Raw genomic sequence first — 109,445 nt, 5'->3', positions numbered from 1 at the left:
CCTCTGACAATCACCCCCGGTCCACTGCCGGGTCAGCTCTCGGCCGGGCTGGTCGAGGCCGCGTAATCGGCGGGTGTCTGGCCGTACCGCTTCTTGAAGGCGCGGATGAAGTGGCTGCTGTCGGAGAAGTGCCAGTGGACGGCGAGTTCGGAGACGGTCAGCCGCCGACCGGACGGGACGGAGAGGGCGAGGCGGGCTTCTTCCAGGCGCCGATCGCGGATGTAGGCGGCCACCGACTCTCCCGAGGCGGCGAACGCCCGCTGCAACGTACGTAGCGAGACGTTGAGTTGGCCCGCCAGCATCGCCGGAGACAGTTCGGGATCGGCGAGATGGCTGTCGGCGAGGTCCTTCGCGGCCTGGGCGAGCGCGGGAGCCAACCGGGGCTCCGCATCGTCGAACTGCCCCTGCACGACCGCCTTGGCCAGCTCGATCAGGGCGCTGTGAGCGGCGTGCACACCGGCCGGGCCGAGGTCGGCGATGTTCGCGTGGACCATGTTCGTGTGGGCCACCAGCAGACGCACCTCGGCCGAGTCCGCCGACCCGGTGATGATCCGGTTCCCGAGAAGGGGGCTGAGCCTTGCGGCGGGCAGAGCGAGGATCTTCGTCGTCGTGTGCGGCGTCGTCTCGAACGCATAGGGCCGTACGAAGTGCCGGAGGCGGAACTGCCCGGCCGTAACCGTGTGTTGGCCGCGATCGGGCGGGTCGTCCAACGTCCATGTGCCGCGCCGCACCACGTGCATCACCACCGCATCGTGATCGTCGCCCGGAGTGCCCGCGAGGGCCGACACGCTGCGCACATCGGCGATGGCCACGTCGCGCACCTTGGCGGCGCGGCCCTTGACGCGGAGGTCACCGATCGTGTCCGGACTGAAGCTCGGCAGTTGGAAGACATCGCCGATCTGCGTCTCCCATACGTGCCGTAAGGCGTCGAACCCGCGCGGGCCGACGCCCGCGCTGGTGGAGTCCAGTAAGAACGCCCCGCGCGACCGCCCGGCCTCCGGTGCAGCGTTGTTCATCGTCTACCTCCATGCGCCCCGACAACGTTGTCCCGTGGCGCGGATGTTCCGTCCTGATGCCGCTGTGGTTCAAGGTCGTGCCGCGCCGACCTTCCTAAGCTTCGGCGGAAGGTGCAAACCCCGGGAGGTTCCGGGTGCTTCACGCACATGAGGACAAAGAGGAGAGCGCGCTGATGAACCCGCCGATGCCGAAGCCGGTAGACGTCATGTTGCAGATGACCGGAGGCTTTCAGGTCTCCCAGGCCGTCTACGTCGTGGCCAAGCTGGACCTGCCGACGATGCTGGACGAGGCTGGGGGCCCGCTCACGGTGAGCGAACTGGCGGAGAAGTCCGGCGCGCAGGCCGAGCCCCTGCGCCGTCTGCTGCGCACGCTCGCCTCGATGGGGGTGTTCGTCCTCGACGGCGATCGAGTGTCCCTGACGCCCATCGGCGCGACGCTCTCCCGCAACGCCGCCGACTCGGTGCACGCGGTGACGCTCATGTGGATGGAGACCCACTACGCACCGTTCAGCGATCTGCTCCACACGCTCAGGACGGGCGAGCCCGCCTCGGACCACTACCTCGGCAAGCCCTTCTTCGACTGGCTGACCGAAGACCCGGCCCGAACGCAGCAGTTCAGCGAAGCGATGGCCGCCGTCACCAACGGCTTCCGCACCAGCCTGTTCGACGACTACACACTGCCCGCCGGTGAGCTCGTCGCCGACCTCGGGGGCGCCGACGGCACCGTCCTGGCCGAACTCATCAAGGATCTGCCCGACCGCCGGGGGATCGTCTTCGACCTCCCCGCGATGACGCCGGCGGCGCGGTCCAACATCGCCGCCCGGGGACTCGACGGCCGGGTCGAGGTCGTCGCCGGTGACTTCTTCGACAGCGTGCCGTTCGCGGACATCTACGTACTCAGCTACATCCTTCACGACTGGGACGACGCCGCCGCGGTCCGCCTGCTCCAGTCAGTGGCCAAGGCCGGTGGGCCGGATGCCCGGGTGCTGATCTTCGAGACGGTGATGCCGGACGGCGACGAGCCGCACATGGCCAAGGCGATCGACCTCACCATGCTCGCCATGGGCACCGGCAAGGAACGCACCCAGGCGGAGTACGAAGCTCTGCTGAACGCCGCCGGCATCAGCATCGACAGAGTCGTGCCGACGTCGACCCCCTACTCGATCATCGAGGCGACGGTCAACTGATCCCGAGCGCAGCCAGGGCGCGGCGGCGCCCTGGCTGACGTAACTCCAGGCGGTCAGCGCTCACCCCTTGAGCATGAGGGGCCGGCGGAAGCTCGCGTAGGTGTACTTGCCGGTGATGCGCAGCTCGTCGTCGAAGTGGAAGATGTCGGTTCCTTCCCAGCGCATCCGGCTTCCGTAGCGGGCGCGGAGGGCCCAGCGCAGTACCGAGGTGGTGCCGCGGGTGTGCTGGGGCGCCAGGTCGAGGCGGCAGGTCCAGCGGATGGCCGCGCGACGCTGCTGTTCGTCGATGAGCCGGTCGTGTTCGTCGAAGGTGACCAGGCCGAACTTCCCCGAGAAGATCGGCACGAACGCGGCGCGGATCTGTGCGGGTCCGCGGTGGACGGTGCCGTCGCCGGGACGGTACTCGGCGTCCTCGGCGAAGAAGGACATGGCGAGGTCGAGGTCCTGGACGTTGAAGCTGTCGACGAAGCGGTCGATGGTGTCGGCGAGGGGCACCGTGGGCTTCGCGTTCCAACTCACCACGGGACGACGCCTTCGGCCCCGAGAAACTGTCCCGTCGGCCCGTCCGGGCCGAGGAGAGCGACCCTGGCGACGATCGCGGCCGCTCGGGCCGGCGGCTGCCCTACCTGACCACCCATCATGTCGGTCGCCGTCAGGCCCGGGTCCACGCAATTGATCCGCATAGCCGGATATGCCTTGGCGTACTGAACGGTGAACATGTTCAGAGCCGCCTTGGAAGCGCGGTACACGTCCTGCGGGTAGGCGTTGAACTCGTCGTCCGGATCGGCCGATTTGGCCAACGAACCAATGCTGCTGGTCACGTTGACGACCGCCGGCCGCGCCGACTCCGCGAGGAGGGGCAGAAAGGCTGTCGTGACGCGTACGGCGCCGAAGACATTGGTGTCGAAAATCTGGTGCACGAGGTCGGACGCGAGGTCCCCGATGTGCGTCGGCGGCTCCAACAGGCCCGCGTTGTTGACCAGTACGTCGAGTCGGCCGATGGTCGCGGCGGCGGCTCGGGCGGAGGCGTCGTCGGTGACGTCGAGCGATACGAATCGCCCGCCCGACTCGCCGGCGGCGCGCTCCCCTCGGGCCTTGTCCCGACAGCCCATCCATACCGTGTGGCCCTCGGCAATAAGTGCTCGGGCGGTCTCGTAGCCGATTCCCCGATTGGCGCCGGTGATGAGAATTGTTGACATGGCATTCCCCTGAACTGTGAACCCGCCGGTCAGACGGCGTCGAGTTCCATGGCGAAGTAGCCGCCGCCGACGGGGTAGGTCCTGCCGCGGCGCCAGCCGGTGGTGGCGAAGAGCGCGTCGAACTCGTCCAGGTCCCGTTCGATGCCGCCCGTGACAGCGAGCATGGTCACGTCTGCGATGGTGGCGAAGTCGGGCTTGCCGATCTCGTTGTCGACGAGCATTTCCACGACCAGGGCACGCCCGCCTTCGCGCGCCGCGGAGCGGCAGTTGCGCAGGATCGTCGTACAGCGCTCGTCGTCCCAGTCGTGGAGCACGGTCTTGAGAAGGTAGAGATCCGCGCTGGGTACCTCGAGGAAGAAGTCGCCCGGCACACCGGCGAAACGGTCGGACAGCCCCCGCCGTTCGGCCTGCCGGCTCGCATCCTCGATCGCGTGCCGCAGGTCGAGCACCTGGCCGTGCAGAGCGGAATTGGCCTCCATGAGTGCCAGTACGAGGTGTCCGTCCCCGCCACCGACGTCGACGGCGGTGGACAGGCCCTCGGTGTCGGCCTCGGCCAGGATGCCCTGGGTCACCATGCCGGCCAGATCGCGCATGGAGTCGGCGAACAGCCGGGCCTCGTCGGCCTTCTCCGGCCGCGCGTAGTAGTCGAATACGTCAGCGCCCAGCGCCTTCTTCGCCTGGCTCGCGCCCTGCCGCACCGCCTCGGGGAACAGGCTCCAAGGCTGCCAGTGCGACTCACCGGCCTGGATCAGCACCAGGGAACGCAGGGAGCCCGGCACGTCGGTACGCAGCATGTGGCCCCGCCCGGTCAGGCCGAAGCGCCCCGCCCCTTCGTAGCTGAGCACGCCCAGCGACGCGGCGGCCCGCATCAGACGGAAGGTGGATCGCTCATGGCTGCCCTCGCGCTCGGCCACCTCCTTCGCCGTGCGTGCCCCGTCGGCAAGGTGGTCGGCGATGTTGAGTTCGGCAACCGCGTGCAGAGTCTGCAGGATCGCGCCGCCGGCGATCATCTGCATCAGGCTCGCGACATCCGCCGCCGGGTCGCCGGCGGCCTCGTCCGTTGCGCGTGTCGTGGTCAGGTCGGTCATGGAAGTCGTACCTCGTGCCTCTCGTGTCGCAGAGGCCTGCAATTTTGTTCGGGTCGGTGTGGGGGGCGCTTGCAAATGAGCGACACATCAATGGGATTTCCATGCCTTACGACCCTGTGAACTCCTGGCCGATCTTCAGACCTTCGTCAATTAAGCCCGCGTCAAGCCCTATTGAGCCGACACCGCCGCAGCACAAGATCCCTCGCACACCCTCATATCCCCGTCGGGACACGGGATATCACCGGTGGAATAGCGCAGATCGCTACTGCTAGTGTTCGTTCAGTCACAGTAGGCAATCAGCCTCGACGTACATGTAGTGAAAGACCGAGGGTTCCATGCGCAAGCTTCAGCAGGTCATGATCGTCGCGGCGGCGGCCGGCAGCCTGACCGCCGTCGGTGCCGGTGCGGGTGCCACTGCCGCCTTCGCCGACGGTGGCGGGCACGGCCACAAGTCCGACCGGCCGCACGTGTCCCACAAGCAGGCCCCCACCCGAGCGCAGGTGTCCGTCACCGACCTCTACCGGCCGTACCAGGAGTGCAGCCCGCAGACGGTGGCCGAGGGCGACCTCCCGATCGGCCTGCTCGGTCTCGCCGAGACCTTCGACACCACCTGCGGCCAGTTCAACAACGCCTTCACTGACTGAGGTCGGCGGCACAGTCGTGCGCGACGCCCTCACGGGCGGGCCCCGAAGCACCAGTGCGTCAACAGGCCCCCCAGGACCCGGCACGGCCGGTTCGCGGCGCACGACGCCCGGGGCACCCCTCACCAAGGAGACGCAACACATGTTCAACGGAAAGAAGATCGCGGCCGTCTCGGGGATTCTCGGCGGCCTCGCCATGACCTTCGTCGGCGTCACCCAGGCCCACGCGGCAGGAGGCCCAGGCGTCTGCGCACTCGACGCCGAGGGCAACATCGTCTGCACCCAGCGGATCGTGGGTCAGACGCCCGAGGGTGACGGGTTCACCATCCGCCGGAGCGTGAACTGCCAGCCGACACAGCCCCTGACCCTGCCCGCTCCCGGCCTGCTGAACAACGGGCAGACACGGATCGGGCCGCACATCACCTGCGCCGGCCCGACGTCCGAGGCGCCGGCCGTCGACACCAGCACCGACAACCGCACGGCGCTGCAACGCCTGCTGGGCGGCTGACCCCCTTCAGCCTCCCCAACTCCCCTACGGCGGATGGCCGGACCAGGGCGACCTGGTCCGGCCATCCGCCGTTTCGGCAAACGGGTGACCGCACCCCACCGCCCGTGACTCCCCCTCGGGGAACGGTCGTTGCCACAACAACACCGGCTCTCTCACCCCTCGCCAAGCCCACGGCAACAGGCGGACTAAAGGGGTGCCTCGGCATGAGCCGACACGACACACAGAAGGGCAATAGATCCCAAATTGCTACGGTTCGCGTGTATATGCTCACACTAAGTAGTCAAGCCAGGGCTTCACGCCCCGGAAAGAAAGGGTCAATTCAATGCGCAAGTTTCAGCGCGTTGCGGTCGTAGCCGCAGCGGTCGCAGGGCTGTCCGCCTTCGGTGCCGGCGCCGGCACGGCCTCCGCCCACGAGGGCGGCTCGGACGGACCGGACATCACCGCGGTGGCCACCTCGCAGGCCAACGCCGTGGCCACGTGGGGCGCTCCGTACGGAAAGCACTCCGCTCCGCACCGGGCTGCCGCGCCGGAGGCCGCTCCCCAGGCCGTCGCTCCCCAGCCTGCTCCGCAGGCCGCCCCCCAGGCCGCTCCGTACGCTCCCCAGTACGCCGCGCCGGAGGGCTTCGGCGAGTACTCCGCTCCCTACATCGCCAAGTAAAGAAGCTCCGAGAGTTCGATGCGCGAATTTCAGGGCACTGCGATTGTCGCCGTAGGCAGTTTCCCCGGCATATAGCCTCGGAGCGTCACGGCAGGCGCATCGGATTTCATCGGAACACTTTATGCACATCACACGATGTGAAGGCAGCCCGGACGCGCGGCAGACCCACCAGGGTGCGCGCCCGGGCTGCAACAATGCCATCGCCGGACGCAGCTGATATCGCGCCGGGCGATGGCTCTGGCATTTCGGATCCGCAAAGGAACGCAGCACATGATCGGTCGACAGAAGATCGCAACCATCTCGGGGCTCGTCGGAACCCTCGCCGTGATCTACGGCGGCGCCGGGCAGGTGTACGCCGCAGTGCCCTCGAATGACTGCAAGACCTCCGCCCAGGGTGACATCACGTGCGTTCGCAAGAGCGAGAACGTCCACAAGGGCAAGGACGGCACTGTCGTCCAGCAGAAGCACGACTGCTCGACGGTCGAACGGCCGCGCCTGGTGTTCCCCCAGCACGGGGTGGGGAACAGCGGGACCACCAGGGTCGGCCCGGTCGTGGAGTGCTCCAACAATGTGCCGCTGCCCAAGGGGTTCAAGCTGCCTAAATTCGATTTCTGAGGCGCGATCGAAAAATGCCGGACCGGGATGTTCTCCCGGTCCGGCATTTTGCAGGGGAAGGAATCAGCCCTTACTGCCCCTACTTGCCACCGAAGGTGTTGTTGCAGCCCATGGACGAGCCCAGGCCGGTCTCCTGCGCACCCGGGTTGCCCTCACCGTTCAGCAGGTTGCCGGCCGCACCGTCGAGGATGCCGACCTGGCCGAGGACGCTGACGTTGGCGTCGTGCGACTTGCAGGACGTGCTCTGCGCGACGTTGAGGGTCGGGCTGCTCTTGCGGCCTTCGTGATGCTTGCCGTGGTGGCCCCGGTCACCCGAACTCCAGCCGCCCGGGCCCCCGTCGGCGTGGGCGGTACCGGCGCCCAGGAGCCCGACGCTCCCGAGGGCGGCGACCAGAACGGCGGCCTTGCGGAGCTTGTGCATGTTCATCTCCGATGGAGTGAAGTGGTGCGATCCGTAAAAGATCGGCTTCGTACGGTTACAGAGGGTAATAGGAAGAATATTGGAGCACTCAGCGGCACGCCGAATTCAGGCAATTCTCACCGCCTTGGCCGATTCCGGGAATTCCCTTTGCTTAATAATAAATAGCAATATCAGTACGCCATGGAAAAGGCCCCGGCACCGAGTCTGAGACTCGGTGCCGGGGCCTGCTTTCCGGCCGTCGGCCGCCTGTGCGACCGTCGCGCGATTAGAACGCGCTGTTGTTGCAGCCCATGGACGAGCCCAGGTGCGTGTCCTGGCCGCCCGAGTTGCCCTCGCCGTTGAGCGCGTTGCCCAGCAGGCCGTTGAGGACGCCGACCTGGCCGAGGACGTCGAGGTTCAGGTCGTGCGACTTGCAGTTGGAGCTCTGCAGGACGCTGAACTTGCCCCCGTCCTTCTTGCCGTGACCGTCCTGGCCGTTGGCGACGGCGGTGCCGGCGCTCAGGATCCCGACGCTGCCGAGGGCGACGATCACGACGGCGGCCTTGCGAAGCTTGTGCATGTCATCTCCGGTGGAGTGAGGTGTGGGTGCGATCCGCGAAAGATCGACTTCGTACAGTTACGGGAGGTTAATACGAAGTATCCCGAAATGTCCGGCGACGCGCCGGGTTTTGTGATCGCGCGGCAGAAGCACCCTGACGCCCCATCACATACGAACGGGCCCTTACGAGGTCGATCCTCGAAGGGCCCGTTGCGGGTCGATCAGCTGCCGTTCGGTCTGCTGGGCGGACGGCCGCCCGTGCTGCCCTAGCGCGTGGTGGTGGCGCGGGCGTGGGCGAGGGAGTTCGCCTGGCTGTTGGTCTGACCGCAGTCGATGCCGCGGTTCTCGGCGGCGGCGAGTACGGCGACCGGGACAGCCGCGTTGAGCAGGGACTGCGGGCTGCACTCCTGGGACGGGCGGAAGAGGTTGGTCTGGCCGACCTCACCCTGCCCCGGGCCCGTGTGCGGGGCCGCCTGCGGGGAGATGTTCGGGCTGAGCTTCGGATTGAACTGGGGGTTGACCTGCGGGCTGACATCGGCGCCCCGCGTCGGGAGCGCCATCCGCCGCGGGGCCGACGAGCCGGAGTGCTGCGACGTGGCCTGGGCGGAGGTCATCGAGGTGGCCTGGGCGTCCTGCTGCGAAACGGGCGGCGGAGCACCGTTGTACGCCACAGGGGCGGAGTGGCTGGGACCGGCACCGACGGCGGACAGACCTCCGGCTGCTGCGACGACGAGCGCGACCTGCTGAAGCTTGCGCATGAAACCTCGGCCCTTCATTGACCTGTGCACGGAACGTATTGCGTTGCTGATGACCAGTGCGGCTGTTGCTGGAACGAGCCAAGTGCGGCGTCAGTCACGTGAGTCGGGGTGTGGTCACCCATTTGCTGCGGCCCGAAAAAACAGAACCGATAATCCGACCGATGGCAAATGAGTGACGGCTTTTCTCACCCCGTGACCAGGCCGGGGGAAATTTCGTTGCCAGCTGAGAGAGGGCAGCGATCATGACAGCCCAGGAGTTACCCCTGTTAGGGCGCAGCACGAACATCAGACTGATCGCACGCAAGACTGCACTGAATACAACGGATTTTCCCTGTACAGGTAATGAAGGGCCGAGGGGTTCCATGCGCAAGCTTCACAAGGCCGCGCTCGTCGTAGCAACGGCCGGCGGTCTGTCCGCCATCGGCGCCGGCGTCAGCCACGCCGACTCTCCCGGGTACGGCGGTGTCAGCGCGGCGCCTCCTCCCCCGTACTACCCGGCACCTCAGTACTACGCCCCGGCGCCCGCGCCCCAGTACCAGGCGCCGCCGCCGCAGTACTACGCCCCGGCACCCGCCCCCCAGTACCAGGCGCCGCCGCCGCAGTACTACGCGCCCGCGCCCGCCCCGCAGTACCAGGCGCCCCCGCCGCAGGCCGCGGCGGTGGCCCGTTCGCAGGGCACGGCGGAGGTCAGCGGTCCGCAGTCCTACGCCCAGCCGGCGCCGCAGTACGCACCTCCGGCGCCCGCCCCGGCCCCGCAGCACAGCGGTCAGGCATCCGCCGTCGCCACGTCGACCGGCAACGCGCAGGCCTCCAGCTCGCCGCACGGCTCACAGCACGCCCCCGCCCAGCGGCCGGAGGTCGTGCCGCAGGTCTCCCCGCAGACGGCGCCGCAGGTCACGCCGAAGGTCGCCCCGCAGCTCGACGTGCCCCAGGTCTTCGAGCCGGAGCCCGCGCCGCGCGTCGCCCCGCAGGTGAACCCGCAGTTCAACCCTGAGGTGAACCCGCTCATCAACCCGCTGATCGCGCCGACCGGCGGCACACCGCAGGTGCCCGGGCTCGGCCTCGGTCAGGTCGCGGCGCCGCCCGTGGGTCAGTTGGGTCTGCCCCGACTCGGCTGATCGCCTCACCGCAGTTCGTCATCCCGCTCGTTCAGTTCATCCGCTCGTTCAACGGAGAAGAAATGCGCAAGCTTCACAAGGCCGCTCTCGTGGGCGCCGTCCTCGGCAGTGTCGGCTCCTTCGGTGTCAGCCCTGCCGTCGCCGACGGGCCGGGCAACGACTTCGACGTCAACCAGAGCATCGAGTGCCGCTCGCACGACATGAACATCGACATCCTCGGCAGCATCGGCGTCATCAACGGCGCGCTGGGCAACGCGCTCAACGGCGAGGGGAACCCGGGTGCGCAGCCCACCGACCTCGGTTCGGACATGGGCTGCAACAGCGAAGCGTTCTGAGCAGACGGTTCGAGGCGATCGGCCTCGCAGTCCAACGCCCGCACCGTCACGGTGCGGGCGTTGGACGAGGAAGGGTATGGCGACCTATCGCATGAGACTGTCCTGTGCCGACGAGATGCTGCTGTTCAACGGGTGTCCGGGAGTTGTCGGCCTGGCGGCGGTCTTCGCCGGTGAGCAGCCCGATGTGGCGCGGGTGCGGGCGCGCGTCACCGAGCGGTGGGCGCGTCTGGAGCGGATGAACTGTGTGCTCGACCGTCCGGAAAGCGGCGGCGGGCGCGCGCGGTGGGTCGTACCGGGACCGTTCGACCCCGACGTCCATGTCGTCCTGGCCCGGCACAAATTGGACGACCTGTGGGCGCAGAGCGTGGACCGGCCGCTCGCCGGCGGGGTGCCGCCCTGGCGGCTGTACGTGGTCCCGGACGCGGCGTACGGCGGTTTCGCCCTGGCGCTCGTGGCGCAGCATGTGCTGCTGGACGGGCGCTCGCTGGCCACGTTGATGCGTGCGTTGACGGACAGTCCTGGGGCGGTGCGGGCGGCTGCCCGGCCGGCGCCGCTGTCGCGTGCCGGGCTGCGCGCGATGGGCCGGGAACTCCGGGTGATGACGGCCGCGGGACAGGCCCTGCCGATGCCGTCGCCGGGGCGGACGTACTCCTCGGTCGCGGTGAGCGAGCTGTCCGCGCAGACGGTCCGGGCCGCCCGTCGGCAGCCTGCCGACGGGCGGGGCTCGACGCTGAACGAGCTGCTGGTGGGCGCGGTGGCCGGGGCGATGCGGGAGCAGTACGGTCCGGTACGGCGATGGCGGCAGCGGGATGAGCCCGTGTACACGGCCGTGCCGTGTGATCTGCGCAGCCGAACCGATCCGGGCGAACTGGGCAATGCCCTAACGGTGATTCGGGTGCCGTTGCCCGTCGACGTGGACGGGCCCCTGGCGCGGCTGCGGGCGGGGCAGGCCGCGCTGGCCGCGGTTCCCGCACGGGCCGCCGTGCACGCCTCGGTGCTGTTTCCCGCGGCGGAAGCGGCACGGCGGACCGGCCCTTGGGTGACCAGGCTCCTCACCAACCGTGGTCGCCACTCCTGTTTCGCGGCGACCGCGACCACGGCCGTCAAGTGGCCCGGCGGACCCAGCACGTTCCAGGGCCACGCGCTCGTGCGCACGGTGGGGCTGCCGCCCCTGCACCACCCGGGCACCGCCAGCTTCGCCCTGGCCCAGGCAGGGGACGCGGTCACCCTGACCGTGGTGTGCAACCTGCGCCCGGACGACGCGCGACGGCTCGCCGACGCGGTCGTCACGGAGTTTGAGACATGGGCTCGTACCTCGACGCCATCACTGTGAGCACCAGGAAACGGAGACGCTGCATGGACGTGGAACATGTGGACGTATGGGAAGCGCTGCGACCGCTGTGCGCGCGGGTGATGTCGGTGCCGGTGGAGGCGGTCGTGCCGCAGGCCCGGCTGGTGGCCGATCTGGGCGCCGACAGTCTGGACATCACCGAGCTGCAGGCGGCGTCGGAGGACGAGTTCGGGGTGTCCCTGCGCGGAACCGACACCTCCGGGGTGTCCACCGTGGGTGATGTCGCCGACCTCATCGTGAGGCTGCGCACCCACGCCGGCCACGGCCCCCTGGCCGCCCGGTGACGGCCCGCCACGCCGTCGCCGTCACGGGCCTGGGGGTTCGCTGCGCGGCCGGAGCGACGCCGGCCGCGCTGTGGGCGAGTCTGGTGGAGTGCCGTTCGGCGATCTCGCTGCATGCCTTCGACGAGAAGGGAGCCGACGAGGGAGCCGTCGTATACCCGGCGGGTCCGATGAGCGACTTCGACCCGAGCGGACAGCTGACGCCCAAGGAGGTGCGGCGGGCGGACCGTTCGGTGCAGTTGGCGGTGTGTGCCGCCGTGGACGCCGTGGAGGATGCCGGCGGGCTGCATGTGCCGGCCGAGCGGCGGGCGGTGGTCACCGGGACCGGCTACGGCGGGGTGATCAGTCAGGAGAACGGCATCGGGCGGCCCGATGTGCTGTACGCGTCGCGGCTGATGCACAACGCGGGGGCGTACTGGGTCAGCGCCAAGCTCGGTATCACCGGCCCCAGTCTGACGGTCTCCACCGCGTGTGCCTCCGGGACGCATGCCGTGGGTGAGGCACTGCAGATGATCCGGGCGGGGGGCGCGGACGTGGTGGTGGCGGGGGGACACGAAGCTCCGCTCACTCCTACGACCGCGCTGGCCTTCGGCCGGTCCGGCGCGATGGTCACCGAGTGCGAGGATCCCGCGGCCGCGTCACGGCCGTTCGACGAGGGGCGGCGCGGCTTCGTCCTCGCCGAAGGGGCCGCGTTCCTGGTGCTGGAACGGCTGGACCTGGCCCGCGCGCGGGGTGCCCGGATCTACGCCACGCTCACCGGGTACGGGCGTACCTCCGACGCCTACCACCTCACGGCACCGCATCCCGACGGCGCCGGTGCCCGGGCGTGCATGGAGCAGGCGCTCGCCGACGCGGGGACGACGGCCGATGCCGTCACCCATGTCAACGCGCATGGCACCGGCACCCAGTTGAACGACCTCGCGGAGGCGCAGGCCATCACCGCCCTGTTCGGCCCGGGCGGGGTGCCCGTGACCGCCCCCAAGGCGGTGACCGGGCACGCGCTGGGGGCGGCGGGAGCGGTGGAGGCCGTGATCGCGGCCTGGTCGGTGCGCGAAGGGCTCGCCCCGCCGACCGCCCATCTCACGCGACTGGACCCCCGATGCGAACTGGACGTGGTCACGGCCGAGCCACGCAAGATCCCGGACGGCCCGGTGATCAGCAGCAGTTTCGCGTTCGGCGGCCACAACGCCTGTGCCGTGTTCGACTCGCCCGACGGTTGATCGACCGAGGCGGGGGCCCGGGCAGCTGCACCACCAAGGAAAGAGGCTGTGGAACATGAGGCTGTCGGCCTTCGACGAGGGGCACCTCCGCAATGGGCTGCCGGGGACGATCGGCATCGCCGCGGTGTTTCCCGGAACGCCGTTCGACCTGGAGCAGGTACGGTCCCGAGTCCACGAGCGATGGGGCGATCTGGACCGGATGAGCCAGGTGCTGCGGCCTCCCGCCGGGCCGGCGGCGCTGTCGGGCCACCGGTGGTCGGCCGCCCGGCCCTTCGATCCCGCCGCGCACATCACCGCCACGGACCAGGACCTGGACTCCCTGCTGACCGCCGGCGTCGGGCACCCGCTGCCGCCCGAACGGCCCCTGTGGCGGCTGCTGGTGGCCCCGCACGCCACCCCGGCAGGCGAGCACGCCATCGTGCTGCTCGCCCATCACGCACTGCTGGACGGCAGGTCGCTGGAGACGCTCTTCCGGATGCTGATGGACGACGCCGCACCGCCGTCCGCGCTCGGACCGGCCGCGGCAGCGGGGCGCCCGCGCATCAAAGCGGCCACCGTGGTCCGGGAGTTGCACCGCATCGGGGTCCCCAGCCAGCCCCTTCCGCCGGCGCCCGCCGACGGTATGCGGCCGTCGGTGGCCATGGTCGGCCTCGACCCGCAGACCATGCGCACGGCCCGCCGCCAGCCGTCCGGCGGGCGCGGAGCGACGCTCAACGAACTGCTCCTGAGCGCCTACGCCGGCGCCCTCCGCGCCTGCTACGGGCCCCTGCGCTCCTGGCCCAAGGGACCGACCCCCCTGTACGCCACGGTGCCGGTCGACCTGCGGACCCGGCACAGCGCGGGGCAACTCGGCAACGGCGTCACCGTGCTGCGCATCCCGCTGCCCGTCGACATCGCCTCCCCGGTGGACCGTCTGCAGGCGTGCCAGGACCTGGTCGCCGCGCTGCATCACCGCTGCGACGCCCACCGCGCGATCCTGCCCGCGCTGCAGGCCTCCGCGCGGACCGTGCCGTGGCTGGCCGAGGTGATGGCCAAGCGCCTCGCGCGCCCCGAGATCACCACCAGCCTGTGTACCGCGTTCAAGTGGCGGGACAGCCCCAGCCGGTTGTACGGCCGTCCCCTGGCGCGCATCGTTCCGCTGCCGCAGCTGTCCCCGCCGGGCACGGCGAACCTCTGCCTCGTCCACACCGCCGACGCCTACACCCTGACCGTCGTCAGCCATCTGCGGGCCGGCGACGCCGAGATGATCGGCGCCGCCGTGGCCCAGGAACTGCACGCGGTGGCGGCGTCCGGAGCCGCCCCCGCCGCGCGTCGTACGGAGCCGCGGCTCAGCGCCCCGACTCACGCTCCGCCCGCTGCCACGCAGCCTCCCGCAGCAGCCGCAGACCGTTGAGGCCGACCAGCACGGTCGATCCCTCGTGCCCGAGCACACCGAGCGGCAGCGGCAGGGTCCCCGCCAGGTCCCAGGTCACCAGCGCCGCGATGAACACCCCGGCGACCACCAGGTTCTGCACCACCAGCTGCCGCGCCCGGCGCGAGAGGGCGATCACCGCGGGCACCGTGGCGAGTTCGTCGCGGACGATCACCGCGTCCGCCGTCTCCAGCGCGAGATCCGAACCCGCGCGCCCCATCGCGACGCCGGAGTGGGCGGCGGCGAGAGCGGGGGCGTCGTTGACGCCGTCACCCACCACCATCACCTTGCGGCCCGCGGCCTCCAACTCCTTGACCGCGGCGACCTTGTGCTGCGGGAGCAGTCCGGCGCGTACGTCGTCGATGCCGACCTCGGCGGCCAGCTGGGCGGCGGCGCGCGGGTTGTCGCCGGTGAGCAGCACGGGCTTGGTTCCGGTGAGGGCCGTGAGGGAGGTGATCGTGGCCGCCGCGTTCGGGCGCAGGCGGTCGGCGATGCCCAGCACGCCGGCCGGGGTGCCGTCGACCGTCACCAGGACCGCCGTACGGCCCTCGTCCTCCAGTCGCGCGACCAGGGCGGCCGTGTCACCGGTGTCGTCCAGCAGGCGCGCGGGGGCGCCCACGGCGACGGTGCGGCCGTCGATCCCGGCGGTCACCCCGACGCCCGGTGTGGAGTCGAAGTCCTCGGTCTCCGGCAGCGTGAGGCCGCGCTCGCGGGCCGCGGCCACGATGGCGCGGGCCAGCGGGTGTTCGCTGGGGTGCTCGGCGGCTGCGGCCAGGGTGAGCAGGGCCGATTCGTCGAGGCCGGAACCCGGCAGCGGGGTTACGTCCGTGACGCGCGGTGTGCCCTCCGTGAGGGTGCCCGTCTTGTCGAGGGCGACGGTGTCGACCTGGCCCAGGCGTTCCATCACCACCGCCGACTTGACCAGGACGCCGTGGCGTCCGGCGTTGGCGATCGCGGACAGCAGCGGCGGCATGGTGGAAAGAACGATCGCGCACGGCGAAGCGACGATCATGAAGGTCATCGCGCGCAGCAGTGAGCCGGTGAGCGCGGCGCCGAGGGCGAGCGGGACGAGGAAGACGGCGAGGGTGGCGGCGACCATTCCGACCGAGTAGCGCTGTTCGACCTTCTCGATGAACAGCTGAGTGGGGGCCTTGGTCTCGGCGGCCTCCTCGACCATCCGGACGATCCTGGCGATCACGGAGTCGGAGGCGTCCCGCTCGACGCGGACGCGCAACGCACCCGTGCCGTTGAGGGTGCCCGCGAAGACCTCGTCGCCGGGCTCCTTGGCGACCGGCAGCGGCTCGCCGGTGATGGTCGCCTGGTCGACCTCACTGGCTCCGTCGAGCACGCGGCCGTCGGCGCCGACGCGTTCGCCGGGGCGTACGAGGACGATGTCGCCGACCGTCAACTCCTCGACGGCGACGGTCTGTTCGCCGCCGTCGGAGGTGAGGCGGGTCGCCGTGGCGGGGGCCAGGTCGAGCAGGCCGCGGACCGAGTCGGCGGTGCGGGCGGTGGCCAGGGCCTCCAGGGCGCCCGAGGTGGCGAAGATGACGATGAGCAGGGCGCCGTCCATGACCTGGCCGATGGAGGCGGCGCCGAGGGCGGCGACGATCATCAGCAGGTCGACGTCGAGGGTCTTGTCCCTGAGGGCCTTGAGGCCCTCCCAGCCGGGCTCCCAGCCGCCGGTGGCGTACGACAGGGCATAGAGCGGGCCCCAGGTCCAGGCGGGGGCGCCGGCCAGCTGGAGCGGCAGCGCGAGCAGGAACAAGGCGGTGGCCGCGACGGCCCAGCGGGCCTCGGGGAGGGCGAGGACACGGGTGCGGCGGCGGACGGCTTCCTGCGGCCGCGTCGGCGCGGTCCGGTCCGCCGTCGGCTGGGTGAGGGTGGAGGGCATGAGCGGGTGTCCTTCACGAGGGCATGACGAGGGGGCGGCCAGCCGTGAGTCAGGCGCCGCTGTTTTCACCGTACAGGATCAGATGAAGACTCATTCATACGTTCATGGATGGGCGTCCGTAGGATGAGGGCCATGGGCCACGGAACGGACGCCAAGACCTCTGCCACGGCACGGGAACGCCTCGAAGCCGTGGGCGCCGCGGACGTGGCCACCACGCTGCAGGCCCTCGCCACCCCGTCACGCCTACGGATCCTGGCCCGGCTCCAGGAGGGCCCGTGCGCGGCCACCGAGCTCGCGGACGCCGTGGGCATGGAACAGTCCGCCTGCTCGCACCAGCTGCGGCTGCTGCGCAACCTGGGGCTGGTGACGGGCGAGCGGCGCGGACGGTCCGTGATCTACGCGCTCTACGACAACCACGTGGCCGAATTACTCGACCAAGCGCTCTATCACGTGGAGCATCTGCGGCTGGGGTTGCGGGACGCTCCGGCGGAGATCCTCGAAAATTTCGGCGAAGTTCACACCGGTCCAGGTACTGACAGACCAGGTGAACGCCAGGTACCGTCCTGACCTAGTTCACTTATGTGGACTACACCACAACGGAACCACCCGTAGTGGCACCACCTTCCTACAACGGATCGTCCGGCACGTTCCTGCCGGTAGAAGGGGGCCCATTCACCATGGCCACTGTCTCGTTCGAAAAGGCGACCCGGATCTACCCGGGTACCGAGAAGCCCGCCGTCGATGGTCTGGACATCGAGGTCGGCGACGGCGAGTTCCTCGTCCTCGTCGGTCCCTCCGGCTGCGGCAAGTCCACCTCGCTCCGGATGCTCGCGGGGCTCGAGGACGTCAACTCCGGCGCCATCCGCATCGGCGACCGCGACGTCACCCACCTCCCGCCGAAGGACCGGGACATCGCCATGGTGTTCCAGAACTACGCGCTCTACCCGCACATGACGGTCGCCGACAACATGGGCTTCGCGCTCAAGATCGCGGGCGTCAACAAGACGGAGATCCGCCAGAAGGTCGAGGACGCGGCGAAGATCCTCGACCTCACCGACTACCTGGCGCGCAAGCCGAAGGCGCTCTCCGGTGGTCAGCGCCAGCGTGTCGCCATGGGTCGCGCCATCGTGCGTGAGCCCCAGGTGTTCCTCATGGACGAGCCGCTGTCGAACCTCGACGCCAAGCTCCGTGTCTCCACGCGTACGCAGATCGCGTCGCTGCAGCGCCGTCTCGGCATCACCACCGTCTACGTCACCCACGACCAGGTCGAGGCCATGACGATGGGCGACCGCGTCGCCGTGCTCAAGGACGGTCTGCTCCAGCAGGTCGACTCGCCGCGCAACATGTACGACCGCCCGGCCAACCTCTTCGTCGCCGGCTTCATCGGCTCCCCCGCCATGAACCTGGTCGAGGTCCCGATCACCGACGGCGGTGTGAAGTTCGGCAACAGCGTGGTGCCCGTCAACCGCGAGGCGCTCAGCGCCGCCGCCGACAAGGGTGACACCACCGTGACCGTCGGTGTCCGCCCCGAGCACTTCGACATCGTCGAGCAGAACGGCGGCGCCGCGGCGTCCCTGACGAAGGACTCCGAGGACGCCCCGGCGGGCCTCGCCGTCTCCGTGAACGTGGTCGAGGAGCTGGGCGCCGACGGCTACGTCTACGGCAGCGCCAAGGTCGACGACGTCCTGAAGGACCTGGTCGTCCGCGTCAGCGGGCGTGCGGTGCCGGAGAAGGGCGCCACGCTGCACGTCGTGCCGCGGCCGGGCGAGACCCACGTGTTCTCGACCTCCACGGGCGAGCGTCTCACCGACTGACGCGCTGACGGCTCGCGCCGAGGACAGGAAGTACAACCCCGGGTAATTCACCCAGGTTGACGAAGAGGGCCCCGCAGAGCGCTGAGGGGCCCTTCTCGTTGTCGACAAATACCCCGGCAGACCGGTCATTTCGAGCGCCGTACGTCAACGCCGTACCCAATTCCAGGCGGTTCTCTATCCCCCGAACCGGTGACTGAATGTCGCCAAATCATTACCGGACGCTACCCTCACTCGCGTGAAGCACTCCACTACTCAACAGACGCGACGCGGCCGGGGCCCCGCCCGCCGGATCGGCCGCTCCCTCGCCCTCGTCCTGCCCGTCGTCCTGGTTCTCTCCGGGACCCTCGCGGTCACCCGAGTCAACTGGTCGGGGACCTCCTCGAGCTCGGTGCTCACCGCGTCCTCCGAGGAGCTGGCCGCGCCGGCCAAGAAGCGCGCCCCCCAGGAGGTGCTGCGCCGGCAGCTCCTGACCGAACTCCAGGAGAAGGACCCGGGCATCGCGCTCACCCACCTCCAACAGGCGGTCAACGAGCGCCCGTCGCTGGCCAAGCACTGCGCCTCCCTCGCCCGCGAACTCGGCCGCGCCGCGGTCCGCGTCTACGGCGCGAACCGGGCCCAGTCCTTCTCCCGCCCGGTCTGCGACACCTCTTTCGCCTCCGGGGTCGCGGGGGCGCACAGCTGAGAGTCAGTGGTTGCCGCCAGAAGCGGCGCGCGGGGAGCCGTAGGGGCGCGCCCCGAAGGCGAGCAGCGCAAAATCAGGGGCGCGGGACGCGACGTACAGTTCGGTCATGACCGATCCGAACGCCGCGTCTCGCCCCGTCCAGGCTGTCGTCCTGGCCGGGGGCCAGGGCTCCCGGCTGCGCCCCTACACCGACGACCGGCCCAAGCCGATGGTCGAGATCCCCGGTACGGGGACGCCGATCATCGGCCATCAGCTTGTCTGGCTCGCCGAGGAGGGCGTCACGGACGTGGTGGTCAGCTGCGGCCACCTCGCCGACGTCCTGCAGAAGTGGCTGGAGTCAGCGGAGCTTCCCGTGCGGGTCACGACCGTCGTCGAGACCGAGCCGCTCGGGCGCGGCGGGGGCCTCAAGTATGCCGCCGCGCACCTTCCCCATCCGGACCAGCACTGGTACGCCACCAACGGCGACATCTGGACCCGGTTCTCGCTGCGTGACATGGCCGACTTCCACGCCGAGCGGGACGCCATAGCGACGCTCGCGCTGGCCCGGCCGCGGATTCCGTGGGGGGCGGTGCAGACGGACGGGTTCGGTCACATCACGGACTTCATCGAGGCGCCGCCGTCGACGTTCGAGATCAATGCGGGGGTGTACGTGTTCTCTCCCGAGTTCGCCGGGATGCTGCCGGAGCGGGGGGATCACGAGCGGACGACGTTTCCGCGGTTGGCTCGGGAGCGGCGGTTGGCGGGGTTTCCGCTGCCGCAGGGGGCGTATTGGCGGGCGATTGATACGGCGAAGGATTTGACGGAGGCTGCGAAGGAACTGCGTTCGCTGCGGGGTGGGGGCGCGTAGGTTTTCGGTTGTCTGCAGGCCGGTGGGGCTGGTCGCGCAGTTCCCCGCGCCCCTAGCGGCATGCAGGCCGCGTGCGCCGAAGGGGTCCCGCGCACTTTCGCGCAGGACCCCTTCTCGCGTGAGCCTGTCTCGCTACCCCAACAGGCCGCCCACCAAGCCCGGTTCCTCGGGGGTGGTGTCTCCGCCGCCTCCGGTGCCGCCCGGGGTGCCGGTGGTGCCGCCTGAGGTGGGGCCCGTGGTGGTGCTGGGGGCCTCGTCGGCTGGGGAGGACTGTTGGGGTGGGGCCTGGCCTGCCGTGCCCTGGGTCTGGCTGGGGGAGCCGGGGAGGGTGCCGGTGTCCCGGGTGGCGCCGGGGGTGGTCGCGGCGCCGGAGGGGCTGGCCGTGCCAGAAGTGGCGCCCTGGGTGGGTGAGTTGGAGGCGCTCGGGGTGCGTTCCTGGGCGCTGGTGCCGGGCTTCTGCGGGAGCGGGGAGCCCGGGAGTTCGTTGCGGGGTGCCTCGCCGGGGCCGGGGACGACCACGCGGTCGGCGTCGCGGACGGCGCCGCCGAGCAGGGAGCCGACGAGCAGGGTGAGGCCGATGACGACGGTGGCGATGAGGGCACCGCGGCGCAGGACGTACTGGCGCAGCTCCCAGATGTCGGCGCGGGGGCCGAGGCGGCGCCAGGCGCCGCCGGCGAGGCGGCCGTCGATGGAGTAGACGGGGGCGCCGGCGATGATCAGCGGGGACCAGGCGGCGAGGTAGATGATGTCAGGGGCGTCGTAGGCGGGGACGCTCTTCCAGCTGACGGTGACGAGCAGCGCGGCCGAGAGCAGCGCGCCGACCACCGCGGCGACCCGCTGCCAGCAGCCCAGGACCGTGAGGACGCCCACGATGACCTGGAAGAAGGCGATGACCAGGCCGGAGCCCACGGGGTGTTCGAGGGCGAACTGGCGCAGCGGCTCGGCGACTTCCCACGGGTGCAGGGTGTTGAGCCACTTGGTCATGGAGCCGCGTTTGCCGCCGTCGAAGTAGACGGGGTCGCAGAGCTTGCCCATGCCGGCGTAGATGGAGATGAAGCCGAGGAAGATGCGCAGCGGGAGCAGGACGACGCCGAGGTTCATCCGGCGGCCGGGGTAGTAGGCGTGCCGGGCCGGGTCGTCGCCGTGGCGCTTGTTCGGCGCGTCAGTGTCCGACTCGTCGTCGTCCTCGTAGCCATGGTCCTCGTCGAACCGCTCGCGCTGGTAGGCGGGTTCGTCGTAGGCGCTGCCGGCCGAGCGCATCTGGGGCAGGAGCCGGGTCTCGCCGGCGTCGGGGCTGCCGCGCTGGGCGCCGACGAGCGGGGTTTCGAGGGTCTGCTCCGTGAGGTCGTCGCCGTAGCCCTGCCCGTAGCCGCCCTCGTCGATGCGCGGGATGACCTGGGTGGCTCCCGCGGCGTCGGAGACGGGCTCCTCGCCGTGCCGGACGCTGCCGCCGCGCACCGCCTGGAGCAGCCGGTGCGCGCCGGTGTCGTCCGGGTCGGACTTCCCGCTCCAGACGACGGGGGCGCGGCGGCGGGTGCCCGGGGCGGAGGCGGCGGGGATCCGGGCGGTGTCCTCGGTGGCGCGCAAGTGCCGTGCGACCCGCGGGGACTGAGTCCGCCGGGTCGAGGCTCCCAACTGCACGCGGAAGCTCACATGATTGACGATGACCTGCGCCGGATCGCTCGGCACCTTCACCATGCTCAGCGCGGGAGCGTCGTCGTATCCCGACGAGCGGTCCCCCGTGGGTGTGCGGGGTGTTCTGGTGTCCACACTCAACTAACCGAGTGACATGGAGTTAGGACACTGCTTTGACTCGCCGGAAGTGTCCGGACCGCGTCAAGCTTGTCCTGGACGCCGGGATTACCCCGCACGGGCGAGCCCGTGAACGGGTGTTCAGACCCGGCGCCGGGCCGCCTCGTACAGCACGATGCCCGCCGCCACACCGGCGTTGAGCGATTCGGCGCCGCCCGGCATCGGGATCCGTACGCGGAAGTCGCAGGTTTCGCCGACGAGTCGGGACAGGCCCTTGCCCTCGCTGCCGACGACGATGACGACCGGGCCGCCGAGGGCGTCCAGCTCGCCGATCTCCACCTCGCCGTCGGCGGCGAGGCCGACGACCGCGATGCCCGCCTTCTTGTACGACTCCAGGGCGCGGGTGAGGTTCGTGGCGCGGGCGACCGGGGTGCGGGCGGCGGTGCCTGCGGACGTCTTCCAGGCTCCTGCGGTCATGCCGGCCGCGCGGCGCTCCGGTACGACGACGCCGTGGCCGCCGAAGGCGGAGACGGAGCGGACGACGGCACCGAGGTTGCGCGGGTCGGTCACGCCGTCGAGGGCGACGATGAGCGGGTCCACGCCCGCGTCGGCGGCCGCGGCGGCGAGGTCCTCGGGGTGGGCGTACTCGTACGGCGGGACCTGGAGGACCAGGCCCTGGTGGTTGAGTCCGTTGGTCATGCGGTCCAGCTCGGGGCGCGGCGCCTCCATGAGGTGGATGCCGCCGCGCTCGGCCGCGAGCTGGAGTGCCTCGCGGACGCGCTCGTCGTTGTCGATGAACTGCTGGACGTACAGCGTGGTGGCGGGCACGCCCTCGCGCAGCGCCTCGTAGACGGGGTTGCGGCCGACGACCAGCTCGGACGCCGACTTGCCGCCACGGCCGCGGGGCGCGGGACGCCGTACCGACTGCTTCGCCTTGGCGGTGGCGACGCGGTTCTTCTTGTGTCCCTTGCGCATCTCGGCGGGCGGGGTGGGGCCCTTGCCTTCCAGGCCCCGGCGCCGCTGGCCGCCACTGCCGACCTGCGCGCCCTTCTTGCCGGACATGCGGCGGTTGTTGGCTGCCATGACCTACCTGTCTGTTCTCGGGGCACGCCGGAGCATGCGTATGTGCGTCTATGCAGTGTGCCGCCCGGACGGCCGGGCGGCACAATCGATCAAGAAAGGCTCAGCGCGGACCGAGCGTCCAGCGCGGGCCCGTCGGGCTGTCCTCGATGACCAGACCCGACTGGTTGAGCTGGTCGCGGATGGCGTCGGCGGTGGCCCAGTCCTTGCGGGAGCGGGCCGCTTCACGCTGGTCGAGGACCAGGCGTACGAGGCTGTCGACAACGCCGTGCAGATCTTCGCCCCGGTCGCTCTCCCCGGCCCAGTGCGGGTCGAGCGGATCCAGGCCGAGGACGTCGAGCATGGCGCGGACCTCGGCGAGGCGGGCCACGGCGGCTTCCTTGTCGTCGGCCGCGAGCGCCGAGTTGCCCTGCCGGACCGTGGTGTGGATGACGGCGAGCGCCTGCGGGACGCCCAGGTCGTCGTCCATCGCCTCGGCGAAGGCGAGCGGCACCTCGGGAGCGGGGTCTACGGCTCCCCCGGCCAGGTCGACCACGCGCTGCACGAAGCCCTCGATCCGCGCGAACGCCGACTCGGCCTCGCGCAGGGCCTCCTCGCTGTACTCGATCATCGAGCGGTAGTGCGGGGTGCCGAGGTAGTAGCGCAGGACGATGGGCCGCCACTGCTTGACCATCTCGGAGACCAGCACCGAGTTGCCGAGCGACTTGGACATCTTCTCGCCGCTCATGGTGACCCAGGCGTTGTGCAGCCAGTACCGGGCGAACTCGTCGCCGTAGGCCTTGGCCTGGGCGATCTCGTTCTCGTGGTGCGGGAAGATCAGGTCGAGTCCGCCGCCGTGGATGTCGAAGGCGGAGCCGAGGTACTTGTGGGCCATGGCGGAGCACTCGAGGTGCCAGCCGGGGCGGCCACGGCCCCAAGGCGTCTCCCAGCTCGGCTCGCCGGGCTTCGCCGCCTTCCACATGGCGAAGTCACGCTGGTCCCGCTTGCCGGTCTCGCCCTCGCCGGAGGGCTGGAGCAGGTTGTCCAGCTCCTGGTTCGACAGCTGGAGGTACTCCGGGAACGACCGAACGTCGAAGTAGACGTTGCCGTCGGCCTCGTAGGCGTGTCCGCGCTCGATGAGGCCGCGCATCATCTCGACCATCTCGGTGATGTGGCCGGTGGCGCGGGGCTCGTACGTGGGCGGCAGGCAACCGAGGGCGTTGTAGCCGTCGTTGAACGCGCGCTCGTTCTCGTACCCGATGGACCACCAGGGGCGGCCCTGGTCGGCGGCCTTGGCGATGATCTTGTCGTCGATGTCGGTGACGTTGCGGATGAACGTGACCTCGTAGCCGCGGTACTGGAACCAGCGGCGCAGGATGTCGAAGTTCAGGTAGGAGCGGACGTGTCCGATGTGCGGTGCGGCCTGCACGGTGGCGCCACACAGGTAGATCGAGACACAGCCCGGCGTGAGCGGGGTGAAGTCACGGATCTGCCGGGCGTTGGTGTCGTACAGGCGAATAGTCACGGTGTCCAGAGTAGTAGGCGGTGAGGGGTGTGCGGGAACGTTGTCGGGTGCGGACGGGTGGGGGCTGGGCGCGCCCACGCGGCGGAGCCGCATATCGATACAGCCCCGCGCCCCTTTAGGTCGGGCCAGTCAGGCTTTCTTGACCACCAACGCCGTTGCCACCGCCATCAGCCCCTCGCCCCGACCCGGAAACCCGAGCCCGTCCGTCGTCGCCCCCGACACCGACACCGGTGCGCCCGCCGCGTCCGACAGGATCTTCTGGGCCTCTTCCCGGCGCTTGCCGATCTTCGGCCTGGTGCCGACCAGCTGGACCGCGATGTTGCCGATCTGGAAGCCGGCGTCGCGGACGATGCGGGCGGCCTCGGTCAGGAGGGTGATCCCGGAGGCGCCCGACCACTCGGGGCGGCCCGTGCCGAAGTGCTGGCCGAGGTCGCCGAGCCCGGCGGCCGAGAACAGGGCGTTGCATGCCGCGTGGGCGACGACGTCCGCGTCGGAGTGTCCGGCCAGGCCCGGGCCCTCGCCCTCCCACTTCAGGCCGGCGCACCACAGGTCGCGGCCGTTCTCGAAGGCGTGGATGTCGGTGCCGATGCCGACTTGGGGAAACGGTGCCTCAGAAGCCATCGTTCAGCCTCCTGCGGGCGAGGACAGCCTCCGCGAGGACGAGGTCCAGGGGGCGTGTGACCTTGAAGGCCTCCTCGTGGCCGGGCACGACGACGACCCGCGACCCCAGGTGCTCGACCATGCTCGCGTCGTCGGTGACGTCGTCCGTCACCGTCTCGTGCGCCCGGACCAGCGTCGCCCGGTCGAAGCCCTGCGGTGTCTGCACCGCGCGGAGACGGGAGCGGTCCGGCGTGGCGACGACCGGCTCGGGGTCACCCGGCGTCGATGCCGGCTCGACCTGCTTGACGGTGTCGGCGAGCGGAAGGGCGGGCACCACGGCCGTCGCGCCTTCGCGGACCGCCTCGATCACGGCGTCCACCGTGTCCACGGGGACGAGCGGCCGGGCCGCGTCATGCACCAGCACGATGTCGTACTCGGGGGGCAGGGCGTCCAGGCCCAGCTTCACCGACTCCTGGCGGGAGTCACCGCCGGGCACGACGAGGAAGTCCGTCCGCTCCGGCAGCGCATGCGCGTCCAGCATGGACTTGACCTCGCCGGCGCCCTCCGGCGGAGCCACGACGACCACGAGGGAGACGGCACGGGACGCGGCCATCGCGCGCACCGCGTGGATCAGCATGGGGGTGCCGCCCAGCGCACGGAGTGCCTTGGGGGCGCCCGGACCGAGGCGTACACCCCGGCCGGCGGCAGGAATCACCGCGGCAGTGCGTGCGGACGCGGGCGAAGGGCGCGAATCGTCAGACATCGGTTCCTGTCAGGTTTGTGTGCTCGGCCTACTTGGGTATGGCCACACCGTGCCGGGCGCGACGCCTTGACCGGAACCCTTCCGTGACCCCGGTCGAGCCAGCTGCCCGGGCCCGGCACGCCAAGTACGGGGGTCCCCTTCCTCGGCGTACGGATTGCGTACGACATCACTGTGTACGACATCACCGCGCGGTGTCCGCGGCAGCGCTGGGCGCGAACATGCCGCAGCGCCCGGCGACAGAACATACGTCATCGGGCACCGCGGCATTTCCATGTGACTTGAGGCAGTACGGCGTGGTTGTCGCCTGCGTCAGGACGCGAGGACCTCGTCGAGCAGGGCCTCGGCCTTGTCCTCGTTCGTGTTCTCCGCGAGGGCGAGTTCGCTCACCAGGATCTGGCGGGCCTTGGCGAGCATGCGCTTCTCACCGGCGGAGAGTCCACGCTCGCGCTCACGACGCCACAGGTCACGTACGACTTCCGCGACCTTGATGACATCGCCGGAGGCGAGCTTCTCCAGATTTGCCTTGTAACGACGAGACCAGTTCGTGGGCTCCTCGGCGTACGGCGCGCGCAGCACCTCGAAGACCCGGTCCAGCCCGTCCTGACCGACCACATCACGCACGCCGACGAACTCCGCATTGTCCGCTGGCACACGCACCGTCAGGTCACCCTGGGCGACCTTCAGCACCAAGTAGGTCTTGTCCACGCCTTTGATCTGGCGAGTTTCGATGGCCTCGATCAGCGCGGCCCCGTGATGGGGATAGACCACGGTGTCGCCAACCTTGAACGTCATGTGACAGGTACCCCTTCCGTGGCTATCCAGAGTAACACGGAAACGGCGGGTTCTGAATGGCGTTTTCGCAGGTCAGGGCATATCTCGGGGCTTGACAACAGCGACAGGAACGTGCTTCGCGAGCCGAGTGGAAGAAGGTATTCGCAGGTCGGAGCGGCTCTCCGGGGGAAGTGAAACGCGTACGTTACACACATCCGGAGGCCCCTCCAAGTGGACGAACGTCCCCATATGTCCGGTTCCAAGTGCTCGACTTCCGCTACTCCGTTCGGTGCCTGGAGTGGGGTACGCGACGAATCCGAAATTGATCACAGGGGACCGGCGCGGCGGTCGGTGATCAATTCTCGGGGCGGCCGCGCATTCCTTCACGGAAAGTTTGTGCACCGGTGGTTCGACTATGCCGACGCGATGTCGGCCACTTATGTGAATGGCCGACGAGTGCCGGTGCAAAGTGACTCGTGAGTCACTTCCGCGAGTACGCCGAACGCCGCCCGGTGAGGGAAGCGGGGCTCTTGGGGAGGGTCGGGTGCGGTCGCGCGGGAACGGGTCGGTAGCCTAAGGCCGCTGACAGACACTTAGGGCGGATTTACGCGCCCGCCCCGTTCGAGTCAAGGAGTTGCCGCCGCCGTGAGCAGCAGCCTTCGACGCGGTGCCCTCGCCGCCGCCGCCATCGCGTTCTCGATCGCCTCGCTCTCCGCGTGCGCGGCCGGCAACAACGCCCAGACCCTGGGGGTCAAGCCGGACAACGCCGCCACGACCGTCGGGGACATCAAGATCCAGAACGCCGTGGTCATCACCCAGCCCGCCGAGGAGTCGACCGGCCCGGCGGCGATCTCCGCGACCGTGTTCAACAGCGGCAACAAGGCGCAGACGCTCGACTCCATCACCGTGGAGGGCGCCGGCACCGCCGAGCTGACCGCGGCCAAGGGCAAGAACTTCTCGATCCCGGCCGGGGGCTCGCTGCTCCTCGGCGGCGAGAACAACGCCTCCGCCGTCCTCACCGGCAGCCGCGAGGCCATGAAGGACGGCGACGCCCAGAAGGTCACGTTCACCTTCTCCACGACCGGCGACGTGAGCCTGGAGGCCTTCGTCGTCCCGGCCGAGCACTACTTCTCCAGCTGGGGCCCGACCGAGGTCCCGGCGGCGCCGGGCGGCTCCGGGAAGCCGGGCGAGGGTGCCTCGGGCTCGCCCTCCGGGTCGGCCTCCCCGTCCGGCGACGTCACCCCGAGCGACGCCGCCTCCGGGAGCGCCACGCCCACCGGGTCCGCCTCGGACGAGGCCGCCGGCCACTGAGCAGTCGTACGAGAAACAGCCGTGCGGGAAACGAAGGGCGGGACCTCCAGCGAGGTCCCGCCCTTCATCGTCGTACGAAATCGGTTTACGGCTCGAACTTGTAGCCCAGGCCACGCACCGTCACCAGGTACCTGGGCGCGCCCGGGTCCGGTTCGATCTTGGCGCGGAGGCGCTTGACGTGGACGTCGAGGGTCTTGGTGTCGCCGACGTAGTCGGCGCCCCAGACGCGGTCGATGAGCTGCATGCGGGTGAGGACGCGGCCGGCGTTGCGCAGGAGCATCTCCAGGAGGTCGAACTCCTTGAGGGGGAGGTCGACCTTGGAGCCGGAGACCGTCACGACGTGGCGGTCCACGTCCATGCGGACCGGGCCCGCCTCCAGGGCGGCCGGGGTCACCTCCTCCGGCTCGCCGCGGCGGCGCAGGACGGCCCGGATACGGGCGACCAGCTCGCGCGACGAGAAGGGCTTGGTGACGTAGTCGTCGGCTCCTATTTCCAGGCCGACGACCTTATCGATCTCGCTGTCCTTGGCGGTCACCATGATGACGGGGACGTTGGAGCGTCCGCGCAGCTGACGGCAGACCTCGGTGCCGGGGAGGCCCGGCAGCATCAGGTCGAGGAGGACGAGGTCGGCGCCGTTGCGCTCGAACTCGTCGAGTCCGTCGGGCCCGGTGGTCGCGACGGCGACCTCGAAGCCCTCCTTGCGGAGCATGTACGACAGGGCGTCGGAGAAGGACTCCTCGTCCTCGACGACGAGCACTCGGGTCACGGAAGGACCTCCGGGGCGGGAAGCGGTTCGTACTGGGATGAATCAGGGGAATCAGGGGACGGGACGGCGGGTGCGGACTGTCCGGCCTCGTCGTCGAGGGCGGAGTGCTGCGTCGCACGGTCACGGGCGACACCCGCCTCCGGCAGCCGCAGGGTGAATGTGGAGCCCTGTCCCTCGGAACTCCACACCGAGACCTCCCCACCGTGCGAGGCGGCCACGTGTTTGACGATCGCCAGCCCGAGGCCCGTACCGCCTGTGGCACGGGAGCGGGCGGGGTCGACGCGGTAGAAGCGCTCGAAGACGCGCTCCTTGTCCTTCTCCGAGATGCCGATGCCCTGATCGGTCACGGCGATCTCGATATGGGCACCGCCTGACGCGGTCACCTTACGGGCCGCTATGCCGACGCGGGTGCGGGCGGGCGAGTAGTTGACGGCGTTCTCGACGAGGTTGCCGAGGGCCGCGGCGAGCTGGCCGCGGTTGCCCCAGAGGTGCAGGTCGGCGGTTTCCGCCCGTCGCCCACCACCACCCTCATCCGAGGTCCCTACGGGCCCGCCCCCCACACTGGCGGCCATGGTGATCTGCTTGGTGCCGGCCGCGTGCCGGCAGCGGTCGATGGCCTCGGCGACGAGTTCGTCGACGCGGACCGGCTCGGCGTCCTCCAGCGGGTCGTCGTTCTGCACCCGGGAGAGGTCGATGAGTTCCTGGACCAGGTTGGTCAGGCGGGTCGCCTCGATCTGCATACGGCCGGCGAAGCGCTCCACGGCCTCCGGGTCGTCCGAGGCGTCCATGACGGCCTCGGAGAGGAGGGAGAGAGCGCCCACCGGCGTCTTCAGCTCATGGCTGACGTTCGCGACGAAGTCGCGCCGTACCGCCTCGATGCGTCTGGCCTCGGTGAGGTCCTCGACCAGGAGCAGTACGAGTCGGGAGCCGAGGGGCGCGACGCGCGCGGAGACGGCGAGGGCCTCGCCCCGGCCGGTTCCCCTCCTCGGCAGATCCAACTCCACCTGGCGTATCTCTCCGTCGCGCCGGGTGTCGCGGGCCATCTGCAGCATCGGCTCCACGGCGAGCTTGCCGCCTCGGACCAGGCCCAGGGCGTACGCCGCCGAGCTGGCCTTGACCACGGCGTCCCCCTCGTCGAGGACGACGGCCGAGGAGCGCAGCACGGACAGCACCGTGTCGACGCCCGGTGGCAGGACCGGGTCGGTGTGCAGAGAGGTTCTCGTGGGTCGCTTCTGGTCGCGTTCGCTCCAGCGGAACGCCAGCATGGCGATGACACCGGTGAGCACACCGGCGATCGCTGCCGCTGCGGCGACCGCCGCGTTCACGTCCATGCATCCAGGTTAGGCATGGGATAGTCCATGCCCACAGCCATCGGAGTGCGACCTCGAACACTCGTCGCCCAGAGTTCACCTTGGAGCTAGGGTTGGTTCATTTGGGGTGGCGAAAACGGACGCGTACGGGCCGGAACGTGGAAGCGTGGGGTGCGAAGCGCCGGTTTCAGCAGAACCTGATGCACCGGGCCCGGCCCCCGGCTGCCACTGAAACAGACGTACGAGAGGAACCCTGATGCGGGACGCGTACCACGAGGAACTCGACTCGATCGGTGACGGTCTGGTCGAGATGGCCCGGCTGGTCGGATCAGCGATCGGGCGCGCCACGACGGCGATCCTCGACTCCGACCTGAAGCTGGCCGAGAGCGTCATCGAGGGCGACAAGAAGGTCGACGAGCTCCAGCACGACCTCGAGGCCCGGGCCATAGCCCTGCTGGCACGCCAGCAGCCGGTGGCCACCGACCTGCGCATCGTCGTCACCTCGCTGCGGATGTCGGCCGACCTGGAGCGCTCGGGCGACCTGGCCCAGCACGTGGCCAAGCTGGCCCGGCTGCGCTTCCCGGAGCGCGCGGTCCCCCACGACCTGCACGCCACCATCCTGGAGATGGGCCAGCTGGCCCAGCGCCTGATGGCGAAGGCGGCCGAGGTCATCATCACCAAGGACGTCGACCTGGCGATGCAGCTCGAGCAGGACGACGACGAGATGGACCTGCTGCACCGCACGCTCTTCCAGCACCTCCTGGACGACAAGTGGAAGCACGGCATCGAGACCGCCGTCGACGTCACCCTGCTCGGCCGCTACTACGAGCGCTACGCCGACCACGCCGTGGCCGTCGCCAAGCGCGTCGTGTTCCTGGTCACCGGGGAGCACGCGGACGAGCTCCAGTCCGACATCCAGCCGGACATCCAGCCGGTGACGGGCGCGGAGGGCTCATGAGACTGGGGGCCTGAGACGTTCGTACGGGAGCCTGAGATTCCGCACGGGGGCGTGCGTCAGAGCCTCCGTGCGCCGTTGATGCGACCGGCCGGGCGGGCATGGAATGGGCACAGGCTCCAGCCTTGAGGAGGGACCATGGCCGAATCCCCCAGCATCTCCGGCACGACACCCGACCCCACCCAGGAACGTCCGACCGAGCAGCCCGCCGAGATCAAGAACCTGACCTTGATCGGCGCGTGCGGCTGCGGCTCGGGCTGCCAGTGCGGATGCCAGTCCGGCAATCCGTGCCAGTGCGGCTGACCGACCCGTTCTCCGCAGGGGCCCCGGCCATCGCGCCGGGGCCCCTGCGCTGGTTGGTACGGCCGTACGGGCGCAGCATGGAGGAAGAGCACGGGGTACGCGCACGGGCGAGAAGGAGGTGCGAGGCCATGGCTCAGTTCATGGACGTACACACCGGGATGAAGGGCATTACGGCCGAACAGCTCAGGGAGGCCCACCAGGCGGACCTCGCCATCGAGAAGGAAGAGGGCGTCCACTTCGAGCGGGCCTGGGCGGACCCGGAGTCCGGCATCGTCTACTGCCTCTCCGAGGCACCTTCGGCCGAAGCGGTCCAGCGCATTCACGAGCGGGCGGGGCACAAGGCGGACGAGGTCCACAAGGTTCCGCTGTCGATCTGACCGCCAGTGGAGTGGGGGGCCGGCTTTCTGTCGGTCCCTCACATCACCGGCGCCCCGATGGCGAGCAGGTTCCCCTCGCTGTCCCGGAACCACGCACCGCGTTCGCCGCGTGCGCCGGTGCTCGGGTAGTTGCCCTCGACTTCGAGGATGCCGTCCACGGTCCGTCCGCCGCCGTACAGCGCGGGCATCTCGACGTCCTCGAACTCCACGCCGCGCGCCTTGAGTTCGGCGACGACCGCGTCGATGTCGTCGACCTTCCATGCCATCTGGGTGAACGTGCCGGGCGAGGTTCCCATCGACTCGAACACGATGAACTCCACACCACCGGTGCGGTACTTCAGCCCGCCGGGCCGCTCCTCGACAGGCTCGAGCCCGAGCCGCTCGGAGTAGAAACGCCGCGCCCGCTCCAGATCCCGCGCGGGCAGCCGGGTCGCCGGTGTCGCACCGGCCAACAGGTTCGTGTGATGCGCGTCCGCTGCGTCCATACGTCCACTGTGCCGCGAACGGGGCGGGAATGCCGTACGAACGGGGTGGTGCTACCTGCACTCGCGACTCGGTAGGGCACTCCATGGTTCGGGCGGGCGGACGGCGACATCGTAGAACCCAGCAGGAACCCAGCAGGTCCCCGAGGCCGGCAGTCCTCATCCGGAAGGAACCTCCCATGAACTCGCTGCTCTCCGCACAGACCAGCCCGACGACGGCCGACCTTCCCGAGGCCCCCGCCGACACCGAACTCGCCCTCCTCCTCACCGCCTGGGACCAGGCCCACGCCACCCTCCCCGACCCCGAGTGGCGCCACCTGCTCGACGAGATCGTCCACCCGCGCACGACGGAGGCGTTTCAGCGCTTGGCGGAGGCGGCGGCTTGAGGCCGTAGGGGACGGCGGGTGCCGGGCCGCGATGAGTTTGGGCGGTGGAGCGGGTCTGCCCTGGTATGACTCGGATCATCGCTGACATCTCGGTGTCTCTCGACGGCTTCGTCACCGGGCCCGCCCCCGGCCCGGACAACGGTCTGGGAACCGGCGGTGAGGCTCTGCACACCTGGGCGTTCTCCGACGATCCCGAGGACCGCCGGGTTCTGGGGGAGGCGACCGCGCGCTCGGGTGCCGTCGTCCTCGGGCGCAGGCTCTTCGACGTGGTCGACGGGCCGGGCGGCTGGGACGACACGATCGGCTATGGCGCCGGCGAGGTCGGCAAGCCCGCGTTCGTCGTCGTGACGAGTTCGCCGCCCGAGGAGGTGCGGCTCACCGGCCTCGACTGGACGTTCGTCACCACGGGTCTGCCCGACGCTGTCGCCGTCGCGCGTGAGCGCGCCGATGCGGCGGCGTCGGACAGCGGCAAGGATCTCGACGTGGTCCTCATGGGCGGCGGCGCCACCGTCCGCTCGGCGCTCGCCGCAGGGCTGGTCGACGTACTGACGCTGCACCTCGCGCCCGTGGTGCTGGGCGCCGGGACGCCCCTGTTCGCCGGCGGACCGCCGCGGATGCTGGCGCAGCGGAGCGTGACGTCGACGTCGACCGCGACGCACTTGACCTACGACGTCCTGGAGGTGATCCGCTGACCACCGTCGACGTCGATGAGATCCCCGGGGCACGGCTGCTCGTACTCGAAAAAGGCCCCCGACTCGCGCCATATGCGCAGGTCGGGGGCATGATCACAAACCCTACTTCTTCTTGCCCTGGTTCTTGACCGCCTCGATAGCCGCCGCAGCCGCATCCGGGTCGAGGTACGTGCCGCCAGGCTTCACCGGCTTGAAGTCGGCGTCCAGTTCGTACGACAGCGGGATGCCCGTCGGGATGTTCAGGCCCGCGATGTCCGCGTCGGAGATGCCGTCGAGGTGCTTGACGAGGGCGCGCAGGGAGTTGCCGTGGGCCGCCACCAGGACCGTGCGGCCGGTGAGGAGGTCGGGGACGATGCCGTCGAACCAGTACGGGAGCATGCGGACGACGACGTCCTTGAGGCACTCCGTCTGCGGGCGCAGCTCCGGCGGGAGGGTCGCGTAGCGCGGGTCGTCGAACTGCGAGTACTCGGCGTCGCGGTCCAGCGGCGGCGGGGGCGTGTCGTACGAGCGGCGCCACAGCATGAACTGCTCCTCGCCGAACTCGGCGAGAGTCTGCGCCTTGTCCTTGCCCTGGAGCGCGCCGTAGTGACGCTCGTTCAGGCGCCAGCTGCGGTGGACCGGGATCCAGAGGCGGTCGGCAGACTCCAGCGCGAGCTGCGCGGTGCGGATCGCGCGCTTCTGGAGGGAGGTGTGCACGACGTCGGGCAGCAGGCCGGCGTCCTTGAGCAGCTCACCGCCGCGGACTGCCTCCTTCTCGCCCTTCTCGTTGAGGTTGACGTCCACCCAGCCGGTGAACAGGTTCTTCGCGTTCCATTCGCTCTCGCCGTGGCGGAGGAGGATCAGCTTGTACGGTGCGTCGGCCATGCGTCCGAGCGTAATCCAAGGCTTTGATCGCTTGTACGGCCGCCCGCAGAGCGGACGGTTGACGGGATCTGTTAATTCAGTGGCCCCGCGCGACAGCGTCCTCGTAAGTTGTGCTCACCGCCTGAGCCGCTTACAGCCGATACAGCCGCATACAGCCGGCTGACTTCCGTGGGGGACCCGATGTCGCTCGCCTCTCTGAGACGCGCCGCCCGAGAAACCGTCTCCGGACTCCCCCGCGAGTTCTGGTGGCTGTGGACCAGCACCCTCGTCAACCGGCTCGGCGGCTTCGTCGCCACCTTCATGGCGCTGTACCTCACCCTCGACCGCGGCTACTCCGCCACGTACGCCGGTCTGGTCGCCGCCCTCCACGGACTCGGCGGAGTCGTCTCCTCCGTCGGCGCCGGCGTGCTGACGGACCGGCTCGGGCGGCGGCCGACGCTGCTCGTGGCGCAGGCGTCCACGGCCGTCTCGGTCGCGCTGCTGGGGTTCATGCACCACCCCCTCGCCATCGCGGCCGTCGCCTTCCTGGTCGGCATGGCCAGCAACGCCTCCCGGCCCGCCGTACAGGCGATGATGGCCGACATCGTCCGCCCCGAGGACCGCGTCCGGGCCTTCTCCCTCAACTACTGGGCCATCAACCTCGGGTTCGCCGTCTCCTCCATGGCGGCGGGCTTCATCGCCGAGTTCAGCTACCTCGCCGGCTTCCTCATCGAGGCGGGCATGACCATGATCTGCGCCATCGTGGTCTTCCTGAAGCTGCCGGAGTCCCGCCCCGAACGCACCGCGGCCGAGAAGGCGGCGGACGACACCGGCCTCGGCACGGTCCTGCGCGACGGCCGCTTCATGGGCGTCGTCGGCCTGTCCTTCCTGATCGCCCTGATCTTCCAGCAGGGCATGGTGGGCCTGCCGGTGGCGATGGGCGAGGCCGGCTTCACCCCGGCCGACTACGGCCTGGCCATCGCCGTCAACGGCGTCCTGATCGTCGTCCTCCAGATCCCGGTCACCCGCTATATCGAACACCGGGACCCGGGACGCCTGCTCGTGATCTCCGCCCTCCTCGCCGGCTACGGCTTCGGCCTCACCGCCTTCGCCGGCTCGGTCGGCGTCTTCGCCCTCACCGTCTGCGTCTGGACCCTCGCCGAGATCGTCAACGCCCCGACCCAGACCAGCCTCGTCGTCCGCCTGTCCCCGGTGCACGGCCGCGGGCGCTACCAGGGCATGTACACCATGTCCTGGGCGGTGGCCTCCCTCGTCGCCCCGCTGATGTCCGGTGTCGTCATCGACCGGTGGGGCGCGGAGTGGCTGTGGGGGCTGTGCGCGGTCATCGGGACGGTGGCGGGGCTCGGGTACGGCGTCCTGATGCGGCGGCTTCCCTCGCAGGACCCGGCGCCGGAGGCGTCCGCCGCGAAGACAGAGGTCAAAGCCGCCTGACTCGCGGAAGAAGTCGTTACGGATGCATCCGCGCCCCCTTCACCGCCTTGTCCACCGCGTTCCGCGGCCCGTACACCGCCAGCCCCACCAGGTCCAGCTCCCCGGTCGGCACGGCGCGCACCGCCGCCCGGTTGTCGCGGTCGTTGCCGGTGGCGAAGAGGTCGGAGGTGAAGAGCGCGCGCGGGAGGGAACGGGAGAGCACGCGCACGTGGGCTGCCGTCAGGGTCTCCTTGGTGGCCTCGAAGACGAGGACGGGCTGGCGGAACATCGGCAGGTACCGGACGCCGTCCGCGTCCTCGTAGGGTTCGCCGATCACCTCGGGGAGCTGCGTGCCCAGGCCGCTGACCAGGAACGCGGTGACGTTCAGGCGCTGCCAGGGCTCCAGGTCGTCGCGCAGGAGGACGGCGATCTTCGTGTCGAAGCGAATCGGCTCAGTGCTCATGCTTCGAGACTGCCGATCGTCGTACGCCGTCGTCTTGTACGTTCTTTGCATGGCCACCCGGCGTGACATCTCCGCCTGGCGCCCGCACATCCCGGGCGTCGTCGAGGTCTTCCACGCGCACTTCACCGAGTACGCCTATCCGATGCACGTCCACGAGGCCTGGACGCTGCTCATCGTGGACGACGGCGCCGTACGGTACGACCTCGACCGGCACGAGCACGGCACCCCGCACGACACGGTGTCCCTGCTGCCGCCGCACGTCCCGCACAACGGCTCCCCCGTCACCCCGCACGGCTTCCGCAAGCGCGTCCTGTACCTTGACGCGACCCATCTCCCCGACGACCTCATCGGGCCCGCCGTCGACTCGCCCGACCTGCGCGACCCCGTGCTCAGGCAGCGTGTGGGCCAACTGCACTCCGCGCTCGCCCATCCCGGCGACGAGCTGGAGGCCGAGAGCAGGCTGACGCTCGTAGGAGACCGGCTGCGGACCCATCTGCGGGCGCGCTCGGCCGTCGGGGAACGCCGAGACCCCGCCCTCGCCGGCGGCCTGCGCCAACTCCTCGACGCCCGCGTCACCGAGGGCCTCACCCTCGACGAGGCCGCCCGGCTGCTGCACGCCCACCCCGCCCACCTGGTACGGGCGTTCAGCACCGCCTACGGCATCGCACCGCACCAGTACCTCAACTCCCGCCGTGTCGACCGCGCCCGCGCCCTGCTGCTGCGTGGCGCGAGCCCGGCCGAGACGGCCACCGCGACCGGGTTCTACGACCAGGCCCATCTGACGCGGCACTTCAAGAAGCTGGTCGGGGTGACCCCGGGCCGCTATCGCCTCAGCTACCGCATCAGCGCGCGCTGAGCGTCGTACAGATTGCGCGGCCGTACGGCGTCCGTGGTGCCGTACAACTCCAGCCGGGAGTGCAGGTCGCCGGTGAAGTCGGGGACGTCGATCTGGTCGAACTCCCGCACCTCGTTGATGCCGACCGTGGCGGACCAGGGAGCCAGGCCGTCGATCTTCATCAGGCCCGCGCGGCCGTTGGTCACCCGGATGTTCCAGTGCGTGAAGCGGGCGCCGAACAGCGGGCCCGCGGTCGCGTCGCCGCCGTGCCGGCCGGTGTTGTCGACGGTGATGTCGGTGCGGACGTTCGCGAAGGGCAGACCGCGGTGGCTGTCGAAGGTGCCCATCCCCATGTCGCCTCGCGACCAGACGTTGTACGACGACAGGCCCTCGACGTTGATGCCGTGCAACTGGGTTCCTGCCGGGGCGGGGGCGGTGCGCCGGTCGATCGTGAAGTCCTCGACGAGGTTGTCGTGCGAGCCCTCGCGGCAGAAGTACGGGTGATGGGCGCCCCGGCCCGACACGCGCGTGCGGCGGAGCGTGCAGGCGGAGGCGGCCACCAGGCCGAAGCCGTTGTCGACGTGACGGACCGTCACATCGTCCACCCAGCAGTCGTAGGCGCATTGGAGTACGACGCCGTTGTGCCCCTTGTCCAGCAGGTGCGGCTGCTGCGGGGTGTGCGCCGCCTCCAGGGTGAGGCCCTCGACACCTGCGCCCGTCAACTCCTTGACGTGCGTGGTCAGTCGGGGGTCCCACTCCGGGCGTACATCGAGAGGGAGCGGGCGTTCGAGGGTGGCCTTGTGGCCGCGGACGTGGGCGATGCGGACGGGCCATTCGTAGGGGACGTACGAGGTCAGCTTCGTCTTGTCGTCCCAGGGGTACGCCTCGGGGCCGGGGCCGCCGCCGCACATGTGCTTCAGGAGCGTGTGATCGGGGTCGTCGGCGAGGCGGAGGAGGACGAGGGTGCCGGGGCGGAGCTTCGACGGGTCCGCGACGGTGATCGTCCAGGAGCCCTGGCGGGCGGGGGCCACGGTCGTCAGCGTCCGCCACTCGTCGCGTTTGTTGCCGGTCCAGCCTTCGAAAGGCCAGGTCTTGGCGCGGATGGCGGCTGTGAGGGACTCCCAACGGGCCGTGGGGGCAAGCCAGATGAGCCCGCCCGCCCATGACCACGACGACTTGTCGCCGCCGTAGCGCGATCCGTACACGCCGATGAGTTCGGTGAGGTTCTTTGTCGCGTAGAGCGTCGTACGGCCGCTGCCGGCGCCGCGGAGGACCACGTTCGAGTGGCCGATGCGGATGACGTCGTCGATGCGGAAGGTGCCGGGCGGGATGGACACCGTGCCACCGCCGGCCCGGCCGGCAGCGGCGATGGCACGGTTGATCGCGGGAGCGGAGTCGGTCGTGCCGTCCGCCACGGCGCCGTACTTCCGGACGTCGGCGACGACCGGGCGGCGCGGGAAGCGGGTCGCTCCGCGGTGGCAGCCCGCGCGGCCGATGTACGGGATCTGCGGGTGCGTGAAGGGGGTTCGGGTGAACTCCCTCCAGAGGGCGGGGACTTCGGCGGCCTGTGCCGTGCCGCCGGTGCCGCCGGTGGCGGCGGTGGCTGCCACCGCCGTGGCGGCGGCGAGCAGGGTGCGTCGTGTGACTCCCGTTCCGTGCTGATGGCTCATGTCCGAGCGTCCTTCCATGCGGATTTTCATGGATGTGAACGACGTTCAGATCTGCGTCGGCGGTGAGCATGACACGAGACCCCTGCACCGGGAAGAGGTCGCGCAGGGGTTAGTTAGTCCGGACCTTCAGATCAGTCAGTGGGTCGCTGAATCAGATGCATGAACGCATCCAGATTGCGGGTCGACTCGCCGCGCGACACCCGCCACTCGTACTCCTTGCGGATCGCGGACGCGAAACCGAGCTCCAAGAGGGTGTTGAAAGAGCCGTCCGCCGCCTCCAGGACCTGGCCGAGCAGCCGGTCGATCTCGTCCGGGGTGACGGCGGAGAGGGGGAGCTTGGCGGTGACGTAGATGTCGCCGAGCGGGTCGACGGCGTAACTGACGCCGTACAGCTTGAGGTTGCGCTCCAGGAGCCAGCGGTGGACTCCGCCCTCGTTCTCGTCGGGGTGACGGATGACGAAGGCGTTGAGGGAGAGGGAGTGGCGGCCGACGAGAAGGGAGACGGTCGTGGAGAGCTTGCGGGTGCCGGGGAGTTTCACGACGTAGTTGCCGGGCTCGGGGCTCTCCCACTCGAGTTCGGCGTCTTTCAGGAAACCCTCGATGACCTGCGCTGCCTTCGGTACCTCAGCCATGGTGGGAGCGTACGCGACGGCGGTACGACTGGGTCGCCGCCGTGTAGACGTCCGCCGTGGCGGCGGCCGCGGTGTCCCAGCCGAAGAACTGCGCGTGCCGGGCGGCTGCCGCGCCCATGCGTCCCGACAGCGCGGGGTCGTCGGCGAAATCGCCCAGCACGCGCGCGTAGTCGACGGGATTGTGTCCCTGGACGAGGAATCCGGTACGTCCGTCCTGTACCGCCACCGGAAGCCCACCGACCGCCGCCGCGAGCACCGGCGTGCCCGCCGCCTGCGCCTCGATGGCGACCAGGCCGAAGGACTCGCTGTAGGACGGCATGACCAGCACGGAGGCGGCCCGGAACCAGTCCGCGAGCTGGTCCTGGGCGACGGGCGGGCAAAACCGTACGACATCCGCGATCCCGAGCCGCGCGGCCAGCTTCTGCAGGCCCTCCGGCTTGGCGAGCCCGCTGCCGCTGGGGCCGCCGACGACGGGGACGAGGATGCGGGAGCGCAGCTCGGGGCGCTCGTCCAGGAGGACGGCCACCGCGCGCAGCAGCACGTCGGGGGCCTTCAGGGGCTGGATGCGGCCCGCGAAGAGCGGGATCAGGGCGTCCTGCGGGAGGCCGAGGCGGGCGCGGGCGGCGGCGCGGCCACCGTCCGGGCTGAAGCGTTCGAGGTTGACGCCGGGGTGGACCACGGCGACCTTGTCGCGCTCGGCGGCATAGTGCCGTACCAGCTCCTCGGCCTCTTCCGCCGTGTTGGCGATGAGGCGGTCGGCGGCGGTGACGATCTGGGTCTCGCCGATGACGCGGGCGGCGGGCTCGGGGGTGTCGCCGTCGGCCAGGTTGGCGTTCTTGACCTTGGCCATGGTGTGCATGGCGTGCACCAGGGGGACGCCCCAGCGCTGGGCGGCGAGCCAGCCGACGTGGCCGGAGAGCCAGTAGTGCGAGTGGACGAGGTCGTAGTAGCCGGGGCGGTGACCGGCCCAGGCCTGCATGACGCCGTGGGTGAAGGCGCACAGCTGGGCCGGGAGGTCTTCCTTGGCGAGGCCTTCGTAGGGGCCCGCGTCGACGTGGCGGACGAGGACGCCGGGGGCGAGTTCGACGGTCGGGGGGAGGGCGGCGGTGGTGGCGCGCGTGAAGATCTCCACCTCGATATTGATGGCGGCGAGGCGCTGCGCCAGTTCCACGATGTAGACGTTCATGCCGCCGGCGTCGCCGGTGCCCGGCTGGTGGAGCGGTGAGGTGTGCACGGAGAGCATCGCGACACGGCGGGGACGGCGGTGCAGCCGCAGCCGCGGGTGCGCGGCCGGGGAGCGCCGTCCGAGCCTGCTGACGTAGTGGCTCACGTGGCGTTCCTCCTTGTTCCGGGCATGCCTTCGGGAGGACGTGCGGGCCCTCCAGAGGAGGAACACCGGACGATGGCATTCCATTTCTGGTTCGGAGTTTTTTGCTGAATCATTACCGGTGGTCGCTCAACCGTTCGAGGTCGAAGTGCGTTCACATACCCTCGTAGCCATGACCTCCCGCGCGACGGCCCTCCCCCACTCTCGACTTCGCTCGAGCGGGGGGACCCCCATTGTGGGAACAGTGACGCGCGGGACCACCAACCCGAACCGGCTCCGCCGCATGGACCGCTGGATCGCGGCCACACACGGCGCCGCACTGCGCCGCAGCGCCGACGCCGTCGCGGTCGACCTCGGCTACGGCGCGGCCCCCTGGACGGCCGTCGAACTGCTCGGCCGCCTCCGTACGGTCGCCCCACGCGCGCGGGTCGTCGGCGTCGAGATCGAACCGGCGCGGGTCGCGGCGGCACGGCCGTACGAGCGCGAGGGGCTGGTGTTCCGGCACGGCGGGTTCGAAATTCCCATCCCTCAGCGGCCGTTGCTCGTCCGCGCCGCCAACGTGCTGCGCCAGTACGACGAGGACGAGGTCGCCGGGGTCTGGGAGCGGCTGTGCGCCCGGCTCGCGCCCCGGGCGGACGGCTCCGGCGGCGGACTGCTCGTCGAAGGCACCTGCGACGAGATCGGGCGGCGGCATGTGTGGGTGGCGCTCGGTCCGGAGGGGCCGCGCACGGTGACGTTCGCGGCCCGACTCGGGTCCCTGGAGCGGCCGTCGGACCTCGCCGAGCGCCTCCCGAAAGCGCTCATCCACCGCAATGTCCCCGGCGAACCGGTCCATGCCTTCCTGCGCGACTTCGACCGCGCCTGGGCGGCTGCCGCGCCCTACGCCTCCTACGGCGCCCGCCAGCGCTGGATGCGCGCGGTCCGGGATCTGCGCGCCGACTGGCCGGTGGCGGACGGGCCGGTGCGCTGGCGGCAGGGTGAAGTGACCGTGCGCTGGGCGGCGTTGGCGCCCAGGTTCTGACGGTTCCGGGGCGCAGGACCTGGCGGCTTGGGGCACAGGACCGGACAGGTTTCCCTCTCGTTTCCCCGGGCGGCGGGAAGACCGGGAACGATCTCCGGGAGTGGCTCGTCACAAAGGTGGGGAGATCGTCGTAGCAGCGGTTGAACGGGGGAGAGAGTCCTTGCCTCTGTCGTTTTGTGCCCTCTCGTGGCACGATCCCCCGGGTGTCCGTAAGTTACTGACGGTAAATCAGTTTGGGGGCAGTGGTATGGGTACGGGCAAGCGGGGCCTGATCTCGGCGGCCGTGACCGTGGTCTGTGCGGTCACCGTGCTGGCGGCGGCACCCGGCATGGCGTTCGCCGCACCGACTCCCACGCCGACTCCCCCGGCGTCCGCTTCCGCTTCCTCGACTCCCGTGACGAACGCGGAGCTTGAGGTCGTCCGCGAGAAGATCGACAGGCTCTACCGCGAGGCCGCCGCCGCCACGGACGCGTACAACGCCGCCGAGGAGAAGGCCAAGCAGCAGTCCGCGGAGATCGTCGGCCTGGCCAACAAGATCGTCCAGGGGCAGGCGAGACTGGACGACCTCAAGAAGCGCGCCGGCGCGGCGGCCCGCGCCCAGTACCGCAGCGGCGGGCTGCCGGACGAGGCGCATCTGATGCTCAGTGACAACCCTCAGCAGTTCCTCGACGGCGCGGGCCGTGTACTGCAGGGCGAGCGCGCCACCAAGGCCCTGATCCAGGAAATGACCCGCACCCAGCAGGACTTGGAGCAGTACGCCAAGGACGCCTCCGCCCAGTGGAAGAAGCTGGAGGCCAACCGCAAGGCCAAGGCGACCGCCCAGAAGAAGATCAAGAAGCAGATCGCGGCGGCCGAGAAGCTCGAGTCCGAGCTGGAGAAGGACGAGAAGAAGCGCCTCGCCGAGCTGGAGCGCCAGGCCGCGTACGAGGCGCAGACCGCCTGGCTCGACACCGGCGTCCTCGACGACGTGCAGGGCAAGGCCACCGCGGCGGGCAAGAAGGCGGTCGCGTACGCGACGGCCCAGGTCGGAAAGGCGTACGAGTGGGGCGCCGAGGGTCCCGAGACGTACGACTGCTCGGGCCTGACCTCACAGGCCTGGCTCGCGGCCGGCGATGTGATTCCGCGCACCTCGCAGGAGCAGTGGAAGCAGCTGAAGTCGGTCGACGTCAAGGACATGCGCCCCGGCGACCTCATCATCTACTTCGACGACGCCAGCCATGTCGCGATGTACATCGGCGACGGCGCGATCGTCCACGCCCCGCGCCCGGGGCGGACGGTGACGATCGCGGGCGCCGGGTCGATGCCGATACTCGGGGTGGTGCGGCCGGGGGCGTGAGGTTTCGTCGGGCAAGTCCCTCGCCGGTCACGTACGGAGGGATATATAAAGCTCCGTCCGTTTCGTGACTCATACCACGTGATCTGGCCCACCCGGCACGGGCGTTCAAACATCCGCGGACGTGACCTTCGTCATCCCCGTCTCGTGGTCGCCCTGTCCAACTGCGGTACGGAAAGCGGCATATGACAGCGGCCGAGTGCCGAGCGGCGTGCGTCACACCATTCCTTTACGGCGTCGACAACCGCTATGGTCCCGGTCGGTGGGAGGACTTCCTCGTCCCCCGGCCATGCCCTCGGGGGGAGGGAAGGAACCCAACACAATGCCCGTACCCGTACCGCGGCAGAGAGCGATCCCGGCCGTGGAAAGTGGTCAGGCGCCGGCCGCGTCCACAGAGCGCGGTCCCTCCAAGCAAGAGGCCCCGCGCACGGCAGAGCCGGTCGACAACCCGAGCGGCAGTGCCGCGAACCTGACCCTGCTGGTGATCGAGGACGATCCCGGCGGCTCGCCGATCGTGCCCGAACTGCTCGATTCCTCCGGCAAGCCGATCCGCATCCGCACGGCCCGCAATCTCACCGAGGCCGGGCGGCTGCTGACCGACGACGTCCACTGCATCCTGCTCGACCTCGCGCTGCCCGCGCCCGGCCGAACCGATGACGAGGACGAGCTGGCCGTACTCAAGCACGTCCTGGAGCTCGCGCCCCGGCACGCCGTGCTCGCGCTGACCGCGTCCGGCGACACCGAGCGCGCCACCGAGGCGGTCCGTGTGGGCGCGCAGGACTATCTCTTCCGGGATGAACTGGACGGCCGGCTGCTGAGCAGGGCGATCCGGTACGCCGTGGAGCGGAAACGTTCCGACACGGCCGAGCGGCGGCTCGCCGAGGGCCGGATGCGGGCGCAGGAGAACCGGCGCCTGGAACGCGGCCTGCTGCCGACGCCGCTGCTGGAGGGCTCCTCGCTGCGGTTCGCCGCGCGATACCGCCCGGGGCGCTCGCGGGCACTGCTCGGCGGTGACTTCTACGACGTCGTCCGCACGCCGGACGGCACGGTACACGCCATGATCGGCGACGTCTGCGGGCATGGCCCGGATGAGGCGGCGCTCGGCGTTGAGCTGCGGATCGCCTGGCGGGCGCTGACCCTGGCGGGGCTGTGCGGGGATGAGCTGCTCGGCACGTTGCAGCAGGTGCTGGAGCATGAGCGCGCCGACGAGGAGATCTTCGCGACGCTGTGCACGGTGGATATCGCGCCGGACGGGCGGCGGGCGGGGCTGTGCCTCGCGGGGCATCCGGCGCCGCTGGTTGCCCGGCCGGGGCGGCCCGCGCGGTTGCTGCCGCATGACAACAACGGGCCGGCGATCGGTCTGCTGCCCGGTGCGCGGTGGCCGCGGACGCAGGTGGAGCTGGGGCGGGAGTGGAGCCTGATGCTCTATACCGACGGGCTGATCGAGGGGCATGTCGGTGAGGGGCGGGAGCGGCTCGGGCAGGACGGGATGGTGTCGCTTGTCCGTCGGCAGCTGTCCGAGGGGTTGGGTGGGGAGGCGTTGTTGCGGGCGGTCGTCAATGAGGTGCGGGCGCTCAATGGGGGCGAGTTGACTGACGACGTGGCGGTGTTGCTGTTGGATCGGGCGGGCTGAGCGGGGGCTCGCCGTAGCGGGTTCTGTCGTGCGCCGTCTGCCGGTCCGTTGTGGCTGGTCGCGCAGTTCCCCGCGCCCCTTTGGGGCGCTTTACTTACCGTCCGCCGTTGTATGGGCCGTAAGGGCCGTCGCTGCTCGAACCCCTCCTCGGGCGGCCGCCGCCGGGGAGGCTGCGGATGGCCGGGCGGACGTCGACCATGTACACGATCGTGGCGATGAGGCCGATGATCGGCAGGAACGACAGGATGTTGAAGATCAGGTTCACCACGAAGGCGATCCCGAGGATGATCAGCCAGAACGGCTTGGTCTGCTTGTCGGCCGCGCGGTAGGCGTCCTCGCGGCGCGTGACGGCGTCGAAGAGAGCGAAGCCGCTGAAAAGGATCAGGGCGACGCTCAGCAGCCACATGAACCCTGCGAACCCCTGCATCAGCACAACGTCCACCACCCGTATCGGTTAGTCCCTACGCGGTCACCGTACCCGCAACCGGAAACCCGCTACCCGCAGAACGGGCCGAGCACTCCAGGAGTGCCCGACCCGTTACGACCCGTCCGTCTTCTCCGCCTGCCTTACTTGGCCGGCGGCGTCGTCTTCTTGGCCGTGGTCTTGCGGGCGGCCGGAGCCTTCTTCGCGACGGGCTTCTTCGCCGGGGCGGGCTCGGCCTTGGCCTCGGCGGGCTTCTCGGCGGCCTTGGGCTGGCCGGCTTCCTTGAGCTCGACCGGCTCGGCCTTGGGCTCGACCGCGACGGCGAGCTCCTCGATCTCCTCGGCGGCCTCGCCGCGCCAGGTCTTCACGGCCTGCTCGCCGTGCTCGGCGACCTTCTCGTAGGTCTCGCGGGCCTTGACGGCGTACTCGGCGGCGACGCCGACCGAGCGCAGCGCGATGTCCTGGGCAGTCTCGCCGAGCTTCTTCAGGTCGGCGTCGAGGGTGCTGCCGAGCTTCTTGATGTCGGCGTCCAGCGAGCCGATGAACTCGTTGACCTTGGTCTGGACGTTCTCCTGCGTCCCCTTGACCTTGGCACCGACCTCCTTGGCGCGGGCGGTGGCCTGCTCCTGGACGGACTTCGGGTCGGTGTTGCGTACGGCGTCGATACGGGCCGGCGCCTCGGAGCGCAGCTGCTCCACCAGGGAGGGCACCTTCTTGGCCTGCTGGAGGGCCAGGTCGGCGGTGCCGGCGGCGAAGTAGAGCGGGGTCGGGTCGCTGAGGGTCTTACGGAGGTCGTCGGTGATGGCCATGGTGATGGTCCTCCCGGGTCGCGTGCTTGAGGGTTTTGGGTCCCGCGGGTCAGTCGGCGTGGTGCTGGGTCACGTCAGCCCGCCGACTGCTGCGGGGCGGCGTCGCTGCCGCCGGCCTTGCGGGTGCCGCGTACGGCGGTGTCACTGTGCGGGGCGTCGTCATCCTGAGCGTCGTCGTCCGCTATGCCCTGGAGGTCCGCGTCCATGTCCTGAGGGACCGCGCCGGCCGCCCCGTCGCGGCCTTCCTCCACCGTGGTGCCGGTCTCGAACCCGTTCTCCTTGCGGAAGGACTCGTAGACCTGGAGCAGCACCTGCTTCTGCCGCTCGTTCAGCGTGGGATCGGCGAGGATGACCGCACGGGTCTCCACCTCGTCCCGGTCCCGCTCGGCGTCGAGGATCCCGGCCCGCACGTACAGCGTCTCGGCGGAGATCCGCAGCGCCTTGGCGACCTGCTGCAGCACCTCCGCGCTCGGCTTGCGCAGCCCGCGCTCGATCTGGCTCAGATACGGATTGGACACCCCGGCGGCGTCGGCGAGCTGCCTGAGCGACAGCTGCGCATTGCGCCGCTGCTCGCGCAGGTACTCACCGAGATTGCCGACGTTGAGCGATGCCATGTCCCCACCTTGCACCACCCCCGCTAACTATTGCAAGCACCCGCTTGCAAAAGTGCGCCACACCACGCCCGTTCGGCTGAGCCTGAGCACGATAGGTGTGTTGTCCGTTCTCAGTAGACGTGGCGAGTCCCAGCGCTTCTGGCGAACGACTTGGCGCAGTCCCGGCGAAGCTGGCCGGCCTGTACGGTCCACCGCATGGTTGACGCGTTCGATGTGGCTCAAGCTCTGCGCGGCGGAATACCCGACAGGGCGGGAGCCTGGGCCTTCGTTCGGGACTTTGCCGCAGCGTGGGCGGAGCCGCTCGCCGACGGCGCGGGTACGCGAGCGGAGGAGCTGGAGCGAGCCGAGGAGATGCTGGGGCTCGCGCTGCCGACCGCGTTGCGCGAGGCGTATTCGCTTCTCGGCACGCGTCACGACCTCACCGGCAACCAGGACCCGCTGCTGCGCCCTTCCGAGCTGTTCGTACACGACGAGTTCGGTGGAGTGCTCGTCTTCCGCAGCGAGAACCAGGGATGCGCTTTCTGGGGAGTGCGGCTGCGGGACCTCGATCAGGACGATCCGCCAGTGTTCGTCCAGTCACGGGATGGTTGGGTCCGCTTCCTGGAGCGGGTCTCCCTGGCCTGTGTCGAGCTCGTACTCAGCGAGACGCTGCTTGGCAGCGAAGGACGGCTCTACAACGCCTGCGAACTTCCCGCCAGCCTGATTCGAGAGCTGCCGAGTCGGTTCGCGCCGGTGGAGTTTCCCGAGTACCCGATGTGGACGGGGAAGGAAGAGTCACCCGTGTGCTGGTTCTCCGCGCCGGGGAAACTCTTGCGGCTCGACGGACTGAGTGACCACAGCTGGCTGCACGTTCGGGGAAGTACGTTCGCCGACCTGGAGTCGCTCTGCGCCGCCCTCCCCGGACACTGGGTACGTGGGTACTCAGAGCCGTTGGAAGCCGACGAACTACCTTTCTAGGCACCCGAGGGACTGCTTGGATGACCGGGAAAGTCTGTGAATCGAGCGCAGCGGGGGTGTGAGCATGGCTGATCCGTACATCATTCTCAACGAGCTCGCCCAGGAGCTTCGGCCGATGCCACAGGGAATCGAGTGGTTCGAGGGCCTTTCGACTGAGGAGCAGTCCAACACCCTGCGCCTCCTGTCACATTTCTGCATTCAGGCCCGCGCCACCGCCGAGGACGGCCCGGAAAGTATCCGACGTGCCGGACTTCGCGCCACGCACACACCGGCAGTTCTGATCACACGAGGGCGGATCGACCAGCAACTCGGAAAGATCGCCAGTCTCACCCCGCACGACGAGCGCCTCAAGTCATTCCGGCTACTGATCGCGGTGCTGGCCGTCGCCGACGAACGCCGACGAGAGCGCTTCTGCTCCGACGGTTGCGGCCACGCGTGGCATCGCCTGTCTGTCGACACCCCCGAAGCCTCGACCTGATCCCTCGCGCTTTCGCGCCTACCGGACCAGTGGCCGGAGGGGAAACATCGCGCTCAGTCTCGGCAGTTTACGCATCGCCTCGTCTTCGCATCGCACGTCCCACTGCTCGCCGCGCGGCCCTCGATTGCCGCCTACAGCGCCCTCCTCGGCTTCGACGGCTTCATAGAATGCGTCGCCGCAGTCGTCATCCGCGCGGGTGAGTAGTCCAAACGCCTCCATGGCGACGTAGTCGAGAGACTCCCACTCCGGCCAGTCGTCGTTCCAGAGCTCCCGAGGGCGACCCACCAGGCACTGAACCTCTGGGGTGTCGGCCAGAGAGTCGGGATCGATCACTGCCCGCACGAAGGCTTCCCGACCGATCCCCACCATCCACAGGCCGAAGTAGCAGAATCCGTCGTCCGAACACCAGCCGCCGAAGATCCGCTCCGCAGCAGCCCAGAGATCCCAGGTGAAGGCTTCGTGCGTCACTTCGTCCAGGCGAACCTGGAACTGCACGATCTCTGTCAGCGGCCTCCGTGACAACTCGTCACGCAACCACGTCAGCCGTTCGTCCCGGCCCTGCGTCTGCCGTCGGCACTCTTCGATGAGCTTCCAGAAGGAATCGATGTCCACGGCGGCACTGTGCCAGTCACCTCTGACACCGCAGGGTCGGCGAACTATGTTCGAGCAGTGGAGAACACGGAGATCATCATCAAGCTCACCTCTGATGAAGCGCTGGTCCTGTCGGACTGGCTGGAGCGAGTGCAGATGACGGACCTCAGCCGTCTCGTCGACGACGAGGCGGTCTGGGCGCCCATTCATAGGCTGGCCGGAACGCTCGACAAGTCCCTGCCTGGGATCTTCGCAGCGGACTATGGCGAACGCCTGGACGCGGCGCGTCGCAGGCTTCGACCCGCCTCAGACGATCTCGCCAGTGATCACGAAGACTCTGACTGAGCTGGCTCGCAGCATCACTCACATGAGGGGTTTCAGCCCAAAACTTCTGGTGGATTCCCATTGATTCTGGACAGTGAAGTCCATGGGGTTGGGTGGGACGAGTGATACGGCACCGCTGGACGTGGGGGGATTCGAGGTCGGTTGGCGGGATGCCAAAGGTGAACACCGCCGACCGCTGAGTGAGGCGGAGGAGGTCGAGTTCGAGACGGGACTGCCAGTACGTGGCTTCCCTTCATACCGCGGCCAGCGGAACTTCCCGGGCCTGTACTGGTCGGCCACAACAGGCGGGCATGTGGGGTTCGAATCGTGGCTGGAGCGGGATCACGCGATGCTGCTGGACTTCACACCCGAGGTGACTGGTCTGCTGTCGCAGCCGCTGTGGCTGTTCTGGCAGAACGACAAGGGCCGGGTGGTCTCGCACGCGCCGGACTACTTCGCACGGTTCGAGGACGGCCGGGGACTGCTGGTGGACTGCCGGCCTCTGGACCGGGTCGACGAGCGGTCGGCGGCCAAGTTCGCCGTGACGCGGCTGGCTTGTGAAGCGGTGGGCTGGGGCTACCGGGTGGTCGGGATGGTGGACCCGGTCCGGATGGCCAATGTCCGCTGGCTGGCGGGGTATCGACACCCTCGGCATGCGACCACCGCGGGGATGGCCGAGCGGCTGATGGCGGTGTTCTCGGTGCCCTCACCGCTGGTGGGGCAGGCGTCACTGTTGGGTGACCCGATTGCGGTGCTACCAGCGGTGTTCCACCTGCTCTGGGCGGGGCGGCTCCGGGCTGACCTGGCCAAGCCACTGACGGACACGACGCTGGTGTCGCGGGCGAAGGCGTAATGAGCGGACGGGCGGCGCTGCGCGTCGGCGACCAGGTCCGGCTCGACGAGCGGCTGCACACCGTGGTCGGGTTGTCAGGGACGCTGGTGCGGCTGGCCGACGAGGCTGGGCGGGCGAGTCTTGTACTACTGCCTCACCTACTGGCCGCCGAAGGCTTCGAGTTCCTTGGTCAGCGGGACGGGTCACCGGTAGTGGCGCCCTTCGCGTTGCTGGACACCGTTCCGCCGCTGGAGGCAGAGAAGGCCACCGCCTGGGAACAGCATCTACTGGAGCTGGAGTCCGGGCGGCAAAGCGGTATCGGAGCCGGGGCGGGGCCGCGGCCGGAGTACGACCCGGCCCGGCATACCTTGGAGGAGCGGATCGCCGCGAAGGCCACCGAGCTGCGTGCCCTGGGCTGGACGGTGAGCGCGCGGACGGTCGAGAGGATGCGGACCCGCTACCGGGATCAAGGGGTCTGGGGGCTGGTCGATCACCGCAAGACGCGTCTGTCCTCGCCGACCGGTCGGGCCGATGAGCGGGTGGTGGCAGCGGTCGCGGATGTGCTGGCCGCTCAGGTGGAGGATTCGACCGGCACGCGGGGGCGGGTGCGCCGCCGAGTCGAGGCGCTGCTGACCGAACGGCATGGGGCCGGGGTGGTGCGGATGCCGTCGAAGTCGGCGTTCTATCGGCTGGTGGAAGCGGTGAGTACGGGCACGCACGCGTTCGGCTCGGCTTCGTCCCGTCGCTCCCAGGCCCGGCGGCCAGCAGGGGCGTTCACGCCGTCTGCGGCTTGCCGGCCTGGGGAGCTGGTGCAATCGACACGACTCCGCTGGATGTGCTGGTGGTCCTGGAGGACGGGGTCAGCGGCCGTCCCGAGTTGACCATTGGCGTCGACGTGGCCACTCGGACGATCTGCGCGGCGGTGATGCGGCCTGCGGGCACCAAGGCGGTCGATGCGTCACTGCTGCTGGCGAAGATGCTGGTCCCCGAGCCGTTGCGGCCGGGCTGGCCGGAGTCTCTGGCCATGTCGGCGACGCTGATCCCGCACGCGCGGCTTCTGGACATCGACGCCCGACTGGAGCAGGCCGCTGCGAAACCCGTGATCGTCCCGGAGACCATCGGCATCGATCACGGCAAGGTGTTCGTCTCGGACACCTTCATCGCGGCCTGTCGGTCGCTGGGCATCTCGGTCCAGCCCTCGCGGCCGGCGACTCCGACGGACAAGGCAGTGGTGGAGAGAACGTTCTCCTCGATTAACACACTGTTCTGCCAGCACGTTTCCGGCTACACCGGTTCCAACACCGACCGCCGCGGCGCAGGGGTCGAGGCGGTCTGGACGCTCGCAGAACTCGGTGACCTTCTCCAGGAATGGATCGTGGCCTGCTGGCAGCAGCGGCCACATGACGGGCTTCGCAGCCCCTTCCTGCCCGGCCGGTCGATGTCGCCCAACGACGCGTATGCCCTGCTCGTGGCCCGCACCGGCTACGTCCCGCTGCCGCTGAGCGGTCCCGACTACCTGGAGCTGCTTCCGGTGGTCTGGCGATCGGTGAACGACTACGGCATCCGCATCGACCACCGCACCTACAACTGCGCAGAGTTGGCTCCGCTGCGCCGCCGCCCTTCGGGAGTGGACGCCAAGGGCGGTCTCTGGGAGATCCATTACGACCCCTACGACTTGTCCCAGGTCTGGGTACGCGATGCCCGCACCGGCGAGTGGATCACCGTTCCCTGGACACACCGGCACCTCGTTTCCGCTCCGTTCGCGGACTTCACCTGGCGCCGGGCTCGCGAACTGCTCGCCCTGCGCAACATGGACGACACCGACCAGAAGGCGGTCGCGTCCGTCGTCGAGCAGTTGCTGACCCGGGCGGAGACCGGTCCGGACCGTCGTGTCGCGGCCCGCACCCGGGCTGCTTTGGAACCCATCCAGCAGCCCATCGCAGCCCTCCCACCAGCACCGTTGAATGAACCGGACGACCACGACGAAGACATCGACGCGGATGCTCCGTCGAGTGTCGTTCCCTTCGGCGTCTTCGACGCTTTCACCGATGGGAACCGTCTGTGACCGAGCAAGAACCGGATCTTGTCCAGAATCCGTACTCGACACTGACCACGAAGGAAGGGTGGAGGGCGTTCGTCGACGAGCACGCCGAGCCGCCTCCGCCGCTGCCTTCCGGAACAGTGCTGGACGCGGACGAGGCGGAGTCCTACAAAGAGGCCCGGATCGACTACCACACCCGCTCCGTGGTGGTCGCGACACCGACGATCCGCAAGGTCGTCACCACGGGCCGCAAACGCATCCTGCTCAACCGGCACCAACTCTCCGCCCGCCGTGGGCTGATCGTCTCCGGCTCCTCCGGAACCGGGAAGACCACGGCAATCACCCAGCTCGGCAAGAACGTCGAACAGCTCGCCCGCCGCAGCAGCGCTGGCACCGTTCCGGCTCTGCCCGTGGTGTTCGTGACCGTCCCGCCGGGCGCTACCCCGAAGATGCTCGCGGGCGAGTTCGCCCGGTTCCTCGGCATCCCTCTGCCCCACCGCATGAGCCAGGTCGAAATCACCAACGCCGTCTGCGATCTGCTGGCCCGGCTCGGCACCACGCTGGTCCTGGTCGACGAGATCCACAATCTCGATCTGACGACCCGCAACGGCGCGGAAGCCTCCGACCAGCTCAAGTACCTCTCCGAGCGGATCGCCGCGACGTTCGTCCTGGCCGGCCTGAGTGTCGAGACCAGCAGCCTGTTCCAGGGCACCCGAGGCCAGCAGATCGCTGGCCGCTACAGCGTCGTCCCTTCCAAGCCCTTCAACCGCCGCAGCCGCTCCGACCGCAAGCAGTGGCAGGCACTGATCGCCACGATGGAAGGCGCCCTTCGGCTCGACCGGCACCGGCCAGGAACCCTGCTGGCCCTTGAGGCATACCTGCACGAACGCACCCATGGACTGATCGGGAGCCTGTCTCAGCTGGTCCGCGAGGCCGCAGTCGACGCCATCGACACCGGCACGGAGAAGATCACGAAACGTGCGCTCGACAGAGTGGAACTGGATCACACCGCACAGCAGTCCCAGCCGTCAGCCAGCAGCGGCAGACGCGGCCGCAGGCCGAAGGCGGCCTGAACCATGGAGCCTTGGGAGGTCCCGGCCCGGCTTCTGCCCGTTCCTCTGCCACCGATCCACGGAGAAGTGATGGGCTGGTATCTGCACCGGCTCGCAAAGGCCAACCACACTTTGCCCTCACGGCTCGCGGAGATGATGTTCCCCTTCCGCGGCAAGATCATCAACCGCAGGGCTGACGGTCTCTGGGACTGGCATCCCCAGGCATTGCCCCGCTTCTCGATCATGACCGGCCTTCCCGAAGAGATCCTCCGGACCCGCCTTCCGGCCATCGCCCGCATCGAAGCCCGCTCCACCGGGGCGGACGTCCGCCCCCGCCGCAACCACTACATTGCCTGCCGGAAGTGCATGCGCCTGCGTTTCGAGATCTCGGAACCGGTCCTGGCACACCTTCCCGCATCACTGCGGCTCTGCCACCGACACGGCATCTGGCTTGATGCCAAAAGCCACTGGCACATCGGCCACCTGCCCGAACTGATCACCGCTCAGCGGAAACACCTTCAGCTGGCCGCCCGCTTTCCCGACACCCTCGACATCGCGACGGCCGAGACGACGCGCCTCGTCCGTTCCTGGCTCCTGACCAGAGCCCAACCGGAGTTGCTGGACCGCTGGCAGGCCCGGCTCGCGGCTCTCCCACCTCCTCCTCGGCACCCCGAATACACAAACCTGCTCCGCCGCCGCTACGACGAGCGCGAACTCATCGCGACTTACCCCGAGTTCGTCGCCATGCTCGGCCTCATCGCCGACGAGGACTGGCGATCCCGTCGCTTCTCAGCAGCAGCACGCCGAATCGGGGTCGCTACCCTCAAGGCCAAGCCGAAGCGCAAACCGCTCCACAACGACCCACTGTTCCGCTGGGTCGACCCCCGCGGCCGAGTCCGGTTCGGCAGACCCCCCAAAACCCGCTCCACGCCGACGTCCCTGACGAACTCCGCAGCAGCAAGCCGCCGCCACCCCTCCGACAACGTCGAACGGGACACGTGACCCCGACCCACAAGGTCAACATCGAGAAGCCAACTGACTCGGGACAACCCCGCACCCCCTTTTCCCAGCAGAACCGACCATCGCCTGGTCACACCACTACGACACCGACACCTTCACTGGGAACGGACAGGTGTCGTATTTGCACGACAACTGTCGTCATCCGCGTCCGGTCTCTCGGTGCAGGTGCTTTTGGGCTGGCCTCCGCGGGTCGCCGAGAAGCGGCGTTGTCGGTGGGCTCTGCCAGGGTGTGCGTCGTGGATGAATTGGTGGAGCGTGTCGACGGTCAAGATCGCGTGCTGGGGGTGGTCAGCCGTCGGGAGGCCGTCCGGGAGGGTTGGCTGCATCGGGTCGCCGTGACGGTGTGTCGTGATGAGCGTGGACGGATCCTCGTCCACCGACGGTCGGAGCAGGTATCGCGCTTCCCCGGGCTCTATGAGGTCGAGGTCGGTGGCGCCGCGAATGTCGGCGAGTCCTATGAACAGGCTGCCGCGCGGGAGCTGGCCGAAGAGCTGGGTATTCGTGCGCTGCCGCGCCTGCTGTTCACGTTCATCAACCGCAGCGGCTTGAGCCCCCACTGGCTCGGCGTGCACGAAGCCGTGGTGCCGGACGCCGTGGCCGCCGATCCCGATGAGGTCGCCTGGCATGGCTGGCTGACCGAGCCGGAGCTGCGGTCAGCCCTGCTGGAGTGGCGCTTCACCCCCGACAGCCACGAAGCCTTCAGCCGGTATCTCGCGTTCCGGAGCGCGCAGTCCTGACCTCTCTCGCCTCGCGGGCTGGGATGCCTGCTTGCGGCCAACGCGCCTTGTGAGAGGGGATGTTCGTGATAGGGAGTACGGATGTTTGGTCGACTCCCACTCGTTGAGCAACTCGATGGTCTGCGGTCCGTGCTCTCTCGGAACGAGGTTCTGACCGACGTGCTGACCAGGGCGGCGACGTTGGAACTGCCCGGCTGGTATGTGACGGCGGGGTGCTTGTTCCAGACGGTGTGGAACGTGGTCACCGGCAGGCCCCCGACCAGCGGCATCAAGGACTACGACATCTTCTACTTCGACGGCACCGACCTGTCCTGGGAGGCAGAGGATGCCGTGATCAAGGCAGGGCAGGAGGTGTTCGCCGGGCTGCCAGCCGAGGTGGAGATCCGCAACGAGGCCCGTGTGCATCTCTGGTACGAGCAGAAATTCGGCGTGCCCTGCCCGCCGCACGAGTCCACCGAGGCGGCGATCGACTCGTTCGCCGCGACGACGTGCTGTCTGGGGGTGCGCCTGGACCCCGACGGTGGATGGCGTGTCTATGCGCCCCACGGGCTCTCCGACGTGTTCAACCTCGTGGTCCGGCCCAACCCGGTCCTTGCCCCGCAGGAGGTCTATGAGGCTAAGGCAGCGCGCTGGAGAGACGAGTGGCCGCAGCTCACCGTGCTGCCGTGGCCGAGCTGACGCTCGGATACGAGTGATCATGCGGCGAGTTCCTCTCCAGCGGGCCAGTTGTCCTTGACGGCAGCCCGAAGTGGCTCCGAGATCCATGCGGGGCGTCGCAGGTAGGTGCTGAGGGCGCGGTCGGCGTCGCGCAGTCGCTGGACGAGCGGGGCCAGACGCTTCCGCGCTTCAGGCGGGTCGGCAGCTTGGAGAAGGTGCGAGGCGACGTCCAGGACGGCCCCGGCGGCCAGGGAGTCCGCGGGCGGGGCGGTGTAGGGCTTGGAGGTCTTCGTCTTGCCGGGGGTGTTGCGCAGTGGCTCGGCCTGCGCGATGCGGGAGGTGTACTCCGTGTCGAGGGCGGTGGCCAGGCAAGGTGTGCTGGCGTACTCGCGTGCGACGGGCCAGGTTCGGAAGACCATGGCGACCGTGGCGCGCAGGTCGGCGAAGTAGTGGGCGGCGGGGACCGGTGCACCGTCGCGCTGCTGAAGGGCGGCGAAGTCGGCATGTGCTGTCTCGACGGCCTCGGGGTAGGCCAAGTAGTTACTCAGTGCTACACACCACCTGGCGGTAGCTGTACGAGGACAGGGCCGTCGCGGTGGCGGCGGCCGCCGTCTGTCTTTTCCTGTGCTTCCTGTGCGGATTCAGCCGCTCGGCCACCGCGGGGCGGTGTGCGGCCGGAAGCATGTGATGGTTCGCGCCGTCGAGGTGGAAAGGGAGCCAGGGCGTGTCACCGGGTCACCGGGTCCGGTGAGACGGTGCGACCGCGTCTCGGCGAAAAAATGATTGAGACGGCAACTTTTCCGCTCTGAGTGGCCACTTAGGGGTGTACCGACGAGGGCGAGCCGTGGTCAGCGGCGCTACGCCCTCTGTGTCAACACCCGATCGGAGCACTACGTGTCACCAGACGACCCGAGATCCGCCGAGCAGCCGATGCCTCGGGGTCGCACGCCCCGCCGCCGTAGCCGGATGCTCCGGCATGGTGTCGTGGGGGCGGTGGCGGTGCTCGCCGCCTCGGCCGGTGTCGGCGCCCTGGCGCCCGGCGCGGGCGCCGCGCCGACCGTCGGCATCCATGTGGATGCCGGTACCTCCTTGGGCACGGTGCCCAGCAGTGGTGTCGGCCTCAACACGGGCTTCGGCGACGAACACATGGGGACCGCCAAGGTCACATCGCTGATGAAGGCCGCAGGAGTTCGGCAACTGCGCTATCCCGGCGGCTCCGGCGCGGACGAATACCACTGGAAGACCCACACCTCCGGCGACGGCACTGGCTGGATCCCCTCCAACACCGACTTCGACAGCTTCATGGCCACCGCGAAGAAGGTCGGCGCCCAGCCGATCCTGACCGCGAACTACGGTTCCGGCACCCCCCAGGAGGCCGCCGACTGGGTCAAGTACGCCAACGTCGACAAGGGTTACGGCGTGAAGTACTGGGAGATCGGCAACGAGGTCTACGGCAACGGGCACTACGGCGACGGCAAGGGCTGGGAAACCGACAACCACGCCGACAAGAGCCCGAAAGAGTACGGAAAGAACCTGGTCGCCTACTCGAAGGCGATGAAGGCCGTGGACCCGAAGGTGAAGATCGGAGCGGTGCTCACCACCCCCGGCTTCTGGCCGGACAAGGAAAAGGCTCCGGGTGACAGCGCCGACTGGAACAACACGGTGCTCTCCATCGCGGGAAGCTCGATCGACTTCGTCATCGTCCACTGGTATCCGGGCGGCAAAACCACGGCCGACCTGCTGAACACCCCCTCCCGGATCGCCGGTGTCAGGTCCTCGCTGCGCTCGCTGATCGCCAAGTACACGGGCTCGCGCGCCGCTTCGGTGGAGATCGCGGTCACTGAGAACGGCGCCGTCGGCTCGCCCGCCCAGACCAGCCAGGCCGCAGCCCTGTTCGCGCCGGACACGTACATGACCTGGTTCGAGCAGGGCGCCACCCACGTGGACTGGTGGAACCTGCACAACGGCACGGACCAAGCACCCACCACCGTCCACGGCCAGACCGACTACCAGGACGGGGGTGTGCTCTCCGCTGGCACCTGCGCCGGGGGGAAGTGCGAACCGCCGCGCGACACGCCCTTCCCCACCTACTGGGGCATCCGCTCGCTGACCGCACTGGCGAAGCCTGGCGACACCATGGTCAAGTCGTCCTCGCGCAACTCGTCGGTTGCCGTGCACGCGGTGCGGAGCAGCAACGGCGGTCTGAACGTCATGCTGATCAACAAGAGCCCGCAGAGCGCGGCGCAGGTGTCGCTCTCGTACGCCGGATTCACCCCGGCCGCAGGGGCGGTCACGACCGTTTCGTATGCCAAGGGAGACACCGCCCTGACGACGGCGAAGCGGGGCACGGCGGGCGCACAGAAGCTGCCGCCGTACTCGATCACGACTCTTCAGCTGAAGCCCGCGTCGGGGACCGCCGGCGCTGACCAGCCGACGCCCGCCCCCACGCCGACCGCCGTCACGCCGGTTGTCTCCGCCCCCGGCACGACCGGCACCCGTGCGCAGGGGGAGATCGGCGCACCCGTCGGCCAGCCGACCCCGAGCAGCACGTCCGGCGACCTGGCTTCCACCGGGGCGAGCAACGCTGTCACGTACAGCGCCCTCGGTGGCCTCCTGGTCATCGCTGCCGGCGGCGTGCTGGTGCTTCGCGGACGTCGCCGCAGGGGTTTGCACGGGAAATGAGACCGCGTGAGTGACTGACGGCCCGGCAGCAACGCCACCCACCTGTGGCGTGCGCGCCGGGCCGTCGGCCTCCGCGCCGGCGTCGGCGGTCAGGAAACAAACAAGGCCCGGGTCGTTGACCTGGACCTGGCCTACCTCGGCACCGGTCCCGACCCGTGGGGCGGCCCACGGGCCGCGTTCCGGGCCACCGTGGAACTGCCGCGCGAGGACTTCGCGATGAACTACAACCAGGTCGTCCAGGCCGGCATGGCCGCCATCGGCACCACGCTCCTCGTCGGGATCGACCTCCAGGCCGTCCACGGTCCGAGCGAGTTCTGGGCCAGGGGGCCTGGGCGACTAGCAGAATCGGCCGAGAGGGTCCTCCTCCCCTCCGGCGCCAAGCTGCTGGCCAAGCCCATGATCACGTGGTCGGCTACACAGGACGCAGTGCCGAGATGCGGGGCAAGGACCCGGCCGCGCAGGCGGCCTGGTCCATCCACGAACTCCAGGAACTCGGGAAGTACGCCGCGCTGGTTTCGGCAGCCGGATACGTCCCGGTCGCGCTCAGCCCGGAGGAGTACGTCCCGCGTTCACTCCACGGCCGGACCTGACGGCCGGAAGGTTCTCCAGTACTGACGTCGCTTCTCGTCCCTCACGACGACGCCGAGACGGGCCAGTTCGTCACGGAGCTCCCGGACATCGTCGTCGGGACCCTTCTTGTCCAACGATTCCTGGCGGGCCTTGAGGATGGCGTTCGCTCCCTCCGGGAGTCCGGGAGTATCCGGGACCCAGCGACGGAACTCGTCCCTGTGTGGATCGACGTCCACCCACGCATAGCGGTGCTCGGTGAAGGCGTCGGCAAGGCGGCCAACGTCCAGGTCGCACTCTTGCCGAGTTCGCCCGGTTCCTCGGCCTGCCCATGATCAGCCCGAGACACAACACCATCGACGTCACCAGCGCCGTCTGCCAGGTGCTCATCGAAGCCCGCACCGACCTGGTCCTGGTCGACGAGATCCACCTACTGAACCACGCGACCACGGCCGGCGAGGATCTCTCCGACCACCTGAAGTACTTCACCGAGCACCTGCCCGCGACGTTCGTCTATGCAGGCATCAACGTCGAGAAGTCCGGCCTGTTCACCGGCATCCGGGGCAAACAGCTGGCCGGCCGCTGCATCATGGTCCGCACCGGCCCCTTTACCTTCACTGCCGAGTGGCGAGCGCTGGTCGCCTCGCTGGAGAACACTCTCCGCCTGCACCGGCACCCGGCCGGCACCCTGGTCAAGCAGTCGAAATACCTGCACCAGAGAACCGGCGGCATGATCGGAAGCCTTTCGCACCTGATCCAGGCTGCAGCAATCTCCGCCATCCTCGACGGTAGTGAACGCATCACCAAGACCAGCCTGCGGAGCATCCGCATCGACCACAACAGCGAATCGGACGGCCCGCCCGACCCTCCCAAGGCAGCTGATGACCGCACGGTTCGAGCCCGTCGTCGTCCGCCCGCTGCCGCGTCCGCTCAAGCCCTTCCCGCATGAGACCGAATCCTCATTCCTGAGCAGACTGGCCGCCGCGAAACGCGACGCCCGTCCAACGCCTGCAGCGGCCCTCCCTCTGGCTGACGTCCCGGCTGGATCCGATCGACCAGCTCAGCGTCCTCAGCGGACAGCCCTGCACCACGATCCAGTACGCGATTCCCCGGTGGGCATGCCGGCGCTGTGTTGCCCGCAGGACCGGAAATCCGCAACAGGACGTCATGGTCTGGATGTCGAAGCATCACGACCAGGTCTGCATCCCCCATCGTCTCTGAATCGGCCGCGCCGTCGACAGCGCGGCACGACAATACGACCTGGCTGACCTGCCTGAAGTCGTCCAGGCCCAGCGGCGGCACTACCGGCTGTTACGCCGCTACGGCCCAGCAGTGATCGCTGCCTGCTATGAGCGCTGCTCCACCTTCTGGCACAGCCTGTTCCAGCGGGGCTACCGCCTGAGTGATCGGGCAGAACGGCTCCGGCGGATGTCGCCGAACGACCGCCAGGTCCGCCCTTGGCAGCCTCGCACTGGGCGATCGACGTCTGCCCCAGGAACGCTCCCTTCGCACCACCGCAAGACACTGGTTTCTCACCGAGATGATCATGACTGCATGGCGCATCGAACTGGCCATCAAGTCCGCCGAGATCAATGAAAACCAGCGGGACCTGCCCGGAGTTGAGTGAGACGCACTGGCGAAACGTGTCTCACCCAACTCCGTGATCACGGCGTCAGGCGCACTCTCAGCGGCGCTCATCGGTCTCTCCGGCGCGCTCTGGGCGACCATCAGCAACCAACGAGAGCAGCAACAGGCACAGCGCGACGCCTGGAAAAAACGGTCAGCGTACCTCCCACCCGCTTCTCCTCGTCCCCGGTCGGCATTGACAACCGTCCTCACACCCCTCCATCATCATTCCACTAATCACATAGTGGAATGGTGGTGGTGATCGTGGAGTACCGCATCGACAGGCGGAGCGGTGTCCCCGCCTTCCAGCAGATCGTGCAGCAGACCAAGCAGGCCCTCCGGCTGGGCGTACTCGTGCCGGGTGACCGGCTGCCCACCGCCAAGGAGGTCGCCGCGACCAGCACGGTCAACCCGAACACCACCCTCAAGGCGTACCGCGAGCTGGAGCGCGAGGGCCTGGTCGAACCGCGACCGGGCCAGGGCACCTTCGTACGCCGCACGCTGGGCCGCCCCGAGACGGGCACCGACTCGCCGCTGTACGTGGAGCTGGTGGCGTGGATGTCGAAGGCGGCCGGGGCCGGTCTGGAGCAGGAGGACGTGGCCGCGCTGGTCGCGTCGGCGATGGAGAAGCAGTACGCCGCCGGGAACGTGGCGGCAACGGGGTCCACGACAACGGGGTCCACGGGGGCCACGACAACTAGGAGCACAGGTGAGTGAAGGTATGTACGCGGGGCAACCGGCGATCGAGGCGTACGGGCTGGGGATGCGCTACCGGCGGGGCTGGGCGTTGCGGGACTGCTCCTTCCGGCTCCCGGCGGGACGGATCTGCGGCCTGGTGGGACCCAACGGGGCGGGCAAAACCACGCTGCTGAGCATCGCGGCCCATGTCCTGCAGCCGACGAACGGCTCGATCAGCCTGTTCGGTGAGGCTCCGGGCTCGGTGGAGTCCGGTCGGCGCACAGCGTTCCTCGCCCAGGAGAAGCCCCTGTTCCGCCGCTTCACCGTGGCGGAGACCCTGCGTCTGGGCCGGGAGCTGAACCCCGGCTGGGACCAGCGCGCCGCCGAGGGCATCATCCGCGCGGGCAACGTGCCCTTCGACGCGAAGATCAGCACCCTCTCCGGAGGCCAGCGCACCCGCGTCGCCATCGCCCTCGCCTTCGGAAAGAGCCCCGACCTGCTGATGCTCGACGAGCCGATGTCGGACCTCGACCCGGTCGTGCGCCACGAGATCATGGGCACCCTCCTCGCCGAGGCCGCCGAGCGCGGAACCACCGTGCTGATGTCCACCCACGTCCTCGCCGAACTGGAGAACGTGTGCGACTACCTCGTTGTCGTCTCCGGCGGCGGAGTGCGCCTCGCCGGTGACGTGGACGAGCTGATGTCCGTGCACGCCCTGGTCACGGGCGCCAAGGAGGGTGACGGCATGCCTCCCGCCCTCGCCCTCGGGGGCCACACCCTCGTCGAGTCCCGGACCAGCGGACGGCAGTTCACCGCGCTCATCCGCCCCGACGGCCCGGTCACCGGCCCCTGGGACATAAACGCTCCGAACATGGAGGAACTCCTGCTCGCCTATCTCCGCTCACCCGACGCACCACCGCTGATCACCCCCACCGCCCAGGTCCACGGCCAGGGGTTCGGCACCGGGGCGGTGGCGGCATGAGCACCTTCACCCGCGGTTCGACCAGCACCTCGACCGGCTCCACGAGCGACGGCAAGAACGGGACCATGAACGCGACCACCACGCAGGCCAACCGGCGCCCCCGACTCAGCGGTATGACCTGGCTGGTCTGGCGCCAGCACCGGGCCGCGTTCTGGACGATCCTCGCCGCCACCGCGCTCACCGTGGCCTGGATCGTCTACCAGCGCGGCCAGATGGTCGACTTCCTCGACGGTTACGGCTATCCCGGCAAGAGCCTCGACGAGGCGGACGGCAGCTTCGAGCAGTACGACGACGCGTTCTCCTTGGTCTCCACGGGACTCCAGGCGATACCCGTCCTGCTCGGTGTCTTCCTCGGCGCCCCGCTCATCGCGGGCGACCTGGAGAACGGCACCGCCAAGCTGGTCGCCGCCCAGTCCATGAGCCGGACCCGCTGGCTCGCCACGAAGCTGGCGCTGGCCGGACTGGTGGTCGTGGTGAGCACGGGCGTGTTGTCGGCGGTGTTCGGCTGGTGGTGGAACCCCGTCAAGTCCGAGGCCACGGTCATGGACTGGACCTCGGGCGCCGCGTTCAACACGACGGGTCCAGTGCCTGTCGCCCTCACCCTCTTCTCCGTCTTCGGCGGGGTGGCGATCGGTGTGGTGCTGCGACGCACGCTGACGGCCATGGTGGTCACCTTCGGTTTCACCGTCGTCCTCCAGCTTGTCTGGGGCTACTTCCAGCTGTCGCTCGGCAACGTCGTCACGCTCACGACGAACAAGGGTGTCGAAGGCGAGAACGCGTACCCGTCGCTCCCCCACAACGCCTACGAAATCGATCAGTCGTATGTCACTGGCAGCGGGGATCTGGTGAGCTGGGGCACCTGTTCGGAGTCGCAGACCGACGCGGCACGGCAGGTGTGCCTGGACAAGGCCGATGTCGTGGGCTGGTCGGTGGACTACCTCCCGATGTCGCAGATGAACGCCATGCAGTGGTTCGGGGCGTCGATTCTGTTCGCCCTGACCGCCGGTGTCGTGGCGTTCCTCTTCTTCTGGGGTCGTAAGCGGCTCGTCTGAGTTCGTACGCCCCGCGCCCCTTTGCGAAGGGGCGCCTCTTTCCCCCTCTGTTTCCTTGTCCCGTCCGCCGGGCTGCTTCGCCATGCCCGGAAGTCCGGAGAGAAAGGCATGCCTTGAACCACCGAAAGAGGCGCACGGGTGAGGCTTCGGTTCTCGCCCTGTTCACCGCCGCGGCCCTTGCCGCCACCCTGCTCAGCGCGCCGGGAACCCAGGCCGCGCAGACGGGAAGCGGTACGGCCGGCGCCCTCGGCAAGACCAGGACAGTCACCCTCGTCACCGGTGACCGGGTCACCCTGGACGCCACCGGACAGGTCACCGGTGTGCGGCCCGGCAAGGGTCGGGAAGGCACCGCCTTCCGAATAGCGCGGAGCGCCGACCGCACCTACGTCGTCCCGCGTGACGCCGAGCGGCTCCTCGCGAACGGCACCGCCGACCGGCGGCTGTTCGACGTGACGCAGCTGGTCAAGTGGGGTTACGACGACGCGGCCCGCCCCGACCTCCCGCTGATCGTGACGTACGCCAAGGGCCGCACCCTCACGCCGAGCACGCTGTCCGCCGCCGGAGCCCGGGTCAGCCGGGACCTGCCCAGCGTCAACGGGGACGCGCTGAAGGCCCGTAAGTCCGAGGGCGCCGACCTGTGGGAGACGCTCACCGGCAGCGGGGGGACGGCGCGGGCGAGGTCGGCCGCCGCCGACCGGGTCGAGAAGATCTGGCTCGACGGGAAGGTCGAGGCGGCCCTCGACCGGAGCACCGCCCAGATCGGCGCCCCCGAGGCCTGGGCGGCCGGGTACGACGGCACGGGCGTCAAGGTCGCCGTGCTGGACACCGGGGTCGACGGCACGCACCCGGATCTGAAGGGCCGTATCGACGCGGCGAAGAACTTCTCCGAGGCGGCGGACACCGTCGACCGGGTGGGTCACGGCACGCATGTGGCGTCGACGGTCGCGGGGTCCGGCGCGCACTCCGGGGGGAAGTACAAGGGGGTCGCGCCGGGTGCCCGGCTGATCAGCGGCAAGGTGCTCGACGACGAGGGCGTCGGCGGGGAGTCCGGCGTCATCGCCGGTGCGCAGTGGGCCGTCGCGCAGGGCGCCGAGGTGGTCAACCTGAGCCTGGGCGGCCCCGACAGCCCCGGTGACGACCCCCTCGAACAGGCGGTGGACGAGCTGTCCGCCTCCTCCGGCGCCCTCTTCGTGATCGCCGCCGGCAACGACGGCCCCGCCGCCGGCACCGTCGGTTCGCCGGGCAGCGCCGCCGCCGCGCTCACCGTGGGCGCGGTGGACCGCACCGACGCGATGGCCGATTTCTCCAGCCGCGGCCCGACGGCGGATGGTTCCCTCAAGCCCGACCTCACCGCCCCCGGCGTCGACATCGTCGCCGCGAAGGCCGCCGAGGGCACGGAGGGCGACCCGGCCGCCGACGGCTACGTCTCGATGAGCGGTACGTCGATGGCGACCCCGCATGTCGCGGGCGCCGCCGCGATCCTCGCCCAGCGCCACCCCGACTGGACCGGTGAGCGCATCAAGGCCGCGCTCACCGCATCCGCCAAGCCGACCGCCGGTGTCTCGGCGTTCGCGCAGGGCACGGGCCGTACGGACCTCCCCCGCGCCCTCGGCCAGCAGCTCACCACCAACCCGGCCACCCTCGGCTTCCCCGCCCAGCAGTGGCCGCACACCGACGACCAGCCGGCCACGAAGACGGTCACCTACCGCAACGACGGCGACCGCCCCCTCACCCTCGACCTGAGCACCGAGGCGTACGGCGAGGACGGAAAGCCCGCCGCCGAGGGCATGTTCGAGGTCTCGCCGAAGCAGCTCACGGTTCCGGCGGGCGCCACCGCGACCGCCCAGGTCACCGCCGACAGCGGCGCGGGCACGGCCGACGGCTCCTTCGGCGGCGCGCTCACCGCGACGGACGGAGCGGGTACGACCGTACGGACCGGCATCGGCGTACACCGCGAGATCGAGTCGTACGACCTGACGGTCAAGCATCTCGACCTGCAGGGCAAGCCCGCCAGGCGTTCGGAGACCGGGGTGCAGGGTCTGGACAACGAGATCGGGCAGGCCTACTCCGACGACACGGACGGCGAGTTCACCGTACGGCTGCCCAAGGGGCGTTACAGCCTCGAAGGCCGGATCGACACGGGCGCGACCCCCGACGCCGACTCCAACGAACTGGCCCTCCTCCTCAACCCGAAGTTCTCCCTCACCCGTGACACCACCCTCGTCATGGACGCCCGCAAGGCCAAGCCGGTCCGGATCACCGTGCCGGACAGCAGGGCCAAGCACACCGACGCCACCCTCAACTACGGGTTCGAAATCGGCGGGCACCGGTACTTCGCCACGTACCCCATCGGCGACTTCGGCAGGCTGCGCGTCGGTCAGTTCGGGGCCCGGCTTCCGGCGGGCGAGGCGTTCGCGCAGTACAGCGGCACCTGGACGCACGGCAGTACGCACTACCGGCCGGCCTGGAACCGTACCGGCGACCTGTCGGGCTTCACCGCGAACCTGAAGCGCGGGCAGTTCGCCAAGGTCACGTTCGCCGCCGGTGCGCCCGCCAGGGGCAAGACGGCGACGTTCGCCGCCGCGCCGCTGACTCCGGTCGGCCAGTCGGGCGGCATAAACCCCGACACGCGCTCGCTGCCGGGCGCTTTCACCGAGTACGTCCTGCCGGGCGTGCGGTGGCGGTACTCCGTCGATCAGATCGGAGGCAAGGACGCGGACGGCGAACCGGTGTGGGAGGCCCGCCAGTGGAGCGCGAAGCCCCGCTCGTACAGCGCGGGCAGGCAGTACACCGAGCGCTTCAACACCGGCGTCTTCGGCCCGCACCTCACCGGCCCGCTGACGGACGGCGCGGACCGCCCCGGCGCGGTCCGCGAGGGCGACACCTTCCTCGCCTACCTCCCCCTCTTCTCCGACGGCGCCGGCCATATCGGCGACTCCCCGTACAGCAGGGCCAGGAGCACCCTGTACGCGGGCGGCACGAAGGTCTTCGCGGTGGACACTGACCTGGCCGGCGTCTCGTACGAACTCCCCGCCGCCAAGCGCACGTACCGACTCACCACGGACGTCTCCCGCCCCACCACGCTGTCCTCGGTCAGCACCCGGGTCACCGCCGAGTGGACCTTCACCTCCGCGCACGTCACCGGTGTCGAGCAGCGGCTGCCGCTGTCGGTGGTCCGCTTCACGCCCCGGCTGTCCACGGAGAGCACGGCCAAGGCGGGTACGCGTTTCTCTGTCCCGTTCACGGTCGAGGGCGCGGCCACCGCGCGCACCGCCCGCAAGTTGGCCTTCTCCGTCTCGTACGACGACGGCCGGACCTGGCACCCGGCGAAGGCGGTCGACGGCAAACGCCTCGACCTGCGTCACCCGGCGAAGGCGGGCGCGGTCTCTCTGCGCGTGAAGCTCACGGACGCGGCCGGCAACACCCTGAAGCAGACGATCCACCGGGCCTATCGGACCGTCAAGTAGGCCTCTGTACACGTGTGTTGCTTGGACGCCCGGGTCGGCTTCGGCCGGCTCGGGCGCTCTTGCCGTGAACGGGGGAGCAGCGCCCGTATCGACCCCTGCGGCAGCCCGGAAAGCCTCTATACACACGGCGTATAGACGCTGTGTATAGTGCGCGCCATGACGGAGACCTACCTGCTGTCGATCCGCACGGCAGCGCTGCTCTTCCCGGCGATCGCCTTACTGACGTTCGTGCCGACGGCGATCGTCCTCTACCGGCGGCACGGCGTCATGACCCGCTGGCGGGTGCTGTCGGTGTACGGCGGCGCGTACTACGCGCTCTCCGCCTTCTGCATGACGGTCGTGCCGCTGCCATCGCGGTCGGTGGACGTCTGCGCGGCATACCCGTCGTTCCGTGAGCCGCAGTTGACGCCCGGCACCGCCTTCGCCGACATCTGGAAGGAGGCACATCACCGCGTCACGCTCGACGCGCTCGTGCTGCACAACTCGGCCGTCTGGCAGACCGCGTTCAACCTGCTCCTGCTGCTGCCGCTCGGAGCGTTCGTAAGGATCCACTTCCGGCGCGGGCTCGCCGCGGCCACGATCACCGGATTCGCGGGATCGCTGTGCCTCGAACTGACCCAGTACAGCGGGCTGTGGGGTCTCTACGCGTGCCCGTACCGCCTCTTCGCCGTCGACGATCTCATCGTCAACACGGCGGGCGCGGCCCTCGGCTGGGCGGCCGCAGGGCCTCTGGCCCGGGCCCTGCCCGACCTGGACAGCCTGGACGACCGCGCGCTCGCCCCGCTCGCCACCGGCAAGGTCCCCTTCGGCCGCCGCTTGCTCGCGCTGCTGCTGGACGTGACGGGCGTCGGCCTGCTCACCGGCGGCGTCGGGGGCGTCACGTACGTCGTGCTCGGTGCGGAGACCGTGCTGTGGGTGCCACCGATCGTCCTCGGACTGTGGTTCGTCGTCGTACCGTGGCTAACGGGCGCGACGCCGGGCAAGCACGTACTGCTGCTGCACCTGGTCACGGCTGACGGCGGACGGCCGGGGCCCGCCCGGCTCGTCCTGCGCGCCGCGCTGCTGGGTCCGCCGTTTGCGGTCGTATGGCTCGCCGCGGGGGCGATCCTTCCCGACTACCCGGCCTCCCCTGCCGACGCCTCCGCGCTCATCGAGATCGCGGGCCGGGTCGGCTACCGGGACGTGGCTTACAGCCTGGCCGCGGATCCGGTCGCCGGGCTCGTCCTGCTGCTGTCCCCGGTCGTCTGCCTGGCTGTGATCGGCGCCTACGCGAGGGCGGTACGCCGCCACCCCGAGGGCCTCGGCCCGCACGAGCTCCTCTCCGGCGTCCGCAACCGTGCCCTCCCGCACGCGCGGGCGCGGGAGGGCACGGGGACGCGGGGCCGACCGGACGCACCCCACCAACTCGCCTACCGCGGCGCCGAGATGTCCACACCGTTCGAGGAACACAGCACTAGACAGCCTCGCGAGCCCGCTCGGCGCTCACCGGACGCCGGACGGCAGCCCGCGCATTCCGGCCGCGCCTCGTCAGACCCCACGGCTTCAGGATCGAGATCACGGTCATGAAGACGTACGCGGACAGGGAGACGACCGGCCCCATCACGATGTCGGTGGTGTCGGGCACGGACCCGGTCTCGGTGACAGTGGTGACCGTGGCGCCCAGGCCGGGGCGCAGGGCGAAGGCGGTGGCGGTGATCGTGGCCAGGGTGAGCCAGAACTTGACGTAGACCCAGCGGTGCCGTGCGAGCCCCCACTGGGTGCCCAGGGACAGCAGCAGGCCGGTGAGGAGCGTGAGGAACGCGGCGGGCAGCAGCAGCCAGTCGGCGAACAGCTTCATGGCCCGGACGGATGCCTCGGCGGTCACCGCTGACCCGGTGGTGATCGCGGTGACCGCCAGCGCGAGCAGCCCGAGCGTGAGCCCGAGCCAGCTCGCCGAGGCGACGACATGGACGACGACGGAGGCCCGGCGTGCGGGACGGCTCAGTTTCAGGCTCGACTTCATGTGCAACACGGTGCCGGGCGGGGGCGGCGAGGTCGTCTGACAGCGGGAGTAACCCCGCGTACTCGCGTCGGCGTACCGGAAAGATCCCTCCCGCCCCGTCCCGGAGTACCCACAAAAAAGTGGGTACTTGGCAGCGCGCGGCCCTCGGGCGAGGCTGAAGTCGCGAGGTCAGGAGGCGCGGAGCCGGTCCAGGCGGCGGTGGCCCCAGTCGGAGAGGGGAGCGAGGAGTTCGGAGAGTTCACGGCCGAAGCCGGTCAGGGAGTAGACCGTCTTCAGCGGGAGTACGTCGTGCACCTCCCGGTGCACCAGACCGTCCGCCTCCATCTCGCGCAGCGCCTGGGTCAGCACCTTCTCGGTGAGCCCGGGCAGCCGGCGCCGCAGTTCGCCGGGCCGCTGCGGGCCTGATTCCAGCAGCCACAGCAGGGTCGGCTTCCACTTGCCGTCGATCACCGCGATCGCGGCGGTCACTCCGCAGACATTCGTGTCCTGAGCACGGCTGCGCGTCATCCTCGCCCCCTTTGTCATCAATTACCGCACATTTTACGGGAGTTGAAGCATGTCTTCGTACGACGACCAGTCCGCCGTCACCGTCCTCGGCCTGGGTCCGATGGGCCGGGCCCTGGCCGGTGCCTTCGTCGACGCCGGTCTGCGGACCACCGTATGGAATCGCACCCCCGGCAGGGAACGGGAGCTGGTCGAGCGCGGGGCGGCGGCGGCCGGGTCAGCCGAGGAGGCGGTGGCCGCCAGCCCGCTCACCGTGGTCTGCGTGGTGAACTACGACGCCTCCGACGCGGTCCTCCGCGAGGACGCCGTCACGGCCGCTCTCAAGGGCCGTACGGTCGTCAATCTCAGCGCCGATACCCCGGACCGCGCCCGCGACACGGCCGGCTGGGCCGCCGCGCACGGCATCCGCTACCTGGACGGCGCGATCATGACGCCGACCCCGACCATCGGCACGCCCGACGCGGTGTTCCTGCTCAGCGGCCCCGAGGAGGTCTACGGCGAGCACCGCCCCGTCCTCGACACACTCGGCGGCACCCACACCCACCTCGGCGAGGACATCGCACGCGCCGCCGCCTACGACGTCGCCCTGCTCGACATCTTCTGGACGGCGATGGCGGGCTATGCGCACGCGCTCGCGGTGGCCCGTGCCGAGGGCGTCACGGCACGCGAGCTGGCGCCCTTCGCGCAGGGCATCGGCGCGATCCTGCCACCGCTGTTCGAGGAGTTCGCGGGTGACGCCGATGACGGCACCTACTCCGGCGAACTCAACCCGATCACCTCGGCCGTCTCCTCCATGGCTCATATCGTCCACGCCTCCGAGGCCCACGGCATCGAGGCGAGCGTGATGCGCGCCGTCGAGGGCCAGGCCCGCCGGGCGATCGGGCTCGGGCACGGCACGGACGGGTTCATCCGGGTCACCGAGCTTCTGGGCCGCACCGCCCACTGACCCACCGCCGCAGCACCCGGAAGTCCGCGTCGGTCAGCCCGTACCGGTGATCCACGCGATGCAGCAGCGCCCGTACGGGGTGATGGGCGGCCACCCACTCCCGGTCCACGTCGGTGATCTCGTCGTCGACCCAGACGAAGGGCCGCCCGTCCGCCCAGGCGACCAGCGCCCGGGTCTTCCAGTGCAGGCCGCGTGGCTTGCCCTCGCCGCCGCCCGGCCAGTCGACCAGTGGCAGCGAGGGCAGGCCGAGCCAGGGCGCCAGGCATTCGTTGGCGTCGTCCATCCAGGTCGTGGCCCACACCAACTCGCAGTCCAGCGCGGTGAGCCGGGCCCCGAGCCCAGGATCGACGCGGGGCAGCAGCGGATGGCCGGCGCCCTCCGGCAGCGCGAACCGTGCCTCGTACTCCGGGTAGGGCCAGGTCGCCCCGAACGGGATCAGCGTCCCGTCCACATCCAGAAAAAGGAGCATCGTTCAACAGGATCGGACAAACGTGCTTGCCGCGCATCCTCTGCCCCGGTTAACGTCCCGTCCATGACTGCCGGGTCGGCCTTGTGCCGTGAGCGAGTTGGGTGCCCGGCCTCTGAGTGAGGCCGGCGCGGGCGAGAGGCCCGCCGCTTCTTTTTCTTCGCCGTAGCTCCAGCCCCGTGCACATCCGCATGGGATATCAGCGATCGAGAAAGAAGTGAGAACACACACGCATGCCCAACGACTTCAACCAGCAGGTCATCGATGAGTTCCGCGCCAACAACGGCGCGGTCGGCGGCTACTTCGAAGGCGCCCGGCTCCTGCTGCTGACCACCACCGGAGCCCGCACCGGCACCCCGCACACCACACCCCTCGGCTACCTCCCCGACGGCGCCGAACGCGTCCTCGTCATCGCCTCGGCCGGCGGTTCCCCCCGGCATCCCGCCTGGTACCACAACCTCCGCGCCAACCCCCAAGTCACCGTCGAGAGCGGCGCGTTCACGTATCCCGCGCGCGCCGTCGTCCTGGCGGGCGAGGAACGCGACCAGGCCTTCGCGCGGGCCGTCGAGGCGGAGCCGGGCTGGGCGGCGTACGAGGAGAAGGCGGGCCGCGTGATACCGGTGGTCGCCCTCTACGAGATCGAACAGGACGGCCCGCCGAATATCAGGGCCGGCTCCCTCGGCGAGGCGATCAAGGTCATCCACGACGGCTTCCGCCGTGAACTCGCCCTGATCCGCAAGGAGATGGCCGACGGCACCGCTCTCGGCGCCCAACTCCGCGTCAACTGCCTCACCTTCTGCCATGGCCTGCACTACCACCACACCGCCGAGGACATGGGCATGTTCCCGGTCCTCGCCGACCGGCACCCCGAGGCCGCGCCCGTCCTGACCCGGCTGCGGGAGGAGCACGAGCGGATCGCCGAGCTGGTGGAGGAACTGCGGGCCGCTGTGTCCGCCGGGTCGGACGCGGGGTCCGCTCACGCGGAGGTGGAACGGCTGGCGACGGAGTTGGAGGAGCATCTGACGTACGAGGAAGAGCAGTTGATCCCGCTACTGGAATCGGCCTGAGCCCGGCGGACGGCCGTTGTCTGCGGGTGCGTCGTGGCTGGTCGCGCCCGCGCGGCGGAGCCGCATATCAGCACAGCCCCGCGCCCCTATCGGGGCGCGCTGCCGGACCCGCCTCGAACGGCAACGGCCGCCCATGCACCACCTCCAGCCGCGACACCGCCCGGGTCACGACGACGTACAGCCGGTGCAGCCCCCGCTCCTCCGCCTCCGCGATCGTCGCGGGCTCGACGGCGACGACGTGGTCGTACTCGAGCCCCTTGACGAGGCTCGCGGGCACGACGGACACCCGGGCATCCTCGATCCCGGCCGCACCGAGCGCCGACCGCATCCGGTCCTCGTCCACATCGGCGGTGATGACTCCGATGGACCCTTCGCGGTCGAGCGCGGCGCGCACGGCCGCGACGACCGCACCCGGCAGATCACCGGACGCCGTCTCCCGAAAGCTCAACTCACCGTCGCCGCGCAGCGACCGGGCGGGGGCCACTTCTACGTCCAGCCGTGCCAGGAGCCGGTTCGCCAGGTCTACGACGGCCTGCGGCATCCGGAATCCGGTGGTGAGCGGGACCACGGCGGCGTCCGGTTTTCCGAGGTGGGCGAGGAGCGCGGGCCAGGATCGCGCGGCCCAGGGCGTGGTCCCCTGTGCCAGATCCCCGAGCACGGTCAGCGATCCGAAGGACGCCCGGCGGGCGATGGCCCGGCACTCCATCGGGGAGAGGTCCTGCGCCTCGTCGACGACGAGATGGCCGTATCCCTGGGGATGCTCCATGAGCCCGGCGACCTCGTCGAGCAGGACGAGATCGGCGGCCGACCAGCGTGCGCTCTTCCAGGAACGCGGCGGTCGCGCCCACAGCAGCGCCTTCTGCTCGTCGGCGTCGAACACCCCGTCGGCGGCCCCTGCCAACACATCGGCGTCGGTGAGGAGTTCGGCGACGACCTCCTCGGGGCGCACGCGCGGCCATACGGCGTCCAGGCGCTCGCCGATCGCCCGCGCCCGCTCGATCTTCCGCACCCAGGCGCCCGGCACCGCCCCCGCACGCCGCTCCGCCTGCGCCCGGATGCGCTCCACGATCCGCGTCCGCACCCGCTCCCGCCCGATGGCGTACGGCGGCTGCTCGGCCCGCACGCCCGCGACGATCCGCTGGAGCTCCTCACCGGACACCCGCCACCGGTACGAACCGTCCGGAACGGCAAGGGAGTCGGCGCTCTCGACCGACACGCGCGCGTACAGCGCCCGCCGCAGCACGTCGGCCATCCGGGCGTCGTGTTTGAGGAGGGCGGCGGCCGGCTCGTCCCTGCCGCTCACGGGATGCCTGGCGATCTCCTCGATGAGCGTGGACTGCCGTACGCCGGTCTCGCCGAGGGCCGGCAGCACTTCGGAGATGTAGGAGAGGAAGGTGCGGTTGGGCCCGAGGATGAGCAGCCCGCCGCGCCGGATGCGCTGCGGGTGGGTGTAGAGGAGATAGGCGGCGCGATGGAGACCGACGGCGGTCTTCCCTGTCCCCGGAGCGCCCTGCACGCACACCGACTCGGCGAGATCACCTCGTACGAGATCGTCCTGCTCGGGCTGGATGGTCGCCGCGATGTCCCGCATGGGCCCGACACGGGGCCGTTCGATCTCGCGGGTGACGATGCCGCTGACGCACTCCTCGCCGCGCCCGAGGTGCTCGTCCTCCAGCCCGGACAGGTCGGTCGAGTCACCGCGGCTGCCGGGCGCCCAGCCGAACCGCCGCCGGACCAGCACGCCCTGTGGATCACGGGCACTGGCCTGGTAGAAGGCCCGGGAGACGGGCGCGCGCCAGTCGACGACGAGGGGCGGGACGGCGGGGCGCTCGGTGATCCGCAACCGCCCGATGTGATAGTGCTGCCCGCCGTGCTCACTGTCGGTCCGGAAATCCAACCGACCGAAGAACAGGGGCCCTTCAGGCAGTTCCCGCATCTCCTTGGCCCGGCTGCGCAGCCGGTACCCGAGCACTTCGGCGTCGGCACCGGAGGCGGAGACGTCCTCGCCGGTGACGACATGGCCCTGGGCGCCGTCGACCATGGCGGCGAGGGCGGTGCGGCAGCGGTCATGGTGGGCGCGTTCGCGGTGGAGGGAGTCCTGGAGGGCGGGGTCGGGAGACGTCATTCCAGAAAGCGTACCGGAATAACGCAACCGAGTAACATTTCTTACCACGTATCAACTTCAGGTGAGGAACGGAAACGCGCCTTCCAGCTGCGCGAACGCCCGCTCGGCGGCCGCGATCGCATCCCGCCGCACCTCCGCCACCGACTCCCCTCCCCTGATCCGCCGCCAGTTCTCCTGCGCGAGGATCCGCCGCACGGCCACGATCTGCCCGGCGGCCAGCCGGGCGTCCAGATCCCCACCGAGCGCCTCGGCCAGCGCGGCCTCCGACCGCTCCAGATGGCCGTACATCCCCGCGACCAGGGCCGGAGTCCCGTACAGCAGCGCGTGAAACGCCACCACCTGAGGATGGTCATTCATCCCGGTGATGGGATCACCCCGCTCCAGCCCCTCCAGAAAGTGCCGCCGCAGCGCGACAAGAGGCGCCTGGCCACCCTGACCGGCAACCCGCGCGGCCTCGTCCTCGTGATCGGCGATCCGGTACAGGACGAGGTCCTCCTTCGCCGGGAAGTACCGGAACAGCGTCGGCTTGGAGATCTCGGCCGCTGCGGCGATCTCCGCCACGGAGACAGCATCGAAGCCCTTCTCCAGGAACAGCCGGATGGCGATGTCCGACACGGACTGATACATCCGCCGCTTCTTGCGCTCACGCAGGCCGATCTCGCTCATGGGGTGAGCCTACGCATCGCGGTGGCGGTGACCTCAGGGCGCGACGCCCTGCCGCCAGGCCGGAACCGTGGCGAGGTCCCAGAGGTCGTCGAAGTGCTTGATCCAGGTGGTGACGGCTTCCTCCGCGGCAGCCGTGCCCTGCCGGGACCAGACGTTGAGGTCGGTCCTGTATCCCTTCGGGTCGAAGTAGTCCTCGCCCCGGTGGTGCATCCGCACGGACAGGTCGTACAGACCGTGCAGCACCTGTACGCGGTTGAAGATGCAGATCTTGTCGCGCGGGATGCCCGGATAGCAGCGGTACTCACACTCGACGACCAGTCTGCCGGTGGCGGTGAGCCGGTCGGCGATGTCCGACAGCTTCTCCTCGTACTCCTGGCACCGCCCGGACATGCGGTCACGGAACGCCTCGTCGTCGACCGGCCGTCCGTCGTGGCCCACCTTCGCGGGGACAGTCATCTGCTGCCCGAAGTCCGGGACGAGCATCCGCACCGAGACCCTCCGGGTGGGGCCGGGGTTGTCGGACAGGTCCTCCAGACGGTGGTACAGCTCGTTGTAGAGGGTCTCGCCGGTATAGCCGAGGAAACTTATCTCCACTTTCCTGGTCTGGAAGGCCTCGCTGACGAAACTGCCGAGTTGGCTGGAGTTCACCAGCGGCCGCGCCGGCACCCGCACCGACGAGGAGAGGTCCTTCACCGCGTCGTACAGCACATAGCCGACCAGGCTGAGCAGGGCGCCACCGAGATACGCCTTGCCCTGCAGGGCGTCGCCGACCGGCTTCACGAACTGGGCGAGCAGTCCGGTGACGAAGACCGCGGCCAGCAGGACGCGGGTCACCGCGGGTTCATAGCGTTCCTGAACGCGCCTCAGCCGCCTGCCCACACTGTCGTCGGTCGATCGGCTCCCCCGCTGAAGCATGCCCCCGCCCCCTCCGCACGTCGTCCGCAACCGACGCAACGTCATATGCCCGTGGGCAAGCCACCGTTGGGTGGTGTCATGGTCTCCCTAGACCAGAGCGCGGGCAAGATAGGGGTTCGCCGTCCGGCGGTCGGGCAGGCCCAGCAACCCTTTGGCGGCAGCCAGTGTCATGGCGTAGGAATCCACGGCACGGCGTACGTTGGGAGCGTCCAGGCTCGCTCCGGTGACCAGCCGGTCGAGGTCGATGTACGCGGACCGCACGATCTCGATCCACCGGTACACACGCCAGTCCCTGCGCCAGTCACACGTGTACTCCGGGGGCAACAGGCGCTCCCACAGCCGGAACATCCGGTCGCGGATCTCCGGCCGGGTCGGGGTGAGGTGTATGTGCCGGACGAGGTCGTAGAGCGGGTCTCCGACGACCGCCATCTCCCAGTCGATGATGGTCAGCGCCAGGACGTCGTCACGGCGGACCAGGTTCCAGGGGTTGAGGTCGCCGTGCAGCAGTGCCGGCTTCCGGTCGGTCACCTCGTGGCGGGACAGGAGTTGCCTCAGACCATCTGCGTCGGGCAGCCCGAGCTGCCGCGCCAGTTGCTGGGATTCCTTCGGCAACTGCCTGACGAGAGAGATGAGTTGTTCGGTCAGCCAGCGGTGGAACCCGCCTTCGCCGGCCGCGGGGTCGACCCGCTTGTAGTCGACCTCCGTCAGCGCGGCGAGCTGGCGGACGAGCCCGTCCGCCTCATGGGGCAGCAGTCCGTGGACGGGATGGCTGGGGGGCCGCCCGATGTCATGGGGTCCGACGTACGTGTGAATGGTGAATGGGTCACCGGGATAGCCCCGACCGAGCGCGAGCCCCCTCGGCGCCGCCACCCGCGCGGGCGATTCCTCGATGGCCCGCAGCACCGCGTGCTCACTGAGAAAGCTGCGTTCCCGGCGGCAGACGCCCAGCAGCCTGCGCCGTACGACGACGGGAAATTCGATGTCCGGCACCCGGACCACCGTGTTCAGATGCGCGGTCCCCTTGAACACCTGGCCCGCCGGGGCGGCCCCTTCCGCCATCAGGGCATCCGTCACGGCGGAGTCCGGGAATTCGGGGTGCTCGGGAAGGCGTCGGTCCGGCTCCCAGGTGAAGGCCCGCGCGATCAGGTCCCGGCCCCCACCGACGCGCTGGTTCCGCGACGCCAGCCACCGGAAGAGGGCGCCTTCGATCTCCTCCTTGCTCGGCACCTTGCCGAGCCGGAGCGGTTCGGCCGCCGCCTCGAGGGCCCGGTGCACCTCCAGCGTCGCCTCGTCCAGGCTGTTCTGAGTGAAGGATTCCTCCAGCGACCGCGCGGCGCGCATCACGTCCGGGTAGACCGACTGGGCCAGCTCGAAGGCGAGGTAGCTGCGCAGGTCCCGGCCCAGACCGTTGACCGCGGCGGGGCGGGTCTCCTGCATCGCCTCCGCCCAAGCGTCGACCACCTCGGCCCGCTGATGGGACGGGTACCGCATGCGCACGAGATGTGTCGCGAGGTCGTGCAGCGGATCGCCGTAGGTCGCCAGCTCCCAGTCGACGCAGATGAGGGGCGGTTCGGCGGCGTACGGCAGGATCAGGTTGTCCCGGTGGAGGTCCGCGTGGAGCAGGCTGTACGGTCGCCGCGCCATCACGGGGACCCGCGCGGCCAGGCGGACCATGGCGTCCTCCGGGACGCCGAGCGCCGCGAACAGTCCGCCGAACTCCGCCCAGTTGGGCTGCCTGATCTGCTCGTCCGCGAGGTGCGCCAGGGTCTGCAGAAACCCCTGGCTGTCCAGATGGTTGCTCGGCCAGACCTTCGGCAGCGGAGGCAGCACACCGAGCCGCACCTGGGTCATCTGGGCGAGCAGGCCGGCCAGCGCCTTGATGAGCAGTGTGTCGACAGGCTTGCCATTGCCGCAGACGCTGGAGAGCGGAACGCCTTCCACATAGCTGTGGATAGCGAAGTCGTCCCCTTTAACGAGGCACTCCGGAACGTGCGGCAGGACCCCTTTGATGGCATCCAGGACCGTTGCCTCGTTCTCCCAGGTCCTGATCACCACAGGCAGCGCCTCGGCACGCCGGATCCGCACGGTCACGGACGTACCGGCGTCACGGTGCAACAGCCGCGCAGCGCTCTCCGGGAGCGGCAGCACATAGTTCTGGTTGTGGTGCCCGCTGATGGCTTGCCCCGCATGCTCGGCCTGCACCACGAAGGGGTACACAGCGTCGGCCGTGGCACGCTCCCCGAGAAAAGGACGGGGACGAGGCGGTGCGGCCACGGGCTGCTCCGGGTACGAGACGGAATGTATGGCAAACGGTAAGCACGGTGGTGGCATCGCGCACCACAGAATGGCCTCTGTACGGCCATGACGGGCGCATTCCACCCATCTGCATGAGACCTGCCCGAGCCCGTTCGGGGCTGGCTGGTTCTGCCTCTTGATACGTAAGAAGGCGAGCGTTTGCTCAGTCGGTGCGGTGATGCTACAGCACGCGCGTGAGCCTGCTCTCGGGCCCCTCTGGAGCATCCGTCGAGGGGTTTCCGACTACTCGGCGAGCAGCGTCCAGACCGACTCGAACCAGGACTCCATGCTTTCCACGAACACGGATCCGGGCGAGTTCTGGTCCGTGTCCTTCACGTGGTGGGTCAGCGTGGCTCCGAGACCGAGGACGTCGAGGGCATCGATTTCTTCGTCGCCGATCACCACCGGACGCCGGGTGATCCCGTACAGGCCGTGCAGCGCCTCCACTCCATTGAGCAGATAGAGCTTGAACGTCGGTGTCAGCGGCGCATGCCGGATCTGCACATCGACGGACGGCACCAGCTGCTCGGCGTGCAGTTCCCGCAGGACGTTGCGCAGCGACTCGGTGTGCCGCTCCGTGATGGCGCGCAGGCGGGCCTGCAGCCGCGGCGTGTCCTCGTCGATCTTCAAGGCCTTCGGATAGGGCAGTTGCAGGGCCCTGGACGGCAGAAGCATGCGCAGGGCGATGTGTTCCGGACGGATGAAACCGGCCCGGATGCGCTCGGCCTGAAGGCGAATGTGCGCGTCCAGGGATTCGGACGTCAACGTGTAGACATCCAGGGTGACTTCGGGCCGTTCGAACGCCTCGCTGATGAAGGGGCCCAGTGTCGCGCCGTGTCGCGACCGGGTCGCCTTGGGATCCGACGACTGGATGCGCTGAATGTTGATCACGCGCGTGCCGCTGCCCTGGCGTGGGTCGATCCACCGTTCACCCGCGAGTTCACGCAGCGCCCGCTGCACGGTGTCCCGGGAGACGCCGAATTCCTCGGCGAGATCGCGCTGTGACGGCAGGAAGGACCCAAGGGGGTAGGTCCCGTCCGTTATCCGGCTGCGGAGCTCGTCGGAGACCTTCTGGAACTCCTTGCCGCCACCCTCACCGGTCTGCTGTGCGTCCACACCTGGACCGTACCGCTCCCAGTCCGCTGACAAACCATGGTCCGGTCAACTTGGCAGTCATATTGGGCCGTTGGTTAGGGATCAACCGGACAGGGCAGACCACCTTCAATCAACCAGTCCAATTGGACGGCTGGTTGAGGTCATCCTGGAAGTGGAGGGGAGGTGGTAGGCATGCTGTCGTTCCACATGGTCATGGAGCTCCTCGAGGTCTACCTCGGGCAGCGGGCGCAGGCGCAGCTCGGCGTCGTCGGCGTGCTGCTCCTGTTCCTGGTCGGCGTGGGGATCCGGGCGCGACGGTCCGGACTGGCCGTCGGGGCCGCGGTCGTGTTCGTGGTGCTGATGACGCAGGCCTGAACACTCAGGCCCGATCACTCAGGCCCGATCACTCAAGCCTGATCCCGCACAGCATCCAGCACCGGAAACAGCGACTGCACGATCGACGTGGCTCCGGCCTCCCGCAGCAGCTTCGCCTTGCGGTTGTTACGCGCGTAGCCGAGGAAGGGAACGCCGGCGCTGCGGGCGGCGAGGTAGTCGGAGGGGGTGTCGCCGATCATCAGGGCGGCGGACGGGGCCGCGCCCATCACCGTGAGGGCGCGGTTGAGGCAGTCCGGGTCCGGCTTGAGGCGGTGGAGGTCCTGGGTGCGGCCGTAGATGTGGGGGGCGAAACAGGGGGCCAGATCGCGGCCTTGGAGGTACGCACTGACCACGCGCGGGGAGTTGTTCGTGGCGACGGCCAGGCGGGCGCCCATCGCCGTCCAGGTGCGGATCAGCACGTCGGCGTACATGGTGGGCATCGCCGAGGACACGGCCCGCAGTTCCTCCAAGGTGAGACGTTCCTCCAGCGCGGCGACCAGGTCGCTGCGGGGGTGCCGAAGGTCCACGGCGCGCAGGACTACATGTGGGTCCAGCGACTTGCGCTCCTCCTCCGTAACCAGGCCGTGCAGGCCCTGGCCCTCCAGCCAGTCCACCAGGTCCACCGCCACGCGTTCCGCCGAGTGCCCGGCGAACAGCCGGCAGACGGGGCCGTCGAAGTCCCAGAGCACGACCCGGGCAGGTTTGATCAGCTCACGGAGCTTTTTCAGCTGCTCCGCGTCGGGCTCGTTCTCTGCTGCCACCGGATCGGTCTGCGTCGTATCAGAAGTCACTAGGGAAGTGTCAGGTCCGTGGTGATGGTTTCCCAGAGGGCGTCGAACCACTTCTGGGATTCCTCCACGAATGCGGCGTCGCGCTGGCCGGCCCGCCGGACGAAGGAGAAGAGGAGGGATTCGGTGCCCAGGGTGTCGTACATGTCGAGGGTGCCGGAGTCCGTGGGCTCCTCGCGGCGCGTGATCATGTAGTACGCGATCAGCGCCTCGGCCCCGTTGAGCAGATACAGCTTGACCGGCGGGGTGAAGGGCAGGGCGCGGAAGGTTACGTGCACGTCGATGCCGTGCGAGGAGCGCAGGGCCAGCAGGTTGTGGCGCAGGACGTGGCCCTGGGCGTTGCGCATGGACAGCCAGCGGTCGTGCACCGACTCGTCGTCGCCGTCGACCGGCGCCGGGAAGGCGAGCGTGATGTCCCGGGAGGGCAGCAGGATGCGCACATCGATCGACTCGGGGCGCACCTTTCCCTCATGGATCTCGCGCAGGGGCGAGCTCAGGGCCAGCATCAGGGTCTCGGCGGTCAGACAGGCCGCGTCGACGCGCACGTGCGGCTGCGAGAACGCGTCCGCCAGACGCGGCGCCAACCCGACCATCGTCGGCTGGGGCTCGCCCAGCACCGGGGCCGGCTCGGCGACACGGGGCGGACTGCCCTTGCTGACATTGCTCAGGAGACCGTCGTCCTGGAGCGCCCGGAGGGCCTGGCGCACGGTGCCGCGCTCCACGCCGAACTCCTCGGCGAGGTCGGCCTGGGTGGGCAGGCGGTCGCCCGCCTTGAGTTCTCCGGCGCGGATCCGCTCCCGCAGGGCGTCGGCGATCTCCTGGGGCGACATTCTGTTGCCGTTCACGTTCACTGCCACGTTCTCCTGGGTCACGACCAAACGCTACAACTGCGATCCATCTAGGGGGAGTTATCTGGGAGTTGTTTATGAGTAGGTACCAACTGGGGACAACATAGTCAGAGATGGTCGCCAACTTAACCAAGTTGGCGGAAGTTTTGCCTCCCCATCCGGGGACGCCACCCACGCACCCCCCACCGCTCGTCCCGCCGCCCAGGAAGCCCGAAGGGGGAAACACCGTGCCTGCCCTCGCCCTCATCTCCGCAGTGTTCGTCGTCGGCTTCGAACAGATGGTCCAGTGGAAGTACGGCGCCACCGGCATCCTCGGACTGCTGCTGCTCACCATCGGTATCAAGGCCAAGAGCCCGGCGCTCAGCTCCATCGGCGCCGTCATGCTCGCGGTGCTGGTCTCGGGGCCCGCTCTATGAGGTCGGATCACACCGCGGACCATCCTGTGGGAGACGTCAGCTCGTGAGCACCAGCTCCGAACTGATCGTCTCCCACAGTGCGTTGAACCACAGCTGCGACTGCTCGACGAACGTGGTGTCACGTAAGCCGCCGCCCTGCTCGAAGGCGAACAGCATGGACTGGGAGCCCTCGGCGTCGTACATCTCCAGGTGCTCGTGCTCGATCTCCTGCTCGCGTCGCGTGAGCGTGTAGTAGGCGAAGAGCGCCTCCGTGCTGTTGAGCAGGTACAGCTTCACGGGCGGGGTGAAGGGCAGGGCGCGGAACGAGACATCGACGTCGATGCCGTGCGAGGAGCGCAGGGCCAGCAGGTTGTGCCGCAGGACCTGGCCCTGGGCGTTGCGCTGGGAGAGCCAGCGGCGGTGCACGTAGTCGTCGTCGGTGGGATCCACGGACGACGGGAAGGCCAGATCGATGTCGCGGCTGGGCAGCAGGACCCGGACGTCGACCTTGGCCGGTTTCAGCTGTCCGGTGTGGATCTGGCGCAGTGGTTCGCCGATGGCGAGGGTGAGGTTGATCGAGGTGAGGCACAGCGCGTCGATCTCGACATGCGTGCCGGCGAACGCGGCCGCGATGCGGGGGGCCAGCGCCACCATCGTGGGCAGGGGCGGGGCCCCCGGGCCGACCAGCGCCCTGCTCAGATCGGGTGCGACGGTGGCCGGGCTGCCCTTGGAGACGTTGGTGAGCAGGTGCTCCGACTGCAGGATGCGCAGCGCCTGCCGTACGGCCCCCCGCTCGACGCCGAACTCGTCGGCCAACCTGGCCTGCGTCGGCATGCGTTGGCCGGGCCGCAGCTCACCCGACCTGATGCGGGCGCGCAGCTCGTCGGCCACCTCGTGATGTGACTTGGGTGGCGCCTGTGACCTCGCCCGTCCATTGACGGCGGCGTGTTTCGGGTCCACGACCAAACAGTACAACTTCTCGCCATCTTACGTCAGTTCAAAGAAAGGTGGTTATGAGACGCTTCCAAGCGGAGATAAGTACAGTGGAGTTGGTCACCAACTTGAGCAACATGGTCAAGACTTCAAGGGGTTGGCCACCAGCGTCGGGTCCTTCGACCAGGTGGACGGTCCACAGCAGGGTTCCGCCTCACCGTCCCAGGGCCACCCGTCCCGAAGGAGGGACCGACATGCCGCTCGCCGCCATCGTCCTCGCCGCTCTCGCCGTCGCATTCGAGCAGCTCATCGAGTGGAAGTACGGCCCGATGGGAATCATCGGCTTCGTCGCACTGGCCGTAGGGATCAAGGCCAGGAACACCGTCTTCGGCGGTATCGGCGCGGTCATCCTCGTGATGCTGCTCGCCCAGCACGGCTGAGCACCACACCGGCCGCCCCGTCCAGGACCGACTGACCGGGCTCCCTTCCGGAGGGGAGCCGGGAGCCCGGACAGTCCGCACCAAACGCACAGCCACAACTGAACACCGACAACTGAACAGCAGCGACAGCTGCACACACCAGCACAGCCACAACTGAAGAGCTCCACAACTGAAGAGCACAGCTACGGATGAACGGTCCGTCGTCGTCGGCAGAAAGGAGACCTCAGAACATGTCCGGGCACCAAGGCCGCCTGGACGTACGCAGCAGGGCGTCGGCCATCTTGGCGGCGCCCGCTCGTTCTTCCTGGACCCGCCCCAGCGCGGCCAGCCGCACGGCGGACTCGTCACCCAGCCACAGGGCCGCCAACTCGCCCACGTCGAGCGTGAGTTCGGCGGACGCGGCGGTGGGCGCACAGCCGGCCCCCTCCGGCGAGGCATCGAGACGGTACCGCCCGCCGCTGAACCCGCCCGCATCCCGTACGTCGACGACGAGCGACCCTTGCCCCTCGTACGTCCGCGCCTCCAGGGCCCGTACGACATCGAGGATCCGCACCCACAGCCAGTCCGACTGCCCGGCGATCCGGGCGGCACGCGGGTCGGGCAGCAGGAGCGGAAGCAGATCGTCCGGGGCCCGCCAGCCGCTCTTCACCGTCGTGATCCAGTCGATGGAGCAGAGGTAGCGCCACAGGGCCCGCTCGGCCCCCGGAGTCGTGGTGATCAGCCAGTCCACCTGGGCCGTGTTGTGCGGCTGCTTGTCGTGCCAGTTGTCGTCCGACCGGTACGACACCAGCCCCTCGACCTCGCCGGCCGCCGACCGGTACACGGCGAAGTGGGGCTCGGTCCACGACTCCTCGAAGAGTACGACGCCGGTCTTGAGCTGCCACCACAGGTCGTCGCGGCTGACGGCGCCGGGCTGACTCCGCCGCAGCCGCTCATGCAGCTCGGGGCCCAGCTTGCGCACCTCGTCGCCGTCGACGAGGTCGATACGTCCGCCGTCCTCCGGCCCCGCCCACCGCGGGTCCAGGCCGGTCCGCGGTACGTCGACCGTCCACTCGCTCATCCAGGTGGCGGGCCCGAAGCCGTACCGCCCGTAGATCGGATACTCGGCGGCGATCAGGGTCGCCACCACATCGCCCCGCTCCTTCGCCGCGGCGAGATCCCGGTCCATCATCCGGGTCAGCAGACCCCGGCGCCGGTGAGTGGCGGTGACGGTGACGCCCGAGATGGCATCGGCCGGGACCGGCGTACCACCGACCGCCGTCAGCTCCTGCGCGAACGACTTGAACGTGGCGACACACCGGCCCCCGTCGAAGCCCCCGAGAAAACGCCCGTCTTCGAACCGGCGACGACGGACCTCCACCTCCTCCTCCGGCGGCGTCGGCCGCTGCAGAAACCCGGTCTTCACCGCACGCAGCCAGTCCGGGAACTCGGCTTCGGTGATCGGACGGACGTCGATGTCGGCGCGGCGGCTCATGGGATCACGGTAGGCATACGACGGTGAGGGTGTCGCGGGGTTTTACCCGCCCCCCGCGTCACGTCAGCAGGTCGTCCACCTGTGCCTCGCCCTCCCGGTACCGGCGGGCGATCTCGCCGCTGCAGTCGTCGGCGGTGCGCTGGAGGCGCTGTCGGCGGTGGGAGACCTGCTGCTCGTAGCGGACGAGGCGGCCCATGGCGGTGTTGAGTTCCAGGTCGGTGCGGGCGCCGAGGTCGGAGAGTTCGACCTCGGCGAGCATCTCGGCGGCCAGCTGCCGGTACTCCTCGCTGTACGGCGTCCCCAGCGTCACATGGCGGGCGGAGGAGCGGTGGCGGGCCGGGGCGTCGGTGAGGATCTCCGGGAGCCGGTCGACGACGGACGTCTGCCCGGCCGGTCCGCGCCGTGCCAGTTCCGCCCGCAGGATGTCGATACGGCCCTGCAGCAGCCGCCGTACATAACTCAGGTCCGCCTCGTCCCGCTGTGCGTCGCGGCGCAGTGTGCGCAGCTCCGGCAGGCTCAGCGAGGCCAGGTCGGGGTCGGCCGGCTCGGCGGCCAGCTGCGGCCACAGGCTCGGGCTCGGACTGTCGGTGCGCTGCGTGGGCGGCCGCAGACGCGCGACGTCCGCCGCGCTGACCGTCGGCGGCTGCCCCGTACTCGGTGTGCTCATCTGCCTCAACCGTCCCCTCGACCGGCGTGTGGAAGCATCGTGCCACCCCAAGTGGCCAGTATGTGAATGAGTGCCCCCGATCAGCCCCAGATGGGGGGTTTGGAGCTGTTGCCGCTGGAGTGTGCTCAAGTGTGTTCTGGTGGGCAGGAGCGAGTGTCGGTGGTCTGGTCTGGTCTGGTCTGTGCGTGCGTCAGTCATGGGTGGGCCCTTCGCGGGGGAACGGATGTTCCTGCGTCGAATGTGTGACCTTTGCTGTCGGGCCTCGTTGGATGCGGTGACGGGATCTTCGGGCGGGGCCGGACAGGGGGTGACGGGTGGGCGGGCTGCGGTCACCGGCCAAGTCGTTCGTCGCGACCGGCCCGAGCGGTGTCGCCGTGCGGACCCGCCTCAAGGACCTGACGCCGCAGGACGAGAACGTCCTCGGACTGGTCGGCGCGCATCTCGGTTCGCTCGCCTCGACGGACCTCAAGGCCCGCTGCACAGAGGGTCTGGAGCATTCCGCGGACGCGTGGGCCGTGCGCAAGCGGGAGCTGGCGGCAGTGTCGTCGTCACGGTGGGCGGGCAGCATCACCAAGGCCACCCATGATCAGTGGGCGCTCGCCCGTCGCTGCCAGTGGGCCCACATCCAGGGCCTGGAAGCGGGCATCGCCACGATCGCGCACCGGTTGTCGCTCCCGGTCGGGGAGAAGGGCAGCAAGAAGACACCGGGCGGCTACCGTTCCCGTCAGGAGTGGCACGCCAAGAACCGCCGCCTGCACGTCCTCGAAGACCGGCTGGCCGCCGAGCAAGCCGACCGTAAGGCCGGGATCGTGCATGTGGTCAGAGGCGGCAAGCGCATGGCCCGCACCCGCCACCACCTCGACACGGCCCAGCTCACCGAGGGCCAGTGGCGCAGGCAGTGGGAAGCCGAACGCTGGTTCCTCGCCGCCGACGGCGAGTCCCAGAAGCGGTACGGCAACGAGACCATCCGCGTCACCCCTGACGGCGAGGTGAGCATCAAGCTTCCCGCACCGCTGGCAGGGCTGGCGAACGCGAAGCACGGCCGCTATGTGCTGACCGCCCGTGTGAGCTTCCCGCACCGGGGACCGGAGTGGGCCGACCGCATCGAGGCAAACCGGGCCGTCGCGTACCGCATTCACCTGGATGTGGCACGCGGGCGCTGGTACCTCACCGCATCCTGGCAATACCAGGCGGCGCAGACGATCCCGCTTCAGGCCGCCCTGGCCCAGGGCGTGATCGGCGTGGACACCAACGCCGACCACCTCGCCGCCTGGCGCCTCGATGTGCACGGCAACCCGACCGGCAGCCCGCGCCGCTTCTTCTACGACCTGTCCGGCACCGCCCAGCATCGCGACGCCCAGCTCCGTCACGCCCTCACGCGGTTGCTGAACTGGGCGAAGACCTGTGGCGTCACCGCGATCGCGGTGGAAGACCTGGACTTTCGTGCGGAGAAGAGTCGGGAGAAGCACGGCCGCAAGAAACGCTTCCGACAGCTGATCTCCGGCATGCCCACCGGGAAGCTCCGCGCCCGGCTCACGTCGATGGCCGACCACACAGGCATCGCGATCATCGCCGTGGACCCGGCCTACACATCCCGATGGGGCGCCCAGCACTGGCAGCGCCTGCTGACCTCGAAGAACCGCACCACCACGCGCCACGACGCAGCCGCCGTGGCGATCGGAAGGCGCGCCCAGGGACACCCGATCCGGCGACGGACGGCACCGCCCCACGACGACCGGAGTGATCGTCGTGGGCATCGGACCGTCCAGGCCCGACCGGAGGTCCCCGGGCGGGAGGAAACCCGCCCCCGCATTCCCGGACCACGCACCAGATGCGTGCCGCCCGGATGCGGAGCGAACGCGGGAGACCAGAACGCCCAACACCGTTCGGGGCGTTCGGCTGAGCATGAGTCCTGGCAACAGGACTCACTCCCGCTCAGTCTCTAGGAACGGTTAAGGAGCGATACGCACCGCCCGAGGGCCACTCGTGACCGCAGGGCATCATGGGTGCATGCGTGCAGTAGTGCAGAGGGTCGACGGCGCGAGCGTCGTCGTGGACGGCGAAACGGTCGGGGAGATCATCGGCGAGGGACTGTGCGTCCTGGTCGGCGTCACCCACGAGGACACCAAGGAGAAGGCCGCCCAACTCGCCCGCAAACTCTGGTCGATCCGCATGCTGCAGGACGAGAAGTCGTGCAGCGACATCGACGCCCCGCTCCTCGTCATCAGCCAGTTCACGCTGTACGGCGACGCCCGCAAGGGCCGCCGGCCCACCTGGAACGCCGCCGCCCCCGGCGACATCGCCGAGCCCCTCGTCGACGAGGTCGTCGCCCAGCTGCGCACCTTGGGTGCGACGGTACAGACGGGCCGTTTCGGTGCGCGGATGCGGGTGAATCTGACGAACGACGGCCCGTTCACGGTCCTGCTCGAAATCTAGGCCTCTACAACACCTAGGGCCCTACGGCATCTAGGGCTCTACGACCGCTTCCTGCGCCGCGGCCGTCGTATCCGCCATGAGCCGCGCGTCCACCGGCACGTTCCGCTTCACCAGCGCCAGCGCGACCGGCCCCAGCTCGTGATGGCGTACGGACGTGGTCACGAAACCGATCTTGCGCCCATCGGGCCCGTCGTCCGCGAGCCGGAGCTCCGTGCCGTGCGGCGGCAGGTGCACCTCGCTGCCGTCCAGGTGGAGGAAGACCATGCGGCGCGGGGGCTTGCCCAGGTTGTGCACACGGGCGACCGTCTCCTGGCCGCGGTAGCAGCCCTTCTGAAGGTGGACGGCCGTGCCGATCCAGCCCAGCTCGTGCGGGATGGTGCGGTGGTCGGTCTCGAAGCCGAGGCGGGGGCGGTGGTGCTCGACGCGGAGGGCCTCGTACGCCAGGATCCCGGCCGCGGGGCCGGCCTTCTCGGCGTACGACTCCAGGTCCGCGCGGGGGAGGAAGAGATCACGGCCGTACGCCGTCTCGCGTACGACGACGCCGTCCGGCACCTCGGCGATCGAACCGGCGGGCAGTTGGACGACCGCGAACTCGTCCGTGCGGTCGGCGACTTCGACCCGGTAGAAGAACTTCATCGATTCCAGGTACGCGATCAGCGCCTCCTGGGTGCCGGGCTCGACGTGGGCCCAGGTCGTCGATCCGTCGTCGACCAGGTACAGCGCGTGCTCGATATGGCCGTGCGCCGACAGGATCAGCGCTTCGGTGGCCTGGCCCGCCGGCAGGTCGGTGACGTGCTGGGTGAGCAGCAGGTGCAGCCAGCTCAGCCGGTCATCGCCGGTGACGGTGACGACACCGCGGTGCGAGAGGTCGACGAAGCCGGTGCCTTCGGCGAGGGCGCGCTGCTCGCGGAACAGATCGCCGTAGTGGGCGGCGACGCCTTCGTCCACGCCCTCGGCGGGGACGGCGCCGGGCAGAGTCAGCAGAGGGCTCTTCATGGGACCCAGCCTACGACCCTACGAATTGGTAGTTGAATTCTTGAGCGTGCAGTCGCGGCACCGGCCGAAGATCGCGAAGTGCTTCATGTCCGTGTCGAAGCCGAACGTCTCGCGCAGCTTGGCGGTGAACTCGGCGGCGACGGACACATCGGCCTCGATGACGTTCGTGCAGTCGCGGCAGACGAGGTGGATGTGGTGGTGCCGGTCGGCGAGGTGGTACGTGGGCGCCCCGTGCCCCAGGTGGGCGTGGCTGACCAGCCCGAGCTCCTCGAGCAGCTCCAAGGTCCGGTACACCGTCGAAATGTTGACCCCCGACGCCGTCTTCCTCACTTCCACGAGGATGTCGTCGGGGGTCGCGTGCTCAAGGGTGTCCACGGCTTCGAGCACGAGTTGCCGCTGCGGGGTCAGCCGGTAGCCGCGCTGCCTCAGATCGCTCTTCCAGTCGGTGCTCACCACACCGTCGAGTCTAGAGCCACTTCCGACAAGCCCTACTTGAAGAATGCGATTCCGTCGTCAGGCATGTCGTCCGGGAGGGCCTTGGCCCAGCGCTCGACGTCCTCGGGGGTGACGACCTTCTTCAGATGCGCCGACATGTAGGGGCGCAGCTCGACCTCGGGCGTCTGCTTCTCTCCGACCCACATGAGGTCGCTCTTCACATAGCCGTAGAGGCGCTTGCCGCCGGTGTACGGGCGGGAGGCGCCGGTCCGTGCCACCGCGTCCGTCACCAGGTCGATCTGGGGCTTCTTCTCGGCCAGGTCGCCGTACCAGATCTCGACGACGCCGTCGTCGCGGACCATCGTGACCTCGACCTTGCGGTCGGCGTCGATGCGCCAGTAGCCGGTCTCGGACTCCAGCGGACGGACCTTGTTCCCGTCGTTGTCCAGCACCCAGGTGTGGGACCGGTACTCCAGGAAGTCCCGGCCGTCATGGCTGAAGGAGACCTCCTGGCCGAAGTTGCACTTCTCGGCGCCCGGGAAGTCGTGCACACCTGCGCCGGCCCAGTCGCCGAGCAGGAAGGCAAGGGGGACCAGGTCCTTGTGGAGGTCGGACGGGATCTCGATCATGAGCGGGGCAATTCCTCGGTGGGGGTCAGCGCTGGCCCTGGTACAGCTTCTTCACGGTCAGCCCGGCGAAGGCGAGGACGCCGACGCAGACAAGGGCCAGCAGGGCTTCGAAGAAGATCACCACGAAATGCTCCTCGGTGAGCGAGAGTACGCGTTGCACAAGACCGGGCCCCAGCTTACGCGGCCGGGGCCCGGCTCTCTCCGTGAGGTACGCCCTCGCGGGGGTCAGGCGAGCAGCTGGCTCTGCAGCATCACCGTCTGCTGGAACGGAACCGCCTCGGCCGCGCCCTTCCGGGACTGGACGATCACGGCGAGGACGTCACCGGCGGCCAGGTACGCCTGCCGGTCGTGCTCGGCGCCGTACGGCTTCGTCTCCGTGTACACCGAGCGCTGGATCTTGTCGACCGGGGTCGCCTGCGGGAAGTCCTCGTCGAAGATAGACGCCCCGGCGCCGCGCAGCAGACGGTCGGGGCCGTTGGACGAGGCGGTGTTCGTGAACAGCTCGTCCACGACGGCCGCGGTGTCGAACTGGAGGAGGTAGATCCGCGTGTGTGTGCCGTCGCCGGTGGTCCAGCCGCGGGCCGCGATGTGCCTCAGGCCGTTGTCGGTCAGCTCCTGCGCGAACTCCGCACGCTCCTCCTTCTCGTACGCCGCCAGGAAGTCCTTCGTCGCCAGCCAGCCGTCCTCGCCGCGCAGCGCCTTGTCCTCCTCGGCGCCCCTGGGGGCGGGCAGCACGAGGGTCCGCAGGTCGGCGTGGTGCGCGCCGGCCTTGTTGGCCTGGGCGAAGGTCTCGGGGCTGCCGGAGGGCAGCGGCGGTCTCTCCAGCCGCGGGTAGTCCCACCGGCCGTCCGACTCCGTCGCCAGTCCCGGTACGTCCGTCCGCTCCATCCGCGTGATCCCGTACGCCGCCGATGCCCCGACCGCCGCGAAGACCACCACGGCGGCGGTCCAGCGCAGTACGGCACGCAGGACCCGGCGGTCCTTGGGAGCGGGGGGTACCGGGGGCGGGCCGTAGGGCTGGAGCGGGACGAGGGGCGGGGCCGCGGGAGGCAGCGGGGGCAGGAGGGGCTGCGGCTTCTCCACGACGGATTCCGTCGGTTCCGTGGTCCTGGGCTGCTCGGTCATACCGCCTCCCCCGGTTCGGCGATGCGGTCGAGCTGCTCGGCGAGGAGCATCGCGACTCCCTTGGTGTCGAGTGCCTTGACGCCGTCGGCGGTGGCGGTGACCAGGACGTCGCCCTGGTACGCGGAGCAGTACATGGCCTCGAGGTCCGTGTCGTCGTCCTCGGGCGGCAGGAAGCAGTGGGCGTTCTTGTGGCCCTTGACCTCGGGGCCCTTGCGGAAGATGTCCAGGGCGTCGAGGAACTCGTTCTGGTACGTGGCCAGGTCCCGCACGGCCGCCCGGCTCTCCATCTGCGCCAGCACGATGCTCACCGTGTAGACGTCGAGGTTCTCGCTGTGGGAGTAGGGCTCCTGGCTGAGGTAGCTGCGCATCGCCATGCCCTTGACGCGCTGCCGGTCGATCTCCTTCTCCAGCTGCCTGCGCTGGGTGCGGGGCAGGTCGGCGAGCGCCTCCTTGCGCAGGGCGGTCGCCTGGGCGCCGCCGAGCTCGGCGTCGGAACCGAACTCGCCGAGGTCGGGACCGCGGGTCCAGCTGCCGGTCGTGCCGTACGGCACGAGCAGACCGGCGAGCCCCTTGGCGGTGGCCGCCTTCTCGTCCCCGGCCGTGGTCTTCGGGAACGTCCAGACGGGGGCGCCTGCGGCACGGTCGGCGTCGTTCACGGTCACCGCGGTGTAGCCGACGCCGGTGACGAGGGCGCCGGCGACGACGAGAGAGCCGGTCACCGCGGCGATACGGCCCCGGAGGAAGGGCTTCTTGGCGGGCGGCGGTGCGGAGAGCTCGTCGGGCGGGCCGGGCTCGACGGGAAGGCCGGACTCGACGGCCGGCGCGCTCTGAACCGGCTCGCTCTGAACCGGCTCGTTCTGGTGCTCGGTCACAGCCGCTCCATCTGCCGCTTTGCGAGGTCCATGATCTTCTTCTTGCTGATCGGCTCGGCGCCGTAGACCCACATCTCCATGGCGATGTCGCCGCGCCAGGCGTGGGCCTCCGCGCTGTACACCGGCAGGTAACCGGCCTCGCGCTCGGGCTCGGTGTAGACGTACGCCATGCCGTTCCCGGTGCCGGGGAGGGTCCAGCTCTCGTTGGCGCCCTCGGCGTCCGCCCAGTGCTGGCTGTTGTCCACCGAGCCGGCGGCCGCGAGGGCCTCCTCCTGGCGGAACTGGATCAGCCGGATCTCCACCGTGGTCGTACCGGACTCCCAGCCGGTGACGGCCGCCCGGCGGAACTCTTCGCCGATGAGGTCGCCGAACTTCCGGTCCGGCTTCTCGTAGGTGTCGGCGTAGGCGGCCAGGTCCATCCAGCCGTCGCCGGGCAGCCAGTCGGCGTCCTGCGCGCCGGCCGGCTTCTTCAGCAGCAGCTTGCGCAGGTCACCGTCGGTCTTCACCCGGCGGTCCTGGGCGGCGGACAGCGGCTCCGGTTCCTCGCCCCTCGCCTGCGGCAGCGTCGGCTGGGAGAGCGAGGGCAGTTTCGTCGGCTCGCGGTCCGCCTGCACGAGGTAGCCGGTGCAGGTACCGGCGACCAGGCCGAGGGCGGCGGCGCCTGCGATCAGCAGGGCCGTACAGCGTAATTCCAAGACGTCCCCCCACAGAACGTAAGTGCGCATTCCTTATGCGCGCTCACAGGGACTCTTGGTCAGCCGACGGAGTTGTAAGGGCGTTGATTACGATTCGGGCATGGCGAAGAAGCTCGTGATCAAGGTGACGGCCGGGGCGGATTCCCCCGAGCGGTGCTCGCAGGCGTTCACGGTGGCGGCGGTGGCTGTCGCCAGCGGTGTCGAGGTCTCCCTCTGGCTGACGGGGGAGTCCGCGTGGTTCGCCCTCCCCGGCCGCGCCGCCGACTTCGAACTCCCCCACGCCGCCCCGCTCCCCGACCTCCTCGACTCCCTCCTCGCGGGCGGCCGCGTCACCCTGTGCACCCAGTGCGCCGCCCGCCGGGACATCACGGAGAAGGACGTCATCGAGGGCGTACGGATCGCGGGGGCGCAGGTGTTCGTACAGGAGGCGCTGGGCGAGGAAACACAGGCACTGGTGTACTGACCTGCATCGATTTCGCCCCCGCCGCCCCTACCCGTCCCATCCCCCAGGGGCTCCGCCCCTTCAACCCCGCCAGGGGGCTCCGCCCCCTGGACCCCCGCTCCTCAAACGCCGGAGGGGCTATTCATAGCCCGTCCGGCGTTTGAGGACGAGGCCGTTCAGGCCGAAGCGGGGGTCTGGGGGCGCAGCCCCCAGGGATGGGACGGGTAGGGGCGGCGGGGGCCAGAAAAACCACGCCTACCCCTACTGCCGTCGCCGCTTCCCGTCCAACTCGTCCCACCACTCGTCGGACTTCGGGTCGCCGGACGGATCGTCCCACCAACGGTCGTCGGGGCCACGGCGGTTGGCGACCATCGCGGCGAGGGGCGGGATGACCATCGCCACCACGCACATGCCCACGGCCACGGGGATCGACCAGAGGCGTACGACTCCCCACGCCAGGACGAAGAGCGCGATGCAGGTCCCCATCATGGCGAAGTAGAGGTGTCGTCGCCGTGCGTACATACGACCAGGGTAGGTCCGGGCACGCGGAAGGGCCGTACCCCCGGTGTCCAACCCGTGGGGTACGGCCCTTCCGTCGGTCGTGTCGTGGTTCAGACCGCGATCGCTACCTCCGCCAAGCCGCCCTGCTGGGCGACGACGGTGCGGTCGGCGGTGGCGCCGCCCGGCACCAGGGCGCGGACGGTCCAGGTGCCCTCGGCCGCGTAGAAGCGGAACTGGCCCGTCGCGGAGGTCGGGACCTCCGCGGTGAACTCGCCGGTCGAGTCCAGCAGACGGACGTAACCCGTCACCGGCTCGCCGTCACGGGTCACCTGACCCTGGATGGTGGTCTCACCGGGCTTGATCGTCGAGGCGTCGGGGCCGCCGGCCTTCGCTCCACACATGTCGAACTCCTTGAGGGGTAAAGGTCGGGGCTTACTTGTTGGCGCCGAGCTCGATCGGCACGCCGACGAGGGAGCCGTACTCGGTCCAGGAACCGTCGTAGTTCTTGACGTTCTGCACATCGAGCAGCTCGTGCAGGACGAACCAGGTCAGCGCGGAGCGCTCACCGATACGGCAGTAGGCGATGGTGTCCTTGGCCAGGTCGACGTTCTCCTCGGCGTAGAGCTCCTTGAGCTCCTCGTCCGACTTGAAGGTGCCGTCGTCGTTGGCGTTCTTCGACCACGGGATGTTGCGGGCGGACGGGACGTGACCCGGACGCTGCGACTGCTCCTGCGGCAGGTGCGCGGGGGCGAGCAGCTTCCCGCTGAACTCGTCGGGCGAGCGGACGTCGACCAGGTTCTGCGAACCGATGGCGGCGACCACGTCGTCACGGAAGGCGCGGATGGACTTGTCCTGCGGCTTGGCCTTGTAGTCGGTCGCCGGACGCACCGGCACCTCCTCGACCAGCTCGCGGGCGTCCAGCTCCCACTTCTTGCGGCCGCCGTCGAGCAGCTTGACGTTCTCGTGGCCGTAGAGCTTGAAGTACCAGTAGGCGTACGAGGCGAACCAGTTGTTGTTGCCGCCGTAGAGGATCACCAGCGTGTCGTTGGCGATGCCCTTCGCCGACAGGAGCTTCTCGAAGCCCTCCTGGTCGATGAAGTCACGGCGTACCGGGTCCTGGAGGTCCTTGGTCCAGTCGATCCGGATGGCGCCTCGGATGTGGTTCTTCTCGTACGCGGACGTGTCCTCGTCGACCTCGACGATCGCGATGTTCGGGTTGTCGAGGTTGGCCTCGACCCAGTCGGCATCGACCAGGACGTCGCTGCGGCTCATGCTCTTTCTCCTCCGGGGCAGTTGCGGCGGGGCGTGCGAGTGAGAGGGGCGCGCGGTCCAGGAGCCGGACGGCGCACGAATGCCCTGGGCAGGGCGCGGGGAATGCGGAAGGCTGCGCTTCCGCTCAGAAGGTGCGACAGAGCATGGCGGCGACGCGGCACAGGTCTACTGCCCGCCGCTTCGTGAGGTCCGCCTGTCGCTTCATGGGCTTGAGCTTAGGGACGGACAGGTGGGCATGTCACCGGTGTGTCGTATTTTGAGACGCGATCGTCCGGGATGTGGGATGAGATGAGTGAAGGGGCGGGCCCGGAAGGGATTCCGGGCCCGCGTATCCCTCGTCACATCTGCGGTACGGACGTCCGCGTCTCGCCCTTCGGACTGCCCTGGTGATGGCCGCTGACGTCCTACCCGGCGAGCCGGACGTTCGAACCCTTCACCCCGATCTCCACACCGTCCTGCGCGGCCTGGACCCGGTCCAGCTGGATGCCGCCGGGCAGGTCGTCGATCTGCTGCTCGAAGTCGGTGATCTCCCTGACCTCGTTCTCCGCGGTCCGGACGCCGCCGAACGACGGGAGCTTCTCGGCGCGCACCTTCACGGTGTTGTCGCCCTCGACCGTGACGGTGCTGAGGACGGAGACCGGCTCGGGCAGCTTCGTGCCGAGCACGGTCGCCTCGACCGAGACCTTGATCTTGCCGTTGCCGCCGTCGGAGAGGCCGACGATGTTCGCGGTGACGCCGGGGGCGATCTCGGTGGGCTCCGACTGGGCGGTCTTCAGCAGCTCGGCGTAGGAGATGGTCGCGGTGCCGGTGGCGGTGGCCGCGGTGGCGGAGCTGTAGTCGCCGGAGAACTCGACGCCCTTCATGTTCGCCTGAAGATCGCCGATGGTGATCTTCTCGGCGCTGTCGCCCGCCGGGGCTTCGTAGTTCTTGATGCCGATCTCGACATCGTCCAGTTCGCCGCCGAGGACCTGGGTGAGGAAGGGGAAGCCCTTGATGGAGACGTCGGGCTTGGCGGCGAGGTTCTCCGTGGTCTGGAGCTTGCCTGCGGCCTCGTCCTCGGCGAAGTTCACGGCGAGGCGGTCGGCGGCTACGAAGAGGCCGCCGAGGATCACGACGACGATCAGCAGTATTCGCAGTGCGCGCATGTTCGGGGTTCCCCCACCTCGGCGGTCATCAAGGACGACGGTCACGGTCACTGACGACCGGGTGGCCGTCCTGCGCGAGAGTAACCCCGGGGCAAGGGGTGAGCGGGGAATTGTCGATCAGCTGTGACAGTCGGTCAGGTGTGACGGTCGCTCAGGTCGGGCAGTCGCTCAGGTCGGGCAGTCACTCAAGTCGGACAGGAGCGACGCCGCTCAGCCCAGCGCCCGCCCCAGCAGGTACACCGCCGGTGCCGCCGCCGCCAGCGGCAACGCGACCCCGGCCGTGAAGTGGACGAAGCGGGACGGGTAGTCGTAGCTCGCGACCCGGTGGCCGATCAGGGCGCAGCCGCCCGCAGCCGCGCCGAGGAACGCGCCGTTCGCGCCCAGACCCGTCATGCCGCCAACCGCGATGCCCGCGCCGGCCGCGGCGAGGAGGGAGACGATCACGGACGCCGGGGTGGGCAAGGGAAGAACCCGGGCCAGGATCGCCACGGCCACCGCCGCGGCGCCGACCGTGACCGCGTCCGTGTCGGCCGCGAAGTAACCGGCCGCGATGATCGACAGCGCCGCCGCGGCGACGGTCGCCATCAGGCCGTACATCCGCTCGTCCGGCTCGGCGTGCGACCGCAGTTGCAGGACCAGGGCCAGCAGCACCCACACACCGAGCGTGCCGAGGATCGCCGCGGGCGCGCGGTCGGCCGCCACCAGCGCGACATCCGCGGTCAGCGCTCCCGCGAACGCCAGCGCGATGCCCTGCCGGGCGGGCCACATCCCGTTCAGCCGGAACCAGCCCGCCGCCGTCACCGCTTGCAGCACCACGAGCGGTACGAGCAGCGCGTACGACCCGATGGCCGCCGTCCCGGACAGCAGCAGCCCCAGCAACGCCGTCAGCGCCGCCGGCTGCATCCCGGGCTCGATGATCGGCGAACGCCCCTCCAGGCGGGCCCGCTGAGCATCGGTGATGCGCGGGTTCCCGACGAGGGTGGCGGGGCCGTAGGAGGGCTCTTCCTCGGCGGCACCGGCCTCGAGGCCGCCGGGCGCACTCGCGCCACCGCTTTGGGCAGCGGTGCCGGGCTGGGCAGGGCCTTCAGCGCCGGGTGCCGTGTAAGCAGGCGCGTACTGTCCCTGCCCCTGCGGCGGCACATACGCGCCCGGCACCTGCGTGTCCCACGTCTGCCCCTGCCACTGCTGCGTGTACTGCTGGCCGGCGTGCGGATCCTCGTACGCCTGCTGCCAGTACGGGTCGTACCCCTGCGGGTACTGCCCCTCATAGGAACCTTCGTAGGAACCCTCGTGCGGCTGGTTGGTCATCTCACCCTCCTGCGAACGGCGGAAGCACCTCGACCGTCCCGCCGTCGACCAGCCGTACCGTCTCATGCCCGCGGGTGCCTACGGGGTCACCGTCGATGAGGAAGGAGCATCGCCGCAGGACGCGCGCCAGTTCGCCGGGGTGTCGCGCACGCACCGCGGCGAGCGCGTCCGCGAGGGTGTCCGCGTCGTACGGCTCCTCGGCGACCCCGGCCGCGGCCTTGGCGGCGGCCCAGTAGCGCACCGTGACCTTGGGCATGCGGTTCCTCAATCAGTCGGTCGTCAACAACGTCAGGCTAGCCCGCCTTCGCCGCCGCCCAGTCCCCGATCCGGGTCAGCAGTTCGTCCGCCGCCGCGTGCTCGGCGTGGCCCATGCCGGGCTCCAGCCAGAGTTCGCCGTGGTCACCGGCGGCCGCGGCCAGCATGTGGGGGTGGTCGACGGGAAAGTAGCCGTCGATGTCGCCGTGGACGATGAGGAGCGGCGTGGGCGCGATGTGCGGGACCGCCTCGACCGGGGAGAGAGGGACCGGGTCCCAGCCGCGATGGTAGATCCGCGTCCGGAGTCCGTAGCGGGCGGCCAGCCGGCCCTCGCGGCGGGTCACCAGCCAGTGCACGCGCCGCATCCGGGGCGTGCCCCGGTAGTACCAGCGGGCGGGAGCGCTCACCGAAACCACCGCATCCGTTCCCGCTTCCGTGCGCCCCTCGTGCTCCAGTCCGGCCGCTGCCGCCGACGTGCCGTACAGCGCCCCGTGCCGCAGCACCACCGAGCCGCCCATGGAGAAGCCGACCGTGACCACGCGCCGGTGCCCGAGCTCGCGGGCCCAGGCCACCGCGGCGGCGAGGTCGTGCACCTCGCGGTCGCCGACCGTGGAGACGCCGCCGGACCGCCCGTGGCCTCGGAAGGAGAAGGTGACGACCGCGCCGTGCCGCGCGAACGCCTGTGCCACGCGTCGCACATGCGGCTTGTCCACATCGCCGGTGAAACCGTGCGCGACGACGAACACCACATCACCGGAAGGTGGCGCCCCGGCGTCGTATACGTGCCCGCCCGGCTCGTATACGGCGTCGATCGTCACCCCGTCGAACGTGCGCAGAAACGTACGCAAAGACCCCGCCGCGTCCGTCTCGGATGCCGGACGAACGGTGGAACGTGCCACATGACCTGCCATGCCAGCCCTCATGTGGGCTATTCTGCTGGACACAGGACTCGGGCAGCGTAGCCCCCGGGTCCTTTTGTGCTTTCGGAAGCGTTGTATACGAAGCGGGAAACTCCAGGTGACCGCGGGTGTACGGGGCCTTTCGGGATCGCAGAGCAGGTGACGTACCGCACAACGTCCTCGCAGGGACCGAGGAGGAACCAGACGTATGAGTTCTCTGCTGCTCCTGACCAATGCCCTTCAGCCGTCGACCGAGGTGCTCCCCGCTCTCGGGCTGCTCCTGCACAACGTGCGGGTCGCCCCGGCCGAAGGCCCCGCCCTCGTCGACACCCCAGGTGCCGACGTCATCCTGATCGACGGCCGCCGGGACCTTCCGCAGGTGCGCAGCCTCTGCCAGCTGCTGCGCTCCACCGGCCCCGGCTGCCCCCTCATCCTCGTCGTCACCGAGGGCGGCCTCGCCGCCGTCACCGCCGACTGGGGCATCGACGACGTGCTCCTCGACACCGCCGGTCCGGCGGAGGTCGAGGCGCGGCTGCGGCTCGCCATGGGCCGTCAGCAGATCGTCAACGACGACTCCCCGATGGAGATCCGCAACGGCGATCTGTCGGTGGACGAGGCGACGTACTCCGCCAAGCTCAAGGGCCGGGTGCTCGACCTCACCTTCAAGGAGTTCGAGCTCCTCAAGTACCTCGCGCAGCACCCGGGCCGTGTCTTCACGCGCGCTCAGCTGCTCCAGGAGGTCTGGGGCTACGACTACTTCGGTGGCACCCGGACCGTCGACGTCCATGTACGACGCCTGCGCGCCAAGCTCGGACCCGAGCACGAGTCGCTGATCGGGACCGTCCGGAACGTCGGTTATCGATTCGTTACGCCGGAGAAGGCGGACCGCACGGAGCGCTCCTCCGACGAGGCGAGGGCCAAGGCGGACCAGTCAAAGCCGGAGGATGCGGACGAGACGGCCTCCCTGGACGCCACCGAGGTCACGGCCGAGGCATAGCGGACCTGTGGGCGGGCTCGCCCGCCCACAGGGACTGCCCGGACAAGCGTCTTTACGCCCTGCCCAGAGCGGGTCCATCCGCGTAGACTCCGCGCGTGGCCAAGGTGACTCGGGATGATGTGGCACGACTGGCGGGTACCTCCACCGCGGTCGTCAGCTATGTCATCAACAACGGACCCCGGCCGGTTGCCCCGGCCACGCGCGAGCGTGTCCTCGCCGCGATCAAGGAGCTGGGCTACCGGCCCGACCGGGTCGCCCAGGCCATGGCGTCGCGGCGCACGGACCTCATAGGCCTGATCGTGCCGGACGCGCGCCAGCCCTTCTTCGGAGAGATGGCGCACGCGGTCGAACAGGCCGCGTCCGAGCGCGGAAAAATGGTGCTCGTCGGGAACTCCGACTACATCGCCGAACGCGAGGTCCACTATCTGCGGGCCTTCCTCGGCATGCGCGTCTCCGGCCTGATCCTGGTCAGCCACGCGCTGAACGACAACGCGGCCGCCGAGATCGACGCCTGGGACGCCCGCGTCGTGCTGCTGCACGAGCGCCCGGAGGCCATCGACGACGTCGCCGTCGCCACGGACGACCTGGGCGGCGCCCAGCTCGCCGTACGCCACCTCCTGGAGCACGGCTACGAGTACGTCGCCTGTATGGGCGGCACCGCCGAGACCCCCGCGGTCGGCGACCCCGTCTCCGACCATGTCGAGGGCTGGCGGCGCGCGATGGACGACGCCGGGATCTCCACCGAGGGACGGCTGTTCGAAGCGCCGTACAACCGCTACGACGCCTACCACATCTCCCTCGACATCCTCTCCGGGCCCAAGCGCCCACCCGCGATCTTCTGCTCCACCGACGACCAGGCGCTCGGCCTGCTGCGCGCGGCCCGCGAGCTGCGTATCGACGTGCCGGGCGAGCTGGGCGTCATCGGCTTCGACGACATCAAGGAAGCGGCCTTCGCCGACCCGCCCATGACCACGATCTCCTCGGACCGCCCGGCCATGGCACGGGCGGCGGTGGACCTGCTCCTGGACGACGGCCTGCGGGTGGCGGGTTCGCGCCGCGAGCGGCTGAAGGTGTTTCCTTCGCGGTTGGTGGTACGGCGGTCCTGTGGGTGTGAGGCATGACGGGCCCTTGATGAGGGTTGTCTGAGAGACCTGGCCAAGCCGCCAGAGCGGCCTTTACATCGGACGAACGAGGTTCTCGCACCGTTCTCAGGGAGCACTCAGCCGGCTCTCATCGAGCGGCGACAAGCTCTGAGACATGACCGAGAGCATCCGCCGCAGCGGCGAGTACGAGAACCCCGGCGAGGGCGACCAGCAGTCGACGTACGCCCAGCAGCACGCCTCCTCCCCCGTCGACCCCGAGTGGCCGCCTCCGCCGGCGTACCAGCCGCCGGTCACGCCGTCACAGGCCGCGTATGGCTCGGCTCCGGCGCGGAAGCGCACCCGCGGCCCGTTCGCCCTCCTCGCCGCCGTGGCGATCGTCGCCGCGGCCATCGGCGGCGGTACGGCATACGGCATCCAGGAGCTGTCCGGCACCGACACGGTGACCTCCTCCAGCGCCACCACCAACGTCGTGCCGTCCAGCCAGAAGGGCACGGTCGCCGGGGTCGCCGCGGCGGTCAGCCCGAGCATCGTCGAGATCAACGCCACCTCCAACGCCGGTGAGTCCACCGGTTCCGGCGTGATCATCACCAGCGACGGCGAGATCATCACCAACAACCACGTCGTCTCCGGCGCCTCGTCGATCAAGGTGAGCACCAGCGACGGCAAGACGTACACCGCGAAGGTCGTCGGCACCGACAGCAAGAAGGACCTGGCGCTGATCAAGCTGGAGGACGCGTCCGGCCTCAAGGCGGCCACCCTCGGCAACTCCGACGGGGTGCAGGTCGGCGACACGGTCGTGGCGATCGGCTCCCCCGAGGGCCTGACCGGCACGGTCACCAGCGGCATCGTCTCCGCGCTCGACCGGGACGTGACGGTCTCGACGGACGAGAGCCAGGGGCAGCAGGGCGGCGGCAGCGGGCAGTGGCCGTTCGAGTTCGGCGGCCAGCAGTTCAACGGCGACACCGGTTCGTCCACGACGACGTACAAGGCGCTCCAGACGGACGCGTCCCTGAACCCCGGGAACTCCGGCGGCGCCCTGATCGACATGAACGGCAACATCATCGGCATCAACTCGGCGATGTACTCCGCCGCGGACGCGACGTCGTCGAGCGCCGGCAGTGTCGGCCTCGGCTTCGCCATCCCGATCAACACCGTCAAGTCCGACCTGGCCACGCTGCGCGCGGGCTCCACCGACTAGGAGTACGGCATGATCCAGCAGGTTTCCCACACGGTGACCGGCGCCGACCCGGCCGGTTTCGCCCTGGCCGTCGAGGTGGCGTACGCGCTGCACGCGCCGGTGCCGCGGGCGCCGGAGGTGGCGGCGAGCGGCGCCCGGACCCGCCGTACGGCGTCCGCGTCCCGCACCCGCCGCCGTACCGTACGAGGCTGAAAGCGTGCGACGCTGAGATCCGTCAGTCCCACGCCCTACCACATCTTCTGAGGAACCCGAGCCCATGAGCCCCGCCGACGGCGACCGTGACCCCCAGCGCATCCTGATCGTCGACGACGAGCCGGCGGTACGCGAAGCACTCCAGCGCAGCCTCGCCTTCGAGGGGTACGGCACGGAGGTCGCGGTCGACGGCGCGGACGCGCTCGAGAAGGCGACGCTGTACAAGCCGGACCTGGTGGTCCTGGACATCCAGATGCCGAGGATGGACGGCTTGACGGCCGCCCGCCGCATCCGCGGCGCCGGCGACACGACCCCGATCCTCATGCTCACGGCCCGCGACACGGTCGGCGACCGCGTGACCGGCCTCGACGCCGGCGCCGACGACTACCTCGTCAAGCCCTTCGAACTCGACGAACTCTTCGCCCGCGTCCGCGCGCTGCTGCGCCGCAGCTCGTTCGCGGCCGCGGCAGGGGCGGGTGCCGCCCAGGACGACGAGGCGTTGACCTTCGCCGACCTGCGGATGGACCTGGCCACGCGCGAGGTGACGCGGGGTGGGCGCCCGGTGGAACTGACCCGCACCGAATTCACGCTCCTGGAGATGTTCATGGCACATCCACGCCAGGTGCTGACCCGCGAGCAGATCCTGAAGTCGGTCTGGGGCTTCGACTTCGAGCCGTCCTCCAACTCCCTCGACGTGTACGTGATGTACCTGCGCCGCAAGACGGAGGCGGGCGGCGAGCCCCGGCTCGTGCACACGGTGCGTGGGGTGGGGTATGTGCTGCGTCAGGGTGGGGCCGAGTGAGCAAGGTTCTGCGGCGGTTCCGGTCGCTGCCGATTCGCGCGCGACTGGCGATGCTGGTGGCGGCGGCGGTGGCTTTTGGGGTGGCGGCGGTTTCGGTCACCTGTTGGTTCATCGTGCAGGGGAAGACGTATGAGCAGGTGGACACGCGGCTCGACAGTGCGGAGTTCAAGCTGACCGAGCGGCAGGTCACGGCTTTGCTGGCCGCCTGTCCTCAGGAGGTCACTGATACCGATGTGTCCAACGAGATGCGCCCCCGGGACTATTACGTTCAGGTGGTGAAGTCGGACGGAACGGTCTGTGTGTTCACCAACTCAGCAGGCGTCCTGAAAGCCACAGCCCGGGACGAGGACATGGCCGCGTACCCCGAGCCAGGCGTGCGTACCTTCCACAACACCACCGACACGGACGGCAACGACGTACGGGTACGAACGACGCCCCTCATCGTTGGCTTGGGCCCCGACGCTCAGGTCTACCCTGACGTCGCTCTGCAGGTCGGGCTGTCCCTCAAAGCAACCCAGGACACACTCAACGACCTCGCCCTCATCCTCCTCCTCGTCTCCGGCATCGGAGTCGTCGGCGCCGGTGCCGCCGGTCTCGCAGTCGCCCGCGCAGGCCTACGCCCCGTCGACAAGCTCACCGAAGCCGTCGAACACGTAGCCCGCACCGAAGACCTGACCGTCCGCATCCCCGTGAAGGACGACGCCGAAGACGAAGTCGCCCGTCTCTCCCGCTCCTTCAACTCGATGACATCCTCCCTGGCCAGCTCCCGCGACCTGCAACAACAGCTCATCGCAGACGCCGGCCACGAGCTCCGCACCCCCCTCACCTCCCTCCGCACGAACATCGAACTCCTCACCCGCAGCGAGGAGACCGGCCGCCCGATCCCGGAGGCGGATCGCAAGGCACTGATGTCCTCGGTGAAGGCACAGATGACCGAACTGGCTGCCCTGATAGGCGACTTGCAGGAACTGTCCCGCTCGGCGGGCCAGCGCGGCGAGCGCGTCCAGGTGATTTCCTTGGAGGACGCGGTGGAGTCGGCCCTGCGCCGCGCACGGCTCCGCGGGCCGGAGCTGACGATCACGGCGGACCTTCAGCCCTGGTACGTACGAGCGGAACCGGCGGCGCTGGAACGCGCTGTCGTCAACATCCTCGACAACGCGGTGAAGTTCAGCCCTGAGGGCAGCACGGTCGAGGTCCAGCTCGCGTCCGGCACCCTCACGGTCCGCGACCACGGCCCCGGCATCCCCGCCGAGGAACTCCCCCACGTCTTCGACCGCTTCTGGCGCTCCCCGAGCGCACGGGCACTGCCGGGCTCGGGGCTGGGCCTGTCGATCGTGGCGCGTACGGTGCAGCAGGCGGGCGGCGAGGTGACCCTGAGCCACGCCGAGGGCGGCGGCACCATCGCGACCGTACGACTGCCGGGGGCGCCGACGCCTCCACCGGAGAGCCCGTCCAGCGCCTCGGGGTGACGACGAGGCCGCCGTGGCCGCCAATTGCACGACGGCTTCACCGCTCAGTTTCGAAGGCCCGGCAGGCAGCGGCACGATCACGACGTTCCGATGACCCGGTACGTCCATCACCCCGTCGGAAATCCCCTGACGGGACGGCCTGGGCCAAGGCAGGCACCGCTGATCTCAGGGCTACTTTCGGCCATCCCCGAGTCCTCAGAAGTTGCTAAAGATTCAATCACCCCTGTTATCTTCCGATCGCTTCTGATGCTGCTGGGTCCCCTGTGACGCCTCGTGCTCACTGCTGCCGGCATCGCCCCCCACTTCACGATCAGAAGAGCAGGAGCATGCCCATGAGCCATGCGCTCACGTCTGTCCTGAACAAGGCCGCCCTGAAAAGGGGTCTCCTGAAGAAGGGCGCCCTGACCGCCGCCTCCGCCGCCCTCGCCCTGGCCGCCGTCGTCACCGGTGCCGGCACCGCCCAGGCCGGACCGGCTGGTGCGCAGAACGTCCGCGGGGTGGATCCCGGTGACACCGACCGGATGCTGGACCGGCTCTGCGGTCAGGAGACGAGCCTGACAGGGGTCTATGGGGCCCTCAACGTCGAGACCGGGGAGTTCAAGACGCAGGACGAGTATCTGAACGACGTCATCCCGCTGTGGGAGCCGATCGGCCCGTGGGAGACCTTCCGGGGCTGGTGCGGTTACGGGCAGGCCTCTACCTGGTCCATCAAGGGCGAGCCCGTGCGCACGTCCGAGTGGACCGGCAACCACGGCACGACGGAGGACAAGGTGACCTTCGTCAGCGGCTACAGCACCAAGACGTCCGTCAAGAAGAGCGTCGGCGCCAACATCAGCCTCTCCGTCGCCAAGAGCATCTTCTCGGGCACCGCGGGCGGCAGCTTCAGCTACGAGTGGGGCTGGGAGAAGACCTCGTCCTTCGAGCGGCGGAGTGAGAAGTCCATTCCGCCGTGCACCCAGGTCGCGACGACCTGGACGCCGTACCAGCGCGTTGTCCGTGTCAACCCGGTCTTCTATGTCGAGGACTACGAGTGGAACAAGACCGGCGACGACCGCGTCACCGCGCACACCTGGCGCGGCCGGGACGCCAGCTGGAAGACGATCTACTCGCACGGCTACTACATCGACGGCATCTCCGACAAGCTCCTCCCCAACGGCCAGCCCGACGGCCGTGAGGACAAGTGGCAGGAGAACCTCGACCCCAAGTCCTGCGCCAAGTAAAGGAAACCGACGCGCAGGCAACCAGGGCGGTTCCTCTCATCCGTGACGGCGGCCGCGCTGCATCGCGCGGCCGCCGCCTAGCCGGTACGGCCGAGGCGTTCGAGCACCCACCGTCTGCCTTCCTGGAGCCAGGAAGCGTCCGGCGAGGTCTTGAGGCTCTCGTCGTAGCAGGCCAATGACTCCTCCAGACGTCCGAGTGCCGCCAAGGCGACCCCCTTCATCCCCTCGGCTCTGGCCGCCATGGCGTCATCGGGTGCCGCAGCGAGGGCGCGGTCGGCGCAGGTGAGTGCTTCCTCGTGCCGGTCCAGCGCACTCAGCGCCAAGCACTTCTTGTACCAGCAGTCCGCCGCCCCCGCGTCGAGCGCGATGGCGCGGTCGTAGCAGGGCAGGGCCTCGTCCTGACGGCCGAGCGCACACAGGACGTCGGCCTTGTTCTGCCACGCCTCGGGCAGCTCGGGGTCCAGCTCGATCGCCTGCTCGTAGCAGGCCAGCTCCTCCTCGTCGCGCCCGTGCAGGGCCCAGTGGATCGAGCCCTTGTAGACCAGCACGCCGGCCCAGTCCTCACCCGTCCGCCGAAGTTCCTCGCAGCACTCCTCGGCCCGCTCGTACTGCCCGAGATCGAAGGCGGCCCGCAGGATGTTCCAGCGCACGTCCGCGTCGTCCGGGTCGATCTCGGCTGCCTGCTCCAGAACCTCCATGGCCTCGGCCGGACGTCCCAGCACCAGCAGCACGCATCCCTTCTCCAGGAGGGCCGGGACGTAACGGGGCGCGACGGAGAAAGCTCGGTCCAGGTCCACCAGCGCGTCGGCCTGCCGGTTCTGCCGCCGACGCAGCAGGGCCCGGCCGAGGAGGCAGTTCTGGTCGCGCGGCCGCAGCTCCAGAGTTCGGGCGTAGGCCTGCTCCGCTTCCCCGAGGCGGCCCAACTCCCGCAGCGCCACCGCCTTGCCGTTCCACAACTTCCCGTCGTCGGGCCAGATCGCCAACCCCTCGGTGTAGCAGGTGAGTTGGTCTTCGTGGCGGCCCAGCTCACCCAGGACCCAGCCGGTGCTCACCCACGCGCCGACGTCTGTGGGATCGAGCTCCCGCCATCGCTCGAAGCAGGGCAGGGCCTCCTCCAGGCGGTCGAGCTTGTTGAGGATTCCGCCCTTCTGTTCCCACAGCGTGGGCTCGTCCGGCAGGGCTTGCGTGGCACGGTCGATCCACGCGAGCGCCTCGTCGGGCCGGCCCAGCTCCCGCAGGACGACGGACTTCCACTTCCAGGCCACGGTGTAGTCCGGAAGGAGCTCGACGGCACGGTCGTAGCAAGGCAGGGTCTCCTGCGCGCGGCCGAGCGCATACAGGGCCCCGGCCTTGCTGAACCACGCCCAGGCCGAGTCCGGATCGAGCTCGAGCGCACGCTCGTAGCAGGCCAGCTCCTTCTCGTCGTTCCCGTGGAGATCGGCGTGTATCGCCCCTTCGTGCACCAGCAGTTCGACGGTGTCCCCGCCCAGCAGCCGTGCCTTCTCCATGTACTCCAGGGCCTGCTCGTAGCGCTCCAGCCGGTAGGCCGCGCGCATCAGGTTCGACCAGACGCCCGCGTCGTCCGGCTCCATCTCGGCCGCCCGCTCCAGGACCTCGACGGCCTCAGCCGGACGTGACAGATCCAGCAGCGCGAGCGCCTTGTTGTAGTGCGCTTTGAAAAAGCGGGGGGCGATGCTCAGCGCCCGGTCGAGGTCCACCAGCGACTCGGCATGCCGATTCTGCCGACTTCGCAGCAGGGCCCGGTCCAGCAGAAAGTTCTGGTCGCGCGGCCGCAGCTCCAGGGCCCGGTCGAACGCCTCCTCCGCTTCCCCGAAGCGGTCCAGCTCCTGCAGTGCGCCCGCCCTGCCTCCCCAGGCATGAGCCATGTCGGACCGGAGCTCCAGAGCACGGTCGTAGCACGCCAGAGCTTCCTCGCTCCGCTCCAGGCTGCGGAGAAGGTTCCCCCTGTTCAGCCACGCGCTCGGCTCGTCCGGGTTCAGCTCGACGCTGCGGTCGTACGCGGCCAGCGCTTCGTCGGTCCTGCGCGAGCCGCCCAGGGACATGCCGCGCACCTGCCACAGCTTGCCGCGGACGACGTCGCCGTCCCCGTTCTGCTCGGCCGTCTCCAAGCCCTGCTGCACCGCGTCCAATGCCTCGTCGTAGCAGTGCAGTTGGTGCAGCCCCACCGCTTTGGACAGCCAGCCCTCGGCGGTGAGCCGCGCCGGCTTCGAGGGCGCCGGTGCCGGGCGGTCCAGCACCTCCCGGTACACCCCGTCCAGCAGCTCGCGCACCGCGGCGAAGTCCGGTGGCCGGTCATCTCGATCCGGCTCGGTGCACGCGCGGATCAGCTGGTAGAGCCGGGTACGGCGGGTGCGTAGGCCGGCGGTGCGGTCGATGTACGCCTTCGCCCGCCCGTTCCCGGGCGGCAGCGCGCCGGTGACCATCTGGAAGAGCACCACGCCGAACGCGTACACGTCGGCACGGGTGTCCAGCACGGCTCCGGGGACGAACTGCTCGGGGGCCATGTAGCGCGGCGTGCCGGCCACCGTCGTGTACAACGCCTGCGCGTCCGCCGGCAGCTCGCCCAGGCCGGGAAGTTCGGCCTCGCCGGACTCGAAGGCACGGGCCAGTCCGAAGTCGGTCACCCACAGCGTCTCGTCCCCGGTCAGCAGGCAGTTCGCCGGTTTCACGTCCCGGTGCACCAGGCCCAGCTGGTCGTGGGCGTGGCGCAGCCCGTCGCACAGGTGCCGGGCGAACCGCAGCGCCTTCGCCGGCGGCAGTGCGCCGTCCGCCATCAGCCCGGCCAGATCGCCGCCCTCGGCGTATTCGGTGACCACACAGGGCAGGTTCTCGATCCACTCCACATGGTCGGCGGGGGCGACGTGCCGGTGCGGGGGCAGCCGTACCCAGGTCAGCGCTTCGCGCTCGAACCGGGCCCGGTCCGCGTCGCTCCACAGCAGGCGGGTGTCGTAGGTCTTGAGCACCTTGCGCTCGCCGGTGTCGCTGCTGCGGACCACGTACACGACACCGAATCCGCCGCGGCGCACGTCCAGCACGGTCCAGTGGCCGACGTGCCGGTGACTGCCGAGGCGCTGGCCGACCCGGAAGTTCTCCCGCGCGTGCTGGTCGGGGCGCATGCCGTGCAGGCCGGCCTCGGCAGCCGCACAGTCCGGGTCGATGGACAGGGCCTGAACGTAGGCGCGGCGCGCCATCCCGGTACGTCCGAGTCCGCGCAAGGCGCCGGCAAGCTCGACGTGCGCCACGGCCCGGTCCGGGCGCAGCGCCACGGCCTCCCCCAGCAGCCGCCCGGCCTCCTCGAACCGCCCGGCGGCCAGCGCGGCGCGGCCCAGCGCGACGAAGCGTTCGTAGTCGGGTTCGGCGTCGATGGTGTCCATGGCCCTGTACCCCCGCTGTGCTGTCATGTTTTCCGCGGTCCTGCAAGAGGACCGCACCCCAAGTCCTGCGCCGAGTAAAGGGTTTCAACCCGGCAACCTTTCCGTGCGGTGCGGCAACCGATCTCTCGGACCCCATCCCCCCGCACGGAACGGATCGCCGTATGAGTGAGCAGCACAGCAAGCCCCGTCACCGCAGAAGCCGCAAGGCCCTGGCCGTCGGTGTCCCGCTCGCCCTCACCGCCGCCGGAAGCCTCGCGTACGGCACGGACCTCGGCCTCTTCGGTGAGGACGCGCAGAGCACGGCCTCCGCCGCCGCGCCCGCCTGGGCCACCGCCACCGCCGACGGCTTCGCCTCGGTCAACTCGCTGGGGCAGAACGGGACTTATGGCGGGCGGGACGGCAAGACCGTCACCGTGAAGACGCTTGCGGACCTGGAGAAGTACGCGACCGCCGCCGAGCCGTACGTCATCGTCGTCGCGGCGACCATCAACATGAATCCCGTCGGGAAAGAGATCAAGGTCGCGTCCGACAAGACCATCGTCGGGGCCGGGACCTCGGGGCACATCGTCGGCGGCGGCTTCTTCCTCGGGTCCGGGGTTCACAACGTGATCATCCGGAACCTGACCATCCGGGACGCCTACCAGGGCATCTGGAACGACAAGGACCACGACTTCGACGCCGTCCAGATGGACGGTGCCCACCACGTCTGGATCGACCACAACGATCTGCGGCACATGGCCGACGGGCTCATCGACGTCCGCAAGGACAGCACCAACGTCACCGTGTCCTGGAACAAGCTCAGCCAGAACAACAAGACCTTCGGCATCGGCTGGACCGAGAACGTCAAGACGGACATCACCATCCACCACAACTGGATCCGAGAGACCGAGCAGCGCAACCCCTCGACGGACAACGCCGCTCACGCGCACCTCTACAACAACTTCCTGGAGGACGTGGCCGGGACGGACATCAAGTCCTCGTACGGCAACTACGCGCGCGGCAAGACCAAAATGGTCCTGGAGAACTCCTCCTTCCAGGGCATCAACAACCCCGTCATCAAGGACAGCACCGCGAGCATCGTGCAACGTGGGAACGTCTTCTCCGGGACCAGTGGACGCAACGAGAGCGGAGGCACCGCCTTTGATCCGAAGACCTACTACGGGTACACGCTCGACCAGGCCGCGGACGTCCCGAACCTCCTCAAGTCCGGTGCCGGGCCCCGCGGTTCCATCGGCACGACGAGCGCCTCGACGACCGCTGCCGCAGCGACCACCCTCACCGTCGCCGCCGACGGGTCCGGCCAGTACCGGACCGTCCAGGCCGCCGTGAACGCCGTACCCGCAGGCAACGCCTCCCGGGTCGTGATCTCGGTGAAGCCGGGGACGTACCGCGAGGTCGTCAAGGTCCCGGCCAACAAGCCGCACGTCACCATCCAGGGCAGCGGCGGCAGCCGTAAGGACACGGTGATCGTCTACGGCAACGCGGCCGGGATGCAGAAGCCAGACGGGTCGGGGACGTACGGCACTCCGGGCAGCGCGACGATGTCCATCCAGTCGGACGACTCCCAGGTCCGCAATCTGACCGTCACCAACGACTTCGACGAGGCCGCCAACCAGTCCCTCTCCGGCCACCAGGCGGTCGCCCTGCTGACCCAGGCCGACAAGGTCGTCCTCGACTCGCTGATCGTCAACGGCGACCAGGACACGCTGGAGCTGGAGACCGCCGCCAAGGACAAGCCCGGCCGGGTCTACGTCAGCAACTCCTACATCAGCGGCAACGTCGACTTCATCTTCGGCCGGGCCACGGTCGTCGTCGACAAGTCCGTCATCACACTGAAGAAGCGCTGGAACGGTACGTCGGCCGGGTACGTCACCGCCCCGAGCACGCCGGCGAACCGCAAGGGCATCCTCATCAACCGCTCGGCGGTCAACGGCGACGTCTCCGCGGCCTCCTTCTTCCTCGGCCGCAACTGGCACCCGGGCGGAGACACCACCGTCGACCCGCAGACGACCGTACGGAACTCCACGCTGAGCGCCGCGATCAAGTCGGCCCCCTGGTCCGACATGGGCGGCTTCTCCTGGAAGGACGACCGGTTCGCCGAGTACAAGAACACCGGCCCGGGCGCGGGCACCGCGAGCAGCGACCGCCCGCAGCTGACCGACGCCCAGGCCGCCGGCCAGGAGGTCGCGGACTGGCTCGGCGACTGGACGCCGACGGCGTCCTGACATGATGTTCAGCCGGAACTTGCCCGGCCGATGGACAGGCCCGACCCCTCCAGCCGCACCCTGATCCCGTCCTCCTCCACCCGCACGTCCCGCAGCCGCAGTTCCCCGCTCGGCGGCTTCGGGAGTTCGAAGCCCAGCGACAGCTGGTCGGCGAGGACCGGGCGGGTCAGGCGGGGCAGGGCGTCCAGGAGAGCGGGGTCGAAGCCCAGCAGCTTCAGGAGCTGGGGGTGGGCGAGGGCGAGGTCGATGAGGTTGAGGCCCATCGCCTGGCGGGCGAAGCGCGCGGAGCCGGTCAGCTCGGCGAGCTTGGAGTCGTCGCGCAGGGCCTCGCGTACGGCGGAGTCCGGCACGCCCAGGCGGCGTACGACCGCCGGGACGGACAGCAGCGCCTTCGCCTTGCGTGTCTCGCGGGTGAGGCGGG

General features: G+C 69.5%; 115 protein-coding genes and 3 pseudogenes. 61 read left to right on the top strand and 57 right to left on the bottom strand.

All coding sequences use genetic code 11. The features are described from left to right. Positions 1–32: 32 nt before the first annotated feature. On the bottom strand, positions 33–1,016 hold the full coding sequence (locus KCH48_RS28830) for a helix-turn-helix domain-containing protein (RefSeq protein ID WP_210577823.1): 984 nt from the start codon (positions 1,014–1,016) through the stop codon (positions 33–35). 134 nt (positions 1,017–1,150) lie between these two features. On the opposite strand from KCH48_RS28830, the gene KCH48_RS28825 reads away from it, so the two are divergent. After that, positions 1,151–2,203: a methyltransferase gene (locus KCH48_RS28825; protein ID WP_210577822.1), complete on the top strand. Its 1,053-nt coding sequence runs from the start codon at positions 1,151–1,153 to the stop codon at positions 2,201–2,203. A gap of 60 nt (positions 2,204–2,263) precedes the next feature. On the opposite strand, the gene KCH48_RS28820 is transcribed toward KCH48_RS28825, so the two are convergent. The 3 genes from KCH48_RS28820 to KCH48_RS28810 are packed head-to-tail and all read right to left on the bottom strand — an operon-like array spanning position 2,264 to position 4,490. Continuing rightward, entirely contained in the window at positions 2,264–2,725 is a 462-nt protein-coding gene (locus KCH48_RS28820) for a nuclear transport factor 2 family protein (RefSeq protein WP_210577821.1), read from the bottom strand. Next, positions 2,719–3,402, bottom strand: coding sequence for an SDR family NAD(P)-dependent oxidoreductase (locus KCH48_RS28815; RefSeq protein ID WP_210577820.1), 684 nt, complete (start codon positions 3,400–3,402; stop codon positions 2,719–2,721). The genes KCH48_RS28820 and KCH48_RS28815 overlap by 7 nt, the downstream gene beginning before the upstream one ends. A 29-nt stretch (positions 3,403–3,431) precedes the next feature. Further along, the gene (locus KCH48_RS28810; RefSeq protein ID WP_210577819.1) at positions 3,432–4,490 is read right to left on the bottom strand and encodes a methyltransferase; all 1,059 of its coding nucleotides are present in this window, start codon (positions 4,488–4,490) and stop codon (positions 3,432–3,434) included. A gap of 335 nt (positions 4,491–4,825) precedes the next feature. Here KCH48_RS28810 and KCH48_RS28805 point away from each other — a divergent pair, with 335 nt between their 5' ends. The 4 genes from KCH48_RS28805 (at position 4,826) to KCH48_RS28790 (ending at position 6,912) form a co-directional block, all read left to right on the top strand. Beyond that, positions 4,826–5,134, top strand: a complete 309-nt coding sequence (locus KCH48_RS28805; RefSeq protein WP_210577818.1) for a hypothetical protein — start codon at positions 4,826–4,828, stop codon at positions 5,132–5,134. A 139-nt stretch (positions 5,135–5,273) separates the two neighbouring features. Then, entirely contained in the window at positions 5,274–5,639 is a 366-nt protein-coding gene (locus KCH48_RS28800) for a hypothetical protein (protein ID WP_210577817.1), read from the top strand. Positions 5,640–5,961: 322 nt separating this feature from the next. Next, entirely contained in the window at positions 5,962–6,297 is a 336-nt protein-coding gene (locus KCH48_RS28795) for a hypothetical protein (RefSeq protein WP_210577816.1), read from the top strand. Positions 6,298–6,567: 270 nt separating this feature from the next. Beyond that, a complete protein-coding gene (locus KCH48_RS28790; protein WP_246886026.1) occupies positions 6,568–6,912 on the top strand; it encodes a hypothetical protein in 345 nt (114 codons plus the stop codon). Positions 6,913–6,991: 79 nt separating this feature from the next. Here the strand turns inward: KCH48_RS28790 and KCH48_RS28785 are convergent, their stop codons facing one another. The 3 genes from KCH48_RS28785 to KCH48_RS28775 all read right to left on the bottom strand — a co-directional run bounded on the left by KCH48_RS28785 (position 6,992) and on the right by KCH48_RS28775 (position 8,629). After that, positions 6,992–7,333 carry a hypothetical protein gene (locus KCH48_RS28785; protein ID WP_210577815.1) on the bottom strand — a complete coding sequence of 114 codons (342 nt, stop codon included), beginning with the start codon at positions 7,331–7,333 and terminating at the stop codon, positions 6,992–6,994. A 265-nt stretch (positions 7,334–7,598) separates the two neighbouring features. Then, positions 7,599–7,892, bottom strand: a complete 294-nt coding sequence (locus KCH48_RS28780) for a hypothetical protein (RefSeq protein WP_210577814.1) — start codon at positions 7,890–7,892, stop codon at positions 7,599–7,601. A 245-nt stretch (positions 7,893–8,137) separates the two neighbouring features. Beyond that, positions 8,138–8,629 carry a hypothetical protein gene (locus tag KCH48_RS28775; protein ID WP_210577813.1) on the bottom strand — a complete coding sequence of 164 codons (492 nt, stop codon included), beginning with the start codon at positions 8,627–8,629 and terminating at the stop codon, positions 8,138–8,140. Between the two features lie 362 nt (positions 8,630–8,991). On the opposite strand from KCH48_RS28775, the gene KCH48_RS28770 reads away from it, so the two are divergent. The 6 genes from KCH48_RS28770 to KCH48_RS28745 all read left to right on the top strand — a co-directional run bounded on the left by KCH48_RS28770 (position 8,992) and on the right by KCH48_RS28745 (position 14,327). Beyond that, the gene (locus tag KCH48_RS28770) at positions 8,992–9,747 is read left to right on the top strand and encodes a hypothetical protein (RefSeq protein WP_210577812.1); all 756 of its coding nucleotides are present in this window, start codon (positions 8,992–8,994) and stop codon (positions 9,745–9,747) included. A gap of 62 nt (positions 9,748–9,809) precedes the next feature. Then, positions 9,810–10,082, top strand: a complete 273-nt coding sequence (locus KCH48_RS28765) for a hypothetical protein (protein WP_210577811.1) — start codon at positions 9,810–9,812, stop codon at positions 10,080–10,082. Positions 10,083–10,173: 91 nt separating this feature from the next. After that, positions 10,174–11,415: a wax ester/triacylglycerol synthase domain-containing protein gene (locus KCH48_RS28760; RefSeq protein ID WP_246886025.1), complete on the top strand. Its 1,242-nt coding sequence runs from the start codon at positions 10,174–10,176 to the stop codon at positions 11,413–11,415. Between the two features lie 23 nt (positions 11,416–11,438). Beyond that, the gene (locus tag KCH48_RS28755) at positions 11,439–11,717 is read left to right on the top strand and encodes an acyl carrier protein (RefSeq protein WP_210577809.1); all 279 of its coding nucleotides are present in this window, start codon (positions 11,439–11,441) and stop codon (positions 11,715–11,717) included. After that, entirely contained in the window at positions 11,714–12,934 is a 1,221-nt protein-coding gene (locus KCH48_RS43245; RefSeq protein ID WP_210577808.1) for a beta-ketoacyl synthase, read from the top strand. The genes KCH48_RS28755 and KCH48_RS43245 overlap by 4 nt, the downstream gene beginning before the upstream one ends. Positions 12,935–12,989: 55 nt before the next feature. Continuing rightward, a complete protein-coding gene (locus tag KCH48_RS28745) occupies positions 12,990–14,327 on the top strand; it encodes a wax ester/triacylglycerol synthase domain-containing protein (RefSeq protein WP_210577807.1) in 1,338 nt (445 codons plus the stop codon). On the opposite strand, the gene KCH48_RS28740 is transcribed toward KCH48_RS28745, so the two are convergent. Then, on the bottom strand, positions 14,263–16,239 hold the full coding sequence (locus tag KCH48_RS28740; protein WP_210577806.1) for a heavy metal translocating P-type ATPase: 1,977 nt from the start codon (positions 16,237–16,239) through the stop codon (positions 14,263–14,265). The genes KCH48_RS28745 and KCH48_RS28740 overlap by 65 nt on opposite strands. Before the next feature lie 132 nt (positions 16,240–16,371). Here KCH48_RS28740 and KCH48_RS28735 point away from each other — a divergent pair, with 132 nt between their 5' ends. The 4 genes from KCH48_RS28735 to KCH48_RS28720 all read left to right on the top strand — a co-directional run bounded on the left by KCH48_RS28735 (position 16,372) and on the right by KCH48_RS28720 (position 19,582). Further along, positions 16,372–16,806: a helix-turn-helix transcriptional regulator gene (locus KCH48_RS28735; protein ID WP_246886024.1), complete on the top strand. Its 435-nt coding sequence runs from the start codon at positions 16,372–16,374 to the stop codon at positions 16,804–16,806. A 110-nt stretch (positions 16,807–16,916) separates the two neighbouring features. Beyond that, on the top strand, positions 16,917–18,053 hold the full coding sequence (locus KCH48_RS28730; RefSeq protein ID WP_210577805.1) for an ABC transporter ATP-binding protein: 1,137 nt from the start codon (positions 16,917–16,919) through the stop codon (positions 18,051–18,053). A gap of 235 nt (positions 18,054–18,288) precedes the next feature. Next, positions 18,289–18,735, top strand: coding sequence for a hypothetical protein (locus KCH48_RS28725; protein WP_210577804.1), 447 nt, complete (start codon positions 18,289–18,291; stop codon positions 18,733–18,735). A gap of 106 nt (positions 18,736–18,841) precedes the next feature. Continuing rightward, entirely contained in the window at positions 18,842–19,582 is a 741-nt protein-coding gene (locus tag KCH48_RS28720; protein WP_210577803.1) for a nucleotidyltransferase family protein, read from the top strand. A 132-nt stretch (positions 19,583–19,714) separates the two neighbouring features. On the opposite strand, the gene KCH48_RS28715 is transcribed toward KCH48_RS28720, so the two are convergent. The 6 genes from KCH48_RS28715 to KCH48_RS28690 form a co-directional block, all read right to left on the bottom strand. Beyond that, a complete protein-coding gene (locus KCH48_RS28715; protein WP_210577886.1) occupies positions 19,715–21,352 on the bottom strand; it encodes a DoxX family protein in 1,638 nt (545 codons plus the stop codon). A 123-nt stretch (positions 21,353–21,475) separates the two neighbouring features. Further along, positions 21,476–22,417 (bottom strand): 23S rRNA (guanosine(2251)-2'-O)-methyltransferase RlmB, encoded by a 942-nt coding sequence (gene rlmB / locus KCH48_RS28710; protein WP_210577802.1) that lies wholly within the window; start codon positions 22,415–22,417, stop codon positions 21,476–21,478. Between the two features lie 100 nt (positions 22,418–22,517). Further along, entirely contained in the window at positions 22,518–23,918 is a 1,401-nt protein-coding gene (gene cysS / locus KCH48_RS28705; RefSeq protein ID WP_210577801.1) for a cysteine--tRNA ligase, read from the bottom strand. A gap of 129 nt (positions 23,919–24,047) precedes the next feature. Then, a complete protein-coding gene (ispF, locus tag KCH48_RS28700) occupies positions 24,048–24,539 on the bottom strand; it encodes a 2-C-methyl-D-erythritol 2,4-cyclodiphosphate synthase (protein ID WP_210577800.1) in 492 nt (163 codons plus the stop codon). Then, a complete protein-coding gene (gene ispD / locus KCH48_RS28695) occupies positions 24,529–25,281 on the bottom strand; it encodes a 2-C-methyl-D-erythritol 4-phosphate cytidylyltransferase (protein ID WP_210577799.1) in 753 nt (250 codons plus the stop codon). Before ispD ends, ispF begins: the two co-directional genes overlap by 11 nt. Positions 25,282–25,590: 309 nt before the next feature. Further along, the gene (locus KCH48_RS28690) at positions 25,591–26,073 is read right to left on the bottom strand and encodes a CarD family transcriptional regulator (protein ID WP_003953493.1); all 483 of its coding nucleotides are present in this window, start codon (positions 26,071–26,073) and stop codon (positions 25,591–25,593) included. A gap of 624 nt (positions 26,074–26,697) precedes the next feature. Here KCH48_RS28690 and KCH48_RS28685 point away from each other — a divergent pair. Next, positions 26,698–27,363: a copper chaperone PCu(A)C gene (locus tag KCH48_RS28685; RefSeq protein WP_210577798.1), complete on the top strand. Its 666-nt coding sequence runs from the start codon at positions 26,698–26,700 to the stop codon at positions 27,361–27,363. A gap of 85 nt (positions 27,364–27,448) precedes the next feature. Here KCH48_RS28685 and KCH48_RS28680 read toward each other — a convergent pair whose 3' ends face one another. Together KCH48_RS28680 and KCH48_RS28675 are read right to left on the bottom strand one after the other, a co-directional pair. Then, positions 27,449–28,129 carry a response regulator transcription factor gene (locus KCH48_RS28680; RefSeq protein WP_015659563.1) on the bottom strand — a complete coding sequence of 227 codons (681 nt, stop codon included), beginning with the start codon at positions 28,127–28,129 and terminating at the stop codon, positions 27,449–27,451. Beyond that, complete coding sequence (locus KCH48_RS28675; RefSeq protein WP_210577797.1) at positions 28,126–29,460, bottom strand: cell wall metabolism sensor histidine kinase WalK; 1,335 nt, start codon at positions 29,458–29,460, stop codon at positions 28,126–28,128. Before KCH48_RS28675 ends, KCH48_RS28680 begins: the two co-directional genes overlap by 4 nt. Positions 29,461–29,695: 235 nt before the next feature. Between KCH48_RS28675 and phoU the strand changes: the two genes are divergently transcribed. From phoU to KCH48_RS28660, 3 genes are all read left to right on the top strand, one after another. Beyond that, positions 29,696–30,397 (top strand): phosphate signaling complex protein PhoU, encoded by a 702-nt coding sequence (gene phoU / locus KCH48_RS28670; protein WP_210577796.1) that lies wholly within the window; start codon positions 29,696–29,698, stop codon positions 30,395–30,397. Positions 30,398–30,532: 135 nt separating this feature from the next. Further along, on the top strand, positions 30,533–30,697 hold the full coding sequence (locus KCH48_RS28665) for a hypothetical protein (protein ID WP_210577795.1): 165 nt from the start codon (positions 30,533–30,535) through the stop codon (positions 30,695–30,697). 128 nt (positions 30,698–30,825) lie between these two features. Next, complete coding sequence (locus KCH48_RS28660) at positions 30,826–31,074, top strand: SCO4226 family nickel-binding protein (RefSeq protein WP_210577794.1); 249 nt, start codon at positions 30,826–30,828, stop codon at positions 31,072–31,074. Between the two features lie 38 nt (positions 31,075–31,112). Here KCH48_RS28660 and KCH48_RS28655 read toward each other — a convergent pair whose 3' ends face one another. Then, a complete protein-coding gene (locus KCH48_RS28655) occupies positions 31,113–31,559 on the bottom strand; it encodes a VOC family protein (protein WP_210577793.1) in 447 nt (148 codons plus the stop codon). Between the two features lie 176 nt (positions 31,560–31,735). On the opposite strand from KCH48_RS28655, the gene KCH48_RS28650 reads away from it, so the two are divergent. Both KCH48_RS28650 and KCH48_RS28645 read left to right on the top strand, forming a co-directional pair. Next, positions 31,736–31,942, top strand: a complete 207-nt coding sequence (locus tag KCH48_RS28650) for a hypothetical protein (RefSeq protein WP_210577792.1) — start codon at positions 31,736–31,738, stop codon at positions 31,940–31,942. A 65-nt stretch (positions 31,943–32,007) separates the two neighbouring features. Beyond that, positions 32,008–32,634 carry a dihydrofolate reductase family protein gene (locus KCH48_RS28645; RefSeq protein ID WP_210577791.1) on the top strand — a complete coding sequence of 209 codons (627 nt, stop codon included), beginning with the start codon at positions 32,008–32,010 and terminating at the stop codon, positions 32,632–32,634. Between the two features lie 102 nt (positions 32,635–32,736). On the opposite strand, the gene KCH48_RS28640 is transcribed toward KCH48_RS28645, so the two are convergent. Further along, entirely contained in the window at positions 32,737–33,498 is a 762-nt protein-coding gene (locus tag KCH48_RS28640; protein ID WP_210577790.1) for a phosphoglyceromutase, read from the bottom strand. Between the two features lie 180 nt (positions 33,499–33,678). Here KCH48_RS28640 and KCH48_RS28635 point away from each other — a divergent pair, with 180 nt between their 5' ends. Beyond that, entirely contained in the window at positions 33,679–34,929 is a 1,251-nt protein-coding gene (locus tag KCH48_RS28635; RefSeq protein WP_210577789.1) for an MFS transporter, read from the top strand. Positions 34,930–34,945: 16 nt separating this feature from the next. On the opposite strand, the gene KCH48_RS28630 is transcribed toward KCH48_RS28635, so the two are convergent. Next, the gene (locus tag KCH48_RS28630; RefSeq protein WP_246886022.1) at positions 34,946–35,371 is read right to left on the bottom strand and encodes a DUF2000 domain-containing protein; all 426 of its coding nucleotides are present in this window, start codon (positions 35,369–35,371) and stop codon (positions 34,946–34,948) included. A 49-nt stretch (positions 35,372–35,420) separates the two neighbouring features. Between KCH48_RS28630 and KCH48_RS28625 the strand changes: the two genes are divergently transcribed. After that, entirely contained in the window at positions 35,421–36,227 is an 807-nt protein-coding gene (locus tag KCH48_RS28625) for an AraC family transcriptional regulator (protein ID WP_210577787.1), read from the top strand. Here KCH48_RS28625 and KCH48_RS28620 read toward each other — a convergent pair. The 3 genes from KCH48_RS28620 to mshA all read right to left on the bottom strand — a co-directional run bounded on the left by KCH48_RS28620 (position 36,206) and on the right by mshA (position 39,838). After that, complete coding sequence (locus KCH48_RS28620) at positions 36,206–37,876, bottom strand: glycosyl hydrolase family 28-related protein (protein WP_246886021.1); 1,671 nt, start codon at positions 37,874–37,876, stop codon at positions 36,206–36,208. The genes KCH48_RS28625 and KCH48_RS28620 overlap by 22 nt on opposite strands. Before the next feature lie 131 nt (positions 37,877–38,007). Next, positions 38,008–38,508, bottom strand: coding sequence for a YbjN domain-containing protein (locus KCH48_RS28615; RefSeq protein WP_210577785.1), 501 nt, complete (start codon positions 38,506–38,508; stop codon positions 38,008–38,010). Further along, positions 38,501–39,838, bottom strand: a complete 1,338-nt coding sequence (gene mshA / locus KCH48_RS28610) for a D-inositol-3-phosphate glycosyltransferase (protein WP_210577784.1) — start codon at positions 39,836–39,838, stop codon at positions 38,501–38,503. The genes KCH48_RS28615 and mshA overlap by 8 nt, the downstream gene beginning before the upstream one ends. A 169-nt stretch (positions 39,839–40,007) precedes the next feature. Between mshA and KCH48_RS28605 the strand changes: the two genes are divergently transcribed. From KCH48_RS28605 to KCH48_RS28595, 3 genes are all read left to right on the top strand, one after another. Continuing rightward, a complete protein-coding gene (locus tag KCH48_RS28605) occupies positions 40,008–40,856 on the top strand; it encodes a class I SAM-dependent methyltransferase (protein WP_374104723.1) in 849 nt (282 codons plus the stop codon). Between the two features lie 247 nt (positions 40,857–41,103). After that, positions 41,104–42,192, top strand: a complete 1,089-nt coding sequence (locus KCH48_RS28600; protein WP_210577782.1) for a C40 family peptidase — start codon at positions 41,104–41,106, stop codon at positions 42,190–42,192. A gap of 319 nt (positions 42,193–42,511) precedes the next feature. Beyond that, positions 42,512–43,822, top strand: a complete 1,311-nt coding sequence (locus tag KCH48_RS28595; RefSeq protein WP_210577781.1) for a PP2C family protein-serine/threonine phosphatase — start codon at positions 42,512–42,514, stop codon at positions 43,820–43,822. Positions 43,823–43,916: 94 nt separating this feature from the next. Here KCH48_RS28595 and KCH48_RS28590 read toward each other — a convergent pair whose 3' ends face one another. The 3 genes from KCH48_RS28590 to KCH48_RS28580 all read right to left on the bottom strand — a co-directional run bounded on the left by KCH48_RS28590 (position 43,917) and on the right by KCH48_RS28580 (position 45,669). After that, positions 43,917–44,249: a DUF2516 family protein gene (locus tag KCH48_RS28590; protein WP_210577780.1), complete on the bottom strand. Its 333-nt coding sequence runs from the start codon at positions 44,247–44,249 to the stop codon at positions 43,917–43,919. 140 nt (positions 44,250–44,389) lie between these two features. After that, on the bottom strand, positions 44,390–45,055 hold the full coding sequence (locus KCH48_RS28585) for a hypothetical protein (protein WP_210577779.1): 666 nt from the start codon (positions 45,053–45,055) through the stop codon (positions 44,390–44,392). A 74-nt stretch (positions 45,056–45,129) separates the two neighbouring features. Next, positions 45,130–45,669: a helix-turn-helix domain-containing protein gene (locus KCH48_RS28580; RefSeq protein ID WP_210577778.1), complete on the bottom strand. Its 540-nt coding sequence runs from the start codon at positions 45,667–45,669 to the stop codon at positions 45,130–45,132. 195 nt (positions 45,670–45,864) lie between these two features. Between KCH48_RS28580 and KCH48_RS28575 the strand changes: the two genes are divergently transcribed. Both KCH48_RS28575 and KCH48_RS28570 read left to right on the top strand, forming a co-directional pair. Further along, entirely contained in the window at positions 45,865–46,626 is a 762-nt protein-coding gene (locus KCH48_RS28575; protein ID WP_210577777.1) for an SMI1/KNR4 family protein, read from the top strand. A 64-nt stretch (positions 46,627–46,690) separates the two neighbouring features. Beyond that, positions 46,691–47,104 (top strand): DUF5958 family protein, encoded by a 414-nt coding sequence (locus KCH48_RS28570; protein ID WP_210577776.1) that lies wholly within the window; start codon positions 46,691–46,693, stop codon positions 47,102–47,104. Positions 47,105–47,122: 18 nt separating this feature from the next. Here the strand turns inward: KCH48_RS28570 and KCH48_RS28565 are convergent, their stop codons facing one another. Further along, positions 47,123–47,716 carry a DUF4240 domain-containing protein gene (locus tag KCH48_RS28565; RefSeq protein ID WP_210577775.1) on the bottom strand — a complete coding sequence of 198 codons (594 nt, stop codon included), beginning with the start codon at positions 47,714–47,716 and terminating at the stop codon, positions 47,123–47,125. A gap of 57 nt (positions 47,717–47,773) precedes the next feature. Between KCH48_RS28565 and KCH48_RS28560 the strand changes: the two genes are divergently transcribed. From KCH48_RS28560 to KCH48_RS28530, 8 genes are all read left to right on the top strand, one after another. Then, positions 47,774–48,040 (top strand): hypothetical protein, encoded by a 267-nt coding sequence (locus KCH48_RS28560; RefSeq protein WP_127832453.1) that lies wholly within the window; start codon positions 47,774–47,776, stop codon positions 48,038–48,040. An 82-nt stretch (positions 48,041–48,122) separates the two neighbouring features. Next, a complete protein-coding gene (locus KCH48_RS28555) occupies positions 48,123–48,872 on the top strand; it encodes a TnsA-like heteromeric transposase endonuclease subunit (RefSeq protein WP_246886018.1) in 750 nt (249 codons plus the stop codon). After that, positions 48,872–49,732 (top strand): hypothetical protein, encoded by an 861-nt coding sequence (locus KCH48_RS43240; protein ID WP_307840970.1) that lies wholly within the window; start codon positions 48,872–48,874, stop codon positions 49,730–49,732. Before KCH48_RS28555 ends, KCH48_RS43240 begins: the two co-directional genes overlap by 1 nt. Before the next feature lie 14 nt (positions 49,733–49,746). Beyond that, entirely contained in the window at positions 49,747–50,916 is a 1,170-nt protein-coding gene (locus KCH48_RS43235) for a Mu transposase C-terminal domain-containing protein (RefSeq protein WP_307840969.1), read from the top strand. Then, positions 50,913–51,965 (top strand): ATP-binding protein, encoded by a 1,053-nt coding sequence (locus KCH48_RS28545; RefSeq protein ID WP_210577774.1) that lies wholly within the window; start codon positions 50,913–50,915, stop codon positions 51,963–51,965. The genes KCH48_RS43235 and KCH48_RS28545 overlap by 4 nt, the downstream gene beginning before the upstream one ends. A gap of 69 nt (positions 51,966–52,034) precedes the next feature. Then, positions 52,035–52,946, top strand: a complete 912-nt coding sequence (locus KCH48_RS28540) for a hypothetical protein (RefSeq protein WP_210577773.1) — start codon at positions 52,035–52,037, stop codon at positions 52,944–52,946. A 254-nt stretch (positions 52,947–53,200) separates the two neighbouring features. Then, positions 53,201–53,701, top strand: a complete 501-nt coding sequence (locus KCH48_RS28535) for an NUDIX hydrolase (protein ID WP_374104722.1) — start codon at positions 53,201–53,203, stop codon at positions 53,699–53,701. 81 nt (positions 53,702–53,782) lie between these two features. Beyond that, complete coding sequence (locus tag KCH48_RS28530) at positions 53,783–54,379, top strand: nucleotidyltransferase family protein (protein WP_210577772.1); 597 nt, start codon at positions 53,783–53,785, stop codon at positions 54,377–54,379. Positions 54,380–54,396: 17 nt separating this feature from the next. On the opposite strand, the gene KCH48_RS28525 is transcribed toward KCH48_RS28530, so the two are convergent. Further along, on the bottom strand, positions 54,397–54,894 hold the full coding sequence (locus tag KCH48_RS28525) for a hypothetical protein (RefSeq protein ID WP_210577771.1): 498 nt from the start codon (positions 54,892–54,894) through the stop codon (positions 54,397–54,399). 430 nt (positions 54,895–55,324) lie between these two features. On the opposite strand from KCH48_RS28525, the gene KCH48_RS28520 reads away from it, so the two are divergent. From KCH48_RS28520 to KCH48_RS28480, 9 genes and pseudogenes are all read left to right on the top strand, one after another. Continuing rightward, entirely contained in the window at positions 55,325–57,040 is a 1,716-nt protein-coding gene (locus KCH48_RS28520) for an LPXTG cell wall anchor domain-containing protein (protein ID WP_246886016.1), read from the top strand. 108 nt (positions 57,041–57,148) lie between these two features. Next, positions 57,149–57,349 (top strand): annotated as a pseudogene (locus tag KCH48_RS28515) (hypothetical protein); the annotation flags it as partial. Between the two features lie 95 nt (positions 57,350–57,444). Then, positions 57,445–57,630 (top strand): hypothetical protein, encoded by a 186-nt coding sequence (locus KCH48_RS28510; protein WP_210577894.1) that lies wholly within the window; start codon positions 57,445–57,447, stop codon positions 57,628–57,630. A gap of 308 nt (positions 57,631–57,938) precedes the next feature. After that, on the top strand, positions 57,939–58,556 hold the full coding sequence (locus KCH48_RS28505) for a hypothetical protein (RefSeq protein ID WP_246886015.1): 618 nt from the start codon (positions 57,939–57,941) through the stop codon (positions 58,554–58,556). A gap of 926 nt (positions 58,557–59,482) precedes the next feature. Then, positions 59,483–59,950 (top strand): GntR family transcriptional regulator, encoded by a 468-nt coding sequence (locus KCH48_RS28500; RefSeq protein ID WP_210577770.1) that lies wholly within the window; start codon positions 59,483–59,485, stop codon positions 59,948–59,950. 4 nt (positions 59,951–59,954) lie between these two features. Further along, positions 59,955–60,893, top strand: coding sequence for an ABC transporter ATP-binding protein (locus KCH48_RS28495; RefSeq protein WP_210577882.1), 939 nt, complete (start codon positions 59,955–59,957; stop codon positions 60,891–60,893). After that, positions 60,890–61,945 (top strand): ABC transporter permease subunit, encoded by a 1,056-nt coding sequence (locus KCH48_RS28490; RefSeq protein WP_210577769.1) that lies wholly within the window; start codon positions 60,890–60,892, stop codon positions 61,943–61,945. Before KCH48_RS28495 ends, KCH48_RS28490 begins: the two co-directional genes overlap by 4 nt. A gap of 113 nt (positions 61,946–62,058) precedes the next feature. Beyond that, complete coding sequence (locus KCH48_RS28485) at positions 62,059–65,412, top strand: S8 family serine peptidase (RefSeq protein WP_210577768.1); 3,354 nt, start codon at positions 62,059–62,061, stop codon at positions 65,410–65,412. A 156-nt stretch (positions 65,413–65,568) separates the two neighbouring features. Beyond that, positions 65,569–66,978, top strand: a complete 1,410-nt coding sequence (locus KCH48_RS28480) for a VanZ family protein (protein WP_210577767.1) — start codon at positions 65,569–65,571, stop codon at positions 66,976–66,978. Here the strand turns inward: KCH48_RS28480 and KCH48_RS28475 are convergent. Both KCH48_RS28475 and KCH48_RS28470 read right to left on the bottom strand, forming a co-directional pair. Further along, positions 66,866–67,414 carry a DUF2269 domain-containing protein gene (locus KCH48_RS28475; protein ID WP_210577766.1) on the bottom strand — a complete coding sequence of 183 codons (549 nt, stop codon included), beginning with the start codon at positions 67,412–67,414 and terminating at the stop codon, positions 66,866–66,868. The two genes, KCH48_RS28480 and KCH48_RS28475, sit on opposite strands and share 113 nt — an antisense overlap. A gap of 168 nt (positions 67,415–67,582) precedes the next feature. Continuing rightward, a complete protein-coding gene (locus tag KCH48_RS28470; protein ID WP_210577765.1) occupies positions 67,583–67,921 on the bottom strand; it encodes a helix-turn-helix domain-containing protein in 339 nt (112 codons plus the stop codon). A 49-nt stretch (positions 67,922–67,970) separates the two neighbouring features. On the opposite strand from KCH48_RS28470, the gene KCH48_RS28465 reads away from it, so the two are divergent. Further along, positions 67,971–68,864 (top strand): NAD(P)-dependent oxidoreductase, encoded by an 894-nt coding sequence (locus KCH48_RS28465; protein WP_210577764.1) that lies wholly within the window; start codon positions 67,971–67,973, stop codon positions 68,862–68,864. Here KCH48_RS28465 and KCH48_RS28460 read toward each other — a convergent pair. After that, positions 68,833–69,333 carry an HAD domain-containing protein gene (locus KCH48_RS28460; RefSeq protein WP_210577763.1) on the bottom strand — a complete coding sequence of 167 codons (501 nt, stop codon included), beginning with the start codon at positions 69,331–69,333 and terminating at the stop codon, positions 68,833–68,835. The two genes, KCH48_RS28465 and KCH48_RS28460, sit on opposite strands and share 32 nt — an antisense overlap. Before the next feature lie 230 nt (positions 69,334–69,563). Here KCH48_RS28460 and KCH48_RS28455 point away from each other — a divergent pair, with 230 nt between their 5' ends. Continuing rightward, a complete protein-coding gene (locus tag KCH48_RS28455; RefSeq protein WP_210577762.1) occupies positions 69,564–70,397 on the top strand; it encodes a nitroreductase/quinone reductase family protein in 834 nt (277 codons plus the stop codon). A gap of 67 nt (positions 70,398–70,464) precedes the next feature. Here the strand turns inward: KCH48_RS28455 and KCH48_RS28450 are convergent, their stop codons facing one another. The 5 genes from KCH48_RS28450 to KCH48_RS28430 all read right to left on the bottom strand — a co-directional run bounded on the left by KCH48_RS28450 (position 70,465) and on the right by KCH48_RS28430 (position 77,514). After that, entirely contained in the window at positions 70,465–72,522 is a 2,058-nt protein-coding gene (locus tag KCH48_RS28450; protein WP_210577761.1) for an AAA family ATPase, read from the bottom strand. A 57-nt stretch (positions 72,523–72,579) separates the two neighbouring features. Continuing rightward, positions 72,580–73,188 carry a TetR family transcriptional regulator gene (locus KCH48_RS28445; RefSeq protein ID WP_210577760.1) on the bottom strand — a complete coding sequence of 203 codons (609 nt, stop codon included), beginning with the start codon at positions 73,186–73,188 and terminating at the stop codon, positions 72,580–72,582. A 33-nt stretch (positions 73,189–73,221) separates the two neighbouring features. Then, positions 73,222–74,022 carry a hypothetical protein gene (locus KCH48_RS28440; RefSeq protein WP_307840968.1) on the bottom strand — a complete coding sequence of 267 codons (801 nt, stop codon included), beginning with the start codon at positions 74,020–74,022 and terminating at the stop codon, positions 73,222–73,224. A gap of 168 nt (positions 74,023–74,190) precedes the next feature. Further along, positions 74,191–76,377 (bottom strand): phosphotransferase family protein, encoded by a 2,187-nt coding sequence (locus tag KCH48_RS28435; RefSeq protein ID WP_374104721.1) that lies wholly within the window; start codon positions 76,375–76,377, stop codon positions 74,191–74,193. Between the two features lie 264 nt (positions 76,378–76,641). Beyond that, positions 76,642–77,514 carry a winged helix-turn-helix domain-containing protein gene (locus tag KCH48_RS28430; protein WP_210577757.1) on the bottom strand — a complete coding sequence of 291 codons (873 nt, stop codon included), beginning with the start codon at positions 77,512–77,514 and terminating at the stop codon, positions 76,642–76,644. A 171-nt stretch (positions 77,515–77,685) separates the two neighbouring features. Here KCH48_RS28430 and KCH48_RS28425 point away from each other — a divergent pair, with 171 nt between their 5' ends. After that, the gene (locus KCH48_RS28425; protein ID WP_210577756.1) at positions 77,686–77,868 is read left to right on the top strand and encodes a hypothetical protein; all 183 of its coding nucleotides are present in this window, start codon (positions 77,686–77,688) and stop codon (positions 77,866–77,868) included. Positions 77,869–77,900: 32 nt separating this feature from the next. Here the strand turns inward: KCH48_RS28425 and KCH48_RS28420 are convergent, their stop codons facing one another. Both KCH48_RS28420 and KCH48_RS28415 read right to left on the bottom strand, forming a co-directional pair. Next, positions 77,901–78,659: an HAD family hydrolase gene (locus KCH48_RS28420; RefSeq protein ID WP_307840967.1), complete on the bottom strand. Its 759-nt coding sequence runs from the start codon at positions 78,657–78,659 to the stop codon at positions 77,901–77,903. After that, positions 78,659–79,534, bottom strand: a complete 876-nt coding sequence (locus KCH48_RS28415) for a winged helix-turn-helix domain-containing protein (protein WP_210577754.1) — start codon at positions 79,532–79,534, stop codon at positions 78,659–78,661. Before KCH48_RS28415 ends, KCH48_RS28420 begins: the two co-directional genes overlap by 1 nt. Positions 79,535–79,731: 197 nt before the next feature. On the opposite strand from KCH48_RS28415, the gene KCH48_RS28410 reads away from it, so the two are divergent. Then, positions 79,732–79,920, top strand: a complete 189-nt coding sequence (locus KCH48_RS28410; RefSeq protein WP_210577753.1) for a hypothetical protein — start codon at positions 79,732–79,734, stop codon at positions 79,918–79,920. 36 nt (positions 79,921–79,956) lie between these two features. Here KCH48_RS28410 and KCH48_RS28405 read toward each other — a convergent pair whose 3' ends face one another. Continuing rightward, a complete protein-coding gene (locus KCH48_RS28405) occupies positions 79,957–80,865 on the bottom strand; it encodes a winged helix-turn-helix domain-containing protein (RefSeq protein WP_210577752.1) in 909 nt (302 codons plus the stop codon). A gap of 221 nt (positions 80,866–81,086) precedes the next feature. Between KCH48_RS28405 and KCH48_RS28400 the strand changes: the two genes are divergently transcribed. Beyond that, positions 81,087–81,272, top strand: a complete 186-nt coding sequence (locus KCH48_RS28400; protein ID WP_210577751.1) for a hypothetical protein — start codon at positions 81,087–81,089, stop codon at positions 81,270–81,272. A 223-nt stretch (positions 81,273–81,495) separates the two neighbouring features. Here KCH48_RS28400 and KCH48_RS28395 read toward each other — a convergent pair whose 3' ends face one another. Together KCH48_RS28395 and KCH48_RS28390 are read right to left on the bottom strand one after the other, a co-directional pair. Then, on the bottom strand, positions 81,496–82,746 hold the full coding sequence (locus KCH48_RS28395; protein WP_210577750.1) for a GNAT family N-acetyltransferase: 1,251 nt from the start codon (positions 82,744–82,746) through the stop codon (positions 81,496–81,498). 58 nt (positions 82,747–82,804) lie between these two features. Then, positions 82,805–83,413, bottom strand: coding sequence for an aerial mycelium formation protein (locus KCH48_RS28390; RefSeq protein ID WP_210577749.1), 609 nt, complete (start codon positions 83,411–83,413; stop codon positions 82,805–82,807). Positions 83,414–83,727: 314 nt separating this feature from the next. Between KCH48_RS28390 and KCH48_RS28385 the strand changes: the two are divergent. After that, positions 83,728–85,359: pseudogene (locus tag KCH48_RS28385) on the top strand (IS200/IS605 family accessory protein TnpB-related protein). A 64-nt stretch (positions 85,360–85,423) separates the two neighbouring features. After that, positions 85,424–85,849 (top strand): D-aminoacyl-tRNA deacylase, encoded by a 426-nt coding sequence (dtd, locus tag KCH48_RS28380; protein WP_210577747.1) that lies wholly within the window; start codon positions 85,424–85,426, stop codon positions 85,847–85,849. Between the two features lie 30 nt (positions 85,850–85,879). Here dtd and KCH48_RS28375 read toward each other — a convergent pair whose 3' ends face one another. The 7 genes from KCH48_RS28375 to KCH48_RS28350 form a co-directional block, all read right to left on the bottom strand. Further along, complete coding sequence (locus KCH48_RS28375) at positions 85,880–86,845, bottom strand: folate-binding protein YgfZ (RefSeq protein WP_210577746.1); 966 nt, start codon at positions 86,843–86,845, stop codon at positions 85,880–85,882. 18 nt (positions 86,846–86,863) lie between these two features. Further along, positions 86,864–87,301 carry a Fur family transcriptional regulator gene (locus KCH48_RS28370; protein WP_210577745.1) on the bottom strand — a complete coding sequence of 146 codons (438 nt, stop codon included), beginning with the start codon at positions 87,299–87,301 and terminating at the stop codon, positions 86,864–86,866. Between the two features lie 32 nt (positions 87,302–87,333). Next, positions 87,334–87,909, bottom strand: coding sequence for an FABP family protein (locus KCH48_RS28365; protein ID WP_210577744.1), 576 nt, complete (start codon positions 87,907–87,909; stop codon positions 87,334–87,336). Positions 87,910–87,934: 25 nt separating this feature from the next. Beyond that, on the bottom strand, positions 87,935–88,069 hold the full coding sequence (locus KCH48_RS42980) for a hypothetical protein (RefSeq protein ID WP_282615197.1): 135 nt from the start codon (positions 88,067–88,069) through the stop codon (positions 87,935–87,937). A 65-nt stretch (positions 88,070–88,134) separates the two neighbouring features. Next, positions 88,135–89,034 carry a hypothetical protein gene (locus KCH48_RS28360; RefSeq protein WP_210577743.1) on the bottom strand — a complete coding sequence of 300 codons (900 nt, stop codon included), beginning with the start codon at positions 89,032–89,034 and terminating at the stop codon, positions 88,135–88,137. After that, the gene (locus KCH48_RS28355) at positions 89,031–89,906 is read right to left on the bottom strand and encodes a hypothetical protein (protein WP_210577742.1); all 876 of its coding nucleotides are present in this window, start codon (positions 89,904–89,906) and stop codon (positions 89,031–89,033) included. The genes KCH48_RS28360 and KCH48_RS28355 overlap by 4 nt, the downstream gene beginning before the upstream one ends. After that, entirely contained in the window at positions 89,903–90,601 is a 699-nt protein-coding gene (locus tag KCH48_RS28350) for a hypothetical protein (protein ID WP_246886013.1), read from the bottom strand. Before KCH48_RS28350 ends, KCH48_RS28355 begins: the two co-directional genes overlap by 4 nt. 100 nt (positions 90,602–90,701) lie before the next feature. Here KCH48_RS28350 and KCH48_RS28345 point away from each other — a divergent pair, with 100 nt between their 5' ends. After that, on the top strand, positions 90,702–91,064 hold the full coding sequence (locus KCH48_RS28345; protein ID WP_210577740.1) for a DsrE family protein: 363 nt from the start codon (positions 90,702–90,704) through the stop codon (positions 91,062–91,064). 240 nt (positions 91,065–91,304) lie between these two features. Here KCH48_RS28345 and KCH48_RS28340 read toward each other — a convergent pair whose 3' ends face one another. From KCH48_RS28340 to KCH48_RS28310, 8 genes are all read right to left on the bottom strand, one after another. Continuing rightward, positions 91,305–91,565 carry a DUF3099 domain-containing protein gene (locus KCH48_RS28340; protein ID WP_210577739.1) on the bottom strand — a complete coding sequence of 87 codons (261 nt, stop codon included), beginning with the start codon at positions 91,563–91,565 and terminating at the stop codon, positions 91,305–91,307. Positions 91,566–91,654: 89 nt separating this feature from the next. Next, positions 91,655–91,945: a DUF1416 domain-containing protein gene (locus KCH48_RS28335; RefSeq protein ID WP_210577738.1), complete on the bottom strand. Its 291-nt coding sequence runs from the start codon at positions 91,943–91,945 to the stop codon at positions 91,655–91,657. 31 nt (positions 91,946–91,976) lie between these two features. Continuing rightward, positions 91,977–92,816 (bottom strand): sulfurtransferase, encoded by an 840-nt coding sequence (locus KCH48_RS28330; protein ID WP_210577737.1) that lies wholly within the window; start codon positions 92,814–92,816, stop codon positions 91,977–91,979. A gap of 124 nt (positions 92,817–92,940) precedes the next feature. Beyond that, entirely contained in the window at positions 92,941–93,021 is an 81-nt protein-coding gene (locus KCH48_RS43495; RefSeq protein WP_350310325.1) for a putative leader peptide, read from the bottom strand. A gap of 199 nt (positions 93,022–93,220) precedes the next feature. Next, positions 93,221–93,961 (bottom strand): DUF2993 domain-containing protein, encoded by a 741-nt coding sequence (locus KCH48_RS28325; protein WP_210577736.1) that lies wholly within the window; start codon positions 93,959–93,961, stop codon positions 93,221–93,223. Positions 93,962–94,171: 210 nt separating this feature from the next. Next, a complete protein-coding gene (locus KCH48_RS28320; RefSeq protein ID WP_210577735.1) occupies positions 94,172–95,269 on the bottom strand; it encodes a hypothetical protein in 1,098 nt (365 codons plus the stop codon). 1 nt (position 95,270) lies between these two features. Further along, positions 95,271–95,525, bottom strand: coding sequence for a MoaD/ThiS family protein (locus KCH48_RS28315; RefSeq protein WP_210577734.1), 255 nt, complete (start codon positions 95,523–95,525; stop codon positions 95,271–95,273). A 37-nt stretch (positions 95,526–95,562) separates the two neighbouring features. Beyond that, positions 95,563–96,447 (bottom strand): S9 family peptidase, encoded by an 885-nt coding sequence (locus KCH48_RS28310; RefSeq protein ID WP_210577733.1) that lies wholly within the window; start codon positions 96,445–96,447, stop codon positions 95,563–95,565. 184 nt (positions 96,448–96,631) lie between these two features. Between KCH48_RS28310 and KCH48_RS28305 the strand changes: the two genes are divergently transcribed. The 7 genes from KCH48_RS28305 to KCH48_RS28275 all read left to right on the top strand — a co-directional run bounded on the left by KCH48_RS28305 (position 96,632) and on the right by KCH48_RS28275 (position 103,404). After that, complete coding sequence (locus tag KCH48_RS28305; protein WP_210577732.1) at positions 96,632–97,420, top strand: response regulator transcription factor; 789 nt, start codon at positions 96,632–96,634, stop codon at positions 97,418–97,420. Between the two features lie 95 nt (positions 97,421–97,515). Beyond that, complete coding sequence (locus KCH48_RS28300; RefSeq protein WP_210577731.1) at positions 97,516–98,541, top strand: LacI family DNA-binding transcriptional regulator; 1,026 nt, start codon at positions 97,516–97,518, stop codon at positions 98,539–98,541. Positions 98,542–98,677: 136 nt separating this feature from the next. Then, positions 98,678–99,721, top strand: coding sequence for a S1C family serine protease (locus KCH48_RS28295; RefSeq protein WP_210577730.1), 1,044 nt, complete (start codon positions 98,678–98,680; stop codon positions 99,719–99,721). A gap of 9 nt (positions 99,722–99,730) precedes the next feature. After that, positions 99,731–99,913 (top strand): hypothetical protein, encoded by a 183-nt coding sequence (locus KCH48_RS28290; RefSeq protein ID WP_210577729.1) that lies wholly within the window; start codon positions 99,731–99,733, stop codon positions 99,911–99,913. A gap of 64 nt (positions 99,914–99,977) precedes the next feature. After that, positions 99,978–100,715 carry a response regulator transcription factor gene (locus tag KCH48_RS28285; RefSeq protein ID WP_210577728.1) on the top strand — a complete coding sequence of 246 codons (738 nt, stop codon included), beginning with the start codon at positions 99,978–99,980 and terminating at the stop codon, positions 100,713–100,715. Beyond that, on the top strand, positions 100,712–102,184 hold the full coding sequence (locus tag KCH48_RS28280) for a cell wall metabolism sensor histidine kinase WalK (protein ID WP_210577727.1): 1,473 nt from the start codon (positions 100,712–100,714) through the stop codon (positions 102,182–102,184). Before KCH48_RS28285 ends, KCH48_RS28280 begins: the two co-directional genes overlap by 4 nt. Before the next feature lie 332 nt (positions 102,185–102,516). Then, positions 102,517–103,404, top strand: a complete 888-nt coding sequence (locus KCH48_RS28275; protein ID WP_210577726.1) for a hypothetical protein — start codon at positions 102,517–102,519, stop codon at positions 103,402–103,404. Between the two features lie 77 nt (positions 103,405–103,481). Here KCH48_RS28275 and KCH48_RS28270 read toward each other — a convergent pair whose 3' ends face one another. Beyond that, complete coding sequence (locus KCH48_RS28270; protein WP_210577725.1) at positions 103,482–106,799, bottom strand: serine/threonine-protein kinase; 3,318 nt, start codon at positions 106,797–106,799, stop codon at positions 103,482–103,484. Between the two features lie 161 nt (positions 106,800–106,960). Between KCH48_RS28270 and KCH48_RS28265 the strand changes: the two genes are divergently transcribed. Continuing rightward, the gene (locus KCH48_RS28265) at positions 106,961–109,024 is read left to right on the top strand and encodes a pectinesterase family protein (protein ID WP_210577724.1); all 2,064 of its coding nucleotides are present in this window, start codon (positions 106,961–106,963) and stop codon (positions 109,022–109,024) included. Between the two features lie 8 nt (positions 109,025–109,032). Here the strand turns inward: KCH48_RS28265 and KCH48_RS28260 are convergent. After that, a pseudogene (locus KCH48_RS28260) lies at positions 109,033–109,445 on the bottom strand (DUF2993 domain-containing protein); the annotation flags it as partial.

It is taken from the genome of Streptomyces sp. GESEQ-4, assembly GCF_017948455.1.
Classification (GTDB): domain Bacteria; phylum Actinomycetota; class Actinomycetes; order Streptomycetales; family Streptomycetaceae; genus Streptomyces.
The sequence above is the reverse complement of the archived record's forward strand: the minus strand, read 5'-3'. Positions and strand labels throughout refer to the sequence as shown.

What these genes read in the sequence shown, in the direction of transcription:
- KCH48_RS28830 (WP_210577823.1), bottom strand. Translation starts at nt 1,016, where the DNA reads ATGAACAACGCTGCACCGGAGGCCGGGCGGTCGCGCGGGGCGTTCTTA.
- KCH48_RS28815 (WP_210577820.1), bottom strand. Translation starts at nt 3,402, where the DNA reads ATGTCAACAATTCTCATCACCGGCGCCAATCGGGGAATCGGCTACGAG.
- KCH48_RS28810 (WP_210577819.1), bottom strand. Translation starts at nt 4,490, where the DNA reads ATGACCGACCTGACCACGACACGCGCAACGGACGAGGCCGCCGGCGAC.
- KCH48_RS28805 (WP_210577818.1), top strand. Translation starts at nt 4,826, where the DNA reads ATGCGCAAGCTTCAGCAGGTCATGATCGTCGCGGCGGCGGCCGGCAGC.
- KCH48_RS28800 (WP_210577817.1), top strand. Translation starts at nt 5,274, where the DNA reads ATGTTCAACGGAAAGAAGATCGCGGCCGTCTCGGGGATTCTCGGCGGC.
- KCH48_RS28795 (WP_210577816.1), top strand. Translation starts at nt 5,962, where the DNA reads ATGCGCAAGTTTCAGCGCGTTGCGGTCGTAGCCGCAGCGGTCGCAGGG.
- KCH48_RS28790 (WP_246886026.1), top strand. Translation starts at nt 6,568, where the DNA reads ATGATCGGTCGACAGAAGATCGCAACCATCTCGGGGCTCGTCGGAACC.
- KCH48_RS28785 (WP_210577815.1), bottom strand. Translation starts at nt 7,333, where the DNA reads ATGCACAAGCTCCGCAAGGCCGCCGTTCTGGTCGCCGCCCTCGGGAGC.
- KCH48_RS28780 (WP_210577814.1), bottom strand. Translation starts at nt 7,892, where the DNA reads ATGCACAAGCTTCGCAAGGCCGCCGTCGTGATCGTCGCCCTCGGCAGC.
- KCH48_RS28775 (WP_210577813.1), bottom strand. Translation starts at nt 8,629, where the DNA reads ATGCGCAAGCTTCAGCAGGTCGCGCTCGTCGTCGCAGCAGCCGGAGGT.
- KCH48_RS28770 (WP_210577812.1), top strand. Translation starts at nt 8,992, where the DNA reads ATGCGCAAGCTTCACAAGGCCGCGCTCGTCGTAGCAACGGCCGGCGGT.
- KCH48_RS28765 (WP_210577811.1), top strand. Translation starts at nt 9,810, where the DNA reads ATGCGCAAGCTTCACAAGGCCGCTCTCGTGGGCGCCGTCCTCGGCAGT.
- KCH48_RS28760 (WP_246886025.1), top strand. Translation starts at nt 10,174, where the DNA reads ATGAGACTGTCCTGTGCCGACGAGATGCTGCTGTTCAACGGGTGTCCG.
- KCH48_RS28755 (WP_210577809.1), top strand. Translation starts at nt 11,439, where the DNA reads ATGGACGTGGAACATGTGGACGTATGGGAAGCGCTGCGACCGCTGTGC.
- KCH48_RS28745 (WP_210577807.1), top strand. Translation starts at nt 12,990, where the DNA reads ATGAGGCTGTCGGCCTTCGACGAGGGGCACCTCCGCAATGGGCTGCCG.
- KCH48_RS28740 (WP_210577806.1), bottom strand. Translation starts at nt 16,239, where the DNA reads ATGCCCTCCACCCTCACCCAGCCGACGGCGGACCGGACCGCGCCGACG.
- KCH48_RS28735 (WP_246886024.1), top strand. Translation starts at nt 16,372, where the DNA reads ATGGGCCACGGAACGGACGCCAAGACCTCTGCCACGGCACGGGAACGC.
- KCH48_RS28730 (WP_210577805.1), top strand. Translation starts at nt 16,917, where the DNA reads ATGGCCACTGTCTCGTTCGAAAAGGCGACCCGGATCTACCCGGGTACC.
- KCH48_RS28720 (WP_210577803.1), top strand. Translation starts at nt 18,842, where the DNA reads ATGACCGATCCGAACGCCGCGTCTCGCCCCGTCCAGGCTGTCGTCCTG.
- rlmB (WP_210577802.1), bottom strand. Translation starts at nt 22,417, where the DNA reads ATGGCAGCCAACAACCGCCGCATGTCCGGCAAGAAGGGCGCGCAGGTC.
- ispF (WP_210577800.1), bottom strand. Translation starts at nt 24,539, where the DNA reads ATGGCTTCTGAGGCACCGTTTCCCCAAGTCGGCATCGGCACCGACATC.
- ispD (WP_210577799.1), bottom strand. Translation starts at nt 25,281, where the DNA reads ATGTCTGACGATTCGCGCCCTTCGCCCGCGTCCGCACGCACTGCCGCG.
- KCH48_RS28690 (WP_003953493.1), bottom strand. Translation starts at nt 26,073, where the DNA reads ATGACGTTCAAGGTTGGCGACACCGTGGTCTATCCCCATCACGGGGCC.
- KCH48_RS28675 (WP_210577797.1), bottom strand. Translation starts at nt 29,460, where the DNA reads ATGGACGTGAACGCGGCGGTCGCCGCAGCGGCAGCGATCGCCGGTGTG.
- phoU (WP_210577796.1), top strand. Translation starts at nt 29,696, where the DNA reads ATGCGGGACGCGTACCACGAGGAACTCGACTCGATCGGTGACGGTCTG.
- KCH48_RS28665 (WP_210577795.1), top strand. Translation starts at nt 30,533, where the DNA reads ATGGCCGAATCCCCCAGCATCTCCGGCACGACACCCGACCCCACCCAG.
- KCH48_RS28660 (WP_210577794.1), top strand. Translation starts at nt 30,826, where the DNA reads ATGGCTCAGTTCATGGACGTACACACCGGGATGAAGGGCATTACGGCC.
- KCH48_RS28655 (WP_210577793.1), bottom strand. Translation starts at nt 31,559, where the DNA reads ATGGACGCAGCGGACGCGCATCACACGAACCTGTTGGCCGGTGCGACA.
- KCH48_RS28650 (WP_210577792.1), top strand. Translation starts at nt 31,736, where the DNA reads ATGAACTCGCTGCTCTCCGCACAGACCAGCCCGACGACGGCCGACCTT.
- KCH48_RS28645 (WP_210577791.1), top strand. Translation starts at nt 32,008, where the DNA reads ATGACTCGGATCATCGCTGACATCTCGGTGTCTCTCGACGGCTTCGTC.
- KCH48_RS28640 (WP_210577790.1), bottom strand. Translation starts at nt 33,498, where the DNA reads ATGGCCGACGCACCGTACAAGCTGATCCTCCTCCGCCACGGCGAGAGC.
- KCH48_RS28635 (WP_210577789.1), top strand. Translation starts at nt 33,679, where the DNA reads ATGTCGCTCGCCTCTCTGAGACGCGCCGCCCGAGAAACCGTCTCCGGA.
- KCH48_RS28630 (WP_246886022.1), bottom strand. Translation starts at nt 35,371, where the DNA reads ATGAGCACTGAGCCGATTCGCTTCGACACGAAGATCGCCGTCCTCCTG.
- KCH48_RS28625 (WP_210577787.1), top strand. Translation starts at nt 35,421, where the DNA reads ATGGCCACCCGGCGTGACATCTCCGCCTGGCGCCCGCACATCCCGGGC.
- KCH48_RS28620 (WP_246886021.1), bottom strand. Translation starts at nt 37,876, where the DNA reads ATGAGCCATCAGCACGGAACGGGAGTCACACGACGCACCCTGCTCGCC.
- KCH48_RS28615 (WP_210577785.1), bottom strand. Translation starts at nt 38,508, where the DNA reads ATGGCTGAGGTACCGAAGGCAGCGCAGGTCATCGAGGGTTTCCTGAAA.
- KCH48_RS28605 (WP_374104723.1), top strand. Translation starts at nt 40,008, where the DNA reads ATGACCTCCCGCGCGACGGCCCTCCCCCACTCTCGACTTCGCTCGAGC.
- KCH48_RS28600 (WP_210577782.1), top strand. Translation starts at nt 41,104, where the DNA reads ATGGGTACGGGCAAGCGGGGCCTGATCTCGGCGGCCGTGACCGTGGTC.
- KCH48_RS28595 (WP_210577781.1), top strand. Translation starts at nt 42,512, where the DNA reads ATGCCCGTACCCGTACCGCGGCAGAGAGCGATCCCGGCCGTGGAAAGT.
- KCH48_RS28590 (WP_210577780.1), bottom strand. Translation starts at nt 44,249, where the DNA reads ATGCAGGGGTTCGCAGGGTTCATGTGGCTGCTGAGCGTCGCCCTGATC.
- KCH48_RS28585 (WP_210577779.1), bottom strand. Translation starts at nt 45,055, where the DNA reads ATGGCCATCACCGACGACCTCCGTAAGACCCTCAGCGACCCGACCCCG.
- KCH48_RS28580 (WP_210577778.1), bottom strand. Translation starts at nt 45,669, where the DNA reads ATGGCATCGCTCAACGTCGGCAATCTCGGTGAGTACCTGCGCGAGCAG.
- KCH48_RS28575 (WP_210577777.1), top strand. Translation starts at nt 45,865, where the DNA reads ATGGTTGACGCGTTCGATGTGGCTCAAGCTCTGCGCGGCGGAATACCC.
- KCH48_RS28570 (WP_210577776.1), top strand. Translation starts at nt 46,691, where the DNA reads ATGGCTGATCCGTACATCATTCTCAACGAGCTCGCCCAGGAGCTTCGG.
- KCH48_RS28555 (WP_246886018.1), top strand. Translation starts at nt 48,123, where the DNA reads ATGGGGTTGGGTGGGACGAGTGATACGGCACCGCTGGACGTGGGGGGA.
- KCH48_RS43240 (WP_307840970.1), top strand. Translation starts at nt 48,872, where the DNA reads ATGAGCGGACGGGCGGCGCTGCGCGTCGGCGACCAGGTCCGGCTCGAC.
- KCH48_RS28540 (WP_210577773.1), top strand. Translation starts at nt 52,035, where the DNA reads ATGGGCTGGTATCTGCACCGGCTCGCAAAGGCCAACCACACTTTGCCC.
- KCH48_RS28530 (WP_210577772.1), top strand. Translation starts at nt 53,783, where the DNA reads ATGTTTGGTCGACTCCCACTCGTTGAGCAACTCGATGGTCTGCGGTCC.
- KCH48_RS28520 (WP_246886016.1), top strand. Translation starts at nt 55,325, where the DNA reads ATGCTCCGGCATGGTGTCGTGGGGGCGGTGGCGGTGCTCGCCGCCTCG.
- KCH48_RS28505 (WP_246886015.1), top strand. Translation starts at nt 57,939, where the DNA reads ATGATCAGCCCGAGACACAACACCATCGACGTCACCAGCGCCGTCTGC.
- KCH48_RS28500 (WP_210577770.1), top strand. Translation starts at nt 59,483, where the DNA reads ATGGTGGTGGTGATCGTGGAGTACCGCATCGACAGGCGGAGCGGTGTC.
- KCH48_RS28495 (WP_210577882.1), top strand. Translation starts at nt 59,955, where the DNA reads ATGTACGCGGGGCAACCGGCGATCGAGGCGTACGGGCTGGGGATGCGC.
- KCH48_RS28490 (WP_210577769.1), top strand. Translation starts at nt 60,890, where the DNA reads ATGAGCACCTTCACCCGCGGTTCGACCAGCACCTCGACCGGCTCCACG.
- KCH48_RS28480 (WP_210577767.1), top strand. Translation starts at nt 65,569, where the DNA reads ATGACGGAGACCTACCTGCTGTCGATCCGCACGGCAGCGCTGCTCTTC.
- KCH48_RS28475 (WP_210577766.1), bottom strand. Translation starts at nt 67,414, where the DNA reads ATGAAGTCGAGCCTGAAACTGAGCCGTCCCGCACGCCGGGCCTCCGTC.
- KCH48_RS28470 (WP_210577765.1), bottom strand. Translation starts at nt 67,921, where the DNA reads ATGACGCGCAGCCGTGCTCAGGACACGAATGTCTGCGGAGTGACCGCC.
- KCH48_RS28465 (WP_210577764.1), top strand. Translation starts at nt 67,971, where the DNA reads ATGTCTTCGTACGACGACCAGTCCGCCGTCACCGTCCTCGGCCTGGGT.
- KCH48_RS28460 (WP_210577763.1), bottom strand. Translation starts at nt 69,333, where the DNA reads ATGCTCCTTTTTCTGGATGTGGACGGGACGCTGATCCCGTTCGGGGCG.
- KCH48_RS28455 (WP_210577762.1), top strand. Translation starts at nt 69,564, where the DNA reads ATGCCCAACGACTTCAACCAGCAGGTCATCGATGAGTTCCGCGCCAAC.
- KCH48_RS28450 (WP_210577761.1), bottom strand. Translation starts at nt 72,522, where the DNA reads ATGACGTCTCCCGACCCCGCCCTCCAGGACTCCCTCCACCGCGAACGC.
- KCH48_RS28445 (WP_210577760.1), bottom strand. Translation starts at nt 73,188, where the DNA reads ATGAGCGAGATCGGCCTGCGTGAGCGCAAGAAGCGGCGGATGTATCAG.
- KCH48_RS28425 (WP_210577756.1), top strand. Translation starts at nt 77,686, where the DNA reads ATGCTGTCGTTCCACATGGTCATGGAGCTCCTCGAGGTCTACCTCGGG.
- KCH48_RS28400 (WP_210577751.1), top strand. Translation starts at nt 81,087, where the DNA reads ATGCCGCTCGCCGCCATCGTCCTCGCCGCTCTCGCCGTCGCATTCGAG.
- KCH48_RS28395 (WP_210577750.1), bottom strand. Translation starts at nt 82,746, where the DNA reads ATGAGCCGCCGCGCCGACATCGACGTCCGTCCGATCACCGAAGCCGAG.
- KCH48_RS28390 (WP_210577749.1), bottom strand. Translation starts at nt 83,413, where the DNA reads ATGAGCACACCGAGTACGGGGCAGCCGCCGACGGTCAGCGCGGCGGAC.
- dtd (WP_210577747.1), top strand. Translation starts at nt 85,424, where the DNA reads ATGCGTGCAGTAGTGCAGAGGGTCGACGGCGCGAGCGTCGTCGTGGAC.
- KCH48_RS28375 (WP_210577746.1), bottom strand. Translation starts at nt 86,845, where the DNA reads ATGAAGAGCCCTCTGCTGACTCTGCCCGGCGCCGTCCCCGCCGAGGGC.
- KCH48_RS28365 (WP_210577744.1), bottom strand. Translation starts at nt 87,909, where the DNA reads ATGATCGAGATCCCGTCCGACCTCCACAAGGACCTGGTCCCCCTTGCC.
- KCH48_RS28360 (WP_210577743.1), bottom strand. Translation starts at nt 89,034, where the DNA reads ATGACCGAGCAGCCCAGGACCACGGAACCGACGGAATCCGTCGTGGAG.
- KCH48_RS28345 (WP_210577740.1), top strand. Translation starts at nt 90,702, where the DNA reads ATGGCGAAGAAGCTCGTGATCAAGGTGACGGCCGGGGCGGATTCCCCC.
- KCH48_RS28340 (WP_210577739.1), bottom strand. Translation starts at nt 91,565, where the DNA reads ATGTACGCACGGCGACGACACCTCTACTTCGCCATGATGGGGACCTGC.
- KCH48_RS28335 (WP_210577738.1), bottom strand. Translation starts at nt 91,945, where the DNA reads ATGTGTGGAGCGAAGGCCGGCGGCCCCGACGCCTCGACGATCAAGCCC.
- KCH48_RS28330 (WP_210577737.1), bottom strand. Translation starts at nt 92,816, where the DNA reads ATGAGCCGCAGCGACGTCCTGGTCGATGCCGACTGGGTCGAGGCCAAC.
- KCH48_RS43495 (WP_350310325.1), bottom strand. Translation starts at nt 93,021, where the DNA reads ATGAAGCGACAGGCGGACCTCACGAAGCGGCGGGCAGTAGACCTGTGC.
- KCH48_RS28325 (WP_210577736.1), bottom strand. Translation starts at nt 93,961, where the DNA reads ATGCGCGCACTGCGAATACTGCTGATCGTCGTCGTGATCCTCGGCGGC.
- KCH48_RS28320 (WP_210577735.1), bottom strand. Translation starts at nt 95,269, where the DNA reads ATGACCAACCAGCCGCACGAGGGTTCCTACGAAGGTTCCTATGAGGGG.
- KCH48_RS28315 (WP_210577734.1), bottom strand. Translation starts at nt 95,525, where the DNA reads ATGCCCAAGGTCACGGTGCGCTACTGGGCCGCCGCCAAGGCCGCGGCC.
- KCH48_RS28310 (WP_210577733.1), bottom strand. Translation starts at nt 96,447, where the DNA reads ATGAGGGCTGGCATGGCAGGTCATGTGGCACGTTCCACCGTTCGTCCG.
- KCH48_RS28305 (WP_210577732.1), top strand. Translation starts at nt 96,632, where the DNA reads ATGAGTTCTCTGCTGCTCCTGACCAATGCCCTTCAGCCGTCGACCGAG.
- KCH48_RS28295 (WP_210577730.1), top strand. Translation starts at nt 98,678, where the DNA reads ATGACCGAGAGCATCCGCCGCAGCGGCGAGTACGAGAACCCCGGCGAG.
- KCH48_RS28290 (WP_210577729.1), top strand. Translation starts at nt 99,731, where the DNA reads ATGATCCAGCAGGTTTCCCACACGGTGACCGGCGCCGACCCGGCCGGT.
- KCH48_RS28285 (WP_210577728.1), top strand. Translation starts at nt 99,978, where the DNA reads ATGAGCCCCGCCGACGGCGACCGTGACCCCCAGCGCATCCTGATCGTC.
- KCH48_RS28275 (WP_210577726.1), top strand. Translation starts at nt 102,517, where the DNA reads ATGAGCCATGCGCTCACGTCTGTCCTGAACAAGGCCGCCCTGAAAAGG.
- KCH48_RS28270 (WP_210577725.1), bottom strand. Translation starts at nt 106,799, where the DNA reads ATGGACACCATCGACGCCGAACCCGACTACGAACGCTTCGTCGCGCTG.
- KCH48_RS28265 (WP_210577724.1), top strand. Translation starts at nt 106,961, where the DNA reads ATGAGTGAGCAGCACAGCAAGCCCCGTCACCGCAGAAGCCGCAAGGCC.